Annotated in this window: 76 protein-coding genes and 1 tRNA gene (1 of these 77 only partly in view); 26 read left to right on the forward strand and 51 right to left on the reverse strand. The window is 48.9% G+C overall.

All coding sequences use genetic code 11. The annotated features are described in order from the left end of the window. Nucleotides 1-755, reverse strand: partial view of a hypothetical protein gene (locus tag C942_RS13970; protein WP_036800195.1) — the start only. It extends 3,376 nt beyond the left edge of the window; the window shows 755 of its 4,131 coding nt (coding positions 1-755); it begins with the start codon at nucleotides 753-755; its stop codon lies beyond the left edge, outside the window. A 460-nt stretch (nucleotides 756-1,215) separates the two neighbouring features. Further along, nucleotides 1,216-5,136 carry a phosphoribosylformylglycinamidine synthase gene (gene purL / locus C942_RS13975; protein WP_007466649.1) on the reverse strand — a complete coding sequence of 1,307 codons (3,921 nt, stop codon included), beginning with the start codon at nucleotides 5,134-5,136 and terminating at the stop codon, nucleotides 1,216-1,218. A 559-nt stretch (nucleotides 5,137-5,695) separates the two neighbouring features. Here purL and mltF point away from each other — a divergent pair. Both mltF and C942_RS25105 read left to right on the forward strand, forming a co-directional pair. After that, nucleotides 5,696-7,180, forward strand: coding sequence for a membrane-bound lytic murein transglycosylase MltF (mltF, locus tag C942_RS13980; RefSeq protein WP_007466653.1), 1,485 nt, complete (start codon nucleotides 5,696-5,698; stop codon nucleotides 7,178-7,180). A 247-nt stretch (nucleotides 7,181-7,427) separates the two neighbouring features. After that, complete coding sequence (locus C942_RS25105) at nucleotides 7,428-7,580, forward strand: hypothetical protein (RefSeq protein WP_007466654.1); 153 nt, start codon at nucleotides 7,428-7,430, stop codon at nucleotides 7,578-7,580. Between the two features lie 100 nt (nucleotides 7,581-7,680). On the opposite strand, the gene tadA is transcribed toward C942_RS25105, so the two are convergent. Further along, a complete protein-coding gene (gene tadA / locus C942_RS13985; protein WP_007466656.1) occupies nucleotides 7,681-8,184 on the reverse strand; it encodes a tRNA adenosine(34) deaminase TadA in 504 nt (167 codons plus the stop codon). A 351-nt stretch (nucleotides 8,185-8,535) separates the two neighbouring features. Here tadA and C942_RS13990 point away from each other — a divergent pair, with 351 nt between their 5' ends. Together C942_RS13990 and fghA are read left to right on the forward strand one after the other, a co-directional pair. Continuing rightward, complete coding sequence (locus C942_RS13990; RefSeq protein WP_007466658.1) at nucleotides 8,536-9,666, forward strand: S-(hydroxymethyl)glutathione dehydrogenase/class III alcohol dehydrogenase; 1,131 nt, start codon at nucleotides 8,536-8,538, stop codon at nucleotides 9,664-9,666. Nucleotides 9,667-9,741: 75 nt separating this feature from the next. Next, complete coding sequence (gene fghA / locus C942_RS13995) at nucleotides 9,742-10,584, forward strand: S-formylglutathione hydrolase (RefSeq protein WP_007466661.1); 843 nt, start codon at nucleotides 9,742-9,744, stop codon at nucleotides 10,582-10,584. A 92-nt stretch (nucleotides 10,585-10,676) separates the two neighbouring features. Here the strand turns inward: fghA and C942_RS14000 are convergent, their stop codons facing one another. The 3 genes from C942_RS14000 to guaB all read right to left on the reverse strand — a co-directional run bounded on the left by C942_RS14000 (nucleotide 10,677) and on the right by guaB (nucleotide 15,743). Next, nucleotides 10,677-12,236: an AbgT family transporter gene (locus C942_RS14000; RefSeq protein ID WP_007466663.1), complete on the reverse strand. Its 1,560-nt coding sequence runs from the start codon at nucleotides 12,234-12,236 to the stop codon at nucleotides 10,677-10,679. A 346-nt stretch (nucleotides 12,237-12,582) separates the two neighbouring features. Then, the gene (gene guaA, locus C942_RS14005; RefSeq protein WP_007466665.1) at nucleotides 12,583-14,166 is read right to left on the reverse strand and encodes a glutamine-hydrolyzing GMP synthase; all 1,584 of its coding nucleotides are present in this window, start codon (nucleotides 14,164-14,166) and stop codon (nucleotides 12,583-12,585) included. Nucleotides 14,167-14,279: 113 nt separating this feature from the next. Next, nucleotides 14,280-15,743, reverse strand: coding sequence for an IMP dehydrogenase (gene guaB / locus C942_RS14010; RefSeq protein WP_007466667.1), 1,464 nt, complete (start codon nucleotides 15,741-15,743; stop codon nucleotides 14,280-14,282). 261 nt (nucleotides 15,744-16,004) lie between these two features. Here guaB and xseA point away from each other — a divergent pair, with 261 nt between their 5' ends. Then, nucleotides 16,005-17,354 (forward strand): exodeoxyribonuclease VII large subunit, encoded by a 1,350-nt coding sequence (gene xseA, locus C942_RS14015; protein ID WP_007466669.1) that lies wholly within the window; start codon nucleotides 16,005-16,007, stop codon nucleotides 17,352-17,354. Nucleotides 17,355-17,478: 124 nt separating this feature from the next. On the opposite strand, the gene C942_RS14020 is transcribed toward xseA, so the two are convergent. Further along, entirely contained in the window at nucleotides 17,479-19,092 is a 1,614-nt protein-coding gene (locus tag C942_RS14020) for an ABC transporter ATP-binding protein (protein WP_007466671.1), read from the reverse strand. Nucleotides 19,093-19,303: 211 nt separating this feature from the next. Beyond that, the gene (locus tag C942_RS14025) at nucleotides 19,304-19,531 is read right to left on the reverse strand and encodes a zinc ribbon domain-containing protein (protein WP_007466673.1); all 228 of its coding nucleotides are present in this window, start codon (nucleotides 19,529-19,531) and stop codon (nucleotides 19,304-19,306) included. Between the two features lie 269 nt (nucleotides 19,532-19,800). Here C942_RS14025 and C942_RS14030 point away from each other — a divergent pair, with 269 nt between their 5' ends. Beyond that, entirely contained in the window at nucleotides 19,801-21,237 is a 1,437-nt protein-coding gene (locus tag C942_RS14030; RefSeq protein ID WP_007466674.1) for a GH1 family beta-glucosidase, read from the forward strand. Nucleotides 21,238-21,312: 75 nt separating this feature from the next. Then, entirely contained in the window at nucleotides 21,313-22,317 is a 1,005-nt protein-coding gene (locus C942_RS14035) for a LacI family DNA-binding transcriptional regulator (RefSeq protein ID WP_007466678.1), read from the forward strand. Nucleotides 22,318-22,608: 291 nt separating this feature from the next. On the opposite strand, the gene C942_RS14040 is transcribed toward C942_RS14035, so the two are convergent. From C942_RS14040 to trmJ, 21 genes are all read right to left on the reverse strand, one after another. Then, complete coding sequence (locus tag C942_RS14040; protein WP_007466680.1) at nucleotides 22,609-23,484, reverse strand: alanyl-tRNA editing protein; 876 nt, start codon at nucleotides 23,482-23,484, stop codon at nucleotides 22,609-22,611. Between the two features lie 120 nt (nucleotides 23,485-23,604). Beyond that, nucleotides 23,605-25,107 (reverse strand): ribosome biogenesis GTPase Der, encoded by a 1,503-nt coding sequence (gene der / locus C942_RS14045; RefSeq protein ID WP_007466681.1) that lies wholly within the window; start codon nucleotides 25,105-25,107, stop codon nucleotides 23,605-23,607. 182 nt (nucleotides 25,108-25,289) lie between these two features. Further along, nucleotides 25,290-26,450 carry an outer membrane protein assembly factor BamB gene (bamB, locus tag C942_RS14050; protein WP_007466682.1) on the reverse strand — a complete coding sequence of 387 codons (1,161 nt, stop codon included), beginning with the start codon at nucleotides 26,448-26,450 and terminating at the stop codon, nucleotides 25,290-25,292. Nucleotides 26,451-26,462: 12 nt separating this feature from the next. Continuing rightward, on the reverse strand, nucleotides 26,463-27,074 hold the full coding sequence (locus C942_RS14055; protein WP_007466683.1) for a YfgM family protein: 612 nt from the start codon (nucleotides 27,072-27,074) through the stop codon (nucleotides 26,463-26,465). 13 nt (nucleotides 27,075-27,087) lie between these two features. Further along, nucleotides 27,088-28,356: a histidine--tRNA ligase gene (gene hisS / locus C942_RS14060; protein WP_036800199.1), complete on the reverse strand. Its 1,269-nt coding sequence runs from the start codon at nucleotides 28,354-28,356 to the stop codon at nucleotides 27,088-27,090. A 104-nt stretch (nucleotides 28,357-28,460) separates the two neighbouring features. Beyond that, nucleotides 28,461-29,576, reverse strand: a complete 1,116-nt coding sequence (gene ispG, locus C942_RS14065) for a flavodoxin-dependent (E)-4-hydroxy-3-methylbut-2-enyl-diphosphate synthase (RefSeq protein WP_007466685.1) — start codon at nucleotides 29,574-29,576, stop codon at nucleotides 28,461-28,463. Between the two features lie 14 nt (nucleotides 29,577-29,590). Continuing rightward, nucleotides 29,591-30,565 carry a cytoskeleton protein RodZ gene (rodZ, locus tag C942_RS14070; RefSeq protein ID WP_007466686.1) on the reverse strand — a complete coding sequence of 325 codons (975 nt, stop codon included), beginning with the start codon at nucleotides 30,563-30,565 and terminating at the stop codon, nucleotides 29,591-29,593. Further along, nucleotides 30,555-31,310 (reverse strand): type IV pilus biogenesis/stability protein PilW, encoded by a 756-nt coding sequence (pilW, locus tag C942_RS14075; protein ID WP_036800201.1) that lies wholly within the window; start codon nucleotides 31,308-31,310, stop codon nucleotides 30,555-30,557. The genes rodZ and pilW overlap by 11 nt, the downstream gene beginning before the upstream one ends. A gap of 66 nt (nucleotides 31,311-31,376) precedes the next feature. Then, the gene (locus tag C942_RS14080; protein WP_007466688.1) at nucleotides 31,377-32,501 is read right to left on the reverse strand and encodes a bifunctional tRNA (adenosine(37)-C2)-methyltransferase TrmG/ribosomal RNA large subunit methyltransferase RlmN; all 1,125 of its coding nucleotides are present in this window, start codon (nucleotides 32,499-32,501) and stop codon (nucleotides 31,377-31,379) included. Nucleotides 32,502-32,732: 231 nt separating this feature from the next. Then, nucleotides 32,733-33,161 (reverse strand): nucleoside-diphosphate kinase, encoded by a 429-nt coding sequence (ndk, locus tag C942_RS14085; RefSeq protein ID WP_007466689.1) that lies wholly within the window; start codon nucleotides 33,159-33,161, stop codon nucleotides 32,733-32,735. A gap of 73 nt (nucleotides 33,162-33,234) precedes the next feature. Next, nucleotides 33,235-34,512 (reverse strand): aminopeptidase PepB, encoded by a 1,278-nt coding sequence (gene pepB / locus C942_RS14090; protein ID WP_007466690.1) that lies wholly within the window; start codon nucleotides 34,510-34,512, stop codon nucleotides 33,235-33,237. A gap of 198 nt (nucleotides 34,513-34,710) precedes the next feature. Beyond that, nucleotides 34,711-36,000: an aminopeptidase PepB gene (pepB, locus tag C942_RS14095; RefSeq protein ID WP_007466694.1), complete on the reverse strand. Its 1,290-nt coding sequence runs from the start codon at nucleotides 35,998-36,000 to the stop codon at nucleotides 34,711-34,713. 392 nt (nucleotides 36,001-36,392) lie between these two features. Beyond that, nucleotides 36,393-36,593 (reverse strand): Fe-S cluster assembly protein IscX, encoded by a 201-nt coding sequence (gene iscX / locus C942_RS14100; protein WP_007466696.1) that lies wholly within the window; start codon nucleotides 36,591-36,593, stop codon nucleotides 36,393-36,395. Nucleotides 36,594-36,825: 232 nt separating this feature from the next. Continuing rightward, nucleotides 36,826-37,164 carry an ISC system 2Fe-2S type ferredoxin gene (fdx, locus tag C942_RS14105; RefSeq protein ID WP_007466697.1) on the reverse strand — a complete coding sequence of 113 codons (339 nt, stop codon included), beginning with the start codon at nucleotides 37,162-37,164 and terminating at the stop codon, nucleotides 36,826-36,828. A 2-nt stretch (nucleotides 37,165-37,166) separates the two neighbouring features. Next, nucleotides 37,167-39,020 carry a Fe-S protein assembly chaperone HscA gene (gene hscA / locus C942_RS14110; RefSeq protein WP_007466698.1) on the reverse strand — a complete coding sequence of 618 codons (1,854 nt, stop codon included), beginning with the start codon at nucleotides 39,018-39,020 and terminating at the stop codon, nucleotides 37,167-37,169. Between the two features lie 31 nt (nucleotides 39,021-39,051). Then, on the reverse strand, nucleotides 39,052-39,567 hold the full coding sequence (gene hscB, locus C942_RS14115) for a co-chaperone HscB (RefSeq protein WP_007466699.1): 516 nt from the start codon (nucleotides 39,565-39,567) through the stop codon (nucleotides 39,052-39,054). A gap of 91 nt (nucleotides 39,568-39,658) precedes the next feature. Continuing rightward, a complete protein-coding gene (gene iscA, locus C942_RS14120) occupies nucleotides 39,659-39,982 on the reverse strand; it encodes an iron-sulfur cluster assembly protein IscA (RefSeq protein ID WP_007466700.1) in 324 nt (107 codons plus the stop codon). A 17-nt stretch (nucleotides 39,983-39,999) separates the two neighbouring features. Continuing rightward, complete coding sequence (gene iscU / locus C942_RS14125; RefSeq protein ID WP_007466702.1) at nucleotides 40,000-40,389, reverse strand: Fe-S cluster assembly scaffold IscU; 390 nt, start codon at nucleotides 40,387-40,389, stop codon at nucleotides 40,000-40,002. Between the two features lie 33 nt (nucleotides 40,390-40,422). Continuing rightward, nucleotides 40,423-41,637: an IscS subfamily cysteine desulfurase gene (locus C942_RS14130; RefSeq protein WP_007466703.1), complete on the reverse strand. Its 1,215-nt coding sequence runs from the start codon at nucleotides 41,635-41,637 to the stop codon at nucleotides 40,423-40,425. A gap of 30 nt (nucleotides 41,638-41,667) precedes the next feature. After that, on the reverse strand, nucleotides 41,668-42,174 hold the full coding sequence (iscR, locus tag C942_RS14135; RefSeq protein WP_007466704.1) for a Fe-S cluster assembly transcriptional regulator IscR: 507 nt from the start codon (nucleotides 42,172-42,174) through the stop codon (nucleotides 41,668-41,670). A gap of 113 nt (nucleotides 42,175-42,287) precedes the next feature. Continuing rightward, nucleotides 42,288-43,019: a tRNA (cytosine(32)/uridine(32)-2'-O)-methyltransferase TrmJ gene (gene trmJ, locus C942_RS14140; protein WP_007466705.1), complete on the reverse strand. Its 732-nt coding sequence runs from the start codon at nucleotides 43,017-43,019 to the stop codon at nucleotides 42,288-42,290. A gap of 199 nt (nucleotides 43,020-43,218) precedes the next feature. Here trmJ and suhB point away from each other — a divergent pair, with 199 nt between their 5' ends. Beyond that, complete coding sequence (gene suhB / locus C942_RS14145) at nucleotides 43,219-44,019, forward strand: inositol-1-monophosphatase (RefSeq protein WP_007466707.1); 801 nt, start codon at nucleotides 43,219-43,221, stop codon at nucleotides 44,017-44,019. 173 nt (nucleotides 44,020-44,192) lie between these two features. Further along, nucleotides 44,193-44,882 carry a leucine-rich repeat domain-containing protein gene (locus C942_RS14150; protein ID WP_007466709.1) on the forward strand — a complete coding sequence of 230 codons (690 nt, stop codon included), beginning with the start codon at nucleotides 44,193-44,195 and terminating at the stop codon, nucleotides 44,880-44,882. A gap of 70 nt (nucleotides 44,883-44,952) precedes the next feature. Here the strand turns inward: C942_RS14150 and secF are convergent, their stop codons facing one another. The 6 genes from secF to C942_RS14180 form a co-directional block, all read right to left on the reverse strand. After that, nucleotides 44,953-45,900: a protein translocase subunit SecF gene (secF, locus tag C942_RS14155; RefSeq protein WP_007466711.1), complete on the reverse strand. Its 948-nt coding sequence runs from the start codon at nucleotides 45,898-45,900 to the stop codon at nucleotides 44,953-44,955. A gap of 12 nt (nucleotides 45,901-45,912) precedes the next feature. After that, complete coding sequence (secD, locus tag C942_RS14160; protein ID WP_007466712.1) at nucleotides 45,913-47,766, reverse strand: protein translocase subunit SecD; 1,854 nt, start codon at nucleotides 47,764-47,766, stop codon at nucleotides 45,913-45,915. 25 nt (nucleotides 47,767-47,791) lie between these two features. Beyond that, entirely contained in the window at nucleotides 47,792-48,124 is a 333-nt protein-coding gene (gene yajC, locus C942_RS14165) for a preprotein translocase subunit YajC (protein ID WP_007466714.1), read from the reverse strand. Nucleotides 48,125-48,140: 16 nt separating this feature from the next. Beyond that, nucleotides 48,141-49,271 (reverse strand): tRNA guanosine(34) transglycosylase Tgt, encoded by a 1,131-nt coding sequence (gene tgt / locus C942_RS14170; RefSeq protein ID WP_007466716.1) that lies wholly within the window; start codon nucleotides 49,269-49,271, stop codon nucleotides 48,141-48,143. 231 nt (nucleotides 49,272-49,502) lie between these two features. After that, on the reverse strand, nucleotides 49,503-50,555 hold the full coding sequence (queA, locus tag C942_RS14175; RefSeq protein ID WP_007466720.1) for a tRNA preQ1(34) S-adenosylmethionine ribosyltransferase-isomerase QueA: 1,053 nt from the start codon (nucleotides 50,553-50,555) through the stop codon (nucleotides 49,503-49,505). Between the two features lie 96 nt (nucleotides 50,556-50,651). Beyond that, on the reverse strand, nucleotides 50,652-51,803 hold the full coding sequence (locus tag C942_RS14180; RefSeq protein ID WP_007466722.1) for a S1 family peptidase: 1,152 nt from the start codon (nucleotides 51,801-51,803) through the stop codon (nucleotides 50,652-50,654). A 217-nt stretch (nucleotides 51,804-52,020) separates the two neighbouring features. On the opposite strand from C942_RS14180, the gene C942_RS14185 reads away from it, so the two are divergent. Together C942_RS14185 and C942_RS14190 are read left to right on the forward strand one after the other, a co-directional pair. Beyond that, a complete protein-coding gene (locus tag C942_RS14185; RefSeq protein ID WP_007466724.1) occupies nucleotides 52,021-52,485 on the forward strand; it encodes a CBS domain-containing protein in 465 nt (154 codons plus the stop codon). Nucleotides 52,486-52,491: 6 nt separating this feature from the next. Continuing rightward, entirely contained in the window at nucleotides 52,492-53,076 is a 585-nt protein-coding gene (locus C942_RS14190) for an acyl carrier protein phosphodiesterase (RefSeq protein WP_007466726.1), read from the forward strand. Between the two features lie 161 nt (nucleotides 53,077-53,237). Here the strand turns inward: C942_RS14190 and aceA are convergent, their stop codons facing one another. From aceA to C942_RS14205, 3 genes are all read right to left on the reverse strand, one after another. After that, a complete protein-coding gene (gene aceA / locus C942_RS14195; protein WP_007466727.1) occupies nucleotides 53,238-54,542 on the reverse strand; it encodes an isocitrate lyase in 1,305 nt (434 codons plus the stop codon). Between the two features lie 133 nt (nucleotides 54,543-54,675). After that, nucleotides 54,676-56,286 (reverse strand): malate synthase A, encoded by a 1,611-nt coding sequence (gene aceB, locus C942_RS14200; protein ID WP_007466729.1) that lies wholly within the window; start codon nucleotides 56,284-56,286, stop codon nucleotides 54,676-54,678. A gap of 603 nt (nucleotides 56,287-56,889) precedes the next feature. Continuing rightward, the gene (locus C942_RS14205; RefSeq protein WP_007466731.1) at nucleotides 56,890-57,786 is read right to left on the reverse strand and encodes a hydrogen peroxide-inducible genes activator; all 897 of its coding nucleotides are present in this window, start codon (nucleotides 57,784-57,786) and stop codon (nucleotides 56,890-56,892) included. Between the two features lie 132 nt (nucleotides 57,787-57,918). Between C942_RS14205 and C942_RS14210 the strand changes: the two genes are divergently transcribed. The 3 genes from C942_RS14210 to ppk2 all read left to right on the forward strand — a co-directional run bounded on the left by C942_RS14210 (nucleotide 57,919) and on the right by ppk2 (nucleotide 60,415). Continuing rightward, on the forward strand, nucleotides 57,919-58,521 hold the full coding sequence (locus C942_RS14210) for a peroxiredoxin C (RefSeq protein WP_007466733.1): 603 nt from the start codon (nucleotides 57,919-57,921) through the stop codon (nucleotides 58,519-58,521). A 229-nt stretch (nucleotides 58,522-58,750) separates the two neighbouring features. Further along, the gene (locus C942_RS14215) at nucleotides 58,751-59,488 is read left to right on the forward strand and encodes a copper homeostasis protein CutC (protein WP_007466735.1); all 738 of its coding nucleotides are present in this window, start codon (nucleotides 58,751-58,753) and stop codon (nucleotides 59,486-59,488) included. Nucleotides 59,489-59,623: 135 nt separating this feature from the next. Further along, a complete protein-coding gene (ppk2, locus tag C942_RS14220) occupies nucleotides 59,624-60,415 on the forward strand; it encodes a polyphosphate kinase 2 (RefSeq protein ID WP_007466737.1) in 792 nt (263 codons plus the stop codon). A gap of 69 nt (nucleotides 60,416-60,484) precedes the next feature. Here the strand turns inward: ppk2 and phoU are convergent, their stop codons facing one another. From phoU to C942_RS14240, 4 genes are read right to left on the reverse strand one after another with little or no spacing between them, the layout of a single operon-like run. Further along, entirely contained in the window at nucleotides 60,485-61,195 is a 711-nt protein-coding gene (gene phoU, locus C942_RS14225; RefSeq protein WP_007466740.1) for a phosphate signaling complex protein PhoU, read from the reverse strand. Between the two features lie 11 nt (nucleotides 61,196-61,206). Further along, nucleotides 61,207-62,025 (reverse strand): phosphate ABC transporter ATP-binding protein PstB, encoded by an 819-nt coding sequence (pstB, locus tag C942_RS14230; protein ID WP_036800266.1) that lies wholly within the window; start codon nucleotides 62,023-62,025, stop codon nucleotides 61,207-61,209. A gap of 25 nt (nucleotides 62,026-62,050) precedes the next feature. Further along, a complete protein-coding gene (gene pstA / locus C942_RS14235) occupies nucleotides 62,051-63,664 on the reverse strand; it encodes a phosphate ABC transporter permease PstA (RefSeq protein ID WP_036800207.1) in 1,614 nt (537 codons plus the stop codon). Between the two features lie 37 nt (nucleotides 63,665-63,701). After that, nucleotides 63,702-65,924: an ABC transporter permease subunit gene (locus C942_RS14240; RefSeq protein ID WP_007466750.1), complete on the reverse strand. Its 2,223-nt coding sequence runs from the start codon at nucleotides 65,922-65,924 to the stop codon at nucleotides 63,702-63,704. Nucleotides 65,925-66,206: 282 nt separating this feature from the next. Here C942_RS14240 and C942_RS14245 point away from each other — a divergent pair, with 282 nt between their 5' ends. Genes C942_RS14245 through ppx form a run of 3 tightly spaced genes read left to right on the forward strand, consistent with a single transcriptional unit; the run spans nucleotide 66,207 to nucleotide 70,347 of the window. Continuing rightward, nucleotides 66,207-66,710 (forward strand): glycine cleavage system protein R, encoded by a 504-nt coding sequence (locus C942_RS14245; RefSeq protein ID WP_007466752.1) that lies wholly within the window; start codon nucleotides 66,207-66,209, stop codon nucleotides 66,708-66,710. 51 nt (nucleotides 66,711-66,761) lie between these two features. After that, a complete protein-coding gene (ppk1, locus tag C942_RS14250) occupies nucleotides 66,762-68,858 on the forward strand; it encodes a polyphosphate kinase 1 (RefSeq protein WP_007466754.1) in 2,097 nt (698 codons plus the stop codon). Beyond that, a complete protein-coding gene (gene ppx / locus C942_RS14255; RefSeq protein WP_007466755.1) occupies nucleotides 68,851-70,347 on the forward strand; it encodes an exopolyphosphatase in 1,497 nt (498 codons plus the stop codon). Before ppk1 ends, ppx begins: the two co-directional genes overlap by 8 nt. 104 nt (nucleotides 70,348-70,451) lie before the next feature. Here the strand turns inward: ppx and C942_RS14260 are convergent, their stop codons facing one another. From C942_RS14260 to C942_RS14280, 5 genes are all read right to left on the reverse strand, one after another. Further along, nucleotides 70,452-71,420 carry a PstS family phosphate ABC transporter substrate-binding protein gene (locus C942_RS14260; RefSeq protein WP_007466757.1) on the reverse strand — a complete coding sequence of 323 codons (969 nt, stop codon included), beginning with the start codon at nucleotides 71,418-71,420 and terminating at the stop codon, nucleotides 70,452-70,454. A 79-nt stretch (nucleotides 71,421-71,499) separates the two neighbouring features. Further along, entirely contained in the window at nucleotides 71,500-72,804 is a 1,305-nt protein-coding gene (phoR, locus tag C942_RS14265; protein ID WP_007466759.1) for a phosphate regulon sensor histidine kinase PhoR, read from the reverse strand. A gap of 88 nt (nucleotides 72,805-72,892) precedes the next feature. Continuing rightward, a complete protein-coding gene (phoB, locus tag C942_RS14270; protein WP_007466762.1) occupies nucleotides 72,893-73,582 on the reverse strand; it encodes a phosphate regulon transcriptional regulator PhoB in 690 nt (229 codons plus the stop codon). 256 nt (nucleotides 73,583-73,838) lie between these two features. Continuing rightward, nucleotides 73,839-77,609, reverse strand: a complete 3,771-nt coding sequence (locus C942_RS14275; protein WP_007466764.1) for an AAA family ATPase — start codon at nucleotides 77,607-77,609, stop codon at nucleotides 73,839-73,841. A 20-nt stretch (nucleotides 77,610-77,629) separates the two neighbouring features. Further along, nucleotides 77,630-78,865 carry an exonuclease SbcCD subunit D C-terminal domain-containing protein gene (locus tag C942_RS14280; protein ID WP_007466766.1) on the reverse strand — a complete coding sequence of 412 codons (1,236 nt, stop codon included), beginning with the start codon at nucleotides 78,863-78,865 and terminating at the stop codon, nucleotides 77,630-77,632. A gap of 154 nt (nucleotides 78,866-79,019) precedes the next feature. On the opposite strand from C942_RS14280, the gene rdgC reads away from it, so the two are divergent. The 3 genes from rdgC to C942_RS14295 all read left to right on the forward strand — a co-directional run bounded on the left by rdgC (nucleotide 79,020) and on the right by C942_RS14295 (nucleotide 81,815). Then, nucleotides 79,020-79,931 (forward strand): recombination-associated protein RdgC, encoded by a 912-nt coding sequence (gene rdgC / locus C942_RS14285; RefSeq protein ID WP_198160168.1) that lies wholly within the window; start codon nucleotides 79,020-79,022, stop codon nucleotides 79,929-79,931. A gap of 238 nt (nucleotides 79,932-80,169) precedes the next feature. Further along, the gene (trhP, locus tag C942_RS14290; RefSeq protein WP_007466771.1) at nucleotides 80,170-81,555 is read left to right on the forward strand and encodes a prephenate-dependent tRNA uridine(34) hydroxylase TrhP; all 1,386 of its coding nucleotides are present in this window, start codon (nucleotides 80,170-80,172) and stop codon (nucleotides 81,553-81,555) included. Between the two features lie 5 nt (nucleotides 81,556-81,560). Next, nucleotides 81,561-81,815 (forward strand): YfhL family 4Fe-4S dicluster ferredoxin, encoded by a 255-nt coding sequence (locus C942_RS14295; protein ID WP_007466773.1) that lies wholly within the window; start codon nucleotides 81,561-81,563, stop codon nucleotides 81,813-81,815. 57 nt (nucleotides 81,816-81,872) lie between these two features. Here C942_RS14295 and mepA read toward each other — a convergent pair whose 3' ends face one another. The 3 genes from mepA to fdhD all read right to left on the reverse strand — a co-directional run bounded on the left by mepA (nucleotide 81,873) and on the right by fdhD (nucleotide 84,995). Continuing rightward, nucleotides 81,873-82,706, reverse strand: coding sequence for a penicillin-insensitive murein endopeptidase (gene mepA, locus C942_RS14300; protein ID WP_007466775.1), 834 nt, complete (start codon nucleotides 82,704-82,706; stop codon nucleotides 81,873-81,875). A gap of 124 nt (nucleotides 82,707-82,830) precedes the next feature. Beyond that, nucleotides 82,831-83,811 carry a sugar-binding transcriptional regulator gene (locus C942_RS14305; RefSeq protein WP_007466777.1) on the reverse strand — a complete coding sequence of 327 codons (981 nt, stop codon included), beginning with the start codon at nucleotides 83,809-83,811 and terminating at the stop codon, nucleotides 82,831-82,833. 326 nt (nucleotides 83,812-84,137) lie between these two features. Further along, complete coding sequence (gene fdhD / locus C942_RS14310; protein ID WP_232428180.1) at nucleotides 84,138-84,995, reverse strand: formate dehydrogenase accessory sulfurtransferase FdhD; 858 nt, start codon at nucleotides 84,993-84,995, stop codon at nucleotides 84,138-84,140. A 71-nt stretch (nucleotides 84,996-85,066) separates the two neighbouring features. Between fdhD and fdnG the strand changes: the two genes are divergently transcribed. The 6 genes from fdnG to selB all read left to right on the forward strand — a co-directional run bounded on the left by fdnG (nucleotide 85,067) and on the right by selB (nucleotide 94,014). Continuing rightward, on the forward strand, nucleotides 85,067-88,081 hold the full coding sequence (gene fdnG, locus C942_RS14320; protein WP_157372631.1) for a formate dehydrogenase-N subunit alpha: 3,015 nt from the start codon (nucleotides 85,067-85,069) through the stop codon (nucleotides 88,079-88,081). A gap of 3 nt (nucleotides 88,082-88,084) precedes the next feature. Next, a complete protein-coding gene (fdxH, locus tag C942_RS14325; RefSeq protein ID WP_007466781.1) occupies nucleotides 88,085-88,990 on the forward strand; it encodes a formate dehydrogenase subunit beta in 906 nt (301 codons plus the stop codon). Next, a complete protein-coding gene (locus tag C942_RS14330; RefSeq protein WP_007466783.1) occupies nucleotides 88,990-89,655 on the forward strand; it encodes a formate dehydrogenase subunit gamma in 666 nt (221 codons plus the stop codon). The genes fdxH and C942_RS14330 overlap by 1 nt, the downstream gene beginning before the upstream one ends. A gap of 73 nt (nucleotides 89,656-89,728) precedes the next feature. Next, on the forward strand, nucleotides 89,729-90,622 hold the full coding sequence (fdhE, locus tag C942_RS14335; RefSeq protein WP_007466786.1) for a formate dehydrogenase accessory protein FdhE: 894 nt from the start codon (nucleotides 89,729-89,731) through the stop codon (nucleotides 90,620-90,622). 12 nt (nucleotides 90,623-90,634) lie between these two features. Next, nucleotides 90,635-92,074: an L-seryl-tRNA(Sec) selenium transferase gene (gene selA, locus C942_RS14340; RefSeq protein ID WP_007466788.1), complete on the forward strand. Its 1,440-nt coding sequence runs from the start codon at nucleotides 90,635-90,637 to the stop codon at nucleotides 92,072-92,074. Further along, nucleotides 92,071-94,014 carry a selenocysteine-specific translation elongation factor gene (gene selB, locus C942_RS14345; protein WP_007466790.1) on the forward strand — a complete coding sequence of 648 codons (1,944 nt, stop codon included), beginning with the start codon at nucleotides 92,071-92,073 and terminating at the stop codon, nucleotides 94,012-94,014. The genes selA and selB overlap by 4 nt, the downstream gene beginning before the upstream one ends. Nucleotides 94,015-94,066: 52 nt before the next feature. On the opposite strand, the gene C942_RS14350 is transcribed toward selB, so the two are convergent. Then, nucleotides 94,067-94,161: transfer RNA gene (locus tag C942_RS14350), tRNA-Sec, on the reverse strand. Between the last annotated feature and the right edge of the window lie 771 nt (nucleotides 94,162-94,932).

Below are 94,932 nucleotides of genomic sequence, written 5' to 3' on the forward strand. Positions count from 1 at the left end.
GTTGTAAAAGTGAAGGCATGAGCCACCTGCTCGCCTGCTTTTCGGCGTTCAGCGGACAAATAAGTAGACTTGCCTTTCTCCACAAAACCACCGGCAATTGCAGTCAAAGCATCGGTTGCCATACTATGCCAGCGAGCAACCGCATCCGGGATTGATGAACCAGATTCCTGCGACTGAGAGTGGCTGAAATTGTAATAATCATCAGATGGAACAATTGACTGACCATTAATGTCACGCAGAGTATTAGTCAGGATCACCAAGTACTTGGTTTTCGGTGAAAGCGGTACCAATGGGCTGATGCGCAAAACATTAGCTTCACCATCCAAAGTTACAACATTAGCGCGGATCTGCTGCTGGGCCAGTTTTGCGCGATCAATCAACTTACTGGCATTACCCTGGTAACTTTCCAACGCAATATAATCATTGCTGTTTGATTTCAACGGCAACACAAACACGTTCTGAGCCGCCCCCGAAAAGACCACACTACCAGGATCTAATGGCTTACTAAAAGTGACATCAAACTGCGCTGTAGTTGAAAAGCCATCGCTATGTGCTAGCGTCTGACCACGACGACCATTGACGCTTACCACACCGTCATCGGCTGTTTCATAGTTCACACCCGAAGCAAAGCGGGCTTCAAAGCGTAAGTCATTCACCAAATCCATTTGCTGACTATACGGCGCAAAAACCACATGCGGCTGATCTCCGGCATTTGAAGATGAGCTATCCAAACAGCCTGTTACAGACGCACTCATAGCCAGAATTACCACACTATCTTTCAGAGACAGACGGCGAGATCGTTTGATAGATTGAGATGAATTACAAAGCACTAGACACCAATTAATCTAAACAGTGCCACAGCCAAATTCATCACATCATCATTAACCGCAGAAATACTGCCGACAATAAACTTCAGAATTTGGGTGTGGAACTATGTAATGGACGTTCAGAAGTAAAATAAGGTACTGACAGAATTCAGGACTTGAATACTCAACCAGTTGATATGACCAAACCGAATAGTCATACAAATATACTTCCCGCGAAAGGAGCGGGATTATACAGAGCGGCCCTTACTGAGAGGTCGGATGTGCTTATTGAATTGGTGAATAAAAAAGCAGTCGGTCATACATAAAAAGGCGTTGAGCAAAAAGTGTGCTCAACGCCTTTTTTGATTGATTTTTATGAGTCAAATACGACCCAAAATCAAAGTGTTAATCAACCCATGTTTACTCGTGCATTTCGGAACATTCGCATCCACGGGCTGTTCTCATTCCAGTCATCCGGATGCCAGGAGTTAGCCACAGTTCGGAATACGCGTTCAGGGTGCGGCATCATAATAGTGACGCGACCATCCTGTGTTGTCAGACCGGTAATACCATTTGGTGAACCATTCGGATTAGCCGGGTATTTTTCTGTCGCATTGCCATAGTTATCCAGATAACGCAGTGCCACGGTACCGGACTGTTCAATCGCCGCCAAATGTTCCGCATTGCGAACCTCAACCCGACCTTCACCGTGTGATACCGCAATCGGCATTCGAGAGCCCGCCATGCCATTGAAGAACAGTGAATCACTTTGCTGCACTTCAACCAGACTGAATCGGGCTTCAAAACGCTCTGACTCATTGCGGACAAAACGCGGCCATAACTCCGCCCCTGGGATAAGATCGCGCAGGTTCGACATCATCTGACAACCATTACACACACCAAGGGCAAAAGTGTCATTGCGGTGGAAGAAAGCTTCGAACTGATCACGAGCCATATTGTTGAACAGGACCGACTTCGCCCAGCCTTCACCAGCTCCCAATACGTCACCGTAGGAGAAACCACCACAAGCAACCAAGCCATTGAAGCCGTCCAGAGCCACCTTACCGGACAGGATATCGCTCATATGCACGTCTTTAGCATCAAAGCCGGCACGATCAAATGCTGCCGCCATCTCAACATGCGAGTTAACGCCCTGCTCTCGCAGGATAGCCATCTGCGGCTTGGTGCCTTTATTAACAGCTGGTGCAGCAATAAACGGAGCGGCAACATCCTGATTAATGTCAAAACTCAGGCTTACATTCAAGCCCGGATCCGCTGCATCTTTCTTAGCTTCGAATTCCTGTAGCGCGCCCGCCGGATTATCACGCATCGCCTGCATCTGGTAAGTAGTCTCAGCCCAGATTGCACGCAACTCAGTACGACTCTGCTCCAGCACACGATCATTACCATTCCAGATGCGAACCACATCTTCATCAACAACTGTACCGATAACATGGCTGCACGCTTCAAGACCGTTGGCTGCAAGCACCGACTGCACAGCATCAAGTTCGTCAGTACGTACCTGAATCACCGCGCCCAATTCCTCGTTGAACAGCGTCGCCAACACATCATCACATTCATCGTTGTCTGATGTATTAATATCGACTTCCACCCCGGTATGACCAGCAAAAGCCATTTCTGCCAGCGTGACATACAAACCACCGTCACCACGGTCATGATAAGCCATTAGCTTACCGTCGCGGATCAATGTCTGAATCGCATTAAAGAAACCTTTCAGTAGCTCCGGACTATCGACATCTGCCGGTTTGTCACCCAACTGCTTGTAAACCTGTGCCAAAGCAGTAGCCCCCAGGCGATTCTGACCACAACCCAAGTCTATCAGCAGCAGGCTTGAATCACCTTTATCAGTACGAAGCTGAGGAGTAACTGTCTTGCGAATGTCTTCGACACGGCCAAATGCGGTAATGATCAGTGACAGCGGCGAAGTCACCTCTTTCTGTTTGCCATTATCTTCCCATTTGGTTTTCATCGACATGGAATCTTTACCGACAGGAATCGTCAGGCCCAGTGCAGGACACAGCTCTTCACCGACCGCTTTCACCGCATCATACAAACCGGCATCTTCACCCGGGTGACCCGCCGGAGACATCCAGTTTGCAGAAAGCTTGATGCGCTTAAGATCACCGATATCGGCACTGGCAATGTTAGTGAGCGACTCACCGACAGCCATACGAGCAGAAGCGGCAAAGTCCAGCAATGCAATCGGTGTTCGCTCACCCATTGCCATCGCCTCACCATGGTAGCTGTCATAACTGGCAGCAGTAACGGCACAGTTGGCAACTGGAACCTGCCACGGACCGACCATCTGATCACGGGAAACCAGACCTGTCACAGTCCGGTCACCGATAGTGATCAGGAACGTCTTCTCTGCTACAGCCGGAAGACGGAGCACCCGGTGAGTCGCTTCTTCCAATTCAATACCGCTACGTTCAATCGCTTTGCCTTCTGCCTTCTGTGATTTCACGTCACGGTGCATCTTTGGCGGCTTACCAAGCAGGATATCCATTGGCATATCAATTGGGGTGTTGTCGAAGTGGCTGTCTTCCAGTGTCAGATGACGCTCTTCAGTGGCCTCACCAACCACGGCATACGGTGCACGTTCACGCTGGCAAATAGCGTCAAAGGTCTCCATATTTTCTGCGGCAACAGCCAGCACATAGCGTTCCTGAGATTCGTTACACCAGATTTCCAGCGGGCTCATACCCGGTTCGTCATTCGGCACCTCTCGCAGCTGGAACTTACCGCCACGTTCACCATCATCCACCAGCTCAGGCAAGGCGTTAGAGATACCGCCCGCACCCACATCGTGAATAAAGGCAATCGGATTGGCTTCACCCATCTGCCAGCAGCGATCGATCACTTCCTGACAGCGACGTTCCATTTCCGGGTTTTCACGCTGCACCGATGCAAAATCCAGATCTTCGGCTGACTGACCAGACGCCATGGAAGACGCGGCACCGCCACCAAGACCGATATTCATTGCCGGACCACCCAGCACAATCAGCTTCGCACCAACCGGAATTTCTTTCTTCTGAACATGCTCGGCACGGATATTACCCATACCACCAGCAATCATAATCGGCTTATGGTAACCACGAATTTCTTCACCGTTATGGGAGCTGACTTTTTCTTCATAAGTACGGAAATAACCCAGCAGGTTCGGGCGGCCAAACTCATTATTAAATGCAGCACCGCCCAGCGGGCCTTCCAGCATAATATCCAGCGCGTTGACAATTCGGCCCGGCTTACCAAAGTCGGTTTCCCATGGCTGTTCAAAGTCAGGAATACGCAGGTTAGAAACAGTAAAGCCAACTAGGCCAGCTTTCGGTTTACCGCCGATACCGGTAGCCCCTTCATCACGAATTTCACCGCCGGATCCGGTCGATGCTCCCGGCCATGGCGAAATCGCCGTCGGGTGGTTATGGGTCTCCACTTTCATCAGGATATGGGCATCTTCCTGATGGTAGTTGTACTGGCGGGAATTTGGATCCGGGAAGAAACGGCCGACATTCGAGCCTTCCATTACCGCCGCATTATCCTTGTAGGCCGACAGAACATAATCATTGTTCTGCTCAAAGGTATTCTTAATCATCTTGAACAGGGATTTTTCCTGTTCAACACCGTCGATAGTCCAGTCTGCATTAAAAATCTTATGACGGCAGTGCTCAGAGTTCGCCTGAGCAAACATCATCAGCTCGATATCATTCGGGTTACGGCCCAGTCTGGTGAAGTTTTCCACCAGGTAATCAATTTCATCCTCAGCCAGTGCCAGACCGAGGGTAACGTTTGCATCTTCAAGCGCCTTATGGCCTCCGGCAAGGATATCAACACATTTCACCGGTGCAGGCTCCGCATGACTGAACAGCGCAGCTGCCGCTTCCATATCGGTAAACACCACTTCCATCATGCGGTCATGAAGCAATCCTTTCAGGGTTGCAAGCTGGGCTTCACTCAGATCAGCGGTGGTTTCTACGTAATATGCCGTACCGCGCTCAAGGCGTTTGATTTGATTCAGGGAACAGTTATGGGCGATGTCGGTCGATTTAGATGACCACGGGGAGATAGTACCCGGACGAGGGGTAACCAGCAGCAACAAACCGGTTGGCTCATGCTCTGCAATCGTAGGGCCGTAGGTCAGCAAGCTGGCCAGCTTATTTTGTTCCTCGGCATTCAGCGGTGCCGACAGTTCAGCAAAATGCATGAACTCAGCATAAATGCCTGACACAGGCAGCTCTAATTCGCGGCAACGCTCCAGTAGCTTGTTAACGCGAAACTCAGACAGTGCGGGTGAACCACGCAAAATTTCCATGTGCGTACGTCTCTCGATTAGCAGTTGAATGAAGGTGATATTGACCTAATCCCGGTTCAGCACCGGAAAAATCACGTCAATGTCACCTCTTTCCCGACTGTTTTTACAGCAAGCAGAGGCGATGCACTCATGACAGGGCAGCAACTAAACAGCGTTCTTCATTCCCGTACTACATAATTTTCGGGAGTTTCGAAGCAGGTGCTGGAAGCTCTGCGAGGCATAGTATAAGGGAAAAATTTTTGTGACGTAACACCTGACGCAACCGTTTGCGTGATTTTTTTTCATTCCTGTTCCAAACAATAAGAAAAAACGATGAGCCAGCTCAGCAGAGCTGAAATTGAACTAGTATTTAGATGCCGGGCAGCTCCCATACATACATTGTCCTGATGTCCGGAAATTGTAATTTGACGGGAGAATCATCACTGGGAGGATGGGAGTTGCTTTGCTGAATTGGCGAGCTTTGGTATAAAGAACATCAAATTATAATGATGAGCATATCTTGTTGAGCAATCTTCGATTAACTTCTAACCTCCGGTATACCCTGGCACTATTACTAAGCATGCTATTGCTTAGTGGTTGCAACTGGCTGCAACAGGACACCCGCAGTGATCTGGAGAAGATCCGTGAAAGTGGCGTCCTGCGTGTCGGCACGCTGAATAATCAGCTCTCTTACTATATTGGCAACGATGGTCCGACAGGTCTTGATTATGAACTTGCACAACGGTTTGCCGCCAAGCTGGGTGTCAAACTGGAAATGCAGCCAATGTTTACTCTGGCCGGACTTTTCCCCAGCCTTGAACGTAAAGATGTCGATATCATTGCTGCGGGCCTGACCATGACCGAAGACCGCCTGGCTGGATTCCGGGCAGCCCCCGCCTATTACTACGCCAGCCAAATCGTAGTCTATAAGAAAGGCCAGTGGCGTCCGCGTGACACAGAAGATCTGGCTAAAAATAAAGGTTCACTGGTTGTCGTTAAAGGCTCCAGCCACGAGAAAAGCCTGGACACTCTCAATGTTCTTTACCCTCAGCTTCAATGGGAAGCAATAGAAGAAACCGACAGTGATGAGTTGCTACGCATGGTTGCCAGAGGCGATCTGGATTACACCATTGCTGACTCAGTAGATGTCGCCCTCAGCCAGCGAATCCATCCGGATATTGCCGTTGCCCTGGAATTGACCGAAGATGAGCCGATCGCCTGGTTCCTAAACAAAACCACCGATGACAGCCTGTATGCGCTGCTGATCGAGTTCTTCGGTGAAATGAAACAAAGCGGTGAACTGGGCAAGCTGGAAGAGAAATATTTCGGCCATGTCGACAGCTTTGATTATGTTGACACCCGAGCATTCCTGCGAGCTATCGAGAAAAAGCTTCCTCGCTGGGAACCTCTGTTCAAAAAGTATTCGAAAGAGCTGGACTGGCGTCTGATTGCTGCACTTTCTTATCAGGAATCCCACTGGAACCCGCGCGCAGTTTCTCCGACCGGAGTGCGCGGTATGATGATGTTGACCCTGCCAACAGCAAAGTCTGTGGGTGTGAAGAATCGTCTTGATCCGGAAGAAAGTATCCGGGGCGGCGTTGTCTACCTACGCAAGATGATTGCCCGAGTACCTGACAGCATCGAAGAACATGAAAAAGTCTGGTTTGCCCTGGCGTCTTATAACGTAGGTTTCGGCCATATGATGGATGCCCGCCGCCTGACCAAAAAACAAGGTGGTAACCCGGATGCCTGGAGCGATGTTAAACAACGCCTGCCACTTCTGCGCCAGCGCAAATACTACAAGCAGACCCGTTATGGCTATGCCCGTGGTGATGAAGCGCTGAACTACGTGGAAAATATTCGCCGCTATTACCAGAGTATTATCGGCTATGAGCAAGCGCACAATACAACACCGAATCAGGACAAAGAGGAAGGTATCGCGGTCATCGACAGCTTAAGAACGATCACCCCGCCACTACAGCAAGATGGTAGCAAACAGACAAAACTTGAGGGCGAAAAAATAGATACCAGTCTCGCTAAACCGACCAAACTTGTCAGTAAATAACCATCCCCTTCTTTTTATAAGCAGCCCTGTTAATACAGGGCTGTGCTTTATATCAACCGACATAAAATTAGTGATAGAAATATCACAATGAGTATTGATGGTTTTGCAAAGAAAGCCGTAATTTTGCGATCGAGCTCATTCTCAAATGATGAAAATTTGGTAACAATCAACTCATAACCCTGAACAAGATTCAGGAAAATGATTGTAGTGTGGGCACACTCGTGCCTTTGCTTTATGGGAGAAACTTATGCGATTCTCAAAACAGAAAAAAGCGGTGAAAAGCCTGAAGAAACGCATGACATCAATCGCAACAAGACGAAAACGCATGCATGCTAATACCCGCAAGAAAGTGTTATGGCGCCAGCGCAGCTATGTTGTAGCAGCAACAGCCGCTTGTTAGCTTGCTAACAATAGAACGATAAACAAAAGCTAGCGACACCAATTGTCAGCGCAAAGAAACAGAAAAAAGCCCGACTCAATGAGTCGGGCTTTTTGTTTGATCACTGGCTCTCAGCCTGGCGGGCCTTTTTCTCGGCTTTTTTCTCTGCCCGTCGACGTTTAAAAAACGCCTGTAACTGAGCCCGGCATTCCTCTTCCAGCAACCCGGATTCACAGGCGACATGATGATTGACCTGCTCATAACTCAGCAGATTCATAATACTGCCCGCCGCACCAGTCTTCAGATCGCTGGCACCAAACACCACCTTACCAATACGACTGTGTACCATAGCACCGGCACACATAGGGCACGGCTCCAAAGTGACATACAAAGTTGCGTCCAGCAGGCGATAGTTCTGAATCACCTTGCCTGCTTGACGAAGAGCCATCATCTCAGCGTGAGCTGTAGCGTCATGCTGACCAATAGAGCGGTTCCAGCCCTCTCCAATCACCTGACCGTCATAAACCACAACCGCTCCAACAGGAACCTCTCCTTCCTGCTCGGCTTTGGCTGCCAGCTCAATGGCTCGGCGCATATACAGTTCATCTTGGTTTTGATCGGTCACAGGCTTTCTCAAATCATTGCAAACATGGGAGGCGCATTATAATGCCTTGCTCTGCCCTTACCAACTTATTCCCAGTCAAACAATGCCGCAAAAACACTCTCCCTCTTTCACCCTCAATTATTACCAGACAGTAAAAGTAATTTGCACAACAAGGTGATTATCATCTCTTTTTGAAAAAATATAATACTTGCCATCACAACGAGGAACGCTGCTATTAACCAGCGTCATCGACATGAGGTTTATCTTCTACAGTGTAATCATAGCTATGCGTCAATAGATAAGCGCAAAGCTGACAAGAAAGAACATAAGCCTTAATGAACAGAATCCAATCACAGAATAAGCGAGAACAGAATGTCTGAGCAATTTATCAAATCCAAAGCAGCCATTGCCTGGGGTCCGAATCAGCCACTGTCGGTTGAGGAAGTCGATGTTATGCTGCCGAAAGCCGGTGAAGTTCTGGTACGTATTGTAGCTACCGGTGTTTGTCATACCGATGCCTTCACCCTGTCCGGCGACGATCCGGAAGGCATTTTCCCGGCGATTCTGGGTCATGAGGGCGGCGGTATTGTTGAGATGGTGGGCGAAGGCGTTACCAGTGTCGAAGTTGGTGATCACGTCATCCCACTTTACACCCCGGAATGCGGCGAGTGTAAATTCTGTAAATCAGGTAAAACCAACCTGTGCCAGAAAATCCGTGAAACCCAGGGCAAAGGCCTGATGCCGGACGGCACAACCCGTTTCTACAAAGACGGCCAGCCAATCTATCACTACATGGGCTGCTCGACTTTTTCTGAATATACAGTACTGCCTGAGATTTCACTGGCGAAAGTCAACAAAGATGCGCCACTGGAAGAAGTCTGCCTGCTGGGCTGCGGTGTTACCACTGGTATGGGTGCGGTATTGAAAACAGCCAAAGTACAAAAAGGCGATACTGTTGCTATCTTTGGCCTGGGCGGTATCGGCCTGTCAGCAATTATCGGTGCGACGATGGCCGGTGCCAGCCGTATCATCGGTGTTGATATCAACGAGAGCAAATTCCAGCTGGCGAAAGAGTTGGGTGCTACCGAATGTATCAATCCGAATGATTATGACAAACCAATTCAGGAAGTGATCGTCGAAATGACCGACGGCGGTGTCGACTTCTCCTTTGAATGTATCGGTAACGTCAACGTTATGCGTTCCGCACTGGAATGCTGTCATAAGGGCTGGGGCGAATCTGTCATCATCGGTGTTGCCGGTGCCGGCCAGGAAATCTCAACCCGCCCGTTCCAGCTGGTGACAGGCCGCGTATGGCGTGGTTCTGCCTTCGGTGGTGTAAAAGGTCGCTCTGAGCTGCCGGAAATTGTTGAACGTTACATGGCTGGCGAGTTCAAACTTGATGACTTCATTACCCATACCATGGGGCTGGAAGAGATCAACAACGCCTTTGACCTGATGCATGAAGGCAAGAGCATCCGTAGCGTGATCCACTACGACAAATAACCCCTGCGTCACAGTATAAGCGCTGCTTCGGCGGCGCTTATTATTGTTGAAATAACCCGTTGAGATAAAAAGATAATGACTCTGGAAAATATCAGCACCAATAAAAGCTTTGGCGGCTGGCATAAGCAATATAGCCATCACTCAGCAACGCTCAACTGTGACATGCGTTTCGCCGTTTACCTGCCGCCACAAATTGCCGACGGCACCAAGGTGCCTGTTCTTTACTGGCTGTCCGGACTGACCTGCACAGACGAAAACTTCATGCAAAAAGCCGGAGCACAGCGCATTGCAGCCGAGCTGGGTATTGCGATAGTTGCACCGGATACCAGCCCACGCGGTGAAGATGTTGCCGACGATCCACAAGGCAGTTACGACTTCGGCAAGGGAGCCGGCTTCTACGTAAATGCCACCCAGGAACCATGGAACCGCCACTACCAGATGTATGACTACGTGGTAAATGAACTGCCGACGCTGATCGAAAGCAATTTTCCGGTTACTGAGCAACGAGCTATCAGCGGTCACTCTATGGGCGGACATGGCGCACTAATGATTGCCCTTCGTAATCCGGAACGTTACCGCTCGGTATCAGCATTCAGCCCAATCAGTCATCCGATAACCTGCCCTTGGGGCAAAAAAGCATTCACCGGTTATCTGGGCTCTGACCTTGAAACCTGGAAGCAATATGACAGCTGTGAGCTAATGAAGCAGGCAACGGGCAAACTGCCAGCTTTTGTTGATCAGGGGACAGAAGATGAGTTCCTGACCGAGCAACTTAAACCTGAATTGCTTGAAGCCGCAGCGAAGAAAAATAACTACCCGCTCGAACTGCGCATGCAAGAAGGCTACGACCACAGCTATTACTTTATTGCCAGCTTTATCGAACATCACCTACGCTTTCATGCTGGCTACCTAAAGTAAAACCCGTTAAATAAGCAAAAAAAATAAAATCAGCCTTCATAAAAAAGCCCCGCAATGCGGGGCTTCAGTCTGAAAACAATTATCAGGCAAAATTACATGCTGTATGAATACGGTGCCTGAATACCCAGTGGAATACCGAACGCCCAGTAAGCCAGCAAGAACAGCGTCCAGCCAATCAGCATCGCAATCGAGTAAGGCATCATCAGCGACGCCAGTGTGCCGATACCTGAACTCTTCACATAACGCTGGGTGTAAACAACCACCAGCGGGAAGAACACCATCAGTGGGGAAATGATGTTAGATACAGAATCACCAACACGGTAAGCCGCCTGAGTCAGCTCAGGAGAGATACCGACAGCCATCAGCATTGGCACTAGGATTGGACCAATCAGGGCCCACTTCGCCGACGCCGAGCCAACCAGCAGGTTAACAAAAGCTGTCAGCAGGATCATACCGACAATAGTGATCTGACCCGGCAGGTTCATCGCTTTCAGCAAGTCCGCACCAGACAGCGCCAACAGCGTACCGAGGTTAGACTGGCTGAATGCTGCCAGGAACTGAGCACAGAAAAAGGCCATTACGATATAGCCGCCCATGGTTCCCATGGTTGCCGACATCGCTTTAATAATGTCATCGCTGGATTTGAAAGTACCGGCAACACGTCCGTAAACCACACCCGGAATAATAAACAAGATGAAGATCAGCGGCACGATTGACTGCATCAACGGCGCAGAGAATGCGGTAATTTGACCATCAGGAGAGCGCAGCGGTGATGTTTCCGGATAGACCGCCGCAACCAGAGCGACAATACCCAATACCATAGCCCAACCAGCGCGGTTAAAAGCTTTCGATTCAATTTCGCTGAATGAACCCAAATCCGGCGCTTCTTCAGCATCATCATCAATCGGAGTATTACGCAGGCGCGGCTCGATAACCTTCTCAGTCACATACCAGCCAATTGCAACAACAATAATGGAAGACAAACCGGTGAACATCAGGTTCGAAAGTGGGTTTACAACATACTCAGGGTCCAGGATTTGTGCCGCCGACTGAGTGAAACCGGCCAATAGCGGATCAATACCGGAAGGAATGAAGTTAGCCGAGAAACCACCGGATACACCGGCAAAAGCTGCCGCAATACCGGCCAGAGGATGACGACCTGCTGCATGAAAGATAATACCGCCCAGCGGGATAACCAATACGTAACCTGCGTCAGCTGCGGTGTGAGATACAATCGCAACCAGGATCAGCATAGGTGTCAGCAGCTTAGCCGGGGTGAAGTTCAGCATCTTCTTCAGTCCGGTGTTAATGAAACCGGATGCTTCAGCAACACCGACACCCAGCATCGCTACCAGAACGATACCCAGTGGTGCAAAACCAGTAAAGGTTTTCACCATACCTGCCAGGAAGCCAGCCAGTGACTGGCCAGTAAGAAGGTTATTGATTTCGATGGCCTGCCCCGTAACAGGGTGGATCAATCCGAATTCGAACTGAGAAAGTAGTGCAGACAGGCCCCAGACGATAACCAGTCCCCAGAAAAAGAGAAGTGCCGGATCGGGGATCTTATTACCGGCTCGTTCGATGAAGTTTAAAAACTTATCCATTGCCCCCGACGAGGCAACAGGTGCTTTATTCACTGCTTGATTGCTCATGGGTACTCCATGCTCGTTGATGTTGTTAATTTGCGGCGGTGTATTTAATGATTCTTTCGCCAGTCAATCCATATTTCCCGAGAGGGATTACAGGAGATTGTAATAAACCACTCAGTAAAAAGCGCACATCGAACCACTCATTAACAAAAAAGCACCACGATATATTGTAAGAAGATATTAACAAGAAACAAAACACCAACAATACAAGATCACTTGCGCAACATGAACACAAGCGCAGTCAATATAAGCAGCCCACTGATAAATAAGAGTAATAGTGATAACAAAAAAGGCACCCGAAGGTGCCTTTTTCATAATCATGACCAAAAGTCAGTTATCTAATGGGATATTATTCCCACTCGATAGTTGCCGGCGGCTTACCAGATACGTCGTAAACCACGCGGGAAATACCATCAACTTCGTTAATGATACGGTTAGAAACCTTACCCAGGAAGTCGTATGGCAGGTGCGCCCAGTGCGCAGTCATGAAATCAATTGTTTCAACAGCACGCAGAGAAACAACCCAGTCATATTTACGGCCGTCACCCATTACGCCAACAGAGCGTACAGGCAGGAACACAGTAAATGCCTGAGAAACTTTGTTGTACAGATCAGCGTTGTGCAGCTCTTCAATGAAAATTGCGTCAGCACGGCGCAGCAGATCACAGTACTCTTTCTTCACTTCGCCCAGTACACGTACACCCAGACCTGGACCCGGGAACGGGTGGCGATAAAGCATGTTATAAGGCAGGCCAAGTTCAAGACCAATCTTACGTACTTCATCTTTGAACAGCTCTTTCAGCGGCTCAACCAGGCCCATTTCCATATCTTCAGGCAGGCCACCAACGTTATGGTGAGACTTGATAACGTGTGCTTTACCGGTTTTTGAAGCCGCAGATTCAATTACATCCGGGTAAATAGTACCCTGTGCCAGCCATTTCGCATTCTTCAGTTTCTTCGATTCTTCATCAAAAACATCAACGAATACGTGACCGATGATCTTACGCTTGGCTTCAGGATCAGCTTCACCTTCCAGCGCAGACAGGAAGCGCTGCTCAGCATTCACGTGAACGATGTTCAGACCGAAATGGTCACCGAACATTTCCATTACCTGCTCACCTTCGTTCAGGCGCAGCAGACCGTTATCAACGAATACACAGGTCAGTTTGTCGCCGATAGCACGGTGGATCAGCATAGCAACAACCGATGAGTCCACACCACCAGACAGGCCAAGGATAACTTCGTCATCACCTACCTGCTCTTTGATACGCTCAACAGCATCTTCGATGATATTTGCAGAAGTCCATAGCTTCTCACAACCACAGATATTCAGAACGAAGTTTTCAATGATACGCATACCCTGGCGAGTGTGCGTCACTTCCGGGTGGAACTGAACACCGTAGAAGTGCTTATCTTCGTTTGCCATCGCTGCATACGGACAAGTATCCGTTTCTGCAACTTTGACGAAGTCAGACGGGATCTCAACCACTTTATCACCGTGGCTCATCCATACGTCCAGCAATGCAGTGCCGTCTTCAGACACAGCATCTTCAATGTTCTTAAAGAAATCAGTTGGCTCAACCACTTTCACCTGAGCGTAGCCAAATTCACGTTCAGTCGAACCTGCAACCTTACCGCCCAGCTGCTCAGCCATAGTCTGCATGCCGTAGCAAACACCAAATACAGGAACACCAGCTTCAAACACATATTGTGGAGCACGAGGTGAACCTTCTTCCGTTACGCTCTCCGGACCACCAGAAAGAATAATACCGTTTGGATTGAAATCGCGGATGTCAGCTTCATCCACATCCCAACTCCACAGCTCACAGTAAACACCAATTTCACGAATACGGCGTGCGATTAACTGCGTGTACTGAGATCCAAAGTCCAGGATCAGGATACGTTGGTCATGAATATTTGTGGTCGTGGTCATTATCGAGCGGTCTCAAACTTATTGAAATGAGGGGGCTAAAATCGCCCCCGATCTTATACAGTTTTTTTATTTAGGCAAACGTTTTCGCCCATCACTTATCCGGCTGGTGAAAATTAGCCCAGACGGTAGTTAGGAGCTTCTTTAGTGATGGTTACGTCGTGGACGTGCGACTCTTTCATACCGGCACCGGAGATACGAACGAATTCTGCTTTAGTACGCATATCTTCGATTGTCGCCGAGCCAGTCAGGCCCATGCTTGAACGCAGGCCGCCCATTTGCTGGTGAACGATTTCTTTCATGTGGCCTTTATAAGCAACACGGCCTTCAATACCTTCAGGTACCAGCTTGTCAGCAGCGTTATCAGACTGGAAGTAACGGTCAGAAGAACCTTTTGACATCGCGCCCAGTGAACCCATACCACGGTATGACTTGTAAGCACGGCCTTGGTAAAGTTCAACTTCACCCGGTGCTTCTTCAGTACCGGCGAACATAGAACCAACCATTACACATGATGCACCGGCTGCAATCGCTTTACACATGTCGCCAGAGAAACGGATACCACCGTCTGCAATAACAGGAATACCGTACTGGTCAGCCACTGATGCCGCTTCAGCGATAGCGGTAACCTGAGGTACACCAACACCGGTTACGATACGGGTAGTACAGATAGAACCAGGACCGATACCCACTTTAACTGCACTTACACCAGCTTCAATCAGTGCACGGGCACCTTCAGCTGTCGCTACGTTACCACCAACGATTTGCAGATCAGGGTATGCTTCACGAGTTTCGCGGATGCGCTGCAGCACACCTTCGGAGTGGCCGTGTGAAGAGTCAATCAACAGAACGTCTACGCCCGCTTCAACCAGCGCCTTAACACGCTCTTCGTTACCGGCACCTGCACCAACTGCAGCACCTACACGCAGACGACCGAACTCGTCTTTACATGCATTAGGTTTACGTTCTGCTTTCTGGAAATCTTTAGCAGTGATCATGCCGCGTAGCTGGAATTCATCATTAACAAGCAACACCTTTTCTACACGGTGTTTTTGCATGATAGCTTCAACTTCTTCACGTGATGCACCTTCTTTCGCTGAAGCCAGCTTGTCTTTCGGTGTCATCACTTCTTCTACTTTCAGGGAAAGGTCAGTAACAAAGCGAACATCACGGCCGGTAATAATACCTACCAGCTCGTTGTTGTCAGAAACAACCGGATAGCCGGCAAAACCATTTTCGGCAGTCAGGCGTTTCACATCTTCAATTGTGTTGTATGGCTTAACCGTAACAGGTTCAGAAACCACACCGGCTTCGAACTTCTTAACCATACGAACTTCGTTAGCCTGCTTCTCAATCGACATATTCTTGTGAATAAAGCCAATACCGCCTTCCTGAGCAAGGGCGATAGCCAGGCGACCTTCTGTGACGGTATCCATAGACGCTGAAAGCATAGGAATGTTCAGCGAAATTTCTTTCGTCAGACGGGTGCGCAGATCGGCAGTGTTAGGCAGTACAGTTGAGTGGGCTGGAACCAGCAGGACATCATCGAAAGTCAAAGCTTCTTGTTTGATTCGTAACATTGCAATATCTCACACCAAGTAGAGGTTTTTAAAGAAGGATAAAATATTGCGGACGAATTATACGTATGGTGCAATCGTTTGGCTAGTAATTTTTTAAATTTTTTTATTGACATTTTTTTGTTGATCTGTAATATATTTCGGTTAAGTTTCCGGTGCTGCGGTCTTTCAATTACGGTCAAGATCTGTCCATAGATCTGCCTGGTGATTTTTCGTTACATTTCCGTGCACTACTTAACCTCTCTACAGCAGGTGTCCAGCCTCGTGACCATGTTTGCCCAACAAACTCAATCTAACGATCGCATCTATACAGTTTCCAGCCTTAATGCTCAGGTTCGTCTCATCCTTGAAAACGAAATGGGTGTCGTCTGGCTGGTCGGTGAACTGTCTAACCTGTCAATGCCGGTATCCGGCCACTGGTATTTCACCCTAAAAGATTCCCGTGCCCAGGTTAAGTGCGCCATGTTCCGCGGTAATAACCGCCGGGTCACCTTCAAACCAAGTAACGGTACTCAGGTTCTGGTCAAAGCTCGCCTATCGCTATATGAGCCGCGCGGTGACTATCAGTTAATCATTGAGAGCATACAGCCGGAAGGTGACGGTCGTCTCCAGCAGCAGTTTGAACAACTGAAAATGTCGCTGGCAGCCGAAGGGCTGTTTGCCCAGTCGCTGAAAAAGCCTTTGCCGGATCAACCTAAACGTGTCGGTATTGTTACCTCAAAAACCGGAGCTGCGCTGCACGATATCCTGAATGTACTTCAACGCCGAGATCCCGGCCTGCCTGTCGTTATCTATCCGACTATGGTGCAGGGAGAAGGCGCTGCGATCTCGATTGCTCAGGCTATCGGCCGGGCTAATTCCCGACAAGAGTGTGATGTTCTAATTGTCGGTCGTGGCGGTGGTTCGCTGGAAGATTTATGGGCATTCAATGAAGAGATTGTGGCGCGTACCATTGCCGCCAGCCAGATCCCGATTGTCAGTGCTGTTGGCCACGAAGTAGATGTTACTATTGCCGATTTTATTGCTGATGTCCGGGCACCGACACCGTCTGCGGCGGCAGAGCTGATCAGCCGGGATATGACTCATCAGACCCAGAAAATCAACCAAAAGACTCAGCAGCTTCGCCATGCAATCCGTCATTATCTTTCCGGACAGCAGGCAAGAATCGTCAACCTCCAGCACAGATTGGATCGCCAGCATCCGCAAGTTCGACTGAACCAGCAACAGCAACTGCTGGATGAGCTTTCAAGCCGTATGGAGCGAGCGATACGTCAGCTGATCAGTGGCCACCAGCAACACATCAGCCATGCCGAGTACAAGCTGGCTTTGCACTCCCCGGCGCACATGCTAAAACAAGAGAGTAACCGTTTAGAGCAGGCCAGGCACCGCTTATTAGATGCCATGGATCGCCGCCTGCTAAATGCAAACCATAAGTTAGCAATGGCAGCAGAAAAGCTGGAAACCGTCAGCCCACTGGCTACTCTGGGGCGCGGTTACTCCATCACCCGCGATGCCAAAGGCAAGGTGATCCGCAAAGCCGAACAGGTACAGGCAGGCGATACCCTGCATACCACAGTTGCTGACGGAGAGATTCGTTCTGTTGTCCAAAAGTAAGCTCAAGAATAAGCTTCCGAAACAGGAGCAAAACATTCTTGTAGACATAAAAAAACGCCGCATCTAAATGCGGCGTTTTTTATGGTCCTTTTTTGTCTTTACTATGCTAAAAAATTAACAACTATCATGCAACTTCATCCACCAGCATACAGGCATCAATCAAACGGCGGGTATATGCTTGCTGTGGGGCTTCGAAAATCTGCTCTGCGGTGCCCCGCTCCACCACTTCCCCTTTTTGCATCACGATAACTTCATCTGAAATAGCCCGGATAACCGAGAGATCATGGCTGATAAAGAGGTAAGCAATATTGTGCCGTTGCTGAATATCTTTCAGAAGCTCAAGTACAGTCTGCTGCACTGAACGGTCGAGCGCAGATGTCGGCTCATCCAGCAAAATAAACTTAGGTTCTAAAATCAGCGCCCTTGCAATCGCAATCCGCTGGCGCTGACCGCCGGAAAATTCATGGGGATAGCGATTGATACAGCCCGGCTCCAAACGTACTTCTTCCAGTGCCTTACGGGCACGCTGCATTCTTTCCTGCTTAGTCAGCTCAGAAAAAACCGTCAGCGGCTCTGTGATGATTTCGCCGATGGTCATTCTCGGTGACAAAGAACCGTACGGATCCTGAAAAACCATCTGCATATTGCGTTTCAGGTCATAACGCTGCCGGGCAGTCATCGTATAAAAGCTCTGACCTTCAAACTTGATATTGCCACTTGAAGGCAGCAACTGCATCAACGCCCTGCCCAGCGTTGATTTCCCAGAACCTGACTCTCCGACAATACCGACTGTCTGACCCGGACGAATGGCCAAACTAATTCCTTTCACGGCCTCCAGATATTCTGTTTCCATACCCAGCCAGTTGGTTTTCAGTACATACTTGACGTGAATATCTTCGGCCTCAAGCACATAGGGAGATGTACTTTCCAGACTCTTGTCATGCCGCTTTGGCTCAGCATCAAGCAACATTTTGGTATAGCTGTGGCTAGGATAAGTAAAAATATCTTCAACACTGCCAGTCTCAACAATCTCCCCGAGCCGCATAACAGCCACATCATCAGCAAAATGCCGAACTACTCCGAGATCATGGGTGATAAACAAAATCGCCATCCCCATTTCGTCCTGAATAGCTTTCAGCAAGTCCAGCACTTCGGCCTGTACCGTCACATCCAGTGCGGTTGTCGGCTCATCAGCAATCAAAATATCCGGTTTGTTCGCCAATGCCATTGCAATCATGATCCGCTGCAGCTGACCGCCGGAAAACTCATGAGGATAATGACGAAGCCGTTTTTCCGGCTCGGGTAGCTTAACCTTGTGAAACAGTGCCAGCGTTTCTTCCATTGCCGCTTTGCGAGTTACCTTTCGGTGGCACACTACGGCTTCGGCAACCTGCTCCCCAACCGGAATGTAAGGATTGAGGGATGTCATCGGCTCCTGAAAGATCATCGCAATCCTGTTCCCCCGAACACTTCGGAGTGCTTTCTCCGACATGTTGAGCAACTGTTGTTGCCCGAACCGAACTGAGCTTGCCGGCTCCACTATCGCATTCGGGGGCAGCAATCCCATGATACTGCTCGATGATACCGACTTACCTGAGCCGGACTCTCCCACCAAAGCCAGAGTCTTGCCCTTCTCTAAATGAAACGAGATCCCTTTTACTGCCTGAACGGTTTCATCTTCCATCCGGAAAGATACGGAGAGGTTATCTACTTGCAACAGTGGTGATTTTGATGTCATGCCAATATCCCTATTAGTAATCTCAAAGTGTTAATGATAATTATTATCAAAATAACGTGATTACTTTTGATTTACCACTTTTAAGTATAAAAGCAGGGGTAGAGGCCAGTCGGGGAACACAACAGAGAAGAAAACGAGAGTAGAGGGCAGAAAGAGAGACTCGACAATTGAAAGCGGAAAGCAGGGCTTTCCGCTTTCAATTCAAAAACAGTTACTTCACTGCTTCAAAAGTAATTTTAACCCGAGATTTTGACTTCAGCTCATTACAGCTATTGCAAAAATAGCTCGCCGCACCACAAGCTTGCAGCTTTTCCAGTTCTCTATCGCACTCAGGGCAGAACGCCCGCTTCTTCACAGGATGCAGGCAAGTCGCACAGTAATATTGGCCATCTTTCCAATCCAGATCGCTTTGACAATCCGGGCAAATATTATCGCTCATGTTTATCCCTCTAAACTTATTTAATACCTATAGGGAAAAGTATAAAACCCGACACGCTTACCTGTAGGCACCCGAGGAATAATCGATGATTGCAGACATTGACGCAATGAAAAAAACCGATCGTTACAAGATCCTTTGATCCGGCTCAGTTTCTAATGATTGCGACCATGATCACGGAATGAGTCATAAAATGTAACCGGTTTCTGTAACCGGTTACATTTCTGCGTTAACGTATTCAGGTCTTCCAAACGAATACAAGGTACGCTGCTATGACCGATGTAAAACATGTTTCCGCTTTTCCCGATAACTTCCTGTGGGGAGCGGCTTCTGCTGCCTATCAGGTCGAAGGCGGTCACGATGCCGACGGCAAAGGCCCATCCATCTGGGATATCTTCTCCCATCAGCCGGGCACCACTCACGAAGGGACTAACGGTGATGTTGCAGCCGATCATTACCATCGCTACCGGGAAGATGTTGCACTGATGGCTGAAGCCGGACTACAAAGCTATCGTTTTTCCATCAGCTGGCCTCGCCTGTTTCCTGAAGGCCGAGGCAAAATGAACCCTGCCGGGCTGAAGTTCTACAGTGACCTGATTGACGAGCTAATCAAACATGGTATCAAGCCAATGATCACGCTGTACCACTGGGATTTGCCACAAGCGCTACAGGATATTGGCGGCTGGGAATCTCGCGAAACGGTCGATGCTTTCGAGCAATATGCCCGCCTGTGTTTTGAAGCGTTTGGCGATCGCGTTGAGCTATGGTCAACCTTCAATGAAACGTTAATTTTCATCGGAATGGGTTATTTTACCGGCGCTCACCCACCGGGCCTGACCGATGCAAAACGTGGTATTCAGGCCTGTCACCATGTATTTATCGCCCATGCCAAGGCTGTGAAAGCTTTTCGTGAATATAAAGACAGCAGACTGATTAACAAAAAAAGCCAGATCGGTTTTGTTAATGTGATGCAGCCCCACGACCCTATTTCCGACAAGCCGGAAGATATTGCTGCCTGTAAAATGGCCGACGATTTGCTGACCCACTGGCTGTATGATCCTGTGCTGAAAGGCGAATATCCGGCGCATATTCTCGAAATCGCCCAACGAACCTGGGGAGTTCCTGAATTTGCTGATGGTGATGAAGCTTTGCTGAAAAGCAACATCTGCGACTTCATTGGAGTGAACTACTATAAACGTGAATGGATAGCGGCAAACCCAGATGTCGACAACACCAAAATCAACACCACTGGCAAAAAAGGCTCAGGAAAAGAATTCGGATTCAAAGGCTTGTTTAAGTTTGTTCGCACCCCTGAATCAACCTATAGCGACTGGGACTGGGAGATCTACCCGCAGGGATTGTGCGTCGGTATGCAGCGACTCAAAGATCGCTACGGCAATATTCCGTTTTATATCACTGAAAACGGCCTTGGTGCCAAAGACCCGATCATTGAAGGTGAAGTGCTTGATGACCCACGCATCAAATACCTGTCCGACCATATTGCTGCGGCTGAATCGGCCATAAAACAAGGCATTGATGTGCGCGGTTACTACCCTTGGTCTTTCATCGACTTGCTCAGCTGGCTCAATGGCTACCAGAAACAATACGGCTTTGTGTATGTCGACCAGGAAAATAACCTTGCCCGTAAACGCAAGAAATCATTCTTCTGGTATCAGAATGTTATCAATTCAAATGGCACAAAACGCTGATCATTTTAGTTGATCATCAACGGGATCATGCCCGACAATGCTCGGGCATTTTTATCAGCAGCGGAAAAACCATTCATGGCAACCATCAACGACGTTTGCAAACTGGCAGGTGTATCCAAGGCAACAGTTTCACGGGTATTGAACAATACCGGCCAGGTCAAACCGGCAACTGCCGAAGCCGTTTACCAGGCAATGAAAACGCTGGGCTACAAACCCAATAGCCTGGCAAGGGCACTGGCAACCAATAAAACCAATACGCTGGGTCTGGTCGTTTCCGCATTTGAAGGTGCCTATTTCAGCAGCCTGATGCGCCAAGCATCGGAAACCACCGCCAAATCAGGCAAACAACTATTGATCATGGATGGTGGACACAGCCAGGAATCAGAATGTCAGGCAATCAACAGTCTGGTTGAGCAAAGGGTTGATGCCATTATTCTCTATACCCGCAAGATGCCACCTGAGCAATTAAAGCAGATGATGCAAACCCTTTCGGTCCCTCTCGTGGTTATTAACCAGATGGTGGAAGGTTTTGAGCCACAATGCATTTGCTTTGACCAATATAAAGCCGCCTGCGAAGCCACCGAATTTTTGATTAACAGCGGACACCGTAAGATTGCCTGTATTACCGGCCCGGAAGATTCGGTCAACTCCCGCCTGCGCCTGAAAGGATTTCATGACACACTGGATAAACACCAACTTACCGCCACCGGGTTCTATCATGGCAACTATTTCACCCAAAGCGGTTATCTGGGTTGTCAGGCATTGCTAGATAAACAAAAACCTTTCACTGCGCTGTTCACGGCCAATGATAATATGGCGATGGGGGCCATCCGTGCCCTACACGAACATGGACGGCAAGTGCCCGGTGATATTTCGGTTATGGGTTTTGATAATGATCCGGCCGGTGAATTTCTCATTCCGAGCCTGACAACAGTCACCCTGCCAGTTGAAGCCATGGCTCAGGCCGCCATTGAACAGGCTTTGCTTCTAGTAAAAGATGAAAAGATCAGTCCGGTCGATTTGTTTGCTGGAGAATTGATCGTTCGCGAATCCGTTGATCAACTTCAAAAGCCATCGTGATCAGCGATCAGGTACCAAAAGAACATTTATCAATACACTTCCCGAAAGCATAAGTTACATGTTCTGCATTTGGATTTTAAGCAGGATATTATCCTTATCTTTCCGTAAAAAAGCCAAAGATCAAGTGCAAGACAAAATAAGCAGAATGGTATTTTCAATCGGTTCAGCCAGTCTTGATTACTGATAAAAATGCCAATGGCAACAACGTAGAACGGAAGAATAAGTAAAACAGCTTATTGAAATATATAAAAAAATCGCCACATCGGGCGATTTTTTTATCTCTGATTGCTATCAGGCGCTGGTTTTTGTCAGCATAATGAGCTCCTGATCACTCTCCAGCTGAAATTCCACTTCAAGCTTACCGTATTCAGTTAAAGAACAGATATGTGTACCACCACAAGGGATCTCCACCAGATAATCCTCTTCCAGCTGGCAACGCCAGTAGCGGCTGTCAGTCAGCGCTTTACCTTCACGATGCATGGTCACTGCGGCTCCCTGCTGTCGCCAGATTTCCAGCTGCTGATTCACCCTGTCTGCCACTACATCAAGCTGAGCAAGCAGATCCGCACTGTTCAGCCCGCGCTTTCGCAACGTCTTACCCAAGCGATATGTATCGGTGCTGCAATCTTCACTCACTCGACTTTCGGTCTGGGCGTAACTGTGAAAATCATAATGACCCATTTCATCTTTACGTGAAGCATCCTTACGCCAGAAATCATGGTGCAAAACTTTATTCAGCGCCAGTGACGACAAATGCCCCCCACTATGGGCACGGCTCAACGCCTGTTGATATGCCTGATCAACCTTAAGTTCAACTTCAGCACCAATAGCCAGTTGCTGTTCCTGCTCAATATGATGAACAACAACAAATACCCAGCCAGGCTCATTACGCTTAACCGGAATATCTGCATCGACATACAGTGTCTGCGTAGCCAACTCAACCGCACCGGTATAGCAACCAGCTACCTTATAGCTGGTTCCATCAATCACTACCTCACCACGATCCGCCGGATGATCTGGCCAAATATGGCTAACCGGATGAAATGGAGTCCGATTAGTTACCAGCCAGCTTCCGCCAGTTGAAGCAGGGGCACACAGCTGGATCTCAGCGGTCGCCTGCCATTGTGGCTCGGTAAATAAAACATTGGTGGGGGTTACTACAGACATGTTGTTTCCTTCAAATGTATTCCTAACTAAATCGCAATTATTGTATACCTGTCGGCAAACATTAAAAAACCCGGCCGAAGCCGGGTTCTAATTTAAACAGGTAAACCTTAAAGCCAGGGATTACTTCTCACGGCTTTCACGGTTCTTCAGCGCTGTTGCCAGACGCTTGCGCTGTCGTTCCTGAGAAACCGTCAGCTTCTGCTTCTTGGTTTCAAACGGGTTCTCGCTGCTCTGGAACATGATACGAATTGGTGTACCCATCATTTCCAGCGACTTACGATAGTAGTTCATCAGGTAACGCTTATATGAACCCGGAAGTTCATTTACCAGGTTACCGTGGATCACGATAATCGGCGGGTTGTAACCACCTGCGTGCGCATACTTCAGTTTCACACGACGGCCGCGGATCATCGGCGGCTGGTGATCGTCCTGCGCCATCTGCATGATACGGGTCAGCATTGAAGTACTGATACGCTTAGTTGCAGACTGGTACGCTTCCTGAACTGACTCATACAGGTGACCAACACCAGTACCGTGCAGTGCTGAAATAAAGTGGATACGGGCAAAATCAACAAAGCCAAGACGACGGTCAAGCTCAGATTTAACGCGCTCTTTCACTTCATTATCCAGACCATCCCATTTGTTAACTGCAATCACCAGTGAGCGACCAGCATTCAAGGCATAGCCCAGCAGGCTCAGATCCTGATCGGAAATATTTTCACGGGCATCGATAACTAGCAGTACCACGTTCGCATCTTCGATTGCTTTCAGCGTCTGGACTACCGAGAACTTCTCTACCGCCTCATGCATGTTCTTACGGCGACGGATACCTGCAGTATCAATCAAAACATATTCCTGCCCTTCACGCTCCATTGGAATATAAATAGAGTCGCGAGTTGTACCCGGCATATCGTAAACAACAACACGCTCTTCACCAAGAATACGGTTGGTCAGGGTCGATTTACCCACATTCGGACGACCGATAATCGCCAGCTTGATTGGCTGCTCCTGAAGACGCTTGTATGCAGCCTCTGCATCCGCTTCAGACAGGTTAGCATTTTCAATATCTTCAACAGAGTTCAGATCTTCAATGCTTACTTCGTCTTCATCACCGGCTTGTTCTTTCAATTCTTCGGCAAATGGAGCCAGCGCGCGTTCCATCAGTGCAGTTACGCCACGGTTCTGTGCTGCTGCGATCTGGTACATCGCATCCACACCCAACTGCCAGAAATCTGCACAAGCACTGTCTGCATCAATACCGTCAATCTTGTTTACAACAAGGAAAGTCGGCTTGTTACGACTACGCAGGTGCTTGGCAATCGCCTGGTCTGCTGCTGTCAGGCCGGCACGACCGTCAACCAGGAACAGAACCACATCAGCTTCTTCGATAGCTGCCAGCGACTGCTCGGCCATCTTGGTTTCAACGCCATCTTCAGTGCCGTCAATACCACCGGTATCGATAACAATAAATTCGTGCTCTTCGAGCTCAGCTTTACCGTACTTACGATCCCTTGTTAGGCCAGGAAAATCTGCAACCAGCGCATCCCTTGTACGGGTAAGACGGTTGAACAGCGTCGATTTACCCACATTCGGGCGCCCGACAAGGGCAACAACAGGAATCATAACTACCTCTTACTTTTCATAGTCTTAATGACATATTTTCCATTCATTCTTGCCTCCAGCAGCCTGTTTGGCTCCCTTCACCCGACAATAATATAGCGAACGGACATAACGATAACGGCTCCTGACTGCACAACACAGCAGGAGCCGACAATATTTAATGCGACGGGCATTATACCGACAATTTACGGCATTTGCATTTTGTTAATACGTCCGTCACGTGTTACGACCAGATAGCCGCCGTCGTTCAACAGTACCGGCGGTACAGCAATACCACTGCCATCCGTTTCCTGCTGAGCGACAAAGTCACCGGTATACGGATCCAGCCAATGCAGGTACCCTTCACTGTCACCAACAACAACATAGCCGTTAAGGACAGAAGGTGCACTCAACAAGCGATATTCCAGACTCTGGTTCTGCCACAGTTCTGTACCACTGCGAATATCCACAGCAACCACATGATCTTTATCTGTCACCAGGTACAACTGGCTGCCATCAATCACGAAATCCGTTGCTGAAGAATAGCTTCGCTTCCACGCTACCTGACCAGTACGTAATTCAATAGAAACCAAATTACCGTTATAGCTGATAGCATACAAACGCTCACCGGCAATAACCGGCGCAGCATCTACATCAACCAGACGGTCAATCTCAGTTGCACCTTTCGGCGTACCAATCGGCTGTTGCCACAGCATCTGACCATTGTTCATCAATGCGCCAGCGAGACGGCCGTTAGCCTGTCCCCAGAAAATACCACCGGAAATGGATACAGGTGAACTTTCGCCGCGTAGGGTCAAGGTCGGTACTTCACTGCTTAGCTGCCACTTCAGTTCACCGCTGTCTGCATTCAGCGCCTGCAGAATACCACGACTGGTATTAACGACGACCATCCCTTCATCAACCAATGGCTTTGAAAGAACTTCGCCTTCAACTTTAGTGCGCCAGACAATGTCACCAGTCTCTTCATCAAGGGCTATCACTTCAGCATTTTCTGAACCGATGAAAACTTTACCGTAAGACAGAGAAATACCACCGGCAAGTTTGGCAGTGACATCACCTTCCAGATCCTGCTCCCAAAGCACCTTACCGTTTTCCGGATCCAGCGCCTTGACAAGGCCATCACGATCAGCAACAAAAACTTTACCATAACCCACAGCCGGAGAAAGTTTGGAGAAATAATGTTCGACACCGCCACCGATACTCTGGGACCAAGTTTTTGCCGGAACAAAAGCGCTCTCAACTTTTGGCAGTGGTGCCATCTGGATTGTATCTTCTTCTCCTGCACAGCCGGCAAGAATGCCGACTGCCAGTGCTACGGATACGGCCTGCTTAAACACCTTCTGCATACGTATCAACCTTTACTGAGCCAGATCATCAAGTTTGATCTTCAGCGCAGACGAGCCGCCCAGCTGTTGAGCCTGAACGTAGGCTTCACGAGCAGCAACACTGTCGCCTTTCTGCAACAGTACATCACCACGCAGTTCAGCCACTTTAGCCTTCCAGCTTTCAGCCGTCACTTTATCCAGTTCAGCCAGTGCTTCATCAAACTTTTCCTGCTCAGCATAGATACGAGCCAGACGTGTCTGGGCAATTGGCAGAATCGCAACATCCTGAGTATTACCGATAGCCCAGCTCAGTTGTCCGGCAGCTGCGTCAAGCTCACCAGCCTGTACCTGCACTTTTGCCAGCTGAAGGGCTGCCAAAACAGAATACTGGCTACTTTCATTAGCCGTGATGAAAGCCTGTACATCAGCAATAGCATCAGCATTGCCGCTTTCCAGACGATTAATAACCTGAGTGTAGGCATCAGATGCCTGCTCCTTGGCTGCCTGAACTTCCGACTGGTAATAACGCCAGCCATACAGGCCGCCCAGACCAATCACAGCACCCAGAACAACGGCCTTGCCGTTTTCTTTAATCCAAGCCTTAATCTGTTCAACCTGTTGTTCTTCTGTGATATTGATGTCCACGTCCTGTCCTCTCTTAAATCAATTCTGCCAGCTTCGCTGCTACATCGTCCTGTGCCATGGTAGTTTGCTCACCACCACGAAGATCTTTTACAACCACGGTGTTTTCGGCGATTTCATTCTCACCAAGAACCAGAGCGACTGCAGCACCAACGTTATCAGCACGTTTAAACTGCTTCTTAAAGCTACCACCACCGAAGTGAGTCATTACGCGCAGGCCAGGAACTTCTTCACGAAGTTTTTCAGCCAGCTTCATTCCGGCCATCATGGTGCCTTCACCAGCAGTTACCATGTAAACATCAACCGGGCGACGAACCTCAGTCAGCTCCAGGGTCTCCATCATAAGAACCAGACGTTCAAGACCCATTGCGAAACCAACTGCCGGTGTTGCCTTACCACCCAATTGCTCTACCAGACCGTCGTAACGACCACCAGCACATACAGTGCCCTGAGCACCGAGGCTTTCAGTGATCCACTCAAAAACTGTGCGGTTATAATAATCCAAACCACGTACAAGACGTTCATTTACCTGGTATTCGATACCAGCAGCGTCTAATAGTTCACATAATCCGGCAAAATGTTGCTTGGATTCTTCGTCCAGGTACTCAGATAGCTTAGGTGCATCAACCAGGATTTCCTGAACAGCTTGGTTTTTTGTATCCAAAACACGCAGTGGATTCGTGTGCATACGACGCTTGCAGTCTTCATCAAGAACGTCAACATGCTTCTCCAAAAATGAAACAAGAGCATCACGATAGGTTGCACGAGCTTCAACTGAACCGATTGAATTCAGTTCCAGGCGAACGTGCTTGTCAATACCCAGCTCACGCCACATGCGAGCAGTCATCATGATCAGCTCAGCATCAATATCAGGGCCATTAAGACCAAATACTTCAACGCCGAATTGGTGGAACTGGCGGTAGCGGCCTTTCTGCGGGCGTTCGTGACGGAACATAGGGCCTATGTACCACAAACGCTGCTCTTGGTTATAAAGCAAACCGTTCTGGATACCGGCGCGTACACAGCCAGCAGTGCCTTCAGGACGTAAAGTCAGGCTGTCACCATTACGGTCATCAAAGGTGTACATTTCCTTTTCAACCACATCCGTTACTTCACCAATCGCACGACAAAACAAATGCGTCGACTCGACGATTGGCATACGGATTTCACTACAACCGTAAGCGCTTACTACTTGTTTGATGGTACCTTCCACTTTTTGCCAAAGCGGAGACTGCGATGGTAGGCAATCGTTCATGCCTCGAATTGCTTGAATTTGTTTCGCCACGTTTTTTCTCGTTAACCGATGGGGGAATTGAATCGAATATATAGGTTCTGACGGAAATAGTGAACCACGCCCCGATTATCAAGGCGTCATTCAGAGGTATTTCTTTATTTTTCCGTTACATCAATGCGATTTTTGGTATCCAGCATTGATGCTTTGGCACGGATTTTGGTTTCCAACTGCTCAATGACGTTGTCGTTGTCAAAGCGTTCTTTCTGACGGACACCGTCTTCATAGAACGCACTCTTGCGGTTACCGCCAGCAATACCAAGATGAGACACTTCAGCCTCACCCGGGCCGTTTACGACACAGCCAATAACAGAAACATCCATAGGGACAGTGATATCTTCCAGACGCTGCTCCAGCTCATTTACCGTACCGATCACATCAAATTCCTGACGTGAACAGGTCGGACAGGCAATGAAGTTAATACCACGGGAACGAATGCGTAGGGATTTCAGGATATCAAAGCCAACTTTGATTTCTTCAATCGGATCAGCTGCCAGTGATACACGCAGGGTGTCACCGATACCTTCTGCCAGCAACATACCCAAACCTACCGCAGACTTAACTGCGCCAGCACGGGCACCGCCCGCTTCGGTGATACCCAGGTGCAACGGTTGGTCAATTTGCTTAGCCAGCTTACGGTAAGAATCAACCGCAAGGAAAACATCAGAAGCCTTCACACTCACCTTGAACTGATCGAAGTTCAGGCGATCAAGGATATCAACATGGCGCATAGCTGATTCAACCAGCGCTTCCGGCGTCGGTTCACCGTATTTCTGCTGGATATCTTTTTCCAGCGAACCACCGTTAACACCGATACGGATAGGTATGTTCTTATCGCGGGCACAATCAACAACGGCACGGATACGATCTTCGCGACCGATATTACCCGGGTTGATACGCAGACAGTCAACACCGTATTCTGCAACTTTCAGCGCGATACGGTAGTCAAAGTGAATATCCGCCACCAGCGGCACACTCACCTGCTGTTTGATTTGCTTGAATGCTTCGGCAGCATCCATGGTTGGCACTGATACACGAACGATATCAGCACCGACATTTTCCAATGATTTGATCTGCGCAACAGTCGCTTCAATATCAGTCGTTCGTGTATTAGTCATTGACTGAACAGCAATCGGCGCGCCGTCGCCAATCGGCACATTACCAACATAAATACGGGTAGACTGGCGACGTTTAATTGGAGATTCGTTATGCATTACACTTACTCTGTTTACTGCGGCAGCTTCAATCGTGCTACTTTTCCAACCGGATACCCGCTGAGATCAACCGGGTTGCCTTTATAGCTCAGTTTAACAACACCTGGTGCACCCAGCACCACTTTAAACGGTGCCGCGCCATCTAAATTCAGTACTTCACCGGATTTCTTAATCCCAGACTCCAGACGCTTACCGTTAGCGTCTCGAATATCAACCCAGCAGTCACCGCTGAAAGTCAGACTCAATACAGGCTCTGACGTCACAATCGCTGTTGGTGCATTATCATCCGTCTCTGCGATCTGGCTTTCAGCACCATCTGTTATCTCTGCAACAGGCTTCTGCTCTTCATTAGTTGGAGCTGTACTGAAGCTATCGTCAAAATCAGCTACAGATTCTTCAGCCATCTCAGGAACTGCTATTTCTTCTGCAGTCTCTTCTGTCATCACTGCGGAACCTTCCGACGCCGCACTGATATCTGCCGGGGTCAGTTCACTGTCAGTTCCCCCGGCCAGTGATTCATCCAACGGCTGAACCTGCTGGTCTTCAACCGTAATTACATCTTGTTCCTGCTCCATCTGCAGGCTCTGCCACCACCAGACACCAGTAATACCGATAAAAATAACAGCTAATACCCATGTTAGGCGCATAATGCGGCTGTCGTGAGCCTCGCGTTTAGTTCGGCGCGAAAAACTCTGCATTTCTTGTGCCTGAGGCTGAGCCTGTCCCAACTGATCAAGCTTTGCCAGTACATCTTCGGCATCCAGGCCGACAAATTTGGCATATGAACGCACATAGCCACGTGTAAACGTGGCTAATTGTTCTTCTTCGAATTTGTTATCTTCAATGTCATTGATCACCTGGAGGCGAAGTCGCAGGCGATTGGCAATATCCTTTTGTGAATAGCCAAGCTTTTCGCGAGCCTGGCGAAGCATATCCCCGGGACGAATGACTTCTTCTTCTGTTCGCTCTTCGTTCTGTTCAGTATTCATTGGCTAGATATTTTTGATATTGCTGCGAATCCGGATACTGCGCCTTCAACAAGTCAGCATACTTATCGACCTGTGTAAATCGTCCGGCTTGCTTCTCAAGTCGAATCAACAACCACAGGCTGTCAACTTTGTATCCGTAGCGCTTATTAAACTTAAATAGCATGACGCGTGCTTCTTTCAAGTTCTGAGAGTCGATTTCCAGCTGCGCCAACTGTAACATTGATTTCGGCCGGTACGGATCATAGGACAGGGCTTTCTCAAAATATCCCTTTGCTTTTGCCTTATTTCCGCTTTTCAGACTACATAGTCCGGCATTTTCATAACTGGCCGAAGTCAGATAATAATAGGGCTGTTCTATGGCTTTCTCAAAAAAAACAATGGCTTCATCATAACGCTCCTGGCGACAAAGAAAGACACCATAGTTATTCCGGATATCACCGTTTTTCGGCGAATCACGCAAAGCTTCCTTGTAAAAAGCTTCAGCTTTTTCCGGTTCATCTACCCGTTGATAATAATATGCTATAGCATTCTGTGCACGATAATAATCCGGTGCGTACTTAAGCGCTAACTCAAGATTATCACGGGCACGCTGCCACTGTCCTGACTCAAGGTAGTTCAGACCAAGTGAAATTCTGGCCTCTGAAGCTTCAATCCTATTGAATTCTTTCTTATTGCCATCTTCATCGACTGTAACACAGCCCACCAATAAGCTACACAATAAAGGGTAAACCTTCCACCGTTGCATACTTTCCCCAAGTCCATGGTTCAATACAATTCCGGCGACAGGTTACCCTAACAACTTACCTCACTGTTATGAGACAGCTTTTACTGGAATTCGTTCTGCATTTTCATCATTGGCTTTTGTTCGTTTCGTGCGGTCAATCACATCACCGACTAACTGGCCACAAGCCGCATCAATGTCATCACCACGGGTCTTACGTACAGTAACCGTGAAATCGTACTCCATCAGAGTCTTCATGAAACGGTCAACACGTGAGTTACTCGGTTTCTTGTATGGCGAGCCCGGGTACGGGTTGAACGGGATCAGGTTTATCTTAGCCGGCGTGTCTTTCAGTGTCTTAGCCAGCTGACGCGCGTGCTCCATATCGTCATTCACATGATCCAACAGAACGTACTCAACGGTTACACGACCACGGTTTGCATTAGATGAAGCAATGTAGCGACGAACTGAACCCAGGAAGTCATCAATGTTCCAGCGATCGTTGATTGGCATAATCTGCGAACGCAGTTCGTCAGTTGGTGCATGCAAAGAAATCGCCAATGCAACATCAATGTTGTCAGTCATCTGATCAAGACCGGATACCACTCCTGAAGTAGAAACCGTTACACGGCGCTTAGACAGGCCAAAGCCCAGATCATCCAGCATAATTTCCAGAGCTGGAATCAGGTTCTTCATGTTCAGCAGCGGCTCACCCATACCCATCATCACCACGTTGGTGATTGGGCGGCGACCGGTTTCTTTTTCAACACCGATCTCTTTGGCTGCACGCCATACCTGACCGATAATTTCTGATACACGTAGGTTACGGTTAAAGCCCTGCTGTGCCGTTGAGCAGAACTTACACTCAAGCGCACAACCTACCTGAGAAGATACACATAAAGTGGCTCGGTCATCTTCCGGAATGTAAACCGTTTCTACATCCTGATCACCAACACGCATCGCCCATTTGATAGTGCCATCAGAAGAGTGCTGAGCTTCAGAAACATAAGGAGCACGAATTTCGGCAACCTGCTTTAGCTTTTCTCGCAGCTTCTTGTTGATGTTGGTCATTTGATCGAAATCATCACAACCGAAATGATACATCCACTTCATTATCTGATCGGCACGGAATGCTTTTTCACCAAGCTCTTCAGCGAAATACTGACGCAGACCCTTGCGATCGAAATCCAGCAGATTTGTTTTGACTGTTGTCATCGGTTGTTGCCTCACTAAAAAATGACTGATTGTGCCTTGGCAACCTTTAGTAGGGTGGTTGCATGTAACAGGACAGTTCAAGGCGCGAAATTGTACAGCCTTTACCGCTGAGTTTCCACTTGTAACCCATAGGGATATATTAGCAAGAAGGCATTTGAGACCATGAAAAACGAAACGGGGAGCCGAAGCTCCCCGTCAATTAACTGTTTTGTTTAAAATTCAGCCAGCAGTTTAGCTGCGAGGGAAAATTTCATCGTCAGCAAAGAAATAAGCCACTTCACGCGCCGCTGATTCAGGGCTGTCTGAACCATGTACTGAGTTATGACGAAGGCTCAGAGCAAAGTCTGAACGAATGGTTCCGCATGCAGCATCTTCCGGGTTGGTTTTACCCATCAGCTCACGGTAGCGGGTGATCGAGCTTTCCCCTTCCAGCACCTGCACCATCACCGGACCGGATGTCATAAACTCAACTAAATCAGCAAAAAACGGCTTCCCTTCGTGCTCCGCATAAAAGCCTTGCGCTTTTTCGGCATTCATATGGATCATCTTCGCCGCCACAATTTTCAGGTCGGCATTTTCAAAACGCTGGTAAATCGCACCAATCAGGTTGCGATCAACAGCATCAGGCTTAACGATTGAGAGCGTTTTTTCAATTGTCATTATTATTTTTCCCTTTGAATCAGTTCATTTAAGCAGTGGGACAAAACCGGCCGCAATGGCCGGTTATCACACGCTAGAGCAACAAGGCTGCGATATTGGCCACCCCCTGACCTGTCGCCCCTGCCGCCCAGCGGCTGTCGGCACTATCCTGAAAACAAGCCGCCAGATCAAAATGAATCCAGCTGCTGTTATTGGTATCGACGAAACGTGACAGAAAGGCAGCTGCATTGGAAGCCCCTCCCATTCCGCCGCCTTTCTGCGCCCGGCTGTTAGCCGTCTCCGCATAATATGAAGGACAGTTATCCTGATGCCATTTTTCCAGCGGAAGCGGCCAGGCTGGCTCATGAACCAGCTCAGACAGCTCCTGTGCTTTGAGCAACAGAGACTTATCCATACTGAACAGAGCATTATACTCAGTTCCAAGTGCCATCATTGCAGCGCCAGTAAGCGTTGCTGCATCAATGATTAACGGCGCTTTAGTCTCACTGGCAGCAATCAGGCCATCAGCCAATACCAGACGCCCCTCTGCATCGGTATTGACGACTTCGACCGTCATTCCATTCTTGTACGTTAGCACATCACCGAGCTTATAGGCGTTACCAGCCACCATATTTTCTGCGCAACATAAGATCAACCTCACACGTTGGCGCAAACCTTGCTCAATCGCATAGCCCAAAGCTGCGGTAACTGTCGCCGCGCCGCCCATATCGCACTTCATGGTCACCATACCTGCGCTGGACTTCAGGCTATAACCACCTGAATCAAAAGTGATCCCCTTACCGACCAGACAAGCAGCAATCGGAGCATCTTCAGCACCAGTCGGATTGTAGTCCAATGTCAACATGACAGGTTTTCGGCTGCTCGCACGACCGACACTGTGAGTGCCGACCCAACCATGTTCCAGCAACTGGTCTCCGGCCAAGATTTCATGGCTGATATGCTCACCGGCAATAGAGGTCAGAAACTCCACTGCTTCAGCGGCCAGTTTCTCCGGGTACATATTTTCCGGTGTCGCATTAACGACACGGCGAACCCACTCAATGCTGCGGCGACGGGCACTAAGCAATTCCACTTCATCTTCATCAATCGGTGACCATTCGAGCTCCACCGGTTTATTTGGTGTGGCAAAACCGCAGTAAAACGCCCACTGACGTTCATAATTCCAGCCATTACCTTCAAGGCTAATTTGTTCAGCCCCCTGTGACTGCAAGCGACGTGCAGCCTGCTGGATCCGGCGCAACGGGAATTCCCCGTGATAGTGAATCACTGCACCGTCTTCCCGATAAGAAAGCAAGGCCTTCTCACCCCATACTCCGGCACATGGCTCCGCTGATAGTGTAATCCTTAACATGAACACCCTTTTTGTTTTGGCTGTAGCAAACAGAACGTATTCAAGAACATTTCAAGGCTCTTGTTCTTTGAATAAATCCAGTTTTTGTTTCACCTAGCTGTCGCTGGCTCGACGACAACCAGGCTTTATCAATCAAGCTTTCTTGAGCAAACATCTCAATCAAACTGTGTAAAAGTAGTACCTATGTAAAAATACCGCTTATTTTTCATTACACAGGATATTAGCGAGAGTGCGAACACCCATGCCAGTTGCACCAGCCCCCCACTTGTCAGTAGCAGACTTACGGTAAGTACCGCTGGCATCAATGTGCATCCAACCTTTTTTGTAATCTTCAACAAAATAAGACAGGAAGGCGGCAGCAGTACTGGCACCGGGCAAAAACTCGCCCTGCGAGATATTCGCCAAATCGGCAAAGTTTGATGGTGTCATTGAGCGGTGCTGCTCAGCCAGCGGCAATGGCCAGAAGCCTTCATGTTCTTCACTGGCCGCCATCAGAGTTTTCTGTGCTAATTCATGGTCGAAACTAAGCAGAGCATGGTAATCATTACCCAATGCATTTTTTGCTGATCCGGTCAGAGTTGCACAGTCAATGATCATTTGCGCTTTCTGCTCAGCCGCATAAATCAAACCATCAGCCAAAACAAGACGTCCTTCAGCATCGGTATTCAGCACCTCAACAGTTTTACCGTTCTTATAAGTGATAATATCGCCAACTCGGACAGCACGACCTGAAACCATATTCTCGGCACAGCACAGAACCAGCTTAATGCGTTTCTTGGTTCCGCGGGCAATAGCCAGAGCAAGAGAACCGGCAGCCAGTGCAGCACCGCCCATATCCGCTTTCATGGCAATCATGCCGGCAGACGGCTTAAGGCTGTAACCACCGGAATCAAAAGTGATGCCTTTACCTACAAAGCATGTATGCACAGGTGTATCAACATCACCGGTCGGGTTGTAGTCAAGGCGCAGCATAGCCGCAGAGTGGTCGGAGCCACGACCTACGGTATGGATACCAGCCCAGCCTTCATCCAATAAACTGGTGCCTTTAACAATCTTGTAAGTTACATGATCCGGAGCCAACGATTTAATGAACTCACCAGCACGGGAGGCCAACTGTGACGGACGCACAATCTCAGCAGGCTGGTTAATAATTTCACGCACCCAATTAGTCGCCTTCAGTCGAGCCTGAAGTTCTGCTTCATCTTCTTCATTCAGACCACTCCAGCTGACCTCATTACCAGGCTTGGCATTACGGTGCCCCTGAATAAAGGCCCAGATACCTTCCAGCTCCCAACCTTCACCAGACAGTGTCACCTGCTTGATGCCCTGCCCGTCCAGTTTACGTCCGGCACGCTGCAACGCTGTCAGTGGATTATCATCATTCAGATGGATCACGGCACCTTCCGCACTGAAGGTCAGCAATGCATTTTTACCCCACTTCTCATCGGCTGCTTGCTGGGATTGAAAAACAAACATATTGGCAGACATGAATTACTCCTTGGGTTCGGCGCTCCATAACCGGCTCTGCTCGCGGTAGTATGGAGAAAATAACAAGGGTCAGCCTGTTCAGTGATATCCCAAACACTCTCATGTAACAAAGATACGACATCATGGTTACCACACATACAAGACGTTATGAGGGCATTATAAGGAAAAGCGCTGCTTTATCAGCAACAAAGCAAACTGTCAGGCTGCAATTAGTGAGTCAATACTTTTAGCAAAAACTCAATTTTTAGCAATATTCACTAATGTGCACCGATAGCGCCAAATAAACAAGATGTTTACATCGAGACTAAGAGAAAGATCGGACTGGAGAAAATAAAACAGGGCCAGAAGGCCCTGTAGAGGAATAAAAATAAGGTTAGCGGTGTAACGAAGAATTAATCCATTTCTTCAATCCAGCATTGCTGGACAGCTTCTAATACCTTTTCACCACAGTGCTTCGGATCATCATCAAAATCATCCAGCGCCAATATCCACTCACGAAGATCGGTAAACAGGACTGTCTTAGGGTCAACGTCCGGAAACTGTTCAGAAAGCTCAATAGCCAAATCACGAGAATCAATCCATTTCAGTCCCATAGCACTACTCCTTTTCTGCGTTGGACAATACCTGACAGAACAATAGCCTATAGCTTTCCTTTTTACTATCAGGCCGGATATTCAATTCGGTTTAAAATAGCTATTCCCTTGTCTCTTACGGTCGCTATAAAAAAGCAAAAAGCCCACAAGCATAAAACAAAGAAACAAGGGGACAGCTACTAGTGTAGCCGACCTGCTGGCAGCCTTAAGGCAAACAGCAGGCCGTATTCAATTAGTGGTTTTCAGAAGCCAGGTTAACGGTGTATTTTGGAATTTCCACCACCAAGTCTTCATCCGCCACTTTCGCCTGACAACCCAAACGCGACTCAGGCTCAAGACCCCATGCTTTATCCAGCATATCGTCTTCAAGCTCACTGCTTTCATCCATTGAGTCAAAGCCTTCACGAATGATCACATGGCACGTTGTACAAGCACACGACTTTTCACAAGCATGTTCAATGCCGATGCCATTTTTCAGGGCGACATCCAGGACGGTTTCACCAGTTTCTGCTTCCAGGACAGCTCCCTCTGGGCATAGTTCCTCGTGGGGTAATACAACAATTTTAGGCATGCCTAAACCTCATCAATTGACTGACCAGCCAAAGCTTCACGGATAGACTTATCCATTCGGCGTGCGGCAAATTCCTGACTGGCCTTATCAGTTTTCTTAATACCCTGTTCAATTGCATAAGGGTCTGTACCCTGGCGTAATTGAACAAGTTCCATCATTACGGCTTCCAGCTCGTCACGCTCTTCTTTGCTCAGCAGGGTTTCACCATCCTGAGCCAGCGCTGTAATCAAACCTTCCAGGACGCGATCCGCTTCAACCTGTTGCTCAGCCAGGGCTCGGGCATCTTTATCATCCTGCGCATAAGTCATCGAATCCCGGAGCATTGTCGCGATTTCGTCATCAGTAAGACCGTATGACGGTTTCACCTGGATCGAAGACTGAACTCCGCTGCTCTTTTCCATCGCGGTCACTGACAGCAGGCCGTCAGCATCAACCTGATAGGTTACGCGAATGTGGGCAGCACCGGCAGCCATTGCCGGAATACCATGCAGGGCGAAACGAGCCAGCGAACGACAGTCGCTCACCATCTCACGCTCGCCTTGCACAACATGGACAGACATCGCGGTCTGGCCATCCTTGAATGTCGTAAACTCCTGAGCACGGGCAACAGGAATTGTCGTGTTACGTGGAATGATTTTCTCAATCATGCCACCCATGGTTTCAATACCCAGTGACAGCGGGATCACATCCAGCAACAGCATGTCAGAATCCGGCTTGTTACCTGCCAGAATATCAGCCTGAATAGCGGCACCGATTGCTACCACCTGATCCGGGTCGATAGAAGTCAGCGGCGCTTTGCCAAAGTAATTACCAACCATTTCGCGTACCAGAGGAACACGGGTAGAACCACCTACCATCACAGTTTCGATCACTTCGTCGATTTCAATACCGGCGTCCTTAATAGCACGACGACATGCCATCAGGGTTTTCTTAACCAGCGACTGGATCAGAGCATCAAACTGCTCACGAGTAATCGCACCTTGCCAACCCAGCACATCAATCTGTGCTTCATTGGCGTCTGTCAGGGCAATTTTTGCTTCTGTGGCAGCATCTTGCAGAGTGCGTCGCTGCTGTGCAGTCAGCTCACTGTCCATGCCAGCCTGTTCAGCAATCCATTCAGCCAGCAGGTGGTCAAAGTCATCACCGCCAAGCGCTGAATCACCACCGGTCGCCAGTACCTCGAACACACCTTTTGACAGACGCAGGATCGAAATATCAAACGTACCGCCACCCAGATCGTAAACAGCAATTACACCTTCCTGACCAGAATCCAGGCCATAAGCAATCGCAGCGGCAGTCGGCTCATTCAACAGACGCAGCACATTCAGGTTCGCCAGTTTGGCCGCATCTTTAGTACCAGCACGCTGGGCATCATCGAAATAAGCAGGAACCGTGATAACAACACCTTCCAGCTCGCCGCCCAAAGTATCTACTGCGCGTTCCGTCAGAGATTTAAGGATTTCAGCTGACACCTGTACCGGGTTTACCGCACCACTACGAGTTACCAGCTGTGGCAGGCCGTTATCTGTCGCCTGATACTGGTAAGGGAGTTTCGGGTAACGCTGCTGAATATCAGCCAGTGAACGCCCCATCATGCGCTTAACCGAAATAATGGTGTTCTCCGGATCCTGCTGAGACAGGTTCTTGGCATCATGACCAGTCAGCACGGCCTCTTCGCCAAAATGCACAACCGACGGCAGAAGCGCACGGCCCTGCTCATCTTTTAACGTTTCCGGAACGCCGCTGCGTACTGCAGCCACGAGAGAGTTGGTAGTACCCAGATCAATACCCACCGCCAGCTTATGTTGGTGCGGTGCAGCACTTAGACCTGGTTCAGCAATCTGTAACAGTGCCATTATCGTTCCTGTGGAATTTATGCTGGAATAATTAGTCGAGAAGAGTCTCTTCCAGACGTTCAACTTCTTCGCGCAGCTTATCAATAAACTTTAGCTTACGCACGGCATCGGCCGCCTGTTCCCAGCTTTCTTGATTTAACAATTGCTCAAGGCCCGCGAGCTGTGACTTGTATAGTGCTGATGCCTGCTGTTCAAAGTCAAACAACGCACTTTCTGGATCACTGGCATCTGGAATATCTTCCAGTGCTTCCCGCAGTTCCATCTGCTGCATTAAAAACTCAGGGTCCTGCAATGTCTTACTTTCGCCGCGAATATCAAAGCCGTTTTCCGACAACATATATTCTGCACGGGAAATCGGGTTCTTCAGGGTCTGGAAGGCATCATTAATCTGCGCCGCTTTCTGCATGGCCATCATGCGGTCACGTTCAGAAGAGGTCGCAAAATTATCTGGGTGGAAACGACGTTGCAGTTCCCGGAACTGAGTCGAAAGAAGGCTACCATCCAGTTTGAATTGGAAAGGTAGCCCGAAGAGTTCGAAATGATTCATATCGCAATCAGTATCTGTAAAGACAGAATCTAAAATGACCGAACCTGACTACACCAAAGACCGGAGCAATCAGGTTCGATTGAAACAGCGATTAGACGTTGAAGCTTTCACCGCAACCGCATTCACTTGAAACGTTCGGGTTGTTGAACTTAAAGCCTTCATTCAGCCCTTCTTTGGCAAAATCCAGCTCAGTACCGTCGAGATAAAGCATACTTTTTGCATCTACGATGATCTTGATGCCCTTCTCTTCGAATACCTGATCCCCTTCATCGAGCTCATCAACGAACTCAAGGACATATGCCATACCTGAACATCCTGAAGTGCGAACACCTAAACGCAGGCCAATGCCTTTGCCACGGTTTTCAAGGAAAGTAGCTACGCGACTTGCCGCCGCTTCAGTAATAGTAATGGCCATACAACAACCCTCTGGAATTAATTAGTTTCTTCGTGTTTCTTCTTGTAATCAGTCACTGCCGCTTTAATTGCATCTTCTGCAAGAATTGAGCAGTGAATTTTTACAGGTGGTAGCTCAAGCTCTTCAGCAATTGCTGAGTTCTTGATTGCAGCAGCCTCATCCAGAGTCTTGCCCTTCACCCATTCAGTGATTAGCGAGCTTGATGCGATCGCTGAACCACAGCCATAGGTTTTGAACTTCGCGTCTTCGATAATGCCTTCTTCAGTTACTTTGATCTGAAGTTTCATTACGTCACCGCAGGCCGGTGCACCCACCATGCCGCTACCTACATTTTTGTCACTCTTATCAAATGAGCCCACGTTGCGCGGGTTCTCATAGTGATCGATTACTTTTTCACTGTATGCCATGATAATTTCCTCGAATACTTATGACCGCAAGAATTAGTGGTGTGCCCACTCGACTGTGTTCAGGTCAATACCTTCTTTGTACATATCCCACAATGGAGACATTTCACGCAATTTATCTACCGCACCGCGGATTTGAGAAACAGCGTAGTCTACTTCTTCTTCTGTCGTGAATCGACCGAAAGAGAAGCGAATTGAGCTGTGTGCCAGTTCATCGTCCAGACCCAGCGCACGCAGTACGTACGAAGGCTCCAGGCTTGCAGAAGTACATGCAGAACCGGAAGATACAGCCAGATCTTTAAGAGCCATCAGCAGTGATTCACCTTCAACGAAAGCAAAGCTGATGTTCAGGTTATTTGGCAGGCGCTGTTCCAGATCGCCATTGATGGTCATCGCTTCGATGCCCTCAAGGCCTTTCAGCATACGGTTACGTAGTGAAAGTGCATGCTGGTAGTCCTGGTCCATTTCTTCTTTGGCAATGCGGAACGCTTCACCCATACCGACGATCTGGTGAGTAGCCAGTGTACCAGAACGGAAACCACGCTCATGGCCGCCACCGTGCATCTGAGCTTCCAGGCGAATACGAGGCTTACGGCGAACGTAAAGCGCACCAATACCTTTAGGACCGTAAATTTTGTGTGCTGACAGAGAAATCAGATCAATCTTCATTTCCTGAACATCGATTGGCAGCTTACCCGCTGACTGAGCAGCATCAACATGGAAAACCACTTTCTTTTCTCGGCACATTTCACCGATAGCCGCGATGTCCTGGATCACACCGATTTCGTTGTTCACGTGCATGATAGAAACCAGAACAGTGTCTTCACGCATAGCATCGCGAAGCTTAGCCAGATCGATCAGGCCGTTTGCTTCCGGCTCCATGTAGGTCACTTCGTAACCTTCACGTTCTAGCTGACGGCATGGATCAAGAACCGCTTTGTGTTCTGTCTTACAGGTAATAACGTGCTTACCTTTTTTGCCGTAGAAGTGCGCAGCACCTTTAATAGCCAGGTTGTCAGATTCCGTTGCGCCTGACGTAAAGACGATTTCACGAGGGTCTGCATTCAGCAGATCCGCGATTTGTTCACGTGCCGTATCGACTGCTTCCTCTGCCTGCCAACCAAAACGGTGAGAGCGCGATGCCGGGTTACCAAAAGTGCCATCCATAGTCAGGCATTGCATCATTTTTTCGGCAACACGGGGATCTACTGGGCAAGTAGCGGAATAATCAAAATATATTGGCAGTTTCATCTTCTTCTCCGAAACACGGACGTCTGGACTTTAGGAGCGAACATCGACACCTATAGTGGCGTTGTCGTGTGTTGTTTTATTTCCAAATGACGTTTTATTTAGTGTCTGATCCTGACGATCAGAAATTTCTTGTACGTCATTGTCTTGCATCAACTCACCAAGAGTGATGTTGTTTAAAAAGCCGCTGATACGGGAGCTCAGATCACGCCACAGTGTGTGTGTCAGACAACGTACGCCGCCCTGACAGTCACCTTTTCCATGACACTTGGTAGCATCAACCGATTCATCAACAGCCGCAATCACCATCCCAACCGCAATATCGTTCGCATCTTCACCCAAACGGTAACCACCGCCCGGGCCACGAACACTGGCTACCAAGCCAGCCTTACGCAGGCGGGAGAAAAGCTGTTCCAAATAAGACAGTGAAATACCCTGTCGCTCTGAAATATCAGCCAGAGGGACAGGACCATCTTGAGAATGCAGTGCCACATCCAACATGGCCGTTACTGCGTATCTTCCTTTTGATGTCAATCTCATAACACACCGCTACCCACTTACAATGTATGGAAGCAGTGTCGCATACCCGACTAAAACGGTCAAGTATTTACCTGACTATTTTACTCGGACTTTTAACCATGTGGACTTTGTGTCTACTTATCGCGATTTTCTAGCGATTTTTCGACTGAGGATAAGATACCACGCAGAATATTCAGTTCTTGCTGTTCAGGCCGGGCTCGGGTAAATAGTCGACGAAGCTTCGCCATTACCATTCCCGGGTGATTCTTATTTATAAATCGGGTCTGCCTGGTTACTTTTTCAAGGTGTTCATAGAACATTTCCAGCTCTTTAACGCGAGGGTATTCTTCCACCTTGTTATCACCGGCATGCTTTTGCTGCTCCAAAAAAGCCATGCGAACCTCATAACTGACGGTCTGAACCGCCATAGCCAGGTTCAATGAACTATATTCTGGGTTGGCAGGAATATACACATGGCAGTGACATTTTTGCAGCTCTTCATTGGTCAGGCCGGTACGCTCACGACCAAACAGAATTGCCACATTGTGACTACCCGCTTCTGCGATAGCCTTAATGCCACACTCACGAGGATCAAGTTGAGGCCACTCCAGAGTACGAGAACGTGCACTGGAACCAACAACCAAGCCACAATCAGCAATCGCTTCATCCAGTGTTGCGACAATTTTAGCGTTTTCAACTATGTCTGCAGCACCTGCTGCTAAGGCATAGGACTTCTCATCAATTTCACAGGCTGGATCGACCAATACCAGATTTGTCAGCCCCATCACTTTCATAGCCCGAGCTGCCGAGCCGATATTGCCCGGATGAGACGTTCCTACCAGAACAACACTGATTTTATCTAACATGTAGTAGCTATTTTCCGATGAATTCTTAAAGCGCTAGGATTTTATCACAGCCTCCTCAAAAAGGTAGGAAACATGTAAAAACATTATATGTATGACTATAAAATCGACCACGCCGAAAAAATAACCACTTCCTTTTTGCCCTAGCTCTGATATACTCGCCGCCGCTTTTTAGTTCTTTAACATCCGTTGGGAAGATCCTATGCATCCGATGCTTAATATCGCCATTCGTGCTGTACGAAAGGCTGGTGACCATGTCATTAAATCTCTAGAAAAACCTCAAGCAATTGAAGTTGCTAACAAAGGTAATGATGTTGTTACCAACATCGATCATGAAGCAGAAGCTATCATTATCGAGACTATCCTTAAGTCTTACCCTGATCACTGCATTATTGCAGCTGAAAGCGGTAACAAAGAAGGTAAAGACAAAGAGTGTCAATGGATCATCGACCCACTGGATGGCACCAAAAACTTCGTTCGCGGTCTACCTCACTTCGCTATCTCTGTAGCCCTGCGCATGCGCGGCCGTACTGAGATTGCTGCGGTTTACGACCCGGCTCGTAACGAACTGTTCACTGCAACACGCGGCTCAGGCGCTCAGCTAAACAGCCAGCGTATCCGTGCTTCTCAGCCACGTGACCTGACAGGTACAACTCTGGCTACAGCTCTTCCATTTGCTGCTAAACAGCACTCTGAAAGCTATATTAAGATCCTGAACGCACTGTTTGTTGAGTGTGACGACATGCGCCAGTCTGGCTCTACTGCTCTGGATCTTTGCTACGTTGCTGCTGGCCGTGTAGACGGTGCATTCAAGCTAGGTCAGAAGCCTTGGGAAATTGCAGCTGGTGAACTGATCGCTCGTGAAGCTGGTGCTATCTGTACTGACTTTACCGGTAACACTAACTACATGGCTTCTGGCAACATCGTTGCTGGTAACGCTCGCGTAGTTAAACCAATGCTGGCGAAAATCCGTGAAAACGGTAGCGAAGCACTGACTAAGTAATCGCTGATTACTCTGCCAGAACAAAGCCCTGCCGGCTCAGCCAGCGGGGCTTTTTGTTATCTATCGTTCTAATATTGCTTAAGCAATATCCCCTTCATGACGCCCTATGATACTGTATGTCTATTCAATAGACCGTCGTCTATGTCTCAACATTATCAATAGGTACCACAATAATGCTTTCTGTAAAAAAGCGCGTTTTTCCCTTTTATGCACTATTCACACTCTCAGCCATGCTGGTTGGCGGATGCAGCAAACACTATGAAACCGTAAAAGAAATCCCGTTTGCCGATGAAAACTTTCGTGCCTGTGTATTAAAAACAGGCGAAGTCTACCCGGAAGATATCGTCGAGTTGGACTGCCGGGACAGCAATATCCACTCAGCCAATGAAGTTCAGTACTTTGAAAACCTGCGCGAACTGACACTAAGTAGTAACGATCTGGAAGAGCTGGACCTGTCTAACAACCCGGAGCTTAGGGTGCTGAACCTTAGCAATAATGAACTACACACTCTGGATTTGTCGGAAAACGAAATCATTCGAGAAGTACAGTTGAATAACAACGAGCTGGAAAGCATTGTACTTGGCGAACAAAGTAAGCTGGAAAAGCTGGATCTGAACTCTAACAATCTGGAAAAACTGAATGTCACAGAGCTGCCAAATCTGAAAGGCCTGTTCGTTGCGTACAATGAGCTGACTCAGCTGGATATCTCCAAAAACCCTAAGCTGGCAGAACTGAATGTAATGAAAAACCAACTGGAAAGCCTGGATCTTTCAAACAATAAAAGGCTGACAATGCTTCAGGAGAAAGGCAATAAAATGAACGGCGGTAAACAACGCCCGGCCAGCGAGTGGTCATCTCGCTAAATCACATAAAACAGAACAAAAAAAAACGGAGCCATGTGGCTCCGTTTTTTATTAAAGTTCTGATGCCGACTTAAGGCATTGCATCGAACTCTTCACCTTCTTTGTCTACCTGCGGCGGCATCAGGTGCTCACGGGTAATACCCAGTTTCAGCGCCAGAGCAGAAGCCACGTAGATAGATGAGTAAGTACCAACAGTGATACCAATCAGCAATGCAGCAGCAAAGCCGTGGATCATACTACCGCCCTTCAGGAACAGGGCAATAACCACGAACAATGTGGTTGCAGACGTGATCAGGGTACGACTCAGAGTCTGAGTAATTGAGCTGTTCATGATCTCAGCCGGCTCACCCTTACGCATCTTACGGAAGTTTTCACGGATACGGTCGAATACAACGATGGTATCGTTGAGCGAGTAACCAACAACCGTCAGCAGGGCTGCCACAATCGTCAGGTCGATTTCGATCTGAGTGAACGAGAAGATACCGATTGTAATGATAACGTCGTGCGCCAGTGCCATAACCGCACCAGCAGCCAAACGCCACTCGAATCGAATCGATACGTACATCAGGATACAGATCAACGATACCAGAATTGCCAGACCACCAGCTTCAGCCAGTTCGTCACCCACATTCGGGCCAACAAACTCGATACGACGCATTTCAACGTTCTGGCCGGTACCGACTTTCAGGGCGTCGATGATCTGGTTGCCCAGCTTCTCACCCTTCATGTCTTCACGTGGCTGCAGGCGAACCATAACGTCACGTGCTGTACCGAAGTTCTGTACAATCGCATCACCAAAACCGGCCACTTCCAGTGACTCACGGATTTGTTTCAGATCAGCCGGCTGTTCAAAGCCCACTTCGATCAAAGTACCACCGGTAAAGTCCAGACCCCAGTTTAGTTTCTGAGTCGACACGGTAGCGATAGCCGCAACAATCATAATTGCCGAAAGCAGGAAAGCCCCTTTCGACCAACGCATAAAGTCGATCACTTTATCCGCTTTCAATATTTGAAACATTTCAGCGTCTCCTTAGATCGACAGTTTATCTACGCGCTTACCGCCGTAGATAAAGTTAACAACTGCACGGGTACCGACAATCGCAGTAAACATTGATGTCAGGATACCGATCGACAGCGTTACCGCGAAGCCTTTGATTGCGCCCGTACCCACCGCAAACAGGATGATTGCAGTGATCAGCGTAGTGATGTTGGCATCGGCAATGGTACTGAATGCGTTCGCGTAACCTTGCTGAATCGCATGCTGAGGACTGCGGCCCTCACGAAGCTCTTCACGGATACGCTCGAAGATCAGTACGTTGGCATCGACTGCCATACCTACCGTCAGTACGATACCGGCAATACCCGGCAGGGTCATGGTTGCGCCAGGCACCATAGACATCACACCGATGATCAGAATCAGGTTCATACCCAGAGCCATATTGGCAATCAGGCCGAACTTACGGTAGTAAACCAGGGTAAACAACATTACCGCGATCATGCCCCAGATACAGGCCTGAATACCCATGTCGATATTCTGCTGCCCCATAGAAGGACCAATGGTACGTTCTTCAACGATTGAAATCGGAGCAATCAGCGCACCGGCACGCAGTAGCAGCGCCAGGTTGTGAGCTTCAGCCTGAGAGTCGATACCGGTAATACGGAAGTTACGGCCCAGAGCTGTCTGAATCGTTGCCTGGTTAATCACTTCTTCGTGTTTTTCCAGGAGCACTTTACCGTTAGGATCGCGTTCGCCACTGTCTTTGTATTCAGTGAAGACCGTTGCCATCAACTTACCCACGTTGTTACGTGAGAAGGCTGTCATCTTGCTGCCGCCTTCGCTGTCCAGCGAGATATTTACCTGCGGACGACCGTATTCATCGGCACTTGAGCTTGCATCTGTGATGTGAGCACCAGACAGGATCACACGCTTCTTCAGTACAACCGGACGCTGGTCACGAGTGAATTTCACTTCGCTGCCCGGTGGTACACGGCCAGAAGCCGCTGCTGCCAAGTCTGCAGCGCTGTCTACTTCACGGAATTCCAATGTTGCGGTTGCACCCAGAATTTCTTTCGCACGAGCTGTATCCTGAACACCCGGCAGCTCAACCACGATACGGTTGGCGCCCTGGCGCTGAACCAATGGCTCGGCAACACCCAGTTCGTTAACACGGTTACGAAGGATGGTAATGTTCTGGTCTACCGCATAGTTGCGAATTTCTTTCAGACGAGCATCGGTAAACTGTGCAGACAGAATGAAGCGACCGTTGCTGTCATTGTCGGTAAACAGCATGTCCGGGTGAAGCTTAACAAGTGCAGCTTTAGCTTGTGACAACTGCTCGGCATTACGCAGGCGAACTTCAACGGTAGAATCCGTTTTGCTGATCGCACGGTAGCGGATTTTCGCCTCACGCAATTCAGTACGGAAAGTTTCTTCCTGCTGACCCAGAAGCTTGTCCATCGCGGCGTCCATATCAACTTCCATCAGGAAGTGCACACCACCACGCAGGTCAAGACCCAGTTTCATTGGTGTTGCGCCGATAGATTCCAGCCAGTCAGGAGTTGAAGCAGCCAGGTTAAGAGCAACAACGTAGTCGTCGCCAAGCTGTTCATTAAGAATATCGCGGGCACTGATTTGCGTATCAGTATCGTTAAAGCGGACCAGTACAGTACCGTTTTCGAAAGCGACAGATTTGTAAGAGATGTGATTTTGTTTTAAATCTTCGGTGACAGCATCCAGCGCAGCCATATCTACCGAGGCGCCACGCGCCCCGGAGATTTGAATTGCCGGATCTTCACCGTAAACATTGGGAAGTGCGTAAAGCAAACCGATGATCAGTGCAAACACCACCATCAGGTTCTTCCACAAAGGATAACGGTTTAACACTGCTATGATCCTTCAGAGCAAATTTTTACAGAGATTTCATTGTGCCTTTAGGCAAAACAGCAGAAACGAAATCTTTCTTGATAGTAACTTCATTAGTGTCATTCAGAGCGATCACAATGTAGTCGTTATCTTCAGAAATCTTAGAGATTTTACCAACCAGACCACCGTTAGTTAGCACTTCATCACCTTTTGACATCGAAGACATCAGGTTCTTGTGCTCTTTAACGCGTTTGGCCTGTGGACGATAAATCATGAAGTAAAAAATTACAGCGAACAGGCCAAGCATGATGAAAAGCTGCATGCTGCCACCCTGTGGTGCGCCTTCAGCTGCTGCGTGTGCTTGAGAAATAAGACTCATTTACTAACGTCCTCGTTTATTTGTTGTCATTCAGTGGTGGAACTTCACGGTCACGACGCGCGTAGAATTCTTCTACAAATGCATCGAAACGATCTTCTTCAATCGCCTTACGGATACTAGCCATCAAACGCTGATAGTAACGTAAGTTATGGATTGTATTAAGACGCGCACCCAGGATTTCATTACATTTATCCAGGTGATACAGATACGCCTTGGTGTAATTGCGACAAGTGTAACAGTCACAATGCGGATCAAGAGGTGTTGTATCTGTTTTATGTTTCGCATTACGGATCTTGATCACACCGCCAGTCACAAACAGGTGGCCATTACGGGCATTTCGGGTAGGCATTACGCAGTCAAACATATCGATACCGCGACGAACACCTTCCACCAGATCCTCCGGCTTACCAACACCCATCAGGTAACGTGGCTTGTCTTCAGGCAACTGCGGACAAGTGTGCTCCAGGATACGGTGCATATCTTCCTTCGGCTCACCTACAGCCAGGCCACCTACCGCGTAACCGTCGAAACCAATATTAGTCAGGCCTTCAACAGAAACATCGCGCAAGTCTTCATATACACTACCCTGTACGATACCGAACAGTGAATTTTTGTTACCAAGTTTATCAAAATGGTTACGGCTACGCTGAGCCCAGCGCAGTGACATTTCCATAGACTTCTTCGCTTCATCGTGTGTCGCCGGGTATGGTGTACACTCGTCGAAGATCATTACGATGTCAGAACCCAGGTCTTTCTGGATTTCCATCGACTTTTCTGCGTCCATGAAAATCTTGTCACCGTTTACCGGGTTACGGAAATGTACGCCTTCTTCGGTGATCTTACGGATATCACCCAAACTGAATACCTGGAAGCCGCCTGAATCAGTCAGGATAGGGCCCTGCCACTGCATAAAATCATGCAGGTCGCCATGCATCTTCATTACTTCCTGCCCCGGGCGCAGCCACAGGTGGAAAGTATTACCCAGCAGGATCTGAGCACCGGTATCTTTTACTTCTTCCGGAGTCATACCCTTTACGGTACCGTAAGTACCAACAGGCATAAATGCTGGCGTTTCAACAGTTCCACGTTCAAACTGCAGGCGACCGCGACGGGCGCGTCCCTGAGTTTTATCTAATTCAAATTTCACAAAGCCTCCAAAAGCCAGAGAAACAATCTGACATTACACTCAGTACAAAAGGCCAGTTGCCTGATGTACGCTTTTCTCGCCACGCTTAACAAGCCTAGCGGAAGAAACTCAAACTGTGGCATAACGTATTTCGTTCATACCACTTTTTTATCTGTACTATAAAGCCGACAAAGGCTGCAATTTTAACAAAAGCAGCCTTAAGAGACACTGACTTAGCAATCTAAGTTCAATTTACTTCGTTTTGCGGGTAACAAACATCGAATCACCATAGCTGAAGAAGCGATATTTATTCTCTACCGCCTGACGATAGGCATTCATAGTGTGTTCGTAACCGGCAAAGGCACTGACCAGCATGATCAGTGTTGATTCCGGCAGGTGGAAGTTAGTTACCAGCACATCCACTAGCTGGAATTCATAGCCAGGGAAGATGAAGATATCGGTATCACCGAAGAACGGCTTCAGCTCAGTACCTTTTTTCACAGCATCCTGTGCAGCACTTTCCAGTGAACGAACCGACGTCGTACCTACTGCGATAACGCGGCCACCGCTGGATTTAGTTTCATTAATCGCCGCAACTACTTCTTCTGGTACTTCAACATACTCAGCGTGCATGTGGTGATCTTCAATGCTGTCGACACGAACCGGCTGGAATGTACCGGCACCAACGTGCAGGGTAACAAACGCAAACGAAGCGCCTTTAGCCTTAATCGCGGCCAGGATTTCTTCGTCGAAGTGCAGACCGGCAGTAGGAGCTGCAACCGCGCCTGGCTTAGCATTGTAGACTGTCTGGTAGCGCTCTTTGTCGGCATCTTCATCCGGACGGTCAATATAAGGAGGAAGCGGCATGTGGCCAACATCTTCCAGAATTTCCAGCACGGTTTTGTCACTGTTGAAGCGAATTTCAAACAGCGCATCATGACGAGCTACCATCTCTGCCTGATATTCATCATTTTCACCCAACAGCAGCTCTGTGCCCGGCTTAGGTGATTTTGAACACCGAACGTGAGCCAGAATGCTCTTGTCATCCAGCATACGCTCTACAAGCACTTCTAATTTACCGCCTGAAGCCTTACGGCCAAAAATACGCGCTGGGATCACTCGGGTGTTGTTGAACACCAGCAGATCGCCAGGCTGAACCAGATCAAGAATGTCTTTAAAGCCTTTGTGCTGCACCTCACCGGTGTCACCGGTCAGCTGAAGCAAACGGCTGGCAGTACGCTCAGGTTGCGGATAACGAGCAATCAGCTCATCTGGAAGGTCAAAGTGGAAATCAGAAACTTGCATCATTCGGGCCCTAAATTACAGCAGGCAGCTAGTATATGCTGCCTTACTGCAATATCAAGAAAAGATGGTTTCTGATTGATGAGGAAACGATAAGCATCAGACGATAGATATAATACGCCGACGCCAATAACCAACAACTAGCAAACCCAGCATACCACCTCCACCGATATACCCCCCATCTCCATCACCGGAGTTTGGCGTCACATTACCACCGGAGCCGAGCCCTTCTCCGGCATTGCTGTAATCACGGGTAAATGGATTCGATGCGAAAATCGAGGTTGGTTGAGTATTAACGGCCGCACCGACTTCCTGCTCAATCCAGCTTTGGTAGTTAGCAACTTCGGTGTAAACACCGGGCAAAATGCCAGCACACCCATTACCAAAACTAACCAGGCCAACTAAGCGCAGCCCGAAATCACTATCACTGGAAGCCTGTGGGTCTTGCCAGACTAACGGCCCACCAGAATCCCCAAAACAACTATCCCTTCCCAAAGTAGGGGAAACAGATCCGGCGCAAAGAAAAATCGGATAATCCAACGGACTCATATTAGAGCCCCACTGGGCATCGCAAGCGATATCAGGTACGCCGGAAAGTACAGTTTGTCTCAATCGGGTACTGCCAGAGCTGGTATTATTCGGATCAGTCGCCCCCCATCCGGAAACCAGCAAGTTTGGTTCACGTTCAGAATTGGCAACCCAACCAAGATCAAACGCGTTATCAACTCGATTCTGCGTTGCGCTATCTGTCATTTTTATAGGTATTGCCGTACTCGGCAAAGATGTCGCCAGTTTCAGGATTGCGATGTCGTTAGCGAAACGGGCTGAATTGTAAGAAGGGTGAATCACAAACTCACTAACATCGATAGCATTGAAAGAACTAAAACTGAACAGACTAACGCCCCCCGCCCAGACTTTGATATTTTGCGTCGTCACTGTATCTGAACCATTTCGCAAACAGTGTGCCGCGGTTAATACAACATCCTGACTTATGACCACTCCACCACAAACAAAGGTACTCTGACCGCCGTTTCCATTAGGAAAAGTCATATTGAGATAGGCTTGCCAGGGGATCTCATTCGCAGACGAATCAATACCACCAATAATTTTCGGTGTCACACTACTTAACATCACATTAGAGGCATTTAACTGGCCTGAAGGGAGTTCATCCTCAGCAGCAGCGAAAGGAACCGCAAGGAAAGAGAACCATATTGATAATGAGAACAACAACCGAAACAGTAACTTACACATCAAGTCATACCCTCTGGGAATGTTGTACATTGATTATACGACACATCCTCAGAATTAACCGGAAACAAACAAAAATGAAACAGAATAACAACTGGTAAAAATTTTGATTCCGGTCATATGTAGTCAGCGCAAGATTAGCTACATTCAAATTGCAGTGAGATGAAATAAGTGAGTGAACAATAAATGGATTAATTCAGCAGTCGCTACGGAGGTTTATATGTTTACAGTTGCTGACATGATGACACCGCATCCGCATACCCTAACCTCAACCCAAACTTTGGCTGACGCAAAGAAGCTCATGGAAGACAAAGGAATACACCACGTTCCCGTTACAGATAAAGACAACCACTTAGTTGGCCTGGTCAGCCAGCGAGATATCCTTTCCGCGCAGGAATCCAGCCTGGAACAGGTACATAAGTCTACCTTTATCTCAGCTCTGGATATTCCGCTGGAACAATGCATGCACCGCAGCCTATTCAGTGTTGAGCCCAAAGCAGGCCTGAAGGAAGCCGCCCTTTACATGCAGAAGCATAAAATCGGTTGTTTGCCTGTACTACTACACAACAAACTGGTCGGGATAATTACCGATTCGGATTTTGTCGCAATCGCAATTAACTTGTTGGAAATTCAGGAAGAAGTGGAGCCGACAGAAACAGAAAGCAATGAAACAGGTTTATATTAGTAATTCATGAATTTTCTGGCACACCTGCACCTTGCCGATCGCTGCCAAAGCCATCTGGCGGGTAATTTACTGGCTGATTTTGTCCGGGGGGATCCTTATGCGCGCTATGAGCGTCCGGTCGCTGACGGAATCAAGCTACATCGCTTTGTTGACAGCTACATTGATGCCATGCCGGAAGTCCTCTGCTGCCGGCAGCGGTTTTCACCGGAAACACGAAGGGTTAGCGGCATTGCGCTTGATATCACATGGGATCACTTTCTGGCTAAACACTGGGAGCACTACCACCACCAGCCATTAACCGTCTTTGTCGAGCAGGCACAAAACCAGGTAGAACAATTTCAGGACAACCTGCCTGACAGCTACCGCCAGACAATGGCAAGAATGTGGCAATACCAGTGGCTATTACAGTACAGAGAACGCACAACTATCACCACGGCACTGGAGCGAATGGCGCAACGACGTCCGAAGCTGTACCAGCTGGCTAACTGCCCGCCGTTTATCGCACAGCATTACGACTTCTTCGAACAACAGTTTGCAGCCCTTTACCCGCAAATTATTAAGGCAGCCGAAGCTTTTCGCTCACAGCAATAAAATCATTCTTTGCATATAAACAACCACTTCTACAGCCCCAAAATAAAAGAAGGGAGCGCATTGCGCTCCCGAACCATAACAGAAGTTATGTATCACATCATACCCTGTAGCAACCTACAGTTAACCCAATAAATAACAACAATTAGCTAGGGTGATTCCGTTTAAAACTGATCTTCCTCAGTGGAGCCGGTCAGCGCTGTAACTGAAGACTGACCGCCCTGAATGGTGTTGGTCATCTTATCGAAGTAACCAGTGCCCACTTCCTGCTGGTGAGCCACAAAGGTATAGCCCTTCTCTGCCGCCGCAAACTCAGGGCGCTGCACCATATCCACATAATGCTTCATACCTTCGCCCTGAGCATAGGCATGAGCCAACTCGAACATGTTAAACCACATATTGTGGATACCCGCCAGAGTAATGAACTGGTACTTGTAGCCCATATCCGACAGCTCCTGCTGGAACTTGGCAATGGTCTCGGCATCCAGGTTTTTCTCCCAATTAAATGATGGCGAGCAGTTATAAGCCAGCAGCTGATCCGGATACTGAGCATGAATCGCTTCTGCAAACTTACGAGCCTCTTCCAGACAAGGCGTCGCCGTTTCACACCAAATCAAATCAGCATAAGGCGCATATGCCAAACCACGGGCAATCGCCTGGTCGATACCGGCACGGACACGATAGAAACCTTCCGCTGTACGCTCACCCATAATGAAGTCTTTATCATACGGGTCGCAATCTGAAGTCAGCAGATCAGCCGCATTGGCATCTGTACGGGCAATAACCAGCGTAGTTGTTCCGGCAACATCAGCAGCCAGACGCGCGGCAACCAGTTTCTGCACCGCTTCCTGGGTAGGAACCAGTACCTTACCGCCCATATGACCACATTTTTTCACCGAGGCCAGCTGATCTTCAAAGTGAACACCGGCCGCACCGGCATCAATCATGTTACGCATCAGCTCGTAAGCATTAAGCACACCACCAAAACCCGCTTCTGCATCCGCAACAATTGGCAGGAAGTAGTCGATACCGTCTTCCGGTGTGGCACCATTAGACCACTGGATCTGATCCGCGCGACGGAAAGAATTGTTAATGCGTTTAACCACCGCAGGTACAGAATCGACCGGATACAGAGACTGGTCAGGATACATGCTTGAAGCCGTGTTATTATCCGCTGCCACCTGCCAGCCAGACAGATAAATCGCTTCAATACCGGCTTTCGCCTGCTGAACTGCCTGACCGCCGGTCAGCGCACCCAGACAGTTAACGTACCCTTTTTTCGCCGAACCATTGACCAGTTCCCAAAGCTTGTCCGCACCACGCTGGGCGATAGTGTTGGCCGGAGCAAACGAACCTCGGAGGTTAATCACCTCTTCCGCTGTATAAGTACGCTTAACGTTCTTCCAACGTGGATTCTCAGCCCAATCCTTTTCAAGTGCTTCGATTTGTTGCTGGCGAGTCAATGTCATAATGATGTCCCTCGTTTCATTTGGCGATAGTCCGCTTAACGTCTCCGTTATCGGTCAACTTCTTCTTAAGGCTTCCAGGCCCTGCCAAAACCCCGACATGCAGAGGCCTTTCTCTTCTCTCTAAATTCTCCTGCTACTGCAGGTACTCATATCCCGGTAGTGTCAGGAAGTTCACCAACTCATCACTGGTAGTCAGCTTTGACATCAGCGTGGCGGCTTCCCGATAGCGTCCCTGGCTGAACACCTCACTGCCAAGCTCCTGCTCAAGCACTATCATTTCTTCTTCCAGCATTTGCTCAAACAGCGCTTTCGTCACTACCTCACCGTTACTCAACGCTTTACCGTGTTTTATCCACTGCCAGATTGACGCTCTGGATATCTCGGCTGTTGCCGCATCTTCCATCAATCCATAAATCGGCACACAACCATTACCGGAAACCCAGGCTTCAATATACTGAACCGCAACACGAATGTTATGGCGCATACCTTCATCGGTTCGTTCACCGTCACATGGCTCAAGCAGATCTGCTGCCGTGACCGGCGCATCTTCTCCCCGACGTATATCCAGCTGGTTATTACGTGCACCCAGCGCATCGTCAAACACGGCCTTGGCTGTATCGGCCAACCCCGGATGGGCAACCCATGTTCCGTCATGACCATTGTTTGCTTCCAGCGACTTATCGGTCTGAATTTTATTCAGCACCCAGGCATTACGCTCTGGCTCTTTGGACGGGATAAATGCCGCCATTCCCCCCATCGCAAATGCACCGCGACGGTGGCATGTTTTCACCAATAAGCGCGAATAGGCATTGAGGAAGGGTTTATCCATAGTCACGACCTGACGATCCGGCAAAATCCGGTCCGGATGGTTCTTCAGTGTCTTGATGTAGCTGAAAATGTAATCCCAGCGACCACAGTTAAGGCCTACGATATGATCTTTGAGGTGATACAGAATCTCATCCATCTCAAATACCGCCGGTAATGTTTCAATCAACACCGTTGCCTTGATAGTGCCTCGCGGCAGGCCAAATTCATCTTCAGTAAAACTAAAGACATCATTCCACCAGGCAGCTTCCTGATGGGCCTGCAACTTAGGGATATAAAAATACGGGCCGCTTCCTTTTGCCAGTAACTGTTTGTAGTTATGGTAAAAGTACAAAGCAAAATCAAATAAAGATCCGGGGATAGGTTCTCCGTTCCAGAGCAGGTGTTTTTCAGGCAGGTGAAGACCACGAACACGGCAGATCAATACTGCGGGGTTGTCATTAAGCTGATACTCCTTGCCGGATTCCGGGTGGGTGTAAGAAATGCTACCGTTAACGGCGTCACGCAGATTTCGCTGTCCGTCCAGAACAGCATCCCAAGCCGGAGCAAATGAGTCTTCAAAGTCCGCCATAAATACTTTTACATTGGCATTTAAGGCATTGATCACCATCTTACGATCGACAGGACCTGTTATTTCCACTCGGCGATCCTGAAGATCTTCAGGAATATTCCGGATCGTCCAGTTCCCTTCTCGAATGTCCGCCGTTTCAGGAAGAAAGTCCGGCAGTGCACCGGCATCAATCGCTTTCTGGCGCTCTTCCCGAGCAGCAAGAAGCTCAGGGACTCGCGAGGAAAATCGTTGAACCAGTCGCCCAACAAACTGCAGCACGTCATCATTTAATATCTCTTTCTGCTGCTCTGTCAGTTGTGCCTGCAAAGTCAATTCACTTTGCTGAACGGGTGGAGTATTTCTGTCCATTTCCTACGCTCCCTTCAGTTTGTAACTTAATCACCACTTTTATTAGTAGTCATTATTCATCCATATTAGCAAATGGTTCCTTTAACATTTTGCTTACATTGCCGAAGCAAATAAATAAATGCAAATATGCCGCCTCAACCACCTGACGTTAAAAACCAGCAATGACATTTAAAATCAAACACTTAAATAAAGTAGAGCTATAACTCAAAACACTGAATTAAAACAAATTCCAGCAAAATGCTCGGTTTTTAGCCATTCTTGTCCACCAGCCCAAAACTGTAACTACTTACGTAATTTAATTACACAAAGTACCCTTGTAAATATTGGGGTTAAATAGTGTTTGAAACACAACCCTAACCGTAAATATGAATATTGAAGAATAAAAAACAATCACTTAAGCATCGAATATGCATTTGATTTATACAAACATGATGCATTTTGTTACTCAATCAATTTCATTTATTCGCAAAGCGAAACAGAAAAAGTCTACAAACCGGTATGGTTTTTACTGGTGCTGCAAGGTTGGGAAATATCGGGAAAGACAAAAAGAGTGGAATAAAGTGCTGACAACGCAGGGAAACGGTCAGCACGATAAGAAAAGGGCTACAGAAGCTCCCGAACAATCTCGGCCAAGCGATTAAATGTACGAACCCGGCTGGATGTCGGACGCCATACCAGACCAATTTCGCGATATGACTCCTGACCCGGCGGATCAATGATAACCAAGTTCTGATTATCCAGTAAGCCGTGGTCAATCGCCATCTGTGGAATGAAAGTCGTCCCCAAACCATTGGCAACCATCTGAACTAATGTGTGCAAACTGGTAGCCGTAAACGGGTTGATCTTCTCTTTAGTCGTCAACTTACAGGCAGAAACAGCATGCTCAGTCAGACAGTGCTCTTTCTCCAAAAGGAAAACGGATTCATCCGGCAGATCAGCATAACGCAGCGGGACACTAACGCTTTCAGCCTGGAGCTTACTGATCACCATCTTAAATGCGTCACGGCCTACCACCTGACTGTGCATACCGTTCACTTCCATCGGCAAAGCCAGAATCAGTACGTCCATCTCGCCATTACGCAAAGCCGTCAGCAAGTTTGCCGTAGTATCTTCACGCAATAACAAATGCAGGTTCGGGTGAAGGCGGTTTACCTCCTGAACCAAATCGCACAATAGGAATGGGGCAATGGTCGGAATACAACCGATCCGCAACTGCCCTTCCATACCGTCTCCGGTACAGTTGGACAATTCCATCAAATCCTGGCTGCGAGCCAGCAGTTCACGACTGCGCACCACGACATCTTCACCGGTAGAGGTAAAGACCAGGGATTTGTTATCTCTTTCTATTAACTGACAACCAATCAACTCTTCCAAATTTTGGACACCAGAACTCAGCGTCGACTGGCTGACAAAGCATTTCTTTGCCGCTTCACCAAAGTGCCGAGTTTCAAACAAAGTCACCAGATAATGCAGCTGTTTAAGGGAGGGAAACTTGTTCATCGTATTTTTCGATTACATCAATCTATTTATTCCGCTTTTTCCAATTTATCAGTTTAGCTATAGTTTGTCTCGTCCAAACACGGAGGCTAACCAAGTAGTTAGCAGGTAACCGAATTTTTCAGGAGCAACCAAATGGTACTAGTAGGTCGTCAAGCACCAGATTTTACTGCTGCAGCTGTTCTAGGTAACGGCGAAATCGTTGAAAACTTCAACTTCGCAGAATTTACAAAAGGTAAAAAAGCGGTAGTTTTCTTCTACCCACTAGACTTCACTTTCGTATGCCCATCTGAGCTGATCGCTTTTGACAAGCGCTTCGAAGATTTCCAGGCGAAAGGTGTTGAAGTAATTGGTGTTTCTATCGATTCTCAGTTCTCTCACAACGCATGGCGTAACACTGCGGTTGAAGACGGCGGTATCGGTCAGGTTAAGTACCCACTAGTTGCTGACGTTAAGCACGAAATCTGTAAAGCTTACGACGTTGAGCACCCAGAAGCAGGCGTAGCTTTCCGCGGTTCTTTCCTAATCGACGAAGACGGTGTTGTACGTCACCAGGTAGTTAACGACCTGCCTCTTGGCCGTAACATCGACGAGATGCTGCGCATGGTTGACGCTCTGAACTTCCACCAAAAGAATGGTGAAGTTTGCCCTGCACAGTGGGAAGAAGGTAAAGCTGGTATGGATGCATCTCCAAAAGGTGTTGCTGCATACCTGTCTGAGCACACTGAAGACCTGTAATTCTTCGCCAGCGAAGAGTTAACAACACCATGCTCACGGTGTTGAGGTAAAAGAACGCAATAGCGTAAAGCCAAAGTCAGCCAACTTGGCAAAAAAATAATGAGGCCCGGACACACCGGGCCCTTTTTATATCTGCACTAATCTCGCCTCTCAATTATCCTCCCTCCTGTCGCCAGCTCTAAAACAATCCATTACACTGCCTGTACGTTCCCAACCATAATCCGTTCCTATGCTTAACCACCTCGAAGTTTGTATTGATAACATCGAATCTCTCCACTATGCGCAGCAAGGTGGCGCCACCCGTATTGAGCTATGTTCATCCTTGGCACTTGGTGGCCTGACCCCGAGCTTTGGCTTTATGAAGCAGGCAGCCCGCACCGCTGACATTCCTGTCTATGCCATGATTCGTCCGCGCCAGGGCGATTTTCTGTTTAACGACGACGATGTCGAAATTATGCTGGCCGATATTCACGCGGCCCGAAGTGCCAGTTTGCAGGGTGTTGTTGTTGGCGTATTGAATGCACAGGGAGAAGTCGATACCGATATTCTCCGTAGTTTGATGAAAGAAGCTCAGGGCCTAGGTGTGACTTTCCACCGCGCTATTGATCAATGTATCGACCCTTTTACCGCCCTTGAGAACATCATGAGCGCAGAATGTGAGCGCGTACTTACTTCTGGATTGCAGGCTAATGCATTGTCCGGTGCAGATACCATTGCGGAAATGGTCCAATTCTGCGGCGATCGCCTGAACATTATGGCGGGAGCTGGTGTCACAGCGAATAATGTAGCGGAAATTATCAGTAAAACCGGAGTGAAAGAAGTTCATCTTTCAGGCAAAACCACCCGCCCAAGCATGATGATTAACTATTCCAAACAGGCTTATATGGGCAATGCCGATGTTGATGATTTCAGTGTTCCTGTTACCTCAGCAGAGAAAGTGAAGGCCGTTTTAAAAGCTCCGCAATAACCACATAAAATAAGATCCTGCAAATGCAGGCTCTTTTATTTCAAAGTCATCAACCTTTCTCATCACTCATTTCCAAAACGCATTACTATTAAAGAGATATAAGCGTGCGAAACAGCCAGGGAAATGGAGTGATGTATGGGCAGTAAGAAACTCAAAAAGAAAGACTACGAGAAAGAACTTGAACGATTGCAGGTCGAGTTGGTCAAGCTTCAGGAATGGATAAAGCACTCGGGCATGAAGGTTCTCGTCATCTTTGAAGGACGAGATGCGGCAGGGAAAGGCGGAGTGATCAAACGTATTATTGAAAAATTGAACCCGCGGGTATGCCGGATTACAGCCCTGTCAAAACCAACGGAAAAAGAAAAAACACAATGGTATTTCCAGCGCTATGTTGCTCATCTACCGTCTGCTGGCGAAATGGTGCTGTTCGATCGCAGTTGGTACAACCGGGCCGGAGTGGAAAAAGTCATGGGTTTTTGTACTGATGAAGAATACGATGAGTTTCTCCGCTCCTGCCCTGAATTCGAACGCATGTTGCAACGTTCGGGTATCATCATCCTGAAATACTGGTTCTCCGTCTCCGACGAAATACAGGAAAAGCGCTTTCTTGAGCGAATTCACACCCCGGTAAAACGCTGGAAGTTCAGCCCGATGGACTTGGAATCCCGTGAGCGCTGGGCGGAATATTCAGAAGCCAAAGACAAAATGTTTGCTTATACAGATACCAAGAACTGTCCGTGGTGGGTGGTGAACAGTGATGATAAAAAGAAAGCCCGCATCAACTGTATTTCACATTTGCTGTCGCATATTCCCTACGAAGAAATCCATTATCCTCACATCGAACTTCCGGAGATCAGCAAAGAAGGTTATATGCGACCGCCAATGGATACCCAAACCTTTGTCCCGGATCTGTTTGATAAAGATTAATCGTGCTAAAAATAAAAAATCCCAGCTGTGTTAGCCGGGATTTTTCTATTGAATTAACAAGCCAAAGTATTATTTCAGAAACTCTTCCAGTTCGTCATGGCTGGTATGGCGAATATCCTTGCCTTTAACGAAATAGATAATGTACTCGCAAATATTCTGGCAGCGATCCCCTACCCGCTCAATTGATCGGGCAGACCACATAACCTGAAGCACATTCGGAATCGAGCGCGGATCTTCCATCATGTAAGTCATCAATTGGCGAATAATCGCTTCATATTCACGGTCGATACGATCATCTTCCTGATAGACGCGAATGGCCGCCTTCACATCCATCCGGGCAAAAGCATCCAGCACTTCATGCAGCATTCTGACAGCGTGAAGGCCCAGCGCCTCTAGCGAAACCAGCAGGTTGTACTGCTTATTAGAAAAATTCTCCAGCGCCACCTTGGCAATGCTTTCGGCCACATCGCCAATGCGTTCGAGATCGGTAATCGTCTTGATAATTGCAATCACCAAACGTAAGTCACTCGCGGTTGGCTGACGCTTGGCAATAATACGGGTACAAGCTTCATCAATCGCCACTTCCATGGCATTTACTTTGTGATCGTCTTTAATTACCCGCCGGGCCAGCTCATCATCCTGCTTGTGCATCGCTTTCAGCGAGTCAGCCAGTTGCTGTTCAACCAGCCCCCCCATTGCCAATACATGGGTTCGGATGCTCTCTAACTCGGCATGAAACTGGCCGGAGATATGGCGACCCAGACTTAAATTATCCAACATGCTCCTGTTCCTTAACCGTATCGGCCAGTAATGTAATCTTCAGTTCGTTTCTCTGTCGGAGTGGTGAAAATATCATTGGTATTCGCATATTCCACCAGTTCCCCCATATGCATAAATGCTGTGTTATCTGAAACCCTGGCAGCCTGCTGCATGTTATGGGTAACAATGATAACGGTATATTTTGTTTTCAGATCGTTAATCAGCTCTTCGATAGTCAACGTCGAAATCGGGTCCAGTGCCGACGTCGGCTCATCAAGCAGTAACACTTCCGGCTCAATGGCAATGGCGCGGGCAATCACCAGTCGCTGCTGCTGACCGCCGGACAAACCGAAAGCATTTTCATGCAGGCGATCTTTTACCTCATCCCACAACGCGGCACCGCGCAATGAGTTTTCGACCGCATCATCCAGTACCCGCCGCTCTTTGATCCCCTGCAGACGCAACCCATAAATCACATTTTCATAAATGGATTTCGGGAACGGATTCGGCCGCTGAAACACCATTCCGACACGGCGGCGCAAAGCTGCGACATCCACTTTACTGTCGTAAATGTTCTGGCCATGCAGCATGATTTTGCCTTCGACCTTACAGCCTTCCACCAGATCATTCATTCGGTTGATACAGCGCAGCAAGGTTGATTTACCACACCCTGACGGACCGATAAATGACGTCACCTTCCCTTTGGCAATCCGCATGTTGATATTAAACAGGGCCTGATGACTCCCGTAATGGAGATCCAGTCCTTCGATTGACATCGCCGTTTTGTCTTCGGGTAACGAAGTCAAATCTTCCGGCTGAAACAGGCCGATGGGCGAGTTAATTGAAAACATATCAGTCATGGGGTCATGAGTCTCATTAATATTCCAAAGAGCGGTATTTTTCGCGCAAATGGTTGCGGATCCCGATTGCCGTCAGGTTCAGACCGACAATCACGGTGACCAGTAAAAACGATGTAGCATATACCAGTGGCCTTGCCGCTTCTACATTCGGGCTTTGAAAACCGACATCATAGATATGATAGCCAAGGTGCATGAACTTGCGATCAAGGTGCAGGTACGGGAACTGCCCATCAACCGGCAGGGTCGGTGCCATTTTTACCACCCCGACCAGCATTAGCGGTGCCACTTCCCCAGCAGCCCGCGCTACCGCCAGAATCAAACCGGTCATAATGGCCGGACTAGCCATTGGCAACACAATTCGCCACAAAGTTTCAGCCTGAGTGGCCCCGAGCGCCAACGAACCGTGACGTACCGAATTCGGGATCCTTGCCAGCCCTTCCTCGGTAGAAACAATCACCACCGGCAAGGTCAGGATCGCCAGTGTCAGTGCCGACCATAAAATGCCCGGCGTTCCGAATGTCGGTGCCGGAAGCTGATCGGAAAAAAAGATCTCATCGACACTACCACCAACCATATAAACAAAGAAACCAAGCCCGAACACTCCGTATACAATGGACGGCACACCGGCAAGGTTAATGACCGCAACCCGTATCAGGTTAGTGAAACGATTTTTACCAGCATATTCATGAAGATAGACTGCCGCCATAACACCCAGCGGAGTCACCACCACGCTCATCAGCAGCACCATAAATACCGTGCCGAATATCGCCGGGAACACCCCGCCTTCGGTATTGGCTTCCCGCGGGTCTTCACTGACAAACTTGCCGACTTGGTGCCCCCAGTGAGCCAACTTTTCAATAAAGTTCAAATTGTTCGGATACCAGAGATCGAGAACCTGCCCCAGCGGCAATCTGACCATAACGCCAGCCATATCCCGAACCAGAACCGCGTCTTGTTCCAGCTTTTGTCGCAAAGCAAACAACCGTTGCTCCAACGCACTGTAATCCTGTTCCAATTTTTCACGCCGGAGTTCAAGCTCAGGCTGTTGCCCCTGTTTTCGCTCTTCCAACCGCAGCAATTCCAACTGACGGTTAATCTCGGCGATATCGGTTTGTTGCAGTTGCCTGATTTCATCCCGCACCTTATCTGCTGCCGATAAACCGTCCGGCAAATCGGTCATCGACTTGCTGACACCATCATCAATAAAACTAATCGGATAGCCATAGAACTTACCGTTCTTCACCCGGTCAATCACGGCAATTCCATCCGCCAGGGTACGGCTTTCCACCTGTGTCTCAAGCACAGTGATAAAGTCCAGCTCAACACGCTCACGGTTTCCGGTTTTGATCAGGTAACGCTCAACCCGATCACCGTCTATCTGTGAAACATCAACACCGGCTTCGGCCAATTGTTTTACCGAGATTGATTTCTTTTCATAAAGCTCACCAATCACAGTTTGTTTATTACCGCTGATATCAAGCTCAAACTGATACACAGGTGCCGGCCAGAAATAACTCAACCCCTTCCAGCCAATCAATAACAATAAACCCAGTACAGCCGCCAAACTCAGGCTCACCGCGCCTGCCGTCATCCATATCCAGGGAGCACCTGACTTAAACCAGTTACCCATCAGTTAGTTAAATTCATTCTGTTGATAGCCTCAAACATTACAGCGAGCTGTATTTCTCTCTCAAATGCTGACGGACAAGTTCAGCGATGGTATTAAATACAAAGGTGAATACAAACAAGACAAAGGCTGCCAGGAAAAGGATCCGATAGTGGGAACTGCCCACTTCACTTTCCGGCATCTCAATGGCAATGGTTGCAGAAAGCGTGCGCAAACCTTCCAGCACATTCCAGTCCATAATCGGCGTATTTCCTGTTGCCATCAGCACAATCATGGTTTCACCCACGGCGCGGCCCAGCCCCATCATAATGGCAGAGAAAATCCCCGGGCTGGCTGTCAGTAACACCACGCGTGTCAGTGTCTGCCAGTGTGTCGCTCCCAGTGCCAGAGAGCCGCTGGTTAGGTGAGCAGGAACGGAAAAAATGGCATCTTCGGCAATGGTAAAAATGGTCGGGATCACCGCAAATCCCATCGCGATACCAACCACCAACGCATTTCGCTGATCGTAGCCAATCCCCCACTTACTGGCGAGATACATCTTCAGATCGCCGGAAAAAAAAGCCTGCTCAAAATACGGGCCGAATTGGAAACAAACATAGAACAAAAGCACAATTACCGGGATCAGTAATATAATGTGAAATCCACCGGGTATCCGGTGTCGCACTTGTCCCGGCAACAGCGACCAACAAAGGCCGACTAGCAACAATACAAGCGGAAATACAGGAACCAATAACGCAATACCGGCCAAGTTTTCCTCAACGATAGGTGCCAGCCATATTCCGGCCAGAAAGCCCAGAATAACCGTTGGCAACGCTTCCATAATTTCGACTGTCGGCTTAATGACCCGGCGCATTTTCGATGACATGAAATAAGCGGTATAAATCGCTCCTGCCAATGCCATCGGGATCGCAAAGAACATGGCATAAACGGCGGCTTTCAGAGTACCAAAAACAATCGGCACCAGGCTCAGCTTAGGCTCAAACTCATCACTGGCCGATGTCGACTGCCAGACATAATCCGGTTCCGGGTAGCCCTCATACCAAATCTTCTGCCACAGTGAGGCAAAAGCAATTTCCGGATGGCGGTTTTTAACCCGATAGATCTGCCACTGATCGCCGTTTACCGTGATTAACCGATCTGCCCGAGGGGAAATTGCCACATGTTCAGGTAACGTATCAAAATGTTGTGCACGGTAAATGGCTTCTTTCACCGAAGTATAAAAAGCTGACAGCTGACCATCCTGCTGAACAGCAAAAAAGCCTTTGCGGGAATATTCCGGAACCAATTGAACAACCGGACTGTTGCCAATTTCAAAGTGGCGCGCCTTAATCATTTGCCGCTTACCGTCACGCAGTACTTCAAACCACTGTGAAACCAAGTTGTCACTGGTTGTAATCAGCAACGAATTTGCGCCGGATAATAGTGTCAGCTGTTCTGGCAAAGCATCGTCAGTGCTGACATCCACCGCTTCCCGTATCACAGGCTGCTTACCGTCCAGCACAACCACGTAAAGGCTGCTACCGGCAATGGCATAGAGAGTGCGGCCATCTGGGGTTACCGCCAGTGATTTAATGTCCTTGGGTAAACCATCAACAACAAAAGAACGCGACATCCAGGACGAATCGTCTCCCAACAGACTCTCCTGATGGCGAAACACCATCACTCTTACCCGATGATCGGCAGTTGCTCCGGCAATGACGGCCTGCTCATCGCGCATTGATACCGCCAGCTTCACAATCGGTTGCCCCTCGGGATCAAGCTGCACTTTTTGTCCTAACGGATAATCAATTCCGGAGATGGTTTTCTTATCACCATCGGAAAAATCAGTACGAAAGGTCGGTTTGAACACCACCACCTCACCGGACTGGCCGCCATAACCGTAAACCTCTTCCTTTGGCAATGTCCGGGCAAAACTGGCTGGGGATGCTGTCACTGTATATTCATTTAACAACGCACCAGTCTGTGATGAATTCAAGTCAATAAAGCTCAGTCGCCCCTGCAGTGACATGCGATAGGCGATATTATTTTGCTCATTGATACGAATTGCGGCCGGATGATCAGAAAAAGAAACAGAGAAGGCCTGTTGCGGCTTCACCTTTACCGTTTCGAATATCGGCAAGATGACAAATAGCAGGTAGAAAAAGATCAGAACCAGGGTAATAAGTACAAAAATCCCGCCAGCCGTTACCCCATAGCGCGCCAGTCTGTCTTTTACCCGGCGGCCAGGGCTGTCACTCATCAAAAATGCACTGGCGTCTGCCATTATTACCTCAAAAATTTTATAGGTTTACGAATAATATTTCTTTTAGGTGACAATTATATTACAGCGCGAACCCGTCCGGCTATGTCTGCATCAGAGTTATCAAACCATCACTGATGGGTGACAAAGCTTTGATTATGGATGACCTAGTTTTGCAGCTAAATGTCATTAATCTTAATGCTTTATGAACTAAACTTCATTTAAGTGATATGCGATCCAGGCATCTGGACAGCTAATGCACACAATCTCATAATGAATTGGCATACAACGAAAAAGGAAGTCGTTATGAAGCACCTTATCATTACTGTCATCGGCAAAGACCGCCCCGGACTGGTGGAGCTACTTTCAGATACGGTTTACCAAAATAATGGTAACTGGCTTTCCAGCAGTCTGAGTAAACTTGCCGGTCAGTTTGCAGGGATCCTGCAAGTCGAAGTCGCCTCCCAATATATTCCGCTATTAAAAAACGCTTTATCACAAATCAATGAGCTGCAAATCCATATTGTTGAGGATGACAACAGTAATGCGCCCGCCACTGCTCTTCACAACCTCACCGTCACAGGCAACGACCGTCCGGGCATAGTCAAAGACGTAACGGCTCGCTTGAACCAACTTGGTATCAATATCAACAAACTCAAAACCGAAAACCAAAGCGCGCCTAACTGGGGCTATCCGATTTTTACCGCTCATTTCCAGCTCGAATTACCACAAGGATTAGAACTGGATGTAGTTCAGGATTCTCTTGAGCAAATCGCTGATGATTTAACCGTTGATATGGATGACAACTGATAACAACTAACCCCGTTTCTTTTGGCCCATAAGCTTATTAGCAGGATGACAATGAGCACGGAACCTCTCTATATTGAAAAAGAATTAAGTTGGCTGTCTTTTAACGAACGCGTGCTGCAGGAAGCGGCAGACAAATCTGTCCCGCTGATTGAGCGAGTGCGTTTCTTAGGGATTTTTTCTAATAACACTGATGAGTTTTACCAGGTACGTTTTGCTGATGTAAAACGCCAAATCCTGATCAGCCAGGAACAAGGCGGTGATGACAGCGCCAAACAACTGTTAAGTAAAATCCAGAGCCGGGTGCTAAAACTGAATCAGGACTTCGATAACCTGTACAACGAAATCCTGCTGGAAATGGCACGCCGCCATATCTTCCTGATCAACGAACAACAGCTCGATGACAATCAGAAAATATGGCTGAAGAAGTATTTCCGTAATGCAATCCTTCCGCACATCACCCCGATCCTGCTGACCAAAGATATCGATCTGCTGGAGTTCCTGAAAGACGAATACTCTTACCTGACAGTCGAAATGCAGCAGGGTAAAAAGAAAAAATACGCCCTGATTGAGATCCCGACCGATCAGTTGCCACGATTTGTCCAAGTACCGGAAGCCAAAGGCAAACGCAGAAAGACTTTAATCCTGCTCGACAATATTATTCGCTTCTGTCTGGATGATATTTTCAGCGGCTTTTTCGAATACGATAAGCTGACCGCTTATTCTATGAAAATGACCCGGGATGCCGAGTATGATCTCGGGCTGGAAGTCGAGCACAGCCTGCTGGAACAGATGTCAGAAGGGCTCAAACAGCGCCTTAATGCCATGCCGGTCCGCTTTGTGTACCAGCGTGACATGCCCAGCGACATGATCAAAGAGCTTTGCCGCCTACTGAAGGTCTCCAGTTATGACAGTATTATTCCCGGCGGACGTTACCATAACTTCAAAGATTTCATCGGCTTTCCGAATGTGGGCAGGAAGTACCTGGAAAATCCTCCGCTACCACCAATAGAGAGCTACCATTTCAGTTGCGCCCAAAATGCGTTTGATGCGATCAAGGCACAAGATATCCTGCTGTATTACCCCTACCACACCTTCAACCATATGACGGAGCTTGTGCGTCAGGCCGCCTACGATCCGAAAGTACGCAGCATCAAAATCAACATCTACCGGGTTGCCAAAGACTCCCGGATTATTGAATCAATGATTGAAGCCGCCAATAACGGTAAACGGGTAACGGTAGTGGTTGAATTGCAGGCCCGTTTTGACGAAGAAGCCAATATCATCTGGGCCCGCCGCCTGACCGAAGCTGGTGTACACGTACTTTTCGGTGTACCGGGTCTGAAAATCCACTCCAAACTTTGCCTAATCACCCGTAAAGAAGATGACCGTTTTGTCCGCTACGCCCACCTCGGCACCGGTAACTTCCATGAAAAAACCGCCCGGATTTATACCGATTTTGCGTTTTTCACCTGCGATGAAGAAATTACCAATGAAGTCCGACAGGTATTCGGTTATATCGAAAACCCGTACCGTCCGGTTGAATTCAACCACTTAGTCGTGTCACCACGTAATTCCCGCGCCCGACTTTATGACCTAATTGACAGGGAAATTGCCCATGCCAAGCAAAACCTGCCTGCTGGTATTACACTTAAGGTGAATAATCTGGTCGATAAGGGTTTGATAAACATGCTTTATCAGGCTAGTAGCGCTGGCGTTGAGATCAAATTGATCATCCGTGGTATGTGCTCATTGATCCCGGGGATCAAAGAGATCAGCGAAAATATCACCGCAATAAGTATCGTCGACCGCTTCCTGGAACACCCTAGAGTAATGGTGTTTGAGAATAACGGTGATCCGGAAGTGATGATCTCGTCAGCGGACTGGATGACCAGAAATATCGATAACCGTATCGAAGTCGGCTGTCCAATCCGGGATCCGGTACTGAAGAAAAAAATTATCGATATCCTGAATATCCAAATGTCTGATACCGTCAAAGCACGGATTATCGATAAAGAAATGAACAATCATTATGTGCCGCGAGGTAATCGTCGCAAGATCCGCTCCCAAACAGCGACCTATGATTACCTGAAAAATACGGAAAAACAGCTCCGAAAAAAAGCCGAAAAAGCGATGAAAAACAATGATTGAAAATCAACGTCCACGCGAAATCGCAGCAATTGACCTTGGCTCGAACAGTTTTCATATGGTCGTTGCCAGAATCGTCGGCCAGAGCCTGCAAATTATCAGCCGGCACAAACAGCGTGTACATCTGGCTTCCGGCCTGGATGCCCACCAAAACCTTGATCAGGCCGCTATTCAGCGCGGCCTGAACTGCCTGGCAATGTTTGCAGAACGCCTGCAAGGGTTCGAACCGGAAAATGTCCGCATTGCCGCAACTTATACCCTGCGTCAGGCTCAGAATGCCCACGTTTTTCTCAAGCGGGCCGAAAGCCTGATCCCCTACCCGATAGAAATTATTCCGGGTACGGAAGAAGGCCGCCTGATTTATCTGGGGGTCGCTCATACCCAGCCGGAAAACGGTCGTAAACTGGTAGTTGATATCGGTGGTGGTAGTACCGAGCTTATCATCGGCGAAGACTTTGACACTCATCTCGTCTATAGCAAGCACATGGGCTGTGTCAGCTATGACCAACAGTTTTTCCCTAAAGACAAAATCAGCGCAAAAAGCATGGCTGCCGCCAAACTTGCCGCCGAACAAAAGCTGGAAAGTATCGCCAGTAAGTACCGCAAGAAAGGCTGGCAATATGCAGTCGGCTCTTCCGGCACTATCAAAGCTATTCGTGAAGTACTCATCGGGATGGGCTGTGCAGATGGCATTATTACCGGCAAACGACTATGCCAGTTAACCGACAAAATCCTGGAATTTAAGAACGCACAAGACCTTAACTTCCAGGGACTAAGCGATGACCGTAAACCGGTATTTGCGGCTGGTGTCGCTATCCTCAGCGCTGTATTCAATTCCTTGGAAATTGAGCAGATGACCTACTCTGACGGTGCCTTACGGGAAGGCTTGCTGTATGAAATGGAAGATCGCTTCCGTCACAGTGATATCCGAACCCGCACCGCCGATGCCATGGCAGCGCAATACCATGTTGATATGGAGCAGGCTAACCGGGTGAAAAATACCGCCGAAATGCTCTACAACCAAATTGAACCTCAGCCGGGACTGGCAAAATCAGAACTTTCAACCCTGCTTGGTTGGGGGGCATTGCTGCATGAAGTCGGTTTGAGCATCACCTATCCGGGATTCCATCGCCATTCTGCCTACCTGTTGCGCTACAGCACCATGCCGGGATTTAATCTTGAGCAGCAAACCGTATTGGCTACCCTTGTTCGCTTCCAGCGCAAAAGCCTCAAGCTGGAAGAAATGCCTGAACTCAATATCTACAAGCGCAAACACCTGTATCCGCTGATCAGAACCCTTCGCTTGGCGGTCGCCCTCAACGGCCAGAGAACCGATGATCCTCTGCCGCAAATCAAAGTAAAAGCCGACAAAGAAGACTGGCTGTTAAGCCTGCCGAAAGACTGGGAAAACAATAACAAACTATTGGCGGCCGATTTACGCCAAGAGCAGGAATACTGGGCTAAAGCAGGATGGGGACTCAACATAAAATAGCCTGATACAGCTCAATAAAAGCGAGCAATATGAGTAGAAAAAACAAGCCAAGCTAGTCTCAGCCAGGCTTTCTTATTCCGTGGGTTTAAATTATTGAGCGGATATCAATTCGCGCTCAAACCCAGAGTCTTCATATCCTCTGCCACAATCGAGGCAGGTAAAGGCACATAACCGTCTTTCTCAACAATATCCTGCCCGTTACGGGAAAGAATAAAACGGATAAATTCAGCATCTAGCGGCGGCATGGCTTCGTTCGGGTGCTTATTTACATAGATATATAAATATCGGGCCAGAGGGTAGCTACCATTGATAGAGTTCTCAATCGTCGCCTCGACAAAATTGTTTCCATCCCGTGCAACCGGAATCGCACGGATCCCCGTGGTCTTATAGCCGATCCCAGAATAACCAATGGAATTGAGTGAACTGGAAACCGATTGTACCACTGATGCAGAGCCCGGTTGCTCATTGACGTTATTGCGAAAATCGCCTTTACACAGCGCGCGCTGTTTGAAATAGCCGTATGTACCGGAAACAGAATTTCGGCCAAACAACTGAATACTGCGTTTTTTCCAGCTGCCTTCCAGCCCCAGTTGCCCCCAACGAGTGATCGACTCTAAAGCACCACAGCGCAGCGTCCGGGAGTAAATCGCATCAAGCTCAGCAAAGTTGATCCCCTCAAGCGGGTTATCCTCATGAACGAACACGGCCAGCGCATCTATTGCAACTCTGATCGCCGTAGGCTGATAACCATGCTCTTGCTCAAAAGCTTCAATTTCGCGCGATTTCATCGCCCGGCTCATCGGCCCGAGCTGCGCAGTTGCTTCAATCAGAGCAGTTGGTGCGGTTGAGGAACCTGCAGCCTGAACCTGAATATTAACGCTCGGATAAATCCGCTTAAATTCTTCCGACCAGTAAGTCATCAAGTTGGCAAAGGTATCTGAGCCAACCGATGACAGGTTGCCGGAAATACCGCTCACTTTGTAATATTCAGGTAGCTCCTGATCAACAGCCGATGCTCCCCAACTGACAAGCAAAGCCAGCAGGCATCCTAGTTTTCTGAACCTTGCAGTCATATGTTCCTTGTAAACAGCAAAAGCGGCCGAGAGCCGCTTGTATCATATCTATATTGTCTGGCTGGTGTTAAACCCCTTATCAGGCAGCTTTGGCAACCAACCTTTCAGGCAAGGTGAAAGAGAAAGTACTGCCTTCACCTACCTCGCTTTCAATTTCCAGGTGCGAGTCATGGTGGCTCAGGGCATGTTTCACAATCGCCAACCCAAGACCACTACCTCCGGTTTCCCTGGAGCGGGCTTTATCAACCCGATAGAATCGCTCGGTCAGACGATGGATATGCTGCGGCTCGATCCCCTCACCACTGTCTTTTACTTCCAACCTTGGTCCCGTCGCAGACAGATACCAGCGCACCGATACTTCAGCATTTTTCGGCGTATGTTTCACCGCGTTATACACCAGGTTAGAAATCGCACTGCGCAGCTGATCTTCATCGCCCAACACTTTAAGCGACTTATCAACTTCGAAGGTAAACAGGTGCTTATCACCGCCACTGAGTGAAATAGCTTCTTTTTCCAGAATATCCAGCATCGCCGGCACATCCACCGTTTCTTCCAGCTCAATGTTCGGCGCAGCTTCAATCTTGGACAAAGTCAGTAACTGCTCAACCAGCGAATTCATTCGCAGCAGCTGCTCAGTCATTACCCCATGAGCTTTATCCCACATCGGCCCGACCAGCATATCTGGATCTTTCGCCATTTCCAGATATCCCTGCAAAACCGTCATTGGTGTACGCAGCTCGTGAGATACGTTAGCAAAGAAGTTACGTCGCATACCTTCAAGCTGCTTAAGCTGTGACACATCACGCACCACCATCAGGTACTCACCTTCGGTATAGTGCATGATCCGCAGTTCAAGGGTACGGTCATAGTTAAATGGCGAGGTGATCTCCAACGGCGTCTCAAAGGACTGTTTAGCCAGATAGCGGACAAAATCGGGACTGCGGAGAAGGTTGCTGATCGGTTGACCGGCATCATCCGGCCAGCGAAAACCCAGCAAGTGCTGAGCCAGTTTGTTACACCAGACGATATTCCCTTCGCTTCTAAATACAACAACGGCATCAGGAAGGGATTCCGCACCATTGCGGAAACGGCGGATTAAAGTAGCCAGCTCTTTGCGGCGGCGTCGGTTACGCTGCTGCAAGCGATAAAGGCCGTTAAACAAAGGCTCCCAGCTACCAGAGCCTGATGGTGGAGTCAGGCTGCGATCTTTCCACAACCAATCGGACATCTTCAGTTGGTTATGAAAATGCCAGATGAGTTGGATCCAAGTGGCAATCAGCAGGAACCATGGCATATAGCCAAAAATCATTCCCAGTGCGATCCAGGGCAAGTAGAAAAAGGCCAGTTCAAGAACCAGCTTTTTCCACGACAGCCGTTCAACCATTTATTACTCCATCCAAACGAAAGCTTCTATTCGCTTTCGTTTTTTGTTTCAAATTCGCCTGTATCAAAAGCTAACTTAACGCTAATAACTAGGTACGGGTAGAGAATCGGTATCCGGCACCGCGTACAGTCTGAACAAGTTTGTCATGACCACCAGCTTCCAATGCTTTACGCAGGCGTCGGATGTGAACATCAACCGTGCGGTCTTCAACGTAAACATTAGTACCCCAGACATTATTCAAAAGCTGCTCACGGCTGTAGACTCGCTCTTGGTGAGTCATGAAAAAGTGCAGCATCTTGAACTCTGTCGGCCCCATATCCAGCGGTTCGTCATTCGACGTCACACGGTGTGAAACCGGATCCAGCTTCAGCCCCTGAACATCAATCACATCTTCCAATGATGTCGGCGACACCCGGCGCATAACCGCCTTCAAACGAGCCATCAGCTCCTTCGGAGAAAAAGGCTTGGTAATATAGTCATCCGCACCGGCTTCAAGGCCACGAACCTTGTCTTCCTCTTCGCCGCGCGCAGTCAGCATCACCACAGGGATCTTACGGGTCATTTCATCCCGCTTCAGATGTTTCATCAGGTTGATCCCGGAACCGCCGGGAAGCATCCAGTCCAGCAGAATCAGTTCAGGATATGGCTCGCAGATTTTCTCCAATGCAGAGTCAAAATCTTCAGCTTCAATCGCCTCATATCCTTTCTGTTCGAGGACAAAGCACAACATTTCACGAATCGGTGCTTCATCTTCTACAACAAGAATCCGTTTTACCATAGCAATAGTTACCCAGTAGTAGTTGCTGTCTGTCGAGCGTCATTATGTGTTTTTATTATGACACTTTTGTGACTCGGCGCGATAAAAGCCAGCCCGTATGTATTGGATTACATTACCAAAGTGTTCCAAGAACTGTTCAGGAACTGTCCCGGTTCGGTTCCAAACCGGGCAGTTATCATCCCGTCTTAACACCTCAGGCCAGCCATGAACAACGAGCCTGCAAGTTACCAGCCTAGCTGTAAGTCAAATAGGAAGTTTAGCCCCGGACGGACACCTTACTGCGACCACCACCCTGTGCCTCAACCGCCACCTGTACTCCTATCCGCTCAACCATGGTACCAACGTGGGAGATCACCCCAATCTGACGGCCATCAGCCTGCAGGGCATCCAGACAGGCCAGAGCCATTTCCAGGCTATCCGGATCAAGCGTACCGAAACCTTCATCAATAAACAGGGAGCCCAGTTGACGTGTATCGGCCGCCAGAGAAGCCAGCGCCAGTGCCAGTGCCAGGGAAACCAGGAAGCTTTCACCGCCGGACAACGACTCAACGCTGCGAACTTCATCCCCCATGTCATGGTCGATCACCTGCAACGCCAGCGGGCTGTTCGGTACCGGCTGCAGCGCATAACGCGGTGCCAGATCCTGCAAATGTTCGTTAGCCAATACCACCAGCTGCTGTAAGGTCAGCCCCTGTGCCAGGGTACGGAACTTATTACCGGTCGCCGAACCAATAAGCTCACTCATCTGCAGCCACAACTCGGTTTGTTGCTGCTGGCTCATCAATTTATCGGTCAGCTCACCAGCCTGCTGCTCGGCCTGTTCAGCCTGAACCTGACGCTGACGGGACTGAAATACCTGCTCATCCAAGACCTGCTTCTGCTGGTTCCAGTCTTCAAACAACTGCGCCTGCTGCTCAGTATCTGCACTGATAGCATGCTGTTCAAACCACTCCCGGGCACTGTCTGCCAACGGTTTATGATCAATCACGGCTTGCTCGCGCTCAACCAACAGAGTCTGGGCGGAAGATACCGCCTGATCAATGGCCTTCAGCGCCTGACGCTCTTCTTTCAACCAGGCTTCATCTTTACTCAGCAACTGCATCAGCTGATGTTCATTAAGGCCCAGCTTTTTCTGCCATCCCAGCCAGCTTTGTACCACTTTGCGATGTTCAGCCGCCGTTTCATCTTCCTGCTTACGGGCGCTGTTCAGTGCCGCTTCTGCCGCAGCCTGCGCTTCACCGGCCTGACGCTGCATGACTTCAGCCTGGCTCAACGCTTCCTGCTGGGTGTTAATTGTAGCTTTATGCTGAGCTTCCAGTTGCTCTGTATCCTGCTCACCCACCAACGACAACCTCAACTGCCAAATCTCAGCCGTTTCATGCTGTAGCTGACCGGCTTTTTGCTGCCAGTCAGTCAGCTGTTTCTCAAGGGCAACCAGCGAGGTTTCAATTTCCGCCAACTTAGGTGCCAACTCGGACAGCTGCTTTTCAATGTCCAGCACTTCACGCTGGTTCGCCAAGAACTGCTCAACCTGATATTTCAGCTGCTGAATATATTGCTCGGCACCGTACTGACGCAGCATATCCAGCCACTGATCATTACCGTACTGCTCGTTAAGTGCTTCAGCACGGGAAGACAAAACGTCCTGCTGAGTCTGGCTCTGTTCATCCAGAGACTGCAGGCGTTCCTGCCACTGGGTCGCATTCTGCTCCAGCTTGTGTTGCAACTCTTTCAGCTCGCTTTCCGCCTGTTGGATACTCTGCATTTGCTGCTGCAACTGGCGTGCCTGATGGATGTGGTACTGACGTTTCTCCAGGCTATGCTGAAGCTGCTGCAATTCAGCATAAGTCAGCTCGGCTTCCTGCTGCCACTGGCGGATTTGCTGCTCCAGTTGCTCACTGGCTACATCCTGCTCAAGAGAATCCGTCAGCTCCAGCTGTTTCAGCAATGCCATCATCTGGCTGAACACCTGCTCGATATATTGCTCAAAGCGCTGCAGTTCAGCGGCAATCAGCTGTAATCGCTGCTGGCATTGCGGCAGCTGCTGTTGCAAATGCTGGCGCTCACCTTCTCCGGCCTGCATCTGGTGCTGCAGCTCATGCAGACGCTGGCGCATGCTGTGCAGAACCCCTTCAACCGCCGGATGCTGTTCGGCATACGGGTGCTCAGTCGAACCACACAATGGGCAAGGCTCATCCTGTTTCAACTGACTGCGGTATTCACTCAGGTTGACCACCGCCATACTCTGCTGGAAGGTGTGCTCGGCTTCCTGATATTGGGTTGCCAGCATTTCCAACTGCGGCTGAAGTTCTTTCAGTCGCAGCTCCGCTTTATCCTGATAGCTCTGCCACTCCTGCTGCTCGGCTTTAAGTTTGTCTTTCTGTTGCAGCAGTGATGCCCACTCTTTCGAGCCGGACATAGCCTGACGCAAGGTATCGAGCTGCTGTTGCTGCTCATTGAACCGTTTCTGCTCATCGCTTTGCGCCTGCTCAAGCGATTCCACATCCATTCCTTTGAGCTGAGCGTCAACCATCGTTTTCTGCTCAATCACCGTCTGCATCTGTTGCTCAAGCATCGCGGTATCACGCTGATGGTTCTGCTGCTCAAACTGGATCTGCTGTTTGTCTTTGCTCAGGCGAACCAGCGTCCGATGAGCCGTCAGGTACTGATCCAGGTTATCCAGTACCGGCTGATACTGCTCGGCGACACCAGCCAGCTCGCGATTCTGATCCAACACGACAGCCAGCTGATGATGGCGCTGCTGCAATTGATGACGCTGCTGATACAGTTCCTGCTGGCGCTGCTGTTGCTCGTTAAATACCTGAACCTGTTGCTGATAATCTTTGTCGATATCACCAAGCTGGCGTTTCAATGAATCCAACTGCTGATCCAGCGCGCTGGCCTGTTTTATCTTCGGCTCCTGCTCCTGCCACTGCAGTTGAGCCTGATTCAGAGCATGTTTAGCCGTCTGAGCCTGATGGTCGGCATCAATGAGTTTCTGTTTTTCCCCCTGCAGCGCGGCTTCTGCATCAGACAGGGTTTTCTTCAGCTTCGATAATTGCAGCTCGGTTTGCTGCAACATCAGAAAATCACCGCTGGCAGGCTGAGCTTTTTCAATTAAATCCAACTGCTCATAACGAGGCTGGGCTTCTTCCTGCTGTGATTTGGCATCAGCCTGAGCCTGAGTCGTTTCGGCCACACGCTCTGCCAAAATATTTTCTGACTGCAACGCTTGTTGATGTTTGGCAAAAACATTGATCTGCCCTTCCAGCTGCTGCACTTGCTGTTTCAGGGCTTCAACCTGCTCAGTCAATTGCTGTTTCTCTTCGTCACTGAGCAACGCGATATCGCCCAGCTTGTCCTGCAACTGAGCCAGCTTCTGTTTTTCTTCCCGGGCACGCTCGTAGGCTGCCACCGACAAGCGACCGTATATTTCACCACCGGTCATACGTTCAAGCAGCGCGGCACGCTCATCGGCACCGGCTTTAAGGAAAGCGGCAAACTCCCCCTGCGGCAACATCACTGCCCGGCGGAACTGCTCAAAAGAAAGGCCAATCAGACGCTCGATTTCAGCCTGTAACTCTGCTTTTTTGCCGGCAAATCGCTGGCCGGTCTCAATATTTTCCAGCCACTGCTCAGCAGCCTGGATCCTGCCTTCGGCGCGACCACGGGCACGACGGACATGCCAGTGTGCCCGCCAGTGACTGCCGTCATTGGCGACAAAATCGACCTCGGCAAAACCTTCTGCTTTACCGCGGGTAAGAATGCTGCGGACATCGTTGGCTTTGATCCGTGCGGCATCACCGTCACGACCGATTTCCGCATCATTTTTCTTGTTCGATTGCAGGCGTGGGATCCGGTCATATAACGCCAGACAGATGGCATCAAGCATGGTCGATTTACCCGAGCCTGTTTTACCGGTAATCGCAAACAGGCCGGCTTCACCTAATCGGCCGTGGGCAAAATCAATCTCAAATTTATCTTGTAAGCTGGCAAGGTTCTCGCCACGTAGCGCTAAAATCTTCATCGTTATTTTTTTCTCACCACTTATGCTTCACTTTCTTCAAGCTGAGTCAGCAGGGTTTCAAATGCTGCTGCCATCGCTTCGTCCGGCTCACCGTCATATTTTTTCGACCAGCTGAGGCTGAATACCTGCTGCGGTGACACTTCCGACAAGCGGCGGTAGTTCAGGCTGTCCTGCTGCTCCTGCTGTCGGTAATGCGGTGTGATTTTTGCCAGCCGGACAGCTTTTCCTTCCAGCGCACCCAACACTTTTTCCCGCAACAACGCCTGCGGCTTATCAAGCAGGATATGGACTTCCAGAAACGGCTGCTGCTCGCGGGGACATTCTTCAACCTCCAACGCCTTCAGCTCTTCCAATACCTGCTCCAGCGGAGCCGGCGAACCCGGCACTTTCAGCATGTCAACGGCACGCGGGATTGGCAGAGGCTCAATCTCTGTCACCTTGTCGCCATCAAGATCCACCAGCACGACCTGATGGTTATAGCCTCGCTCCGACATCGACAACGGTAACGGCGAACCGCTGTAACGAATATGCTCCTGTTTGGCAACGCGCTGGGCCAGGTGCAGGTGTCCCAGTGCGACATAGCTGATATCGTCGGCAAAAATAGAAACCGGCAGCGCATGCTGGTTACCGCCCAGTACCCGGCGCTCCGACATTTCAGACAGCTTGCCCGACGCCATGTAGGCGTGACCCATTCCAATCAGGGCCTGCTCCGGCGTTTTCTGGTTCCGGGCAACTTCCGTCATTTCGGCATACAGGGTTTCAACGCCTTTGATCAGGCGGTCATCGTCTTCTTGCAAATCCTCGGTACGCAGGTCGGCACTACGCAAAAACGGAACGGCCAGCACCCACGCCGCCTGCTCTCCGGACTTATCGGTCAACGGCACCAGCATTCGCTGGTGATCCAGCTCACCGTTCTCATCACGGTGAATACCGCCGACCATGTGCAAATCAAACGCTTTCAGCAATTCATGCGGGGCATCCAGTTTGCTCGGCGAATCATGGTTACCGCCAATCATCACCACATCCAGCTTCGGCATGGTCTGCGCCAGGCGTGCCATAAAACGGTACAGCATCCGCCAGGCACTGGCCGGCGGGTTGGCTGTATCAAAAATATCACCGGCCACCAGCAGGGCATCTACCTGCTGTTGTTCCAGTGTTTCTGCCAGCCAGTCGAGAAAAGTCTGATGTTCGTAATCGCGGTTATAACCATGAAGCTGATGGCCTAAATGCCAGTCGGAGGTATGGAGGATTTTCATTACGATATGTATATGCCAGTCAGGAAAACTTACCCGATTGTACCCCACAATTTTATTTTCCCAAGCCGCAAAGCCAGAGAAAAATGCGACAAAACCAGAGCAATGCAATAAGATTGTCAGCCTGATGCACAACCTAGGATTTGTAACTGCCATGATGTGGTTTAAAAACGTACTGACATATCGCTTTAGCCGTGAAATTGAGCTAAATCCGGATCAGCTGGAAAAACAGCTTGAAGAGTTTCGCTTTACCCCTTGTGGTAGCCAGGACATGCAAAAATTTGGCTGGGTTCACGCTCTGGGCAAGCACGGTGATATGTTCACCCATGTAAGTGGCGACAATATTCTGATCTGTGCCCGTAAAGAAGAGAAAATGCTACCGTCTTCAGTGATCAAAGAATCAATGGCAGCCAAGGTTGAAGCGCAGGAAAAAGACCTGGGCCGTAAGCTGAAGAAGACAGAAAAAGACACCATCAAAGATGAAATCGTGATGGATCTGCTACCTCGTGCTTTCAGCCGCCACCAGCAAACTTACGCGCTGATCATGCCGAAACAGGGCTTTATCGTAGTTGATGCAGGCAGCTTCAAAAAAGCAGAAGATCTGCTGGCGCTGCTGCGTAAATCTATCGGCAGCCTGCCGGTTGTACCGGTAACGCCGGAGAAACCAGCTGAGCTGACCATGACTGAGTGGGTACGTTCTAACACTTCACCAAACGGCTTTACTGTCGGTGAAGAAGCCGAGCTGAAAGCAGTACTGGAAGACGGCGGTGTGGTTCGTTGTAAGCAGCAGGATCTGAGCAGCGATGAAATCATGGCTCACATCGAAGCTGACAAGCTGGTAACCAAGCTGGCTCTGAACTGGCAGGATCGTATCGACTTCGTGCTGGGCGAAGACCTGACTGTTAAGCGCCTGAAGTTCTCTGATGACCTGAAAGACGAAAATGACGACATCGACCGTGAAGATGTTGCTCAGCGTATCGATGCTGACCTGTCACTGATGTGCGGCGAATTCTCTGCCTTCCTGCCTAACCTGTTCGAAGTACTGGGCGGCCTGGAAGCGAAGGAATAACAATTTCAAAAGCGAAGTATGGGGGACAAGTTTCGAGTCTCTGTACTTCGCTTTTATTATTCCCACCCTCTGCTCTACTGACTCTTCTCTCTTTTTCTTGCCTCTCAATACTTAAAACTCACCTCTTTCCCCCGTTTTCGTTGCCTTTGTGGTACGGATCACAGTAAAATCGCGCCTCACACCCGTATCCCCCTGCGATACGGCCTGATTTGCAATCAGACACTGGAATATAAGAGCTATGTTTAAACCTGAATTGTTATCGCCTGCGGGCAGTCTGAAAAACATGCGTTACGCATTCGCCTACGGTGCAGATGCTGTCTACGCTGGCCAGCCACGTTACAGCCTTCGTGTTCGTAACAACGAGTTCAACCACGAGAACCTGAAAATCGGTATCGACGAAGCACACGCCCAGGGCAAGAAGCTTTACGTGGTATGTAACATTCAGCCACATAACTCTAAGCTAAAAACTTTCATCCGCGACCTTAAGCCAGTTGTAGACATGGGCCCTGATGCCCTGATCATGTCTGACCCTGGCCTTATCATGCTGGTTCGCGAAAACTTCCCTGAAATGCCGATTCACCTGTCTGTACAGGCGAACGCAGTTAACTGGGCAACCGTTAAATTCTGGGAAAGCCAGGGCGTTGAGCGTGTCATTCTGTCACGCGAGCTGTCTCTGGAAGAGATCGAAGAAATCCGTGAAAAATGCCCGAACACCGAACTGGAAATTTTCGTTCACGGTGCGCTTTGCATGGCTTACTCTGGTCGCTGCCTGCTTTCCGGCTACATCAACAAGCGTGACCCGAATCAGGGTACCTGCACTAACGCTTGCCGCTGGGAATACAAAGTAGAAAAAGCGACTCAGAACGATGCTGGCCAGATCGTTGAAGTTCAGGACGCGGTACAAATGCAGGACGCAGAGCGCCCTGACAACACTATCGGCCTAGGCAAGCCAACTGATGAAGTTATGCTGCTGAGTGAAAGCCACCGTCCTGAAGAGAAAATGGCGGCATTCGAAGACGAGCACGGCACTTACATCATGAACTCAAAAGATCTGCGCGCTATCCAGCACGTTGATCGCCTGACTAAGATGGGCGTTCACTCGCTGAAGATCGAAGGTCGTACTAAGTCGTTCTACTACTGTGCACGTACCGCTCAGGTTTACCGTAAAGCAATTGATGACGCAGTAGCGGGCAAGCCGTTTGACGAAAGCCTGATGGGTACGCTGGAAAGCCTGGCACACCGTGGCTACACCGAAGGCTTCCTTCGCCGTCACACTCACGATTCATACCAGAACTACGATTACGGTTACTCTATTTCTGACTCACAGCAGTTTGTCGGTGAGTTCACAGGTAAGCGCCGTGGCGACCTGGCTGAAGTTGAAGTGAAGAACAAATTCGTTGTCGGCGACAGCCTTGAAATGATGACGCCGCAAGGCAACGTGATCTTCACCCTTGAGATGATGGAAAACCGCAAGTCAGAGTCAATCGACGATGCGAAAGGCAACGGCCACTTCGTATTTATCCCAGTTCCTCAGGATATGGATCTGGAATATGGCCTGCTGATGCGTAACCTGAACACAGGTGAGAACACTCGTAACCCTCACGCACCTAAAGACAGCAAGTAATCGCTATGGCACTGCTAATTACCAAAAAGTGCATTAACTGCGACATGTGTGATCCTGAGTGTCCAAACGAAGCGATCACCATGGGTGATGAGATCTACGAGATCAACCCGGATAAATGCACAGAATGTAAAGGTCATTACGACAAGCCGACCTGTCAGTCAGTTTGTCCGATCACCAACTGCATTATTACCGACCCGGATCACGTTGAGACCGATGACGAACTACTTGAGAAGTTCGTTACCCTACAAGGTCTTGCATAATCTCGGGTTCACTAAAAAAAGCGCCAGATGGCGCTTTTTTTATATCAGTGACCCGTATTAGTTTCGTAACAACGCCAGACACTGATCCGGTGGCACGGGGGCTTTCTTCTTCGCTTTCTTGGCCACTTTCTTTGGCTTTTCCTTCTTCGGTGTCAGCTTAGGCTTCCAGGAAGTTAACTCAGCACCGCAACCATCCCCGGCTGGCGGTGCTTTCTGTGCCTTGCAGTTACTGTCGCCGTCCGGGCAATGGAGCCGAACATGGAAGTGGTAGTAGTGCCCCCACCAGGGCCGGACTTTGCGCAACCAGCTCCTGTCTTTCCATTCCTGCTGGCACAGTTGTCCTTTGATAACCGGGTGGACAAAAATCCGCGCAACCCGCTCATCAACGGCAGCCAGGCTGATCAACTGCGCCTGCTCCTGTCCCCAGTTATCCTTGTTGATTTTGTAATCCTTGAGGTGAACCATAGGCAGCGGCTGGACATCAATCAGCTCTTCTTCAGAAAGTGGCTTATCGGTCAGCTTAAGCCAAATATCTGCATCCAGCCCCGTTTGATGACTGGCATGACCGGATGAAAAACGCCCGCCACGCGGCATGGCAATATCACCCACCAGCAACTGCCCCAACTCCAGCTTATGCACTTGCTTCGACAGATCTCGCAAAAATGTGATGGTTTCCGGATGACCATAATAACGCCCACGGTGAGAACGCATCACTTGATAACCTTCGCCCTGCAAAGGCAGGTTTTCGCCTCCGGCCAGACAACCATTGTTGTATGTCCCAATCGACTGCGGCTGCTCTTCGGTTGGCGATTCAACCTTCTCCCAAGGACTTGCCCAAACAGGCAATGCCACCATCAATCCAAACAGCGGTAACAATAAACGTCTTAACACTTTGTCCCTTCCCTGCCCGTTGAAAAATATCCCTCGTAAAAGCATAGCAAGCGATGACAAATCACAACCACAAAAAAGGGCTGCTCACCGGCAGCCCTTTCCAAACCCAATAAAGCAATCGCGCTTACTTCATCTGCTGATCCAGATTAAGAATCGTCAGCGCATTACTCACGCTGGTTGCCAGTACATCAACCACACCGGAGCGCAATGCACCCAATAATGCCAATGCCTTACTGTTTTCAGCTGCCATTACTACCACAGTCGGGATATGGCGCAGCTCATCCATGCTCAGGCCAATCACCCGATCACTCATTCGGGTATCGGCTTTCTTGCCCTGACTGTCAAAAAAGTCATAACCGGCAATATCACCGACCACACCTTTACGGATACGGGCCTCAACAATTTCCTGCGGGGTAAACCAGCCCAGTTTCACCATATGGCTGTTTTCATCCATATCCCCGACACCAACCAGTGCAACATCAGCGCGGCGGGCACGATCCAGCGTCTCTTTCACCGTCCCGTTCTTCATGAAGGCTTCTTTTACCTTAATGTCTTCAACATAGGCCGGCGCATACAAGGTCTCACTGATCCCGTCGTATTTCTTTGCCAGCTGACGGCAGATGTGGTCTGCATTAATCGCATTACCGGAGCGGTGCGTACCGCCAATCCCGCACACAAAACGGCATTTACGCTGAGGTACAACGCCAACATGGCCGGCAATAGAAGCAATATTTCGCCCCTGCCCGACCGTTACCACCATGTCGTCGGTCAACGTCGATGCCAGATAGCTTGAAACCAGACTTGCCACTTGCTGGCGCTGAGTTTCATCGTCCGGCTGATCCAATGCAATCAGCGCCCGCTTCAAATTGAACCGCTCTATCAGTTGCTGCTCAAGCTTTTCACTGAACACCGGGTGATACTTGACGGTGATCTCAACGACGCCCTCATCACGGGCCCGTCGCAGCATACGACCGACTTTGGCTCGTGACATACCGAACTTTTTCGAAATCTCTTCCTGCGTCGCCCCGTCCTGATAATACGCAATCGCGATTTCTGTCAGCAGATCACTGTCTACATGTTGAGGGTCACTCATCACCTGGCTCATTTTGCCTTCCTATTCCTCTTAGCATCTTTGTGTACGGCTTACATCACAATGGGAGCCATGTTACCTGATCCGGCCAAGGCATGAAACGGAGGAAACAGGTCATTACCCACAAACTGATACCAGGGAACTATTGGTAATAATTACCGTCTTATTGTTATTTATCAGTATTTACATTCCTTATAGTCTTTATTTTATTACCAACACAAACAAATAAAGCTGAGTAAAAATAGAATATAAAAAACTCTCCAGCATAATTTAAATAATCATACAGAGATAAATAAAGCATCGACATCATTACAGGTAATTAAAAGTAATCCGTCTGTATTTTAAGTCAGTATTCGGTGTTTATGGGTATAAATAACAGCACGACCTTCACGACAAAAGCCCACCAATGTTAAACCTGAATCATCAGCCAGCTTTATAGCTAAAGCGGTAGGTGCTGATACGGCCAATAATATCTCCACGCCAACAGAGGTAGCTTTCTGGACTATTTCGTAACTTGCCCGGCTGGTGATAAGAATTGCGCCTTGCTGTAAGTCATTATTTTGTGCCCGGGCACCAATCAGCTTATCCATGGCAATATGCCGCCCCACATCTTCATAAACTGCCTTGACCTCTCCGACCGTATTCAGCCAGACAGCTGCATGGGTGCATCCAGTGGTCCTGGCTAGTATCTGGCTGTCATACAACGACTTAACAGCTTGATTTATGACAGATAAGTTAATATTACTAGTATCCAAAACCAACGATACCGGCTTAATTGCCTGCTTAAGATGCTCAACACCACATAAGCCACATCCCGTTCTTCCTACCATATTACGGCGCCTTTCCTTTAACGCCATAAAGCGCCGCATTTGCAGTTCAATATGAACTTCAACGCCAACTTTATTATTTATTATTTCAATATATTTTATTTCTTTAATATCATTTATGATTCTTTCTGATAAAGAAAAACCTATCGCAAAGCTCTTTAATTCAGAGGGTGTCGCCATCATTACTGCATGGGAAACACCATTATAAATAAGTGCTACCGGTACTTCTTCAGCAATAAAATCGACACATTCTGTTTTTATTCCATTCTCATATTTAATTATTTCCATCTCTGAATACTCTACGTAATCATGAGATTCATCACGCGATAAATTACAAAGCATAGAACTTAATATATTAATAATTGACGACATTAAAATTGCAGTTAGAATAACCCACTTCCTTTGTAATACAATTATTATTTAATAAAGTGAGCGAGTTGACTTTGAATATAAGTAGACGTCAATTATTTAAATTATGCGCAGGAAGTGTTGTGAGCACTTCAATCGCATCGCTGGCAGCGATCCCGAAAAAAGCCTGGGCTCAGGCGCGGGAATTCAAGCTAACTGCCGCGAAAGAGACACGAAATTCCTGTTCATACTGCTCTGTCGGTTGTGGCCTGCTGATTTACAGCCTGGGTGACGGTGCAGGTGATATCAAACAAAAAGCCTTCCATGTTGAAGGGGATCCGGATCATCCGGTAAGCCGCGGCGCTCTTTGTCCTAAAGGCGCAGGTCTTGTCGACTTCATCAACAGTGAGCAGCGCCTGAAATACCCTGAATACCGCGCACCGGGTTCAGACAAATGGCAGCGTATTTCCTGGGAAGAAGCCTTCAGCCGCATCGCCAAACTAATGAAACAAGACCGCGATGCCAACCTGATTCAAACAAACGAAGAAGGCACCACAGTGAACCGCTGGCTTTCAACCGGCATGCTGTGTGCGTCGGCAGAAAGCAATGAAAACGGCTGGTTAACCCAGAAGTTTGCCCGCGGTATCGGACTGGTATCAGTTGACACCCAAGCTCGCGTTTGACACGGCCCTACGGTAGCAAGTCTTGCTCCAACATTTGGCCGCGGCGCGATGACCAATCATTGGGTAGATATTAAAAACGCTAACCTGATCCTAGTTATGGGCGGTAACGCCGCTGAAGCTCACCCTGTCGGTTTCCGCTGGGTAGTGGATGCACAAAAACACAATAACGCAGAACTCATTGTTGTCGATCCCCGCTTTACCCGTACAGCGGCACTGGCAGATCACTATTCGCCGATCCGTTCAGGTAGTGATATCGCCTTCCTGCTAGGTGTGATCCGCTACCTGATCGAAACCGACCAGGTGAATCACGAATACGTAAAAGCATATACCAATGCGAGCTTTATCGTTCGTGACGACTATGCGTTCCACGATGGTCTGTTCTCCGGCTACGATGCGGAAAATCGTCAATACGACCGTAGCAGCTGGTTTTATCAGCTTGATGACAACGGCCATGCACTGACGGATGAAACCCTACAGCATCCGCGTTGTGTGTGGAACCTGCTCAAAGAGCATGTGGCCCGCTATACCCCGGAAGTTGTCACCAACATCTGCGGTACGCCAATCGACGACTACAAGAAAATTTGTAAATTACTTGCCGCGACAGCAGCCGACAATAAAACGGCGACGATCCTGTACGCGACAGGCTGGACTCAGCACTCAAAAGGCGCTGAAAACATCCGTTCGATGGCAATGGTTCAGTTGCTGCTGGGTAACATGGGCATGGCCGGCGGCGGCGTTAACGCCCTGCGTGGTCACTCAAATATTCAGGGGATCACAGACCTTGGCCTGCTGGCACAAAGCCTGCCGGGATACCTGAAGTTACCGTCGGACAAAGACATCAACTTTGATACTTACATTCAGCATCATACACCAGTGCCGCTGCGACCAGATCAGACCAATTACTGGCAGCACTACCCGGCATTTTTCGTCTCCCTGATGAAATCATTCTGGGGCGACAAAGCGACTGCCGAAAATGGCTGGGGCTTTGAGATGATGCCGAAGTGGGATCAGATGTATGACATGATGAAGTACTTCGAGATGATGAACAAAGGGGAAGTGAACGGCTATATCTGCCAGGGCTTCAACCCGCTTGCGTCCATGTCGAACAAAAACAAAATCATCAACAGCCTGTCTCAGCTGAAGTACCTGGTTGTTATCGATCCGCTGGTAACCGAAACCTCAACCTTCTGGCAACACAAGCCGGATGTGAACGAGGTTGATACCGCGAGCATTGAAACTGAAGTATTCCGTTTGCCGACCGCCTGCTTTGCCGAAGAAGACGGTACGATTGTGAACTCATCACGCTGGCTGCAGTGGCACTGGAAAGCCGCAGACAAACCGGCCGAAGCCAAAGGCGATGCCGAAATCCTTGCCGGTATCTTCCTGAAGATGCGCGAGATGTATCAGCATGAAGGTGGTACTTATGCCGAGCCAATCCTGTCGCTTAACTGGGATTACGCTAATCCGGAAGAGCCGCAGACAATTGAGCTGGCAAAAGAGCTGAACGGTAAGAACGCTCAGGGCAAACAGCTATCAAGCTTCTCGGAAATGAAAGCCGACGGCTCTACCAATGCCGCTTGCTGGCTTTATGCCGGTAGCTGGACCGAAGCAGGTAACCAGACGGCACGCCGTGACAACAGCGATCCATCCGGTTTAGGCCTGGCGCCAAACTGGGCATGGTCTTGGCCGGCAAACCGCCGCGTTCTGTATAACCGCGCTTCCACTAAGCCGGACGGTACACCGTGGGATAAACGCCGTACTCTGGTGGAATGGAAAAACAACCGCTGGACAGGCCCGGATGTGCCTGACTTCAACGCCAAGCTTCCGCCATCGAGCAATGCCGGTCCGTTCATCATGCAGCCGGAAGGCGTCGGCCGTCTGTTTGCGCTAGATAAAATGGCCGAAGGCCCGTTCCCGGAACACTATGAACCATTCGAAACGCCGCTGGGCACTAACCCGCTGCATAAAAATGTGGTTTCGAATCCGGCAGCACGGATCTTCAAAGATGATTTGGCTCAGCTTGGTGACAAGGAAACTTTCCCGTACATCGGTACCACATACCGCCTGACGGAGCACTTCCACACCTGGACCAGCCATTCGCGCCTTAATGCGATTGTCCAACCGGAGCAATTCATCGAAATCGGTGTTGAGCTGGCAAACGAGAAAGGGATCAAGAATGCCGACATGATCCGGGTATCGTCAAAGCGTGGCTTTATCGAGGCGAAAGCCTATGTGACCAAACGGATTGCTCCGCTGCATGTTAACGGCCAGACCGTACATACCGTGGGGATCCCGATCCACTGGGGCTTTGAAGGCCATACCAAGCCAAGCTACCTGGCTAATACCCTGACGCCGAGCGTTGGTGATGCCAACTCGCAAACATCCGAGTACAAGGCATTCCTGGTTAATGTGGAAAAGGTGAAGTAAGCCATGACAATGCAATCTCAGAATATTATTCGCAGCTCTGCAACTTCGTCGCTTACGCCACCGGCTCAGGGACGACACCATCAGGTAGAAGTGACCAAACTGATCGACGTAACCTGCTGCAGCGGTTGTAAAGGCTGCATGGTGGCCTGCTCGGAATGGAACGATCTGCGTGAAGACGTCGGCAGCTTCCAGGACTCTTACCAGAACCCTGAAGATACGACCGCCCATGCCTGGACCACGATCCACTTTAAGGAAGTGGAAGAAGACAACCGCTTCAAGTGGCTGTTCAGCAAACATAGCTGTATGCACTGCTCGGATCCGGGCTGCCTGAAAGCCTGTCCGCAGCCCGGTGCCATCGTTCAGTACGAAAACGGCGTGGTGGATTTCAACTCTGAAAAATGTGTCGGCTGCGGCTACTGTATCGCCGGCTGTCCGTTTGATATCCCACGCCTGAATCCGGTCGATAACAGGGTGTACAAGTGCACCCTGTGCCTCGACCGCTTGCAGGCTGGTCAGGCGCCATCGTGCGTAAAAACCTGTCCGACCGGGGCTCTGCGCTTCGGTGCTAGGGAGGAAATCCTGCACTATGCCGAGCAACGTGTTGCTCAACTGAAAGCCAAGGGACACAGCAAAGCCGGGATCTATAACCCGCAAGGCGTTAACGGCACCCATGTGATTTATGTTCTTCATGATATCACTCAGCCGGAGCACTACGACCTGCCGAAAGAGCCGAAGATCGGCACCTCGGTAACCTTGTGGAAAGACGCGCTCAAACCGCTGTCGGCAGCCGGTTTTGTCGGCACCCTGGCGCTGGCAGCCATCCACAGGATCACTGTCGGTCGTAACCGGGTCAGAGCCGAAGAAGAAAGCGAATCACACCAGGACAGCAAGGCAGAAGGAGATAAGTAATGAATGGGGGAAAAACCATTTTACGTCATAAGCCGTTAGATCGCCTTGCCCACTGGACAGTGGCTTTCACCGGGGTGATGAGCCTGCTTTCAGGCCTGTCATTCATGTTTGCGCCGCTGCACTGGCTGAGCTTTATCTTCGGTACGCCGCAACTGGCACGCATCCTTCACCCTTTCTTTGGGGTGGCGATGTGTCTCGGCCTGTTCTTCCTGGCTTTCCGGTACTGGCACCACAATCACTTTGAACAGGGTGATCTGAAATGGATGCTACGTATTAAGGATGTGCTGCTGGAAAATGAAGAGCGGATCCCGGAAGTCGGTCAGTACAACCCGGGGCAGAAACTGATCCTGCGTCAGTTCCTGGCATCAGCCGTTCTGCTGTTGGTATCCGGTATCGTCGCATGGCGGGCCTATTTCTCCGCTTACTTTGATATTGAGTATGTTCGCCTTGCCCTGCTAACCCACTCGGCCATTGCTGCGCTATTTGGTATCAGCCTGCTGATCCACGCTTACATGGCGTACTGGGTTGAAGGTTCTATCGAAGGCATGCTTGACGGCAAAGTCTCACCGGCTTGGGCGAAACAGCATCACCCGCGCTGGTATCGCGAATTGTTTGCTAAAAAAGCACCGAATAAAAAGACCCAAAGTAAAGAAACACAAAAATAAGTCGTTCGCGGCTTCAACAGAAGCTTCAGGCATATGCCTGCAGCTTCTTTATTTTTCTTAGAAAGGTTAACCCATGAGTGTTCGCATTCTTGAAAAAGACACCATCACCCGGCAGTCTGCCGATGGTTTCAAACCGCTGATCATCGGTCAGCCGCAAACCATTTTTGAATCCCGTGCAGCCCGACTACGCCAGCTGGCCAAAGAGTCATTTATGGCTGACTACCTGCTGCTGGTCGGCCAAATCACCCAGGTACAGGCAAACCTAACCGCAGCCTACCAGGATAAAGTTCAGCTTCAGCCTCAAATCAGTGAGCAAATGCCGCTGAGTGTTCAACACTTTGAGCCGGAAAACATCTGGCTAGATATCCTGAATGATCTGATCGAACAATTGGCTCCGCTGGTTAGTGACGACATCAAAACAACACTGGAGCAACTGAATCAGCAAGCAAACGATGCGCTGGTGAATTATGGCAAAGCACTGCGTCAGGGCAATTTCGAACTGGTGCCAGCCGAACAAGCGATCTTCATCTGGGCGGCACTCAATACCTTCTTCAGCCTGCTTGTAGCCAACAGCCGTTTTGAATGGCAGCAGGAAGGAAATGAAAACCTGCTCCATTGCCCACTTTGCCACAGCGCGCCGGTTGCCAGCATGGTTAACGATTCAGGGCACCGCTATCTCCACTGTAGCCTGTGCGAAGCACAATGGAACAGTATCCGCGCCCAATGCACCCAGTGCGGTGATAGCCGCCAAATCAAACTGGCCAGCCTGGAAGAAAACGACGCTCAGGTTCGCGCCGAAACATGCGATGAATGCCAGAGCTACCTCAAGCTGATGTTCCTTGAAAAAGACCATCAGCTTGATGCTGTTGCCGACGATCTGGCCTCGCTGGTCCTTGATGTCAAACTCAGCGAAACCGCCCTGCTGCGCAGCGGCTTCAACCCGTTCTTGCTTCCCGTTTTACAGTGATCAGAAAAAATCATGACTGCGAATAACTTATACGGCCGACTTCCGAGCGTCGACAGGCTCCTGCACCTTGCGGAGCACCACAACCTGCCTGAACGACATGGCCGAACCAATACCCTTGTTCGGATTCGCCAGCTTCTCGATGAAGCCCGCCAGGTTATTCGCCAGCAACAGCAACTTCCCTCATGGATTGGTAACAGGGACATTGACGAACCACAACTCTGCCGACTGTTGGCTGACGGACTGGAAAAGCAGTCCCAGCCGGGTCAGCGCCGGGTGTTCAACCTGACCGGCACAATACTCCATACCAACCTTGGCCGGGCCCAACAGGCCGAAGCCGCGATTGCCGCAGTTACTCAGGTCATGCGCCATCCGGCGACACTGGAATACTCACTTGCCAACGCACAACGAGGCCATCGAGATCAGGCCATCAGCCAATTACTGCAAGAACTAATCGGATGCGAGGATGCCTGTATCGTCAATAACAATGCCGCCGCCGTGCTTATCATGCTGGCGACAATGGCTGCCGGTAAAGAGGTGATTGTCTCTCGCGGTGAACTTGTGGAGATCGGCGGTTCATTTCGAATTCCGGATGTCATGAAGCAAGCTGGCTGCAAACTGGTTGAAGTGGGTGCCACCAACCGCACCCATTTACGTGACTATCAGCAAGCTATCACGGATCAAACAGCCTTGCTGATGAAAGTACACACCAGCAACTACATGATTCAAGGCTTTACCAGTGCAGTCAGTGAATCCGAACTGTGCCAGCTTGGCAAAGAACAACAGCTCCCGGTTGTCAGCGATCTGGGCAGCGGTTCACTCATCAACCTCGCCGAATACGACCTGCCAGCCGAACCCATGCCACAATCTATGATTGCTGATGGCATCAACCTGGTCAGTTTTTCCGGGGATAAATTACTTGGCGGCCCACAGGCTGGGATCATTGCCGGTGACAAAGAACTGATTGAACTAATCCAGCACCACCCACTCAAGCGGGCACTACGTTGTGACAAGATGACACTGGCATCTCTTGAAGCGACTCTTAACCTCTACCGTCACCCGGAACGACTACCTTGTGAACTGCCAACACTGGCGAAACTCACCCGTCCACTAAGCGAGCTGAATGCTCAGGCGCAGCGGCTTCTCCCTGTACTTCGACAATTGGCAGGCTCGCATTTCCACCTTCAGGCTGAGCCAAGTATGGGACAAATCGGTAGCGGAGCACTACCGACAGAACAGCTGATGTCAATTGCTATCACCTTCAACCCTAAATCAGGCTCAAACCAAAGCCTTCATCATCTGGCTGAGCAACTGGCAGGCGGAAACATCCCGATTATTGGCCGGATTCATCACGACAAACTTTGGTTATGTATGCGCGGCCTCAGTCACGAAGCCGATTTCATTGAACAAATCAACACCCTGATTGCCAACCAGCACCAAGAGATACCCGCATGATTATTGTGACAGCCGGACACGTCGACCACGGCAAAACCCACCTGCTACAAGCACTGACCGGAACTGATACCGATCGCCTGCCGGAAGAACAAAAGCGAGGTCTTACGATCGATCTGGGCTACGCGTTCATGCCACTGTCTTCGTATCATCAGTCATCGGATAATCAACAATCAGATAACCCAGAGGCTTCCCCGGACAACATCCTCGGCTTCATTGATGTTCCCGGCCATGAGAAATTTCTCAGCAACATGCTGGCTGGTGTCGGCACCGCCCGGCATGCCATGTTTGTGGTCGCCAGTGATGAAGGTCTCATGCCGCAAAGCTACGAGCACCTGAAAATTTTGCATCTTCTGGCAATCGAAAGCCTGACGGTCGTGTTAACCAAGTCAGATAAAGTCAGCAAAGAACAACAACAAAACAGAGAAGCAGAACTGGAAAGGGTTCTCACACAATATGGTTTTTCATCATGGAAGCTATTTGCTTGCTCTGCATACACCGGTGACGGCATCGCCGAATTGAAACAACACCTCAAAGCCCTGACAGATAAATGCAATCAGCAACCCAAAACTATCAACAGCTTCAGACTTGCCATAGACCGAGCCTTTACCGTCAAAGGCACAGGACTGGTTGTGACCGGCACCGTCCTGAGCGGCCGGGTAAAAATAGGCGATCATCTGTATCTAGCATCACGACAATTACAAAAGCCTATTAAGATCAGAGTAAGAAGCCTGCATTGCCAAGGAAAAAAAGCCGAACAAGCACATGCCGATCAACGTGTCGCTCTCAATCTGAGCGGTGATATTGATAAAGACAAACTGTCACGAGGGGACTGGTTGTTTGCTATAGAGCCACAAGCACCCAGTTCTCGGATCACTGTCACTCTAAAAGCAGATCAGGCCATAAAACACTGGCAGCAAGTACAGGTATTCCATGTTGCTTCCCACATAACTGCCCGCTTGGCGCTACTTGAACAACAACATATTGATGCCGGGCAATCAGGGCTTGCTGAGTTGGTGTTTGATAATCCACTGCACATTACCGAACAGGACAAATTGTTGATCCGTGATCCGGCCGCCAAGATCAGCCTGGGTTCAGCAACAGCCATAGAACTATCACCGCCAACCAGAGGCAAACGCAAACCTGAACGCCTAACCCGGCTGAACCAGCGGGCCACACTCACTCAACCGCAAAATATATTGCAGCTGTCACTACAAAACGCGCCGGTTCATATCGACGATTTCTGCTGGCAACATCAATTATCACCAGAAGATCTCTCAAAGCAGGTTGATAATGATAAGCAGCAAATAATTCAAAGCTGGCTTTGCCATTTCTCTTACTTGGAAGATTTGGAAAACCACATAATAGAGAGCCTGACCCTCTATCATCAAAACTGCTGTGATCATCTTGGAATAGGCCGGGATCGCCTTCACCGAATGGCTGCACTCAGCCATCCAAAAACAATCGTCGATCATCTACTGCAAGTAATGGTGAATAAAAACAAGCTGTGTAATACCAGAGGCTGGCTGCACCTGCCGCAGCATCAATTACAGCTAACAGCTGAAGAACAGATTTTATGGCAACAAATCGAATCTGAATTTGAAAAAGCAAAAGCACCATTATGGATTCGGGACATCGCCAAAGCTTGTAATCGAGAAGAAAAAGCCCTGCGCCTGTTCAGCTATAAACTAGCTCAACTCGGCTTCATCACCGCCATAGTCAAAGACCGCTACTGCACGAACCGCGCACTGATCACCATTGCCGATATCATCAGACAAAAAATAGCTGAAGAGAAAAAGTTAGAAACCGCAGATTTTCGAAACCTCACCGGGCTTGGGCGTAAAGTTGCTGTACAGCTATTGGAATACTTCGACAAAATCGGCTTTACCAGACGCTATCAAAACCATCGTCTTCTAAGGGATGAGGGGTTATTTAAAGAATAAGAGAAGAGAAGAGAAGAGAAGAGAAGAGAAGAGAAGAGAAGAGAAGAGAAAGTGGCGGAAGAACATAGGAGTCGAACCTACCCAGGACTGCTGGCAGCCCTACCCGGATTTGAAATCCGGACGCATCACCGGATACGCCGTTCTTCCGTCTAATTTGTGTGACATATTTTATGTGCAAGCAGCCTTCTTTTCAATACTTTCCTCATAAAAGAATCGAATTATTTATTAAATAAATCAGTTGATTAACCTATCCTGCATCAATATAAAACGAGCCTGTTACTCAAGCAAAAAACAGGCTTTATACTTGAATTCAGCATGTTACTTTTCCTCCTCTTCGGCTTATCAAGCTTAGCCATTCTGATCGAACCATTCCTCAGGAAAACACAGCCCATAAGCTCAGATTTAGCGACCGCTTTGAAGCCTCATTATCAGCTCAATCACGTACAACTTTATTACCCATGATGAGCTAAAAGCTGAACGCTTTTTCATTTATTACTTTTCCCTCTACTTTTACCACAATAAGTATCTGATTTTTAATGATTTTATTTCTGTACAGCTTTTTTCCCACTATATTCTAAAAGCTAAAAGAGCTGTACATGCTTTCATTTTTCTACTTATCACGCTAACAACAACCTACTTAATCACATGAAAGTAGGGAAAAAATGCGAAGAGAAACAAGTCGACAGTCGGAGTCGGCCTTTTGGGCACGACAAGAAAATAAAGGGCTTTCTGGAAAGCTGGGGACAAATAAAAAAGGGTTAGAGCAGCAGGCGAAACGGCCGGACTTGCGTTCAATTAGACGCGCAGTCTGGGCTTCTTAATAAGTGGCGGAGCGGCCGGGCTGGCGCTCCAGCGGGACTCATTCGGCCGAAGGACGAACACAAGTCTCCAAATACAAAAAAGCCCAAGTCTTTCGAC

It is taken from the genome of Photobacterium marinum (genome assembly GCF_000331515.1).
Lineage (GTDB): Bacteria > Pseudomonadota > Gammaproteobacteria > Enterobacterales > Vibrionaceae > Photobacterium > Photobacterium marinum.

Coding starts and splice junctions, on each gene's coding strand:
- purL (WP_007466649.1), bottom strand. CDS start 5,136: ATGGAAATTTTGCGTGGTTCACCCGCACTGTCTGAGTTTCGCGTTAAC.
- mltF (WP_007466653.1), top strand. CDS start 5,696: ATGCTATTGCTTAGTGGTTGCAACTGGCTGCAACAGGACACCCGCAGT.
- C942_RS25105 (WP_007466654.1), top strand. CDS start 7,428: ATGCGATTCTCAAAACAGAAAAAAGCGGTGAAAAGCCTGAAGAAACGC.
- C942_RS13990 (WP_007466658.1), top strand. CDS start 8,536: ATGTCTGAGCAATTTATCAAATCCAAAGCAGCCATTGCCTGGGGTCCG.
- fghA (WP_007466661.1), top strand. CDS start 9,742: ATGACTCTGGAAAATATCAGCACCAATAAAAGCTTTGGCGGCTGGCAT.
- C942_RS14000 (WP_007466663.1), bottom strand. CDS start 12,236: ATGAGCAATCAAGCAGTGAATAAAGCACCTGTTGCCTCGTCGGGGGCA.
- guaA (WP_007466665.1), bottom strand. CDS start 14,166: ATGACCACGACCACAAATATTCATGACCAACGTATCCTGATCCTGGAC.
- guaB (WP_007466667.1), bottom strand. CDS start 15,743: ATGTTACGAATCAAACAAGAAGCTTTGACTTTCGATGATGTCCTGCTG.
- C942_RS14020 (WP_007466671.1), bottom strand. CDS start 19,092: ATGACATCAAAATCACCACTGTTGCAAGTAGATAACCTCTCCGTATCT.
- C942_RS14025 (WP_007466673.1), bottom strand. CDS start 19,531: ATGAGCGATAATATTTGCCCGGATTGTCAAAGCGATCTGGATTGGAAA.
- C942_RS14030 (WP_007466674.1), top strand. CDS start 19,801: ATGACCGATGTAAAACATGTTTCCGCTTTTCCCGATAACTTCCTGTGG.
- C942_RS14035 (WP_007466678.1), top strand. CDS start 21,313: ATGGCAACCATCAACGACGTTTGCAAACTGGCAGGTGTATCCAAGGCA.
- C942_RS14040 (WP_007466680.1), bottom strand. CDS start 23,484: ATGTCTGTAGTAACCCCCACCAATGTTTTATTTACCGAGCCACAATGG.
- der (WP_007466681.1), bottom strand. CDS start 25,107: ATGATTCCTGTTGTTGCCCTTGTCGGGCGCCCGAATGTGGGTAAATCG.
- bamB (WP_007466682.1), bottom strand. CDS start 26,450: ATGCAGAAGGTGTTTAAGCAGGCCGTATCCGTAGCACTGGCAGTCGGC.
- ispG (WP_007466685.1), bottom strand. CDS start 29,576: ATGCATAACGAATCTCCAATTAAACGTCGCCAGTCTACCCGTATTTAT.
- rodZ (WP_007466686.1), bottom strand. CDS start 30,565: ATGAATACTGAACAGAACGAAGAGCGAACAGAAGAAGAAGTCATTCGT.
- pilW (WP_036800201.1), bottom strand. CDS start 31,310: ATGCAACGGTGGAAGGTTTACCCTTTATTGTGTAGCTTATTGGTGGGC.
- C942_RS14080 (WP_007466688.1), bottom strand. CDS start 32,501: ATGACAACAGTCAAAACAAATCTGCTGGATTTCGATCGCAAGGGTCTG.
- ndk (WP_007466689.1), bottom strand. CDS start 33,161: ATGACAATTGAAAAAACGCTCTCAATCGTTAAGCCTGATGCTGTTGAT.
- pepB (WP_007466690.1), bottom strand. CDS start 34,512: ATGTTAAGGATTACACTATCAGCGGAGCCATGTGCCGGAGTATGGGGT.
- pepB (WP_007466694.1), bottom strand. CDS start 36,000: ATGTCTGCCAATATGTTTGTTTTTCAATCCCAGCAAGCAGCCGATGAG.
- iscX (WP_007466696.1), bottom strand. CDS start 36,593: ATGGGACTGAAATGGATTGATTCTCGTGATTTGGCTATTGAGCTTTCT.
- fdx (WP_007466697.1), bottom strand. CDS start 37,164: ATGCCTAAAATTGTTGTATTACCCCACGAGGAACTATGCCCAGAGGGA.
- hscA (WP_007466698.1), bottom strand. CDS start 39,020: ATGGCACTGTTACAGATTGCTGAACCAGGTCTAAGTGCTGCACCGCAC.
- hscB (WP_007466699.1), bottom strand. CDS start 39,567: ATGAATCATTTCGAACTCTTCGGGCTACCTTTCCAATTCAAACTGGAT.
- iscA (WP_007466700.1), bottom strand. CDS start 39,982: ATGGCCATTACTATTACTGAAGCGGCGGCAAGTCGCGTAGCTACTTTC.
- iscU (WP_007466702.1), bottom strand. CDS start 40,389: ATGGCATACAGTGAAAAAGTAATCGATCACTATGAGAACCCGCGCAAC.
- C942_RS14130 (WP_007466703.1), bottom strand. CDS start 41,637: ATGAAACTGCCAATATATTTTGATTATTCCGCTACTTGCCCAGTAGAT.
- iscR (WP_007466704.1), bottom strand. CDS start 42,174: ATGAGATTGACATCAAAAGGAAGATACGCAGTAACGGCCATGTTGGAT.
- trmJ (WP_007466705.1), bottom strand. CDS start 43,019: ATGTTAGATAAAATCAGTGTTGTTCTGGTAGGAACGTCTCATCCGGGC.
- suhB (WP_007466707.1), top strand. CDS start 43,219: ATGCATCCGATGCTTAATATCGCCATTCGTGCTGTACGAAAGGCTGGT.
- C942_RS14150 (WP_007466709.1), top strand. CDS start 44,193: ATGCTTTCTGTAAAAAAGCGCGTTTTTCCCTTTTATGCACTATTCACA.
- secF (WP_007466711.1), bottom strand. CDS start 45,900: ATGTTTCAAATATTGAAAGCGGATAAAGTGATCGACTTTATGCGTTGG.
- yajC (WP_007466714.1), bottom strand. CDS start 48,124: ATGAGTCTTATTTCTCAAGCACACGCAGCAGCTGAAGGCGCACCACAG.
- queA (WP_007466720.1), bottom strand. CDS start 50,555: ATGCAAGTTTCTGATTTCCACTTTGACCTTCCAGATGAGCTGATTGCT.
- C942_RS14180 (WP_007466722.1), bottom strand. CDS start 51,803: ATGTGTAAGTTACTGTTTCGGTTGTTGTTCTCATTATCAATATGGTTC.
- C942_RS14185 (WP_007466724.1), top strand. CDS start 52,021: ATGTTTACAGTTGCTGACATGATGACACCGCATCCGCATACCCTAACC.
- C942_RS14190 (WP_007466726.1), top strand. CDS start 52,492: ATGAATTTTCTGGCACACCTGCACCTTGCCGATCGCTGCCAAAGCCAT.
- aceA (WP_007466727.1), bottom strand. CDS start 54,542: ATGACATTGACTCGCCAGCAACAAATCGAAGCACTTGAAAAGGATTGG.
- aceB (WP_007466729.1), bottom strand. CDS start 56,286: ATGGACAGAAATACTCCACCCGTTCAGCAAAGTGAATTGACTTTGCAG.
- C942_RS14205 (WP_007466731.1), bottom strand. CDS start 57,786: ATGAACAAGTTTCCCTCCCTTAAACAGCTGCATTATCTGGTGACTTTG.
- C942_RS14210 (WP_007466733.1), top strand. CDS start 57,919: ATGGTACTAGTAGGTCGTCAAGCACCAGATTTTACTGCTGCAGCTGTT.
- C942_RS14215 (WP_007466735.1), top strand. CDS start 58,751: ATGCTTAACCACCTCGAAGTTTGTATTGATAACATCGAATCTCTCCAC.
- ppk2 (WP_007466737.1), top strand. CDS start 59,624: ATGGGCAGTAAGAAACTCAAAAAGAAAGACTACGAGAAAGAACTTGAA.
- phoU (WP_007466740.1), bottom strand. CDS start 61,195: ATGTTGGATAATTTAAGTCTGGGTCGCCATATCTCCGGCCAGTTTCAT.
- pstB (WP_036800266.1), bottom strand. CDS start 62,025: ATGTTTTCAATTAACTCGCCCATCGGCCTGTTTCAGCCGGAAGATTTG.
- pstA (WP_036800207.1), bottom strand. CDS start 63,664: ATGGGTAACTGGTTTAAGTCAGGTGCTCCCTGGATATGGATGACGGCA.
- C942_RS14240 (WP_007466750.1), bottom strand. CDS start 65,924: ATGGCAGACGCCAGTGCATTTTTGATGAGTGACAGCCCTGGCCGCCGG.
- C942_RS14245 (WP_007466752.1), top strand. CDS start 66,207: ATGAAGCACCTTATCATTACTGTCATCGGCAAAGACCGCCCCGGACTG.
- ppk1 (WP_007466754.1), top strand. CDS start 66,762: ATGAGCACGGAACCTCTCTATATTGAAAAAGAATTAAGTTGGCTGTCT.
- ppx (WP_007466755.1), top strand. CDS start 68,851: ATGATTGAAAATCAACGTCCACGCGAAATCGCAGCAATTGACCTTGGC.
- C942_RS14260 (WP_007466757.1), bottom strand. CDS start 71,420: ATGACTGCAAGGTTCAGAAAACTAGGATGCCTGCTGGCTTTGCTTGTC.
- phoR (WP_007466759.1), bottom strand. CDS start 72,804: ATGGTTGAACGGCTGTCGTGGAAAAAGCTGGTTCTTGAACTGGCCTTT.
- phoB (WP_007466762.1), bottom strand. CDS start 73,582: ATGGTAAAACGGATTCTTGTTGTAGAAGATGAAGCACCGATTCGTGAA.
- C942_RS14275 (WP_007466764.1), bottom strand. CDS start 77,609: ATGAAGATTTTAGCGCTACGTGGCGAGAACCTTGCCAGCTTACAAGAT.
- C942_RS14280 (WP_007466766.1), bottom strand. CDS start 78,865: ATGAAAATCCTCCATACCTCCGACTGGCATTTAGGCCATCAGCTTCAT.
- rdgC (WP_198160168.1), top strand. CDS start 79,020: ATGTGGTTTAAAAACGTACTGACATATCGCTTTAGCCGTGAAATTGAG.
- trhP (WP_007466771.1), top strand. CDS start 80,170: ATGTTTAAACCTGAATTGTTATCGCCTGCGGGCAGTCTGAAAAACATG.
- C942_RS14295 (WP_007466773.1), top strand. CDS start 81,561: ATGGCACTGCTAATTACCAAAAAGTGCATTAACTGCGACATGTGTGAT.
- C942_RS14305 (WP_007466777.1), bottom strand. CDS start 83,811: ATGAGCCAGGTGATGAGTGACCCTCAACATGTAGACAGTGATCTGCTG.
- fdhD (WP_232428180.1), bottom strand. CDS start 84,995: ATGTCGTCAATTATTAATATATTAAGTTCTATGCTTTGTAATTTATCG.
- fdxH (WP_007466781.1), top strand. CDS start 88,085: ATGACAATGCAATCTCAGAATATTATTCGCAGCTCTGCAACTTCGTCG.
- C942_RS14330 (WP_007466783.1), top strand. CDS start 88,990: ATGAATGGGGGAAAAACCATTTTACGTCATAAGCCGTTAGATCGCCTT.
- fdhE (WP_007466786.1), top strand. CDS start 89,729: ATGAGTGTTCGCATTCTTGAAAAAGACACCATCACCCGGCAGTCTGCC.
- selA (WP_007466788.1), top strand. CDS start 90,635: ATGACTGCGAATAACTTATACGGCCGACTTCCGAGCGTCGACAGGCTC.
- selB (WP_007466790.1), top strand. CDS start 92,071: ATGATTATTGTGACAGCCGGACACGTCGACCACGGCAAAACCCACCTG.